We start from the raw sequence: 96497 nt of genomic DNA, 5'->3' as shown, positions 1-96497 counted from the left end.
GGATGAAGCGGGCCGACATCCAAAAGGTAGTGATCGAACATGGAGGCCGGTTCTCAAACAGCGTGACGGTCGATACTGACTATCTCGTTGTAGGCGACCAGGGCAACCCATGCTGGGCCTTTTCGTGCTATGGCAGGAAGGTGGAGAAAGCGGTAAAGCTGAGGAAACAGGGCCGTAGGATCCTGATCATCCATGAAGTGGACTTTTGGGACGCGCTGGCCTGATAGGGAGTGACATGGATGGGGTGGGTATTCCGCAAGAGCATCCGAATCGGGAAAATGTTCCGCATCAACATCAGTAAGCGCGGCGTCGGATACAGTGTAGGCCTGGGAGGCGTACGGTACAGCAAGGGTCCGAGCGGAAAACGGGTCCGCGTGACGTTCCCAGGAACGGGGGTATACTACGAGGAGCGCTTGTCGGGACCGAAGCAGTCGGAGACCAAGCGAACGACGCCGCAGAATCAGACTCCAACGACTGCACCTGGAGAAAAAAAGAAGTCGTCAGGACTCGGACTAATCGTTAGCATGCTCTGCATCGGATTCGTGATCTGGCTCATTCAGGTCGTGATCACATTCGTGCGCCATCACTGGATCATCAGTGCCGCATCCGGCATCGCCATTGTCGCCGCCATCATATGGACAGTGAGGAGGTCGCGGCGCGCGGCAACCATGCCCGCCAATGGACAGGAGGAAGCTCAGTCACCGACGGAGTAAAACACGCGCACCTAGGAGGAACATCATATGGACTACCCGCGTAATCTCCAACATGTCGCCATCTACCTACGTAAGTCACGCGCGGATATCGAAGCGGAGGCCCGCGGCGAAGGCGAAACCCTGGCAAAACACAGACGCACCTTGCTTGCTCTGGCGAAGAAATACCGCTATGGCATCGACGATGTGTTTGAAGAAGTCGTCAGCGGCGAGCGCATCATTGACCGCCCTGAAATGCAGCAGCTGCTGTATAACGTGCGCGACGGCAAGTTTGACGCCGTGCTGTGCATGGACATTGACCGCCTCGGCCGCGGTAACATGGTGGATCAGGGACTCATCCAAGACACATTCAAGTCATCTGGCACACTCATCATCACGCCGCGAAAGGTCTATGACCTGCAGGACGAATTGGATGAAGAGTGGTCGGAATTCGAAGCATTCATGGCCCGCAGAGAGTTGAAGATCATCACGCGTCGCCTACAGCGCGGCCGGCGCGGGAGTGCTGCCGAGGGGAAAAGTATCTCCAGAAAACCTCCGTATGGCTATCTACGCGACGAAAGTCTGAGACTTTATCCAGACCCGGAAACGGCACCGGTGGTGCGTCAGATCTTTCAGTGGGCCGCTGATGGAGATGGTATGACGAAGATCAGCAAACGTCTCATGGATATGGGCATACCTACGCCGAGTGGTCGGAAAGTATGGGATCGGAGGATGATCCATGAGATCCTGACCAACCCCGTCTATCATGGTCACATCGTGTGGGGGCGGATGAAGTATCAGAAAGCAGAACGGGGATATATACGGATGAAGCAGGATGAGTCAGAGTGGATCGTGCACGAAAACGCACACGAGGCGCTGGTGGATAAAGAGACATGGGAAAGATATCAGGCACGCATAGGGAAGTATGCAAAGGTGCGCGTAGATCATTCGCTCGCGAACCCTTTGTCCACCCTGCTCTACTGCGCGAAGTGCGGGCGTACCATGCGGCGACAAAAGGCTTATGACCGGCCGCACAATACTTTACTCTGCAAGACATATGGCTGTGACGCCCGCGGCGCAGCTTTTGAGATTGTGGAGCAGCGTGCCATCCAGATGCTCAAAGAGATATATCGCGGTATGCAGTTTGAGTTGCACCGGACTCAACACAAGGAAGACAGTTCTCCGACCGTCGAACTCCTAGAGCGGCGCATCAAACAGCTGGAGCAGGACATTGAGACTCTGCAATCTCAGCGCGAAAACCTCCATGACCTGCTGGAGCAGAAAGTGTACGATGTCGATACTTTCCTGGCTCGTAACAAAGCCATCGGTGAGCGCATCGAGAAAGCTGCCGATGAACTGCAACGGGCTACATCGGATCTTGAACAGGCAAAGCGGGAGTCGGAACGACAGGTGGAGTTTGTTCCACGGCTAGCGGAGGTCATCGAAGCCTATGAGCAGGCGCAGACGGCCAAGGAGAAAAACGACCTGCTCAAAACCGTGGTGGAGCGCATCGAGTACTACCGAGAGAAGTCGTGGACGAAACGGGATCAGTTCGAACTCAAGATCTACCTCAAGATATAGGCATGTCTTTTGTCGATATCATGTAACGTTATACTGATTTACCTCGGCGTACCCGAACATCTGCGACAACTCGCACAGCTGCGTGACGAACTTGATGCACTTCTCATTGTCGGACGTCAGGTTGTCACCGTCCGAGAAGTGGATGGGATACAGGTTGTAGTGCGTCGCCGGGTACTCGCGTTCAATCAGCCGCAGGGCGAACTCGTAGGCGGACGAACAGATGGTCCCGCCGCTCTCTCCCTTGGTGAAGAAGTGCTCCTCAGTGACCTCTTTGGCCTCGGTGTGATGCGCGATGTAGCGAATCTGGACAGCCTCGTACTTGGTTCGCAGGAAACGCGTCATCCAGAAGAAGAATGTGCGTGCGCAGTACTTCTCGAAAAGCCCCATGCTTCCACTTGTGTCCATCATGGCCAACACCACGGCGCAGGACTCGGGCTTGCGCACCTCTTCCCAGGTTTTGAAGCGCAAATCGTCCGGCACAATCCGGACGCGTCCAGTGTCATTCAATTGGTTGCGGCGAATCGACTCGAGCAGGGTCCGCTTCTTGTCGATGTTGCCCATCAGGCCGGTTTTGCGGACGTCCTTGTAGTGAATGTCGTCCACGACCACATTGTCCGGTTGTTTCGGCGCGAGATTCGGCAACTCCAACTCGGAGAACAAAATCGACTCGATGTCTTCCAACGTCACATCCGCCTCGATGTAATCCAGTCCGGGAGAATCACCCGCTCCCTGACCTTGGCCCGGCCCTTGCCCTGTGCCCTGTGCGTCGGGCCGGCCTTGCGCAATCACATCGCCCACCTGCGTGTCTCCGTCGCCGGTGCCCGCGTGTTTTCCTTTGTTGAAGTTGTAGCGGATCCGGTACTCTTCCAGAGAGCGAATGGGGATTTTGACAATCTGGCGGCCGTTGCTCATCACAATGCTTTCATCGCTGATCAAGTCCCCCAGGTTTTCCTTGATGGCCTGCTTCACTTTCTCGCGGTGCCGCTGCTGGTCCTGCTGCCCTTTCCGATGCAGCGACCAGTCATCGCGTTGCAGCGTGAACTGTGGTGTACCCGTACCCGACATCGTGCATCCCTCCTTGGCGAGTGATGTCGTGGCTATGGTCAACGATTCAACAAGCTTCCCGTGTAGCGCAGCAGTTCGTTGGCGCAAACCGGGCAGTAACCGTGTTCGTCGATGAGCCGGGCGGTCACCTCGTTGATCTTCTTCAAGTGCGTGGCATCCGGCGTCTTGGTGGACGTTGTGATTTTGACCACATCCTTGAGGTCGGCGAACAGCTTCTTCTCAATCGCCTCGCGCAGACGTTCATGAGAGTTGTAGTCGAATCGTTTGCCGCGCCGCGCGTAGCTGGAGATGCGAATCAAAATCTCCTCGCGGAACGTCTTCTTCGCGTTCTCCGAAATGCCAATCTGCTCTTCGATGGAGCGCATCAGTTTTTCATCCGGATCAATCTCCTCGCCGGTCAGCGGGTCTTTCAGCTTCTGCCAGCTGCAGTACGCCTCGACGTTGTCGAGGTAGTTCTCAAGCAGCGTTTTTGCGGATTCTTCAAACGAGTACACGAACGCCTTTTGCACTTCCGTCTTCGCCATTTCGTCGTACTCTTTCCGAGCGACGCCGACAAAGTTCAGCAGGCGCTCCTTGTCCTCGCGGGAGATCCCCGCGTGCTGATCGAGCCCGTCTTTCATCGCCCGCAGGACATCCAACGCGTTGATGCAGGTGGTGTCGCGGCGAATCAGCGCCGTTGAGATGCGGTTGATGACGTAACGTGGATCGAGCCCCGACATCCCCTCGTCCGGATACTCCTGACGCAGTTCCTTCAGATCGCTTTCCTTCAGTCCCTCCACCGCGTCACCGTTATACAGGTAGAGCTTTTTCAACAGGTCCACGCCCTGCTTTTTCGGTTCCTTCAAACGCGTGAGGATGGAGAAAATGGCGGCCGTCTTGAGCGCATGGGGCGCAATGTGCACATTGCGCAGGTCACTTTGCTGAATCAACTTCTCGTAAATCTTGATTTCCTCGTCCACCCGCAGATTGTACGGCACGGGCATGACAATCATCCGCGACTGCAGCGCTTCGTTTTTCTTGTTGGCGATGAACGACCGGTACTCGGCTTCATTGGTATGCGCCACAATCATTTCAACCGCTGTGACAGAGATGATGGAAAAACCGCCGGATTGGCTGCGGACGCCTCCGACGCCTGCAGCGCGCGGACGATGGTCTCGTAGCGCACGGACGGCATGGTCGAGGACGATCCGGACGGTGATTCGGACACCTCGAGGACGACGCGTCCCAGCACGGTGTCACACAGGACAGACTCCCCGTTCACGGGCTGGCACCTCCCTGTGTGCATCGTATGCCGCAAGAGCTGCGGAGAATGCCGACAGCCGCCGTCAAGTTTCGCGCTGTGCCGGCGGCCGAGGCAAATTCAAAGGGCCGCACACATATACAAAGAGTATCCGCGCATAAGGAGGGGTCAGCGATGGCTGCACTGCCGCCTGCGGTGCGAAGAGTGGTGTGCTACGTCCGCAAGTCGAGGGAAGACGAAGAAGCGGAACGTCGGGGTGAGGACACGCTCGCGAAACAGCGGGAGATGCTCGTGCACGACGTGCTGTCCCGCTACGACGTGGAATACGACATCATGGAAGAGGTCGCGTCCGGCGACAGCATCGCCCAGCGCCCGGTGTTTCGGCGGCTGCTGCCGCTGCTCGGATCGACCTATCAGGCGATTGTCTGCAAGGACCTGTCACGCCTCGGCCGCGGGAGCTATCGCGATATGGGCGTGGTGTACGACACCCTGCGCCAGCACCGCGTGTTCATCATCACGAAGGACGCCATCTACAATCCGCGCAATATGAGTGACCTGCGAATGATTCGCTTTTCCCTGTTCTTTCATCGGGAAGAATACGAAATGACGCTCTGGCGGTTGACCGAAGGCAAGTACGATGGCGCCGCTCGCGGCAACTGGGTGGCCGGCTCTGTTCCCTACGGCTACCGGTACAATGCGGAAACCCAAACGCTGCAGCCGACACCGGACGAGGCCGATGTGGTACGCCGGATCTTCTCCTGGTACGGAGAGGAGCGGCTTGGCTACCGAGCGATTGTGGACAGACTCCAACAGCACGGCTACGTTAGTCCGCGCGGCAACGCGAAGTGGCATCCGGAAGTCATTCGCCGCATGCTGCGCAATCCCGCGTACCGCGGGACGTTGGTGTTCCGGAAAACGGAGCGGAATCCGCTCACTGGACGTGTGACGGAACGTCCAAGCGATGAGCGAATTGTGGTGGAAAACGCGTTTCCGGCGATTGTGCCGCAGGCGCTTTGGGAACAGTGCCAGACTGGCGCGATCCGTGAGACGCCGGCAGCGCGCGCCACACGCTCGGCCGGTCCGTCGATGGTCTGGGAACTGGCCGGCGTGGTGCATTGCGGCGCGTGTGCGGGCAAGCTGGTCCGCCAGGCTTCCAATCGGACGTACCGCCGGAAGGACGGCACCACGTCCGTGTACAGCCGAGAGTTCCTGTATTGCCCGCGCTGCCGCTACGCGGTCAAATACCGGGATTGTGAAACCCAGCTGGAATGTGCCCTGCGCGCGCTGCCATTTGAACAGCCTCGATGGCAGCACGCCTTCGAAGTTGGGACCAGGCACCGCCGCTCCTCGCGAGCGTCGCATGGCTCGAATGTCGGAGCGAGCCCCTTGACCGCGCGTCTGAAGCGCGCCCGGACCCTGTTGCTGGACGGAATCCTCACGCGGGAGGAGTATTTGGAGGTCAAACGCGAATGTGAACGCGTCGCGGCGGCGGGTTCGGAGGGTGCGGACATGAAGCCGGTGGAAGAATGGGAGCCCTGGCGGAACGCTCACAATTGGCAGGAGGTGTATCGTTCCCTCCGTCGTCCATCTTCCAGAAACATGCTGCTCAAGCAGCTGTTTCAACAGGTTCGTCTCACCCGCGTGCAAAAAGGCGGACGGCGCAACCGGCCCACGCGGTTCGATTTGGTGGTGGTCCCCCGTCGGTTGGACTGACACCGAAGGTGCCAGAGGCCCTGAAAGCGTAAAAAGCCACCGAATCTGCGACACGTCGTCGTGGATTCGGTGGCGAAAACGCCAGCCATGGGGGCGCGGGATGCCCACATCGGCAGCGCTTTGGTCAACCGCTGGTCCGCATGAGACTCACTGCGCTGCAGAGACCGACCAGTCGTGGGTGCTGGAGGACTCGAGATACCGTTCCACATCCAGGGCCGCCTTGCAGCCGCTGCCCGCAGCCGTGATGGCCTGGCGATAATGGGGATCCATCACGTCGCCGCAGGCGAACACGCCCTCCACGCTGGTGGCGGTGGTGACGCCGTTGGTCTTGATGTACCCCACTTCATCCAGTTCCACCTGCCCCTTCAGGAACCCGGTGTTCGGGGAATGGCCGATGGCGATAAACAAACCTTCCGTTTCCAGGACGCGCGTTTGCCCGGTTTCGTTGTCGCGCACTTCAAGCCCCGTCACCTTGTTGCCGTCCGATTGGACCGACACCGGCGTCACATTCATTACCCACTTGATTTTCGGGTTGTTGCGCGCCCGCTCCTGCATCACTTTGGATGCGCGGAGTTCGTTGCGGCGATGAACAATCGTGACCTCCGACGCGAATTTGGTCAGGAAGGTCGCCTCCTCCATGGCCGAGTCGCCGCCCCCCACCACAATGATCTTCTTGTTCCGGAAGAAGAATCCGTCACAGGTGGCGCAGGTGGACACGCCGCGGCCAACCATCTCCGATTCGCCTGGAATGCCAAGCATTTTTGCGGATGCACCGGTGGAAATGATTAAACTGTCGGCCTGGTGCTGGTGCTTGTCATCCACCGTGACCGTGAATGGACGCTTGGTCAGGTCCACCGCTGTGACAAATCCACGCACGAACACGGCGCCGAATTTCTCGGCCTGCTTGCGCATGTTGTCCATCAGTTCAGGACCCATGATGCCGTCCGGAAAGCCGGGGAAGTTCTCGACCTCAGTGGTCAATGTCAACTGGCCGCCCGGTTCGTTCCCCTCAATCACAACCGGAGCCAGGTTTGCACGAGCTGCGTAAATGGCCGCCGTTAAGCCGGCTGGGCCGGTGCCTAAAATCATGACGCGGTGTTTGTCCATGATCTCCACCTCGCTTTGGGATACGCCCTCATCTTACCATACCCGCCGTTCGCGTGCGGAATGGGTCTGTGCTGTGTCACCGGCGATTCATCCGCGGAGATCAAAGCAAACCGCCCTGCTTTGAAGTTCCCTTCCTGCGTCAGGCTGAGCAGGTGCCACAGGAATTTTTCGTCGCACTTGAGCATTTCCTGAAATTCCATCAACCCGCGGTTTGCCTTGTTCAATTCGCCGTCGAACCGGTAGGCGCGCGGATCGGATTCCGATCCGTACTCCGTGATGGTGGAGAAGTCGATGCTTCCGGTGAGATCGGCAATGTCCTGCGACTTCGGATCCGACGGACTGAACGTGCCGATACCCACGCGTTTTTCCTCGGATAGCAAAATCCGTTCCACCGGCACATCTTCCACGCGTCCGCCGTAGTCCGTCTCCAATTTCAGGCGGCACGAGGGGCACAGATTCCCTTCGATTTTCACCCCGTACTCCTGTTCAAACTCGGATCGAAGTTCGGGCGGAATCAGGTGCAGCGGCTCCTCGTGCATCGGGCAGCCCTTGATGGCGTACAACGCGCCTTCCAGGGTGCGGCTGTAGCGCTCCAGCCCCTGCTTGAGCATGGTCACGATGGTCGATTTGCCGCCGCTGACCGGCCCCATCAGCAGGAGAATCCGCTTGCGTACTTCGAGTCTCCGTGCGGCCGCGTGAAAATATTCTTCCACCAACCGTTCAAGCGCACTGTCCAATCCGAATATCTCTTTTTCGAAGAACTTGTAATGCCTGCGACCTTCTTCGTCCGTTTCAATCCCGGCGGAGGCAATCATATCGTAGATGCGTGCGTGTGCGGTCTTGGCCACTGCAGGATTGTCTCTCACAATCTGCAGGTAGTCCGCAAACGTCCCTTCCCAACGCAATGCTTCCTCTTCGGCCCGAAAGGCGCTCAGTCGATGGAGAAAACTCATGACAACATCCCCCTTCCATCGGGCCCATGCCCTCGTTCATTCAAGGCAGCCATTGGAGCGATGGCCATTGTTCCGGTCACTTATGGATGGGCAGCGATTAATTACATGATATTCCCGAAGTTCTTGGCCACATACCGCTTTTCCTCACCGCCTCGTCTGAGGATTCGAATAATTTATCCGACACGGTGGGATGCCCCACCGATTACTCTCAGCGTATGCACTGGCATTGCAGGATGTCCCTGCGCGTCAGCTCCCGAGGGCCGTCAACTGTCGTTGCAGCCACAGGAGCGCATCCGGCATCTGCTTCTGCCAGAATCCCCAAATGTGCGTTCCTGGCGCCTCATGGTAATCAATGCGGGCCCCTCGCTCCAACAGCAGGGACCGCATGGCCTGATTCGCCCGGTAAAAGTCGTAGGGACCACTCGGGATGTCAACGGCGGTCTCCTCCTGCCCTACCACCATGTAGGCCGAGAGGTTGGACAGGTCCGATTCGTCCCGAACCAAGGAACGAACATTTTCGTAAAAGGCGCCGGAAAACAGCAGCAGTTGCCGGAACTCCTGGCGAGCCTGCAGGTGAATGGACAGCGACGCAGCAGCTCCGAGCGAAATGCCCGCCATGAATCGCCGGTCACTGGTCCGCCCCACCGCATACTGCTGTTCAACGAAGGGAACGCATTCCTGAAGGACGAACCGACTGTACGCCGCGTGGCGCGCGCCATCCGGCGAATAGTCGTCGGTGCGCGTCTGCTTGTGCACCGCGATGCCCACAATCACCAGCGGATCCAACAGCCCATCCGCCATCCTTTGACTGGCAATCGTCGCAATTCGTCCGTGGGTAAAAAACTCCAATCCATCATGACAGTACATGACCGGGTAGTTTTCATCTTCCCGATACCCCGGCGGCAGAAACACTTTGATGGTTCTTTCCTCGGACAAATGGGCACTGTATATCGTGTGCGTTTCGATGCGCCGTTTTGATTGATCCAATTCCGGCATGCGTTCGCTTCCTTTCCGCTGCACCAGACGGCGCGAGCGCTTGGCACGCGGCGTCCCGGGGCAATCTGTATTCAGCTGTTTCATGGTTCTTGAGTTTCATTATATAACAGATAGACTCAAGAATTTTTCTATGGATACAGCATTCCTCGAAAAAGTGTATTATACTATCGGGTAGTACTGTATTAGTTTGGTGGATGATCGGCGCAATCCGCGCTTGAAACTCAAACGAGGTGAGATCATGAGTACCATTTTGGAACCTTCCAAGGTAACCCCGTTCCGGCAGGTGCTTGACCCAACCGGCAAGGTGGTGAACCCCGACCTGCTTCCGGATCTGAAGGATGAAGATCTGCGCGAACTGATGCGGCGCATGGTGTTCATCCGCGTGATGGACCAGCGCGCCATCAAGCTGACACGGCAGGGACGGCTCGGCTTCTACGCGCCGGTCGCGGGTCAGGAGGCCTCGATGATTGGCAGTGAATACGCCACCAATCGCGACGACTTCATCCTGCCCGGCTACCGGGACATTCCGCAGCTGCTGTTCCACGGCTGGCCGATGTATCAATGGATTCTGTTCTCTCGCGGCCACCAGCATGGCAGCGACATGCCGAAGGACACCCACTTCCTGATGCCGCAGATCATCATCGGCGCACAATACGTACAGACAGCCGGTACGGCGCTGGCCTTCAAACTGAAGGGCGAAAAGCGCGTGGCCATTACGTACACGGGCGACGGAGGCACGTCTCAGGGCGACTTCTACGAAGGCATCAACTTTGCAGGTGCGTTCCATGTGCCCGCCGTCTTCATTGTACAGAATAACCAATTTGCCATCTCCGTGCCTGTGCAGCTGCAGACCGCCGCAGAAACGCTGGCGCAAAAAGCGGTTGCCGCAGGAATTCCGGGCGTCCAGGTGGACGGCAACGACATTCTCGCCGTCTATGCGGTCGTAAAAGAAGCAGTGGACCGTGCGCGGGCAGGCGGTGGCCCGACGTTGATTGAAGCGGTGACGTTCCGCTTTGGCCCCCACACCATGAGCGGTGATGATCCGACCCGCTACCGCACGAAAGAGCTGGAAGGCGAATGGGAACAGAAAGATCCGCTGGTACGGTTCCGCAGCTACCTTCAGGCAAAGGACCTGTGGTCGGATAAGGACGAAGAGGCCGCGATGGAAGAGTCCAAAGAGGCGTTCAACGACGCGTTGAAAAAGGCGGACGCAACGCCGAAGATGACCATCCCCGGTCTGATTGACAGCATGTTCGAAGTATTGCCCGACTCGCTGAAGGCGCAGCGCGCAGAGTACAGCGACAAGGAGGAAGCGTAAATCATGGCACAGATGACGATGATTCAGGCCATCACCAATGCGCTCGATCTGGAGTTGGCCCGCGATAACAACATTCTCGTATTTGGGGAAGACGTCGGGCAAAACGGCGGTGTGTTCCGCGCGACCGACGGCTTGCAGAAAAAGTACGGCAAGGATCGCGTCTTTGACACGCCATTGGCTGAATCCGGCATCGCCGGGCTCGCTGTTGGCCTCGCCATGCAGGGGATGCGCCCGGTTGCAGAAATCCAGTTCTTCGGGTTCGTGTTTGAAGCCATGGACGAAATCGCCGGTCAGGCAACGCGTATGCGTTACCGTACGAACGGTCGGTTCTCCTGTCCGTTGGTGATTCGTTCGCCATTCGGCGGCGGTGTGAAGACGCCGGAAATGCACGCCGACAGTCTGGAAGGCCTGTTTCTGCAAACCCCGGGATGCCGCGTGGTCATTCCATCCAACCCGTACGACGCGAAGGGCCTGTTGATTTCCGCCATCCGTGACAACGATCCGGTGATTTTCCTGGAGCACATGAAACTGTACCGCTCCATGCGGATGGAGGTGCCGGACGAAGCGTACACCGTGCCCCTGGACAAGGCGAACGTGGTCCGCGAAGGCAGCGATTTGACCGTCATCGCGTACGGCGCCATGGTCCACACGGCACTCAAAGCCGCGGACGAACTCGAGAAGACGAAAGGCGTCAAAGCCGAGGTCATTGACCTGCGCAGCATCAACCCGATTGACATTGACACCATCGTCGCGTCCATCAAGAAGACGCACCGCGCGGTGGTGGTTCAGGAAGCGCAGCGCTCCGCGGGGGTGGCGGCGGAAGTGATTGCCCAGATCAATGAGCACGCCATCTATCACCTGGAAGGTCCGGTGCTGCGCATCACGCCGCCGGATACGGTCTATCCGTTTGCCATGATTGAGGACGAGTGGATCCCGACGCCGCAGCGCGTGCTGGCCGGCCTCGACAAAGCGCTCAGTCTGTAATTTCTGGAGGTGACACAGCATGGCATTGTATGAATTCCGTTTCCCAGAACTCGGCGAAGGCCTGCATGAGGGCCGGATTGAAAAGTGGCTCGTTCAACCTGGGGACACCGTCAAAGAGGACGACGCCATCGCAGAAGTTGAAAACGACAAGGCCATGGTCGAGCTCCCGAGCCCGGTGGACGGCAAGGTCGTCAAGATTCACCTGGAAGCCGGCGGCACGGCCACAGTCGGCGACGTCATCATCACGTTCGAGGTGGAAGGAGAAGGCAACGTGAGTGGTGACGCGGTTGCGGCGGCCACCGCTCCGACGGAGGAAGCCAAGCCCGCGAACACACCGGCTGCACCGGCACCGGCTGCTGCGGCACCCGCGCCGGCTGCCGCGAACGCGGCCGCAGTGTCCCACGCGCATGAAGTGCTAGCAACCCCTGGCGTTCGGAAGTTCGCTCGTGAAAACGGCGTAGACATCACAAAAGTGCACGGAACCGGGACAAATGGTAAAATCACTCGTGCAGACGTCGAAGCGTATTTGAGCGGTGGGGCAGCCGCATCGACCGCAGGCACGGATGCCGCCGCAACGGATTCCACGCTGTCCGCTGCACCGGCGACCGTCGCATCCGTCACCGGCGAAGAAGTCGAAGAACGCGTGCCACTGTCCGGCATTCGCAAGATCATCGCACAGGCGATGGCGAAGTCTATGTACACCGCGCCGCACGTCACGGTCATGGACGAAGCAAACGTGACCGAGCTCGTCAAACTGCGTGCGGAAGTGAAGCCGTTGGCTGCTGAGCGGGGTGTGAAGATCACGTATCTGCCGTTCATCGTCAAAGCCATGGTGGCCGCGCTGCGCGACTTCCCCGTGCTCAACAGTTCGCTCGATGAAGAGCGGCAGGAGTTGGTGTACAAACGGTATTTCCATATCGGCATCGCCACCGATACGGAACGAGGCCTGGTGGTACCGGTCGTTCGCCACGCAGACAGAAAGAACATGTGGACCATTGCCGCCGAAATCAACGATTTGGCGACACGCGCCCGGACCAACAAGCTGCTGCCGAATGAAATGCGAGGCAGCACCATCTCCATCACCAACATCGGCTCTGCAGGCGGAATGTTTTTCACGCCCATCATCAATTATCCGGAAGTTGCCATTTTGGGTGTGGGTCGAATTACGGAAAAGCCAATTATCAAAGACGGCGAAATCGTTCCGGCACACATGATGGCGTTGTCGCTCAGCTTCGACCATCGCGTGATTGACGGAGCACTGGCGCAGAACTTCATCAACCGGCTGAAGCAGTTGCTGGAAAACCCGCGCCTGCTAATCATGGAGGTGTAAGGAATGGTCGTAGGAGAATTCACCGAAGACATTGATGTCCTGGTTATTGGCGCCGGCCCCGGCGGTTATGTGGCGGCCATCCGGGCTGCCCAACTCGGAAAGTCCGTGGTGATTGTCGACAAGGCGGAACTGGGCGGTGTCTGCCTCAACCGTGGTTGCATTCCGTCCAAAGCGCTGATCTCGGCAGCCCACCACTACGAAGCGGCGAAACAATCGCCGTTCCCGGGCGTGGAGACGACCGCGCAATTAGACTTCGCGAAGGTGCAAGCGTGGAAGCAGACGGTCGTTGACAAGATGACCGGCGGCGTCAAGACGTTGATGAAGGGCAACAACATCCGCGTGGTGGCCGGCGAAGCGATTTTCACCAGCACCAACGAGGTCCGCGTGTCGTCCGAATACGAAGGCCAACGGTTCCGCTTCAACGATTGCATCATTGCCACCGGCAGCCGTCCGATTGAGCTCAAGGCGCTGCCGTTCAGCCAACGCGTCATCTCCTCCACAGAGGCGCTTGCGCTGGATCACGTGCCGGAGAGCCTGGTTGTGGTCGGCGGCGGATACATTGGCATTGAGCTGGGGCAAACGTATGCCAAGTTCGGATCGAAAGTTACGATTATCGAAGGCACCAAGTCCATCCTGCCGCTCTTCGACGAACAGTTGACCCGTCTGGTGGCACGTAACCTGAAGAAGTACAACGTGGACGTGTTCACCAACGCACTCGCACAATCTGTGGAAGAGACGGACAAGGATGTCACCCTCACCTTCAAGGTCGGCGACGAAGAGAAGAAAGTGACGGCCGAGTACGTCCTGGTGACCGTGGGTCGCCGCCCGAACACGGATGACCTTGGCCTGGAGAGCATCGGTGTGAAGATGACTGACCGCGGCCTGATTGAAGTGGACAGCCAGTGTCGGACAAGCGTGCCGCACATCTATGCTATCGGCGACATTGTGCCCGGTGCCGCGCTCGCGCATAAGGCGTCCTACGAAGGCAAGGTGGCCGCCGAAGCGATTGCCGGCCATCCGAGTGCCGTGGATTATCGGTGCATCCCGTCGGTGGTATTCTCCGATCCGGAAATCGCCTCGGTGGGCCTGTCCGAACAGGAAGCCAAGGAACAGTACGGCGACATCGCGGTTGGGCGTTTCCCGTACGCGGCCAACGGCCGTGCGGTGGCGCTGGGCGCCGATGCCGGCTTTGTCCGCCTGATTGCCGACAAAGCGACCGGCGTGCTGGTCGGGGCACAGGTGATTGGCACCGAGGCGTCCAACCTGATTGCGGAATTGGGTCTCGCCATCGAGATGAGCGCTACGCTGGAGGACATCGCCCTGACCATTCACGCGCACCCCACGCTGGGAGAGATGGTCATGGAAGCGTCGGAAGTCGCTCTTGGCTCGCCCATTCACATTGTGTCGAAATAAGTTCTTTGCGTACAAAGGGCTGCCCGCGTGCCATTGGCACCGGGGCAGCCCTTTATCTTGAAGCTCGTCAGTAAACGACAGCCGTACCGGTGCCCGCCACGCCGGCGCCATAACCTGCCCCGTAGCCGTATCCCGGGACAATCAGGAAGAACAGGACAAAGATGATGAGGAACACCACTGCCCATGCGGTATAGCTTCCAAATACTCCGTACATCCTTCTCCCTCCCTTTCGTTGAAACACCACATCCTATGGACTGTGGCGTCCCAATGAATGGGTAAGCGCACAGAGTGTCCGCAAAGTCGAGCTCGTCCGCAAAACGGTGTCGCAACGGACGCGTGGCCACACATCCAATGGATGCGGGGAACGTTACTCAGCAATCATCGTTGGCAAAGATTCCACAAATCGCAGCACATCCGCCAACGAACCCTCTCGCGTAAATTCCATGTGGCCCACGCCGCGATCAATCAGACAATCCCGAACCAAAAATGTCTGCATGCCGATTTTCCCCGCCACACCATCCTCCTGCACGTCATTGCCAATCATCATGCATTCCTCAGGGGAAACGTCCAGTCTCTCCGCAATCTCCATGTAATACTTCGGATTGGGTTTACAGAAATGCATGTCCTCCATCGTGGTCACCAAATGAAACGGGATATCCCCAATGCCTGCCCATTCCATCCGCTGCCGCACCGCGGTCTGCGGAAAAATAGGATTGGTTGCCAACACCAATCGATATCCTTTTCGATATGCGGTTTGACAAATTTCCCGGGCAATCGACGTGGGTTGGGTGAGTGCCCGCAGTGATGCAAACGCCGTCTCGTAGAACGCTTCAAACGCCGGCCAGACCGTTTCTTCGGAGAGTCCACTCTTGCCAAAGAATGCCATTCGGAACACCTGTTCATTGGTGTGGTTCGCATCCTCGTTGCGGATCATCTCCTCGGTGGCCTCTGTGATCTGGGAGACAATCGTCGCCGTATCCACCACGTGCGCGACACTGGGGACGAGGGCTCGAAAATACCCTTTCAGAAATTCATCCAGATCCAACGGCAGCAGGGTGCCGTCCAAATCGAACAACAAAGCGCGGAGTGTCATGCGGTTCCCTCCCATACCCGCGGCGTTATGCGGATTTGCAGCTCAACATAATTCCGGGAAGCCCACCTGCCGCAGGGCTTCGAAGACCACTACCGCCACCGCATTCGACAGATTGAGCGATCTCGCGTCCGGCCGGATGGGAATGCGGACGACTTGATCCGGAAACCGTGCCAGCAAGTCTTGCGGCAATCCCTTGGTTTCTTTGCCAAACACCACGAAATCGTCCGGGCGGTACACCACGTCCGTGTACCGGCGCTTTCCGCTGGTCTCGACATAAAAAAACCGGCCCTGCGGATGCTTGTCCAACAATTCGTCGAACGAATCGTGGTACCGGATGTCCAGCAGATGCCAATAATCGAGCCCGGCTCGCTTCAACTGCTTGTCATCGGTGGAAAAGCCCAGTGGGCGAACCAGATGCAGCACGCTGCCGGTCGCAGCACAAGTTCTCGCAATATTCCCTGTGTTGGCCGGAATTTCCGGCTCCACCAGCACAATATGCACAACTTTCGCCCCTTCTCTCTCTATTCACCCAAAGTGTATCATAAGCCGGACCCGCCGACCCAGGCGTCACGGCGGGACGGCCCATGAATTCCAGGAGTTGTCACGGCCTGACTTGCCGGCCCGTCAGCAGAAAGTGTCCGGCATCCGCACGTAGCGATACGTGGTCCGCGGCGTCCAGGCGCGGCTGTCCGAGTACTGATAGTGGCGCCGGTAGCTGCTGTCCGTGTGCGCACTGACCAATGGATGCCCGGATCCGTCGAAGTCGACCACGATGGTGGTATGATGATACTTTCCCTGGCCCGTCCAATCGTAAAACACCAGATCTCCAATTTTCAGTTCCTGCGGATTGCCGACCAGATGCGCACCGACGTGCTTCGTCAGATAGGCGAAGAGCGCCTGCGAAGTGGTCCAACTGTAACTCCAAGCTTCATCCCGCGCACCTGCCCCCAATCGGCACCACCACCCCTGTCCGCGGTTGCGGGCTCGCTTCATCGGCATGCGACCTGCCCAGAGACACTGCGAAATAAAGTTCGTGCAGTCGTCGCTCAGGCGAGGGAACTGCGGATTCCATCCGTTCCACCACAACTCCGCGTAGCGCATGGCCCGAAGTCTGTCATATTGGACACACGTTTTCTCCTTCGGCCGCCGCTCTTCCCGAACAGTCACCTCGAACGCGAGACGGCTCGAGGCGTCCTCCACAACATCCTCCACCGGCGCACCTTCACTCGATTCCCTGCATCCCACCAGCACCCAAACTCCCCCGTGCTGCGCCCATTGCTGATTATGCCGGATGAGTCGTGCTTCCACGTCGTAGTCGCGCCCGTCCGCATACACCCATATCACGTGTTCGTCAACCCGCACCGTCCGGGTTCCGTCCGCCGCCTGCCCCAGATGGCGAACCGTCACGTTGGAGTGGGCGCGCAGCAAGCGGCGGCCGCGGCGGGCCATGGAACGCCGCAGCCGCTCGATACTCGCTGTCATCCGCTCCACCTGGATACCGTGCCGCCGCTGCGACAAACCGGCCGCCTGCATCATCGCTTCCACATCTCCAGTGATCCAGGCGCGGTTTCTGGTATCAAAATATGCCTGAACCGCATCCAAACACGTCTGCATCCCGCTCCCCTCCTTCCGCACACTCATTCCTCCATAGCCTATGTGCACTGCCCAGCAAGTGACAATCCGAAGACCTGGAAATAGTGACGTCGGTTTGTCGGTTGTGATATACTACCGCTCGGAACATCGTTCCGTTTGGCGGGACACCTTCAGGAGGGCTCTGTATGATAAACCCCGACGCTCCGCAGACGGGCGTGCGTGCGGTCGATCGCGCATTGGATATCCTGCTTTGCTTTTCCCGCAGTGAAACGGGCCTGAGTTTGAGTGAAATTGCACGGGAAGTCGGCCTGCACAAAAGCACGGTCCATCGCTTGCTGACCTCCATGTTGAGCAAAGGGTTTGTCCGCAAACAGCCCGGAACCGACAAGTATGTGCTCGGATGGACTATCCTGGAACTGATTCACAATGTGTATCATTCGGATGAACTGACGACAGCGGTCCTCCCCGTCATGACTCGACTGCGCGACGCAACCTCGGAAACGGTCAGCCTGTATATCCGTTCCGGAACGGAGCGCATTCGTATCCAGGCAGTGGAAAGTATGGAACCGGTTCGTAACGTCGCTACCATCGGCAAGACGTATCCCCTGTACGTCGGCGCGTCCGGGAAGGTCCTGCTCGCCTACGCCGATGCGGAGACGTTGGAGCAGGTCCTGGCGGACCCATCCATCCCGGCAGACTTTTCCCGGGAAGATCTGTTGACTCAATTGGAGAATATCCGCAAGGATGGATACGCTATCAGTGTTCAAGAGCGCGATTCCGGTGCAGCCGCTCTGGCCGCACCCATCTTCGGCCGACATCGCTTTGTCGCTGCCCTGTCGGTCTCTGGCCCGGTGACGCGTTTCACGCAGAGCAAAATGTCGGAGTATATCGAGGTCGTGCGGGAGTCCGCAGCGCTCATCACTAAGTTGCTCTCGCATTAGACAGGCTGTCCGGATGCGCCCTCCCATCCTGAACAGTTGCAATCCGCCACATCCAAGAACCGAGGTGTATGAGAGATGAGCAACCATCTAACCATCGTGGTGATGGAAGGAGACCAGACCGGCCAGGAACTGTTGGAAGAGGCGTTGCGCGTTCTGTCCCCTGAGGTCACGGGCCTTCCCATCGAATTTCTGCGCTATGATCTGAGTTTGGAAAATCGCCGCAAGACGAACAACCAGGTGGTCTTCGAAGCGGCACGGGCCATGAAGGAACATCGCTATGGTCTCAAAGCGGCCACCATCACTCCCGAAACCAGCGGTGACGTCGGCAGCCCCAACGCCATTCTGCGCAAGGAAATCAACGGCACCGTCATTGTGCGGACAGGCCGTCGAATTCCGGGAATTGCGCCCCCGGTCGGCGTGTACTCCCCGATTTCCGTGGTCCGCATGGCGGTGGACGACGCCTATGGCGCGAAGGAGTGGCGAGAATCCGCGGATGGCGACGAGATTGCATTCCGCACCGAGAAAATTTCGCGCAAAGTCTGCCGCGGCGTCGCAGAATACGCATTCCAACACGCGCAACGGACCAATGCCAAAGTGTTCGGGGGCCCCAAGTTCACGGTCAGCCCTGTCTATGAAGGCATGCTGAAGGAAGAGTTGGACGCTGCCGCCAAGCGCTATCCAGGTGTGGCCTATGAACCGCAGTTGATTGACGCCACCTACGCGCTGCTGTTGGTGAAAGCGGGCGAAGCGTTGGTGATTCCGGCTCTCAACCGGGACGGTGACTGCCTGTCCGACCTGGTCCTGCAGATGTTCGGATCGATTGCCGGATCGGAATCCATTCTGCTGGCGCTCGACGAACAGTGGAAGCCCCAGGTGATTATGGCGGAAGCCCCCCATGGCACCGCCCCGAGCCTGTTCGGAAAGAATGTGGCCAATCCGATGGCCATGATTCTGGCGGGAGCATCGTTGCTCGCCTATCATGACAACCGCCAAGCGCAGGCCGTATCCCGCGCCATTTACGAGGCGACGTTGGAAGCGGTCGTCGGCGGAGCGCGCACGGCCGATCTCGGCGGCGGCACGAGCACCACGGACTTCACGGATGCGGTGATTCAGCGCGTGAAGACCAAACTGGAAGTCTGGACAACGCTTGGCGAACTGACCGAATGAGCCCATAAACAGGACCGGGCGTATGCCCATACAACCACCGCACCTCGCGAATAGGCTGTGCCAGACGCACACGCTGAAAGCGAGGTGTTGGTTTTGGCAAAGCGATCCATGCCCGATTGGCTGGCTCACCTGGTCAAGGAATTCACCACACCGCCGCCCTTTCTCGACCATATCCTCAAGGAGGCGGCGGCAGCTTCCGGAACGGCGCACACATCCCCGCGCATCCTGCCCGGCAGGCGCACCGGAAAATGGTTTCATTCCACGCCTGCGGCGAGCGCACCCACAACCACGGCCGATCCGTCCGCCAATGAAACGGTCCAAAGCTCCAGGGCATGGCGCGCACCAAGCACCCACCCGGTCAACCGGACACAGCAGAGCGACCGTTCTGTGCCGTCCACACCGCCATCGACGGCCACTGCCGCGCGTTCCCGCAGTCGAATGCCCTCGGAGTCCACGGCGGCCAATGAGGCCGAAGACGAATTTGTTCAGACCACCCTCGCCTCAGGGAGCCCAGCGTCCGCTTCGGGAAAGCGTTCATGGCAAGCGGCCTTTCGCCAGGCCGGCATTCCGCCATCGATGACGAAGGCATACGGCTGGACCGTGCACGCGGCGGAAGTCCGCCAGCGCGTGGTCAAGGTCAGAACGCAGCGCGGTATCTTTGCCGTCAAGCGGACGCACACGGATGCGCAGCATGTTCGGTTCCTGCATGAGCTGGTCCGCCACTTGCGGCGCGAAGGTTTGACCTGCGTCACCCCGTTTGCGCTGGCGGATAAAGACAAACCCTACATCACGCGCAATCAGCGCACCTACTATGCAACCCGCTGGGTGGATGGAAATCCGGTCAATTTTTCCTCGTTAACACAACTGGAGAGCACCGCCGCGGCGTTGGCGGAGTTTCACGAGCGAAGCCGAGGATTTGAGTCCAGCCGCGCCAATCCCACGCCTGAGTTTGGACTGCCAGCCATGCTTCGCCGCCGGAGCGAGGACTTACGAAATCTTTTGTTGAAATCTGAGGCCAAGCAGCATCCGGACGAATTCGACCAACTCCTCTCGCGCATTGCCCCCGCTCTTCGCGAGGATGCGGAAAAGGCGGTCCGCATTGCGGAATCGGCCGATTGCCGCAGGTTCCTGGTCGACGACGAGGAGAATCCCGGACTGTGCCATCTCGACGTCATTCCAGACAATTTCATCTATACAAAGGAGAAACAGGTCGTATTGATTGATCTCGATCTCGCGACATTCGCCCCGCGCGTCCTCGACCTCTCGCACCTGCTGAGGCGCAGCCTGCAGCGCCTGCAGTGGCGGTCGGAGGCGGCGTACACCTGCTTTCTCGCCTACGACCGCGTGCGTCCGATGGATGCCACCGAATACCTGTGGGTCTACGGTCTTCTCTGTTTCCCGTACCGAGCCTGGCGCCTGGCGCATACCCGCAGCTACGTCGTCAAAGACAGGACGCAAATTGATGAACTGCGGGAATGCGTCGAGCAGGAACCGCGGAGACAGGCGTTTCTCGAGGCACTCCTTGGCCAAATCCGCCGTCAGCCCGACTAACGCCGACCCACGGCGCCCGCGGCGGGGCCTCCGTCTGCTGCCCACGAATTGGGTTCCGCCTGTTCCAACGTCAGCAGGTACTGCTTCAGATGCACCTGACTTCCCGCGTAGCCAACCAGTTTCCCCTGGCTGCCCACGACCCGGTGACACGGAATCAAGATGGGAATCGGATTCGCCCGGTTCGCCTGTCCCACCGCTCGAACCGCGCGCGGACGGCCAATCGCCGCTGCAACCTGTTGGTAGGTCCGGGTCTCCCCAGGGGGAATGGACAACAGGTGCGCCCAGACCGCCTGTTGAAACGCCGTGCCACGAGGCACCAACGGCACGTCAAACCCCCGGCGCAAGCCCGTAAAATACTCGCACAACTGTTGCACCGCGGCATCCGCCCAAGCGGCCGCTCGGGAGACGGCGGCATCCCCCGCATCCAGCGAGCCTGTGCAGTTCTCCGCCTCAAGATGGACATCCCAATCCACCGCGCACACACCTTCGCATTCCGCGGTCACTCGCAGTATCCCAAACGGGGGCTGTTGCAAGTGCCGTACCACGCGCACCGTTTGCCGTTCCTCGTTCATCACGAATCCTCTCCTTTCCCAATCGCCCAGGCCATATCCGCCCGTACCTGCTCGTCCGCCTCCCTTTCGTAGGCTTGAGCCACCGCCGCGCGCGCCGCCTCGCCCCCCAATTGCTCCAGCGCCCATGCCGCACTGGCACGCAGTTCCGGACGCGGATGGGAGAGAAACGGCACAATATGGGGGATGGCATCCTGGCGGCGGCTGTTGCCGAGAGCAATCAACGCGTTCCGCTGCCACGTCCGAAGCCCGCGCCAAGCGGCTGCCGTGTGTCCGTATAGCCGCAGAAACTGTCGATTGGTCAGCTCGAGAATCGCCAACAAATCCGGATGCTCCAATTCCCCCTGCGGCAAATATTCCACATGCGGAGAGGCGCTCGCATCGCGATTGATGGGACATGCCCACTGACACGTGTCGCATCCCCACACGCGGCGGCCGAGGGCTTTCCGATATTCTCGCGGAATGATGCCCTTCATCTGCGTGATGTAGGAGAGACATCGCGTCGCGTCGATGACGCCGGGCGCCACCAGCGCGCCGGTCGGGCACGCCCGAAGACACAGGTCGCAATCGCCGCAGCCCGCAGCAAACTTGTCGTTTGCCTGCAAATCGTTCGTTTCCACCTCCAGGTCCACGCCGAGAATGCCAATGAACACAAACGATCCGTACTTTTCAGTGTAGAACATGCAGTTCTTCGCAACCCAGCCAATGCCCGCGCGCTCCGCCACGCGCCGGTCCACCAGCGGCGACGTGTCCACCGACACTTTCCGGGCGAACGGACGTCCGATTTCCGCCTCAATGCTTGCGGCGAGTGCCTCCAGGCGGCGTTGCAGGACGCGGTGGTAATCCTCGCCGTATGAATACACGGTCACCACGCCGTGCCCCCCGCCCGCGGGATGACGCTTCGCCAGTTCCTTCCCCGCCTCGGTCAGGTAGGGCATGGCCGCCGCAATCAGCGACTTGACGCCGGGCATCCACCGCTCCGGATGAATCCGGTCCTCCACCACGGCATGCTCATAGCCGGTGCGGCCGCGCTCTGCGTATGAGTGAAGCCGGTCGGCCAGTTCCGGGAACGGATCCGCCGTGGTGGCACCAATCACGTCCAGTCCCGCCTCTCGCCCCAGGCGACGCAGCTGCTCCAGGCTGAGATCTGTCACCGCGGCACCGCCGCCCTGGCCAGTTCGTCACAGCGTTCATTCCATGCGACGCCGGCATGTCCCTTCACCTTTTCGAACGTCACCTGGTGACGAGCGGTCTCCGCAAGCAGTGCCTCCCAGAGATCCTGGTTCTGCACCGGTTCCCCCTTGCTGTTTCGCCAACCGTTCCGCTGCCATCCCTGATACCACTTCTGACGGAAACAATTGACCAAGTAGGCCGAATCGCTGTGCAGCGTCACCTGACATGGAACTTTCAGACACCGCAAAGCTTCCACGGCCGCCTGCAGTTCCATCCGCTGATTGGTGGTCATGGCGGCTCCGCCTGACAGCTCCTTGATATTTCCATTGTATGTAAGAACGGCGGCCCATCCCCCCGGTCCGGGATTTCGTGAACATGCGCCGTCCGTGTATATCACCACCTTGGGTCGGTTCGACCCTTTGTCCGAGTGCTGTGCGCCCATCCGCGACACCTCCACTCTCATTATACCTGCGTGTCCCCGGCCTGCGCGTCTGCCATCGGAGCATTCGCGGGCTTTGAGAAAACGCGCCGCCATCATCGCAGCGTGCCATACCTGTCTGTCGTCCCCTCACCCTGCAACGCCCCTGGGATCAGAACGTTTCACGTACACACGCGCCACAGCACAACCCCCGCTGCTACAAATGCCGCAGCGCCCACGGTATACGCCGACCACGCGCCCACCCGCAGGCGTTTTTTGTGCATCCAACGGCCGAACTGAACCGTGTACACCAACACCCATAACGGAATCACCATGGCAGCGAGAAACCGCAGCATATCACACCACCTTCCGTTTCGGCAGCATCGCAGCTATCAGCAGTCCCAGCAACGGCAGCAAGAACACAATGAACCACGTCCACTTCAAAATCAGCTTGTCCATCGTCTGAAGGACAACGCTCAGGTTGGTGGGTAGGAGACTGCCCGCCAAACACAACAATCCGAGCGCTGGCAAAATGGGGCGGAGCACTGGCCAGCCCATGCCGACACTCAGCGCGTAGGCCGCGCACCACAGAGTGATGGTCAACTTCACCACGGCCGCGCTGACCCACATGAAAATAAAGATGCTCTCCAACCGTTGCACAAACCGCCCGAGGTGGATCAAACGCGCCATCGAGTACATGGGGGACGTCAGTTTGACGGTCTCCGCTGGACTGAAAACCATGTGGTAGGTGAGCAGAAAGCAGACCAACAACACGGTGGCGTATAGCGTGCTGCGCACGCCCATGCGGCGAAACTCCTTCGGATCATGAATGTGCATGCGAATCATGGCGAGCACAATGACGTTGGTGAAAATGGAACTGTTGTCCAACACTCCCCACAGCAGATTGGGGATACCCGCCCCCCAGAGCGGGAACAGGAACGCGGGGCGCCATTGGTTCATGGTGAACAGACAGAGAGAGATAATCCCCACCACGAACACGGGCAGCGCCAGAAACGCAATGCGGCCAATGCCCTCCAGTCCGCAGAAGGCGACGTACACCACCGTGATGATGAACAGACCGCCCACCACATATATGGGGGTGTTTGGCAACACCGTTGTCACCACGTTCTCCATAAACTGGCGCAGAATGATGGCGGTGATGGCGAGAAAGTACAACGCGATGACCACGCAGAGCACCATCGTAACCGGAATGCCAAAACGCTGCTGGAACACCTCCGCCAATCCCATGTCGGAGAAGTATCGCTGAAACAACCAGTCCAGCGCAAGGACCACGACCAGGGCAATCACCGCCGACAGAATCGGCACCATCCAACTCGCTTCATACCCCGCCGCGGACACCACCCGCGGATAGTTGAGAAATGTGTGTGATGCGACCACGATGGTTAAAGTGGCGGTCATCTCTCTGCCGCCGATGCTGGCTTCCGCTTGCGGCCGCGGCATTACGCATCCCCTCCGTCGTTGCGGTTATCCTGGTTGCGCGGCGAGGTGGCGCTCCAGGTTCGCGTGTATTTCTGTTGGCGCCGCGTATCGCGGGTCTGCAAATAGGACGGGCGCTTGTTCATCATGAACGCCTGGCCGCGGCGCAGCACGTCGGGCGACGCGCCCATGCTGGGTGTCACCGGCGCGAAGATGGGGACGCCAAACGACCTTTGCACCGCCAGGCGCGCCAGCATCAGACAGAACGTGAGCGTAATGCCGTAAAACCCAAACATGGCCGCGGCAATCAGGAAGACGAAGCGGAGCAGCCGTACGCCGAACCCGAGCGTGTAATTCGGAATGGAAAAGGAGGCCAGCGCCGTGACCGCCACCACAATGACCAACAGCGGACTGACAATGCCCGCCTGCACCGCCGCCTGGCCGATAATGAGGGCGCCGACAATACCTATGGTGGGGCCAATGGCTGATGGAATTCGAATCCCGGCTTCGCGAATCAGCTCAATGGCGAACTCCATCAGCATGACTTCCAGAATCACGGGAAACGGAACCTGTTCGCGACTGCCGGCAATCGCCAGAAGCAGGTCGGTCGGGAGCATCTCGGGGTGAAAGTTCGTGATGGCCACGTACAGCGCCGGCATCAACAGGGCGACCAACAGCGAGACCCAGCGAAGCCCTCGCAGGAACGTGCCAAACGGCCATTGCAGGTACGCGTCTTCCGGTGAGTGCATCAATGTCCAGAACACCACCGGCACCGCGAGCACGTACGGATTGTTCCCGACGAAGATGGCCACATGCCCTTCCGACAGCATGTGTGCAATCCGATCCGGCCGCTCCGTCGACAGCGATTGCGGCACCACCATGTACGGGTTGTCCGCAATGAACTGCTCCAACAATCCGCTCTCCGCCAGATAGTCCACGTCAATCGCCTGAATCCGACGCTTTACCTCCTGAACCAGTTGTTCGTTCGTCAGGCCCGCCACGTACATGATGGCCACATCCGTCTTGGCCAGGCGCCCGACGCTGAGCATCTCCGTCACCAGGTTTTCGCTGCGCAGCCGGGCCCGTACCAACGCTGTGTTGGCGCGAAAACTTTCCGTAAACGCGTCGTGAGGGCCGCGAACCACGGCCTCCGTCTGGGTCAGGCCGACCATGCGGTGCTCCCAACCCTTCGTTTCGACCATCAGCGCGGAGGCGCAGCCGTCCACGAACACCACCGTCGATCCGGTCAGAATCCCGGCCGTGACGTCTTTCCAGCAATCGAACTCCACCACCTGGTTGCCGGGCAGCAACGCGGCTTTGACGGTATCCATGGTATGTGACGCCTGCTCGTGGCCGAGTTGCGTCAAAATCATCAGGGGTTCGAGAATGTGCGTGTTGATGATGTTCTTATCCGACATGCCATCCACGAAGACTGCGAGCGCCTTGATTCTGGGCTCCGTCCCGATGAAAAACTCACGGATGACGATGTCCTTATTCTGGGGAAGATGGAAAATGTGTTTGAGCATCGCCTGGGCTTCATCGATATCCGCCGGCAGCTTGTCGCCCGTAACCGGCACACTGCGCCCCCGCTCGGCTTCCCGAATCAGTTCGCGCACAGGTTTGGGGCGTCGGACGACCACTTCGCCGGGCTCCCGCGCGGTGACCTCGGGCTCGTCCGGTTGTCCCCCTGTTTCTGTCGCTCCCTGCGCCCCGCCTTCAGAGCGATTGGAGCGGTTGGTGCCGTTGGTGAGCGAGAACTGTTCGTCCAGCACCCCGTCATCCACAACCACTAATCTGCGGAGCCATCCCGGTATCTGCACGTACGTCCCCCCAATCCACTCTGTGGACGTAGCGTGCAACATCCGTGCGCAGATTATTCCCAGTCAGTTACTCAGCAGGGATTTTGGGACAATCGAAACGCGCAGCGTCACCAGTTTTGTGGTCGACGAGTAGTTCATAACCTGAACTCCGTAGGGTTCCTGCGGACGATTAGAGAACAGCAGATTGAGGATGTGTTGATTGGAATCCACCGAAATCCAGTTCGGCCACGGAAGCCGATTGAAGACGAAAAACAACGCGCTCACGGGCACTGGAATTTCACCCATGTTCGCCTGCGTGACATGAAGGGCCAGATTGCCATTGTTCGCGGTTGGCTCCATCTGAATGTCGCACGGAATCACCCGATCCGCCAATTTGATGCCGACCTGGACATCCCAGTTATCCGCAAAGTGAACGCGCGCATACGAAAGCACCCGCTGCACGTCCTTTTGCTCTGACACCGCGTATTCGAGGTAGGAATTGACCGCGTCCTCGCCGACCGCCAACTGCACGGTCGCCGTGTGATTCTGGCTCGCAACACGATTCACCTGGCGCTGCACGATGGCCGTCTTCGGCAACGAGCCCCACCACAACGTCAGCCCGACAACAATCAACAGATTGAATGACAGCAGTGCCACAAACGCTTTTTTCCACATGGTCCTCCTCCTCGCCTGCACGGATGGTTTGCGCCAGCGGTACGATGGACTTCTCCGTTCTCCATCCGATACGATAGAGTCAGTGACACAATCGCGTGAACATCGCGTGACAGCCAAGGCGGTGAACCCAGGCATGAACATTAACCGATGGCGCAATTGGGCCCTGCTCCTCATGTTCGGCGGCTTTTTCGTGATGTATCTCGGCGTCTATGACAAAGTCCTGTTGCCGGTGCTGCTGGTGATTGGCAGCCTCGCATGGGTGGCCGGCATCGGGATCTATTTTCGGTTTGGACCCGTCAACACGCGGTTGAACGAGATCGAGTGTCCGCGCTGCGGCCAGCGCATCCGGCTGACCGGTGCCACCGATGCGTGCGCGCATTGCGGGCTTCCCATGCGGCGTGTCGAGGGGGGCCAGTACGAACCATACGTGCCCGAATGATGCGATGTCAGCGCTCCTGCGCCCGCCGTCTGACATTCCGCCGCGGGGCTGCCGCAGACGACTTCGGTGGATTTCCGTCTGTTCGCGATGCCGCAGGAAACACTTTCTCCTTCAGCTTCTCTTCCTTTTGCAGGACTTTGTAGAACTGACAGAACTCCGATACCGGACAGATGTCGCACTTGGGGTTGCGGGCAGTGCAAACCTGTCGGCCGTGATGAATCAGCCAGTGGTGCGCCTGCGACCACAACTTCTGTGGAATCTGTTGGCAAATTTGGCGTTCGGTGATCTCCGGATTCATGCTGTTGGCCAAACCCAGCCGGTTCGAAACGCGCTGCACATGGGTGTCCACGGCAAGCGCCGGCACACCGAACGCGTTCGACAGCACCACGTTGGCCGTCTTCCGGCCCACACCTGGCAATTGCACCAACTCTTCCTGCGTTTTGGGTACCTCGCCGTGGAATTTTTCCAGCAGCATGCGACAGGCCGCCACGATGTTTTCCGCCTTGGCACGAAACAATCCCAATTCCTTAATATCTTCCTGCAGTATTTCCGGTGTGACCGCCGCGTAGTCTTCCGGACCTCGATATTTTTTGAAAAGGCGTTCGGTCACCATGTTTACGCGTGCATCCGTGCACTGCGCGGACAGCACGGTGGCAATCAACAATTCAAAGGGGGTGGTATAGTTGAGCGCACACTTGGCGTCCGGATACGCAAGTTCCAGCTTCGCCAGCATTCGACGCGCATTGGCTCTGGACATCAAACGTTTCATGGTCACGTCCTCTTTTCGGAATGTATGAGTCTGTCCACCGCAGCATGACATGAAACTCCTTCGTTCGCGGCGTCTGACGGCGCCGATTGCACACCGTCCGCCTACGAAATCACATGATACCGCCGTTCGTATGCGCCAGCAACGCACACGCCGTTCCGCAGATGATCCGTCAGCACTTCACGGACCAACAAAGGGCGAATGTCGATATCCCACCCGCGGCGAAATTCCGGATACAACGGTGACAGCCAGAGGTATTCGCAGGTCACGATGCGATACACGGCTTCCGGCACCACCGGCTGCCCACCGATGGATAGCGCGCTCAACGCATATTCGTTCCTGGATGCTCGCATTCCCGTTTCCGCCTGCGTCAATGTGGCACGAAGTCCGCTGAGCGCCAGACGACCCACCAAGCTGCCGCGGAAGCCGAATCCCTTCCCTCTCGCGGCAAAGTACTCCCGCTGCAGCGACTTGGCAACAATCTCCCACAAATCCTCGCCCCGCAGATTCATCAACAGCGGTCGAGTGGGCGTGGAACAAGCCGCCAACACATCCCCGCGCGTGATGATCCCCGCGAGCAGGCTGGCATTGAGGGCGCCTGCCATCATGATGGCGCCATCGCACGGAAAGGCGGTCAGGAGCGCATCGGCGAGCAGATTCGCAAACGGGGACTCCTCCTCGAACCAGACGGGCAGCGGTCGTGCCAACCGGGTCACCGCATCCGACAAACGCCTGCGCACAGCCGGCAGGTATCCCCGATACGCGGACAGCATCGCGGTATCCAATGGCTGGTGCGTCTCCGTCGGTATGGTTCGAGCAGCCACACCCGTGACCCGCCGGGTGTGCGGATGAAGCTTCAGGATTGTGTGGCCGAATGCCTGGCCGTGCAATCCCACCTGGAATACGGCCGTATTGCCGATAAACTCCGGCCCTTCCATCCACGTGTGGGAATGGCCGCCGAGAATCACGTCAATGCCCGGGACGGCCGCGGCCATTTTCCTATCGTCCCAAATCCCGAGATGGGACAGCGCCACAATGACGTGGCATCCCTGAGCCCGCAGCGCCGCCACTGCCTGGGATGCTTGGGGAAACGGGGGCAGGGCTGTAACCGCCAGGTGTTCGTACGGTTTGTCGTAGCGGGCAGTTACCCCAAACACGCCGACGCGGACGTCGCCAAACGTGAACACCTTCCAGTCAACAAAGCCGGGGATGGGAGCCCCGGCGGATCGTAAATTGGTGCCAAACACCGTGGTCTCTGCGCGTTCGCGCAGGGTCTGCCAGTGAGCATAGGGAATGGTCAACCCTTCGTTGTTCCCGAACACCCACCCATCGTACCCGAGCGCCGCCATCATGGCGGCGTTGATTTCGCCCATCGTGGCTTCGGTCTCGGGACGCACGCGGTCGATGGCATCGCCGATATCAAATGTCAAAACGGCATGCCCCGCGCCGCGCAGCGTGTCGCGCAACTGGCGCAGGGAATGCCCCAGCTTCATGTGATTTTCCAAGTGGCTGTGCACGTCGTTGCTGTGCAACAGGTGAATCTCCACGAACTCACCTCGTTGGCTGTTCTCGCAAGCTCCTGCGCAGGACTTTGCCCACTGCGGATTTCACCAATTCCGTACGGAATTCCACGAGTTTCGGCACTTTGTACGCGGAGAGATGCTTGCGGCACCAGCTCTCGACGGCTTCCGCAGTCAGTTCCCTGCCCGGCTTGCAGACCACGACCGCCTTCACGGTTTCGCCGCGATAGCTGTCGGGCACACCGACCACCGCCGCCTCGAGAATGTCCGGATGTTGATACAGAACCTCTTCAACCTCCCGCGGGTACACGTTATACCCGCTCGCAATAATCATATCCTTTTTGCGGTCGACAATGTAGGTGTATCCTTCTTCATCCATTTTGGCAACATCTCCGGTGAGCAGCCAACCGTCGACCAACGTTTCGGCCGTTTCCTTCGGGCGTTTCCAGTATCCTTTCATCACCTGCGGTCCGCGAATGGCGAGTTCCCCCTCTTCTCCGACGGGCAGGGTGACGGACGGATCTTCCAGACTGACGATGCGCACTTCCGTGTTGGGCGTGGGCAGCCCAATGCTGCCGAGTTTGCGCCGCTCCGCAGAAGGATTGACGTGAGTCAGCGGAGACGCTTCGGACAGCCCGTACCCTTCCAACACCGTCGCTCCGGACACCGCTTCAAACGTCTGCATAACCTGCAACGGCATCGGCGCACCGCCGCTGTTGCACACCGTCAGGCTCGACAACGCGTCAGAACCTTCTGGAATCGCTTGCGCCAGCGCCAGGTACATGGTGGGAACCGCCGGGAAGAACGACGGTCGGTGACGTTGAATCAGTTCCGCCAGTTCCTTCGGTTGAAAACGCGGGACCAAGAGGATGGGAATTGCGTTGTAGATGGACACGTTCATCGCCACCGTCATCGCGTACACATGAAACAACGGCAGCGCGCAGACGGACATATCGGATTCCGTCACCTGGTGAGGGATCATAGAATCCGCCTGGATGGCGTTGGCCACCACGTTCTGGTGAGTCAACATGGCCCCTTTGGGACGCCCCGTGGTTCCTCCGGTGTACTGCAGGATGGCGATGGTCTCGTCCGGATCGAAACTGGCTGGATCCGCTTCCGACGAGCTGGACGCCAGCCACTCGTCAAACCACTGCTCGCCCGCAGCCAACGAGGCCTCCGACTGGCCAAACCGAACAGCGATCACATTCGTCAGCGAAGTGGCCGATTGAACGGAGCGGACGCCGGGTAGGGTTTTATCCAGTGCAATGACCGCGGTTGCCCCGGAATCCTGGAACAAATACTCCAGTTCCGGTGGAGGTGATAGCGGATTCATTTGCACCACGATGGCTCCGATTCCAGTGATGGCATAATACGCAATCACGTATTGAGGACAGTTCGGCAACAGAATTCCAACCCTGTCCCCCTGTTGGACGCCGAGCGCTTTCAACCCCGCCATGGCCCGCCGCACCGCAACCAGCAACTGCTCGTACGTCAACACATGGTTCCCGAAGATGGTGGCTCGTTGCGTGGGGCGACGCGTCGCAGATTCTGACAACATGTCATAAATCCTCATAGAAGGAATTTCAATCTGATCTCCGGTGACAATCACGTCATTCCACCTCCACCTGCTTGCTGACGACACGGCGAAAGCGGCCGCCAAGACCTCCCCCAACGAAGCAGAAACATTCACACAATAGCTTCGCGCAACGGGGGCTTGATTCCTGCCGCCGCTCTCCGCATTTGTACACCAATTTCATGCAGACGTTGCGCCGTCCAGTCCAAGGACCGACGAAATCTCCGTCAGTGCCGCCGTGACAAAGGCGATGTGTTCGTCCAGCGAGACCCCCAATTCTTCCGCGCCTTGATAGACATCCTCGCGGCGAACGCCACGGGCAAACGCCTTGTCCTTCAATTTCTTTTTAACGCTTTTCACTTCCACGTCCGCCAGGTTGCGGGTAGGCCGAACCATGGCCACCGCCATCACGAAGCCGGACAATTCGTCACAGGCAAACAGGGCCTTCGCCAGCAGCGTGTCCCGCGGCGGTCCGTTGTGCGCGTGGCTGCGGATGGCGTCAATCATCGACTCCGGATATCCCTGCTCGCGCAGGATGCGTGCGCCCACCACCGTGTGCTCTTCGGGAGAGGGGTATCGTTCATAGTCAAAGTCGTGCAACAGCCCGGTCAATCCCCACAGTTCCACATCCTCCCCGTACTTTTTCGCGTACGCCCGCATCGCCGCCTCCACCGCGTAGGCGTGCTTGAGCAGGGATTCACTCTCCGTGTATTCGTGCAGCAGCGCCAAGGCCTCGTCTCTGCTCTTCATCCCAGAACGCCCTCTTTCGTCGCCAGATCGTAGAGCGGCGTCACCACCGCAAAGCAGTTCTGCACCCGCTGCATGAACTGCGCCGATGACAGCGTCACCGCCTCCTCCCTCGGAATGCGGATCCCGACCAACAACTCACCCTGCTTTAACGATGCGAGCCGGTCGGCCATTTCCACCAACCGATGCCGATCCACCTCCGCGGCCGATTCCCCGGCCGGATTGGTGTGATCCAGAAACCACTCAAAGTGGCCTGGAATCCGAGCCACCACGTCCGCGGCATGCCGCTTTACCTGTGCCGCAAAGTGCGCCCGGTCCCCCGATTCGGAAATCAGGCCAAACGTCGCAAACGCGTGCGTTTGCCACAATCCCACCTGAAAATGCGGATGTTTCTTGTAGCCCCGCTTGTCCGAACAAAAAGCGACCCAACTATCGTTTGGCGGATTGACCGTCCGTCGGGCATGTTTGGCGACATGGGCAAACATCTCCACACCCAACTGTTCCGACAAGAACGGAGCCAAGTCTTCGCCCAGCTGCACCAGTTTGGGGCGCACCCGCTGTTTCAGCACCTCCATGCGCGCCTCCAGACCGGGCACGGAAAAGACGTCGAAATCCGCGTCGGTAAAGCCCTGAAACTGCATCACGTCCCACTCCTTGTCTGTTCAAGACGCCAATAGGCTTGCCACCGCCTGTCCGCAAACACAAGCGGCGTCGTTGGCTGACATGCCCGCGTCTTCTCTGATTCCAAAGTAACGAAGCCTGTCCTTGGCTGCAAGTTATCCGGCGGAAAACCTGCTGCAGAACAGGCATGGTTTGTGCAATGGCACGGAGTGGGGGAGCGGTGCGCCGGACTGGATGCGCGCGCCTCACTGGTTTCAGGTGACCGAGGACACCGCCGCAGCGTCGTTCGCAATGGTCACATAGGAACTGGGCATGGCGTTGGGCAACTCCGTCTCGGTCCAGATGGCGGCGGACAACAGTTCCAATCCCGTTGTCCCGTCCTCCCTTTGCAGTTCCATCGCAGGTTGAAAGACAACGTTGCGCACGTTGGCCGAGAAATGCACGGAGCAGTAGATGGTTGCAGTTTGCTGCGGCAGAATCTCCGTTCCGCCTGCCGGTACGGACCGGGCGTTGGCGGGAATGGAGTCCACTTGGTCATTCAATCCGGCGATGACGTGGTAATTGTCGATGGCAAAGTTGCCGGCCTGCGCCAGTCGAACAAACCGAATCGGTCGGTCAGTTGGATTTGTCACGGCGAATTCATAGATGCGGGAAGACATGTACGGCCCCCCGGCACCCCCAAGCCCCTGGTCAATGTGAACCCAATTCACCGGGTTTGGGATGGGAGCGGTGGATACCGTGGCAAATGGGAGTGTTCGCTTCCACCCATTGGTCTGCACCGTAATGGAGAGTGGATAGTTCCGCTCCTGTCCGGTCACCGTACCGGTCAGGTGAACCAAGAAGATTTTTTGCTGGCCCTGAGAGCGAGAATCCGTCTGGATGTTCCCGAGCGTGAGTCCCGGCACCTGCGGAACCGTGACAGCGGTCACCTGAGCCGCTGACGATGGATTCTGACAGCGAAGTTCGTATTGAAGCGGAACGGGAAACGCCTGATTGCCCATCACATTGATGGCCCAACCGCCCATGCCAAGCCACTGCTCCGGATGCTCAGGTTGCGGCGCCGGACTGCATCCCGATGCCGCCGCTACGCACACCGCCGAGCACACCCCAAGAAACCACACTTTCCGCACTATCATCACACCCCCAATGATTTTGAATCGTACGCGAGCTGCAGAATGACACTGCCCGCATAGGCCAAAACCATTTTGCGTGTGCGGGCAAATTTCCAGTGATTGAACTCAGGAGTACCCCCACTGGACCACGTATGCATTGATCTGACGAATGCGCTGACGCAGCTGCGCCATGTGACCTGACGAAAATTCCACACCATCCAAATCTCGAGTCAACGCATGCAGCCGCTCATCGGCGGTTTTCATAGACTGCCTTTCCTGCAGATGTTTGCAACGTCACCAAAGAATCATTGTAAAATTTAGATCAATGTGTCCCCGGTCCGGTGATATATCCGTCCGACTTAAAGTTTGTAAAGTGCCCTTGGGGCAATTTCAGATGAAGTACCTCTTGCTGTAATCCAGATTCATCAGTACTAAAGGCCTGCGTTGTCAGTGCTCCGTGATCTGTGTTGTATTCAACCTTAGTCATCTCAGGATCAGCCTTCGCTGAGATTTCAACAACCTTTGGTCCTACCCCTTCTAAACATTCCAATCTAGTAAAATATATTTTCAGATGTATCTAATCCGGTCCAAGCAGTCTGTTTGCCCGAATGGAAGCACAACGTATGGGCTGTACCACTACCATTGAGATCCGCCAAACCTCACTTTACAAACGTTCATACTGTTTGCGCAACCTGATATTTTGACGCAGCATGCCTGCATCGGTGTACAAATGAAAATCCAAGAAATGATATGATGAATGCGTATGGACGGCGCGGGCAACCGCCGTACAGGCTACACGTGCCAAAGTGCACAAAGGGGGAGTACTGATGGACGATTTACAGTACCCAATCGGCAAATTCAATCCAGGCACCATCACGCCGGAGTTGCGACAACAATGGATGTCTGAGATTTCCGAGTTACCCAAGCGCCTCGCGTCCACCGTCGCCCACTTGACACAAGACCAGTTGGATACACCCTACCGCCCCGGTGGTTGGTGACTGCCAACCGTGAAGCGAATATATCGGTATATCTCGTCTCCGTGCTGCTCAAACAGGGTTCGGGCCGCTTCGGAAGGACTCATCACTTTTCCTCCCCCTTTGCTGGATTATTGATCATACCGGTCACTTTGTTACAAAAAGGAAAGCGCCTTGGCATCACCAAGGCGTAAAGCGTAAAGCAGTTTAGAGTCGATTTTCCTAAGTGTAGCCGTGGATCGGAGTGAACAATCCGTCACATTTCCGCGCCATGTAGAGAGTCGGAGCCGGCAACTGTTCGGGTGTCATCTCGAAAGTCAAATTCATAAGGGTGTCTCGCGTTGCTCGCGCTCATGCGTCCCTGGTTTGCCGACGCTCCGCTTTCCGCATCACCCGCTGCAGACGATGGCGCAGCGCCATTACCACCGGGTGATGCGTCGCGCCCTGCTCTTCGCTCGCGGCTGACCGCCCGTTCCCATCGAAAAGTCCTGCTCGAAGGGCCAGCAGTGACCGCTCCAGTGCGCACTCCGTCCATCGGCGAGCCATGTCATAGTCCCGCAGCCGATGCTCGGCATATTTCGCCAGTTCCACAGCGGGCGGAACCGTCCACGAATAAAGGTGGACGAGCTTCTCCCAGATCTCCGCCGCTTCCTCCCATCGTCGCCGTCGTTTGAGATGCATGCTGTAGAGCCAGTAGCTGCGCCAGTCCGCATCCGGACAATTCAGCGCCGACACGAAACACGCCGCCGCCAAATCATACTCCTGCCACTCGTCGTAGTAACGCCCTACTGCGGTCTGGACCTGGGCGGAGGTCACGGGAACCGTTCCCGCCAGCACACCGGCCAACATGGCAGTGAGAGGAATCAAACTGCAGACATCCGTGCCGTTATGGTCAAACACCGGCACCAATCCTTGGACATCACGCGTGTCAAAGTAGGCAAAATATCGGTCCGGCGCTTCCCTGCCCGGTACGTCATCGGTCCGCACCAGCCCCAGCACCGATTCCTCCACGGTCCGCAGTGTAATCCGTTCCAATTGCGATTTCCAAAGCCGCCGACTGGGGTGCAGCAGATCCAGCTGAGGGATGTCGGGCACAGCCTGGCGATACATGGCCATCCGATTCTTCAGCAGCGTCCAGTCAAACGACTTGCCGTTGAACGTGACCATCACCGTTCCGTCGGTGAACTCGTTCTGCCACAGAGCCTGAAGCAGCTGCGGCTCGCTGCCGTAATCCTCGAGAAAATACTGCCGTAGCACCAATTCGTCTCCGTCCACGCGGCCAACGGTGTGCAGAAACGGTATGGTGCCGGCCCCCGTACCGAGTCCGGTGGTTTCCGTGTCGTAGAACCGGAGCGCCTCCACGGTTGCGGGTTGCACCCGTCCAGCCCGAAACAGCGCGTCCAAAGGGACATGGAGCAAGTCCGAAAATCGACCTTGCCCGTGACGAGTCAGCAGATCATAGCGCAGCTCCCGCAGCCAGGCACAGGGGGTTCCATCCCATTTCACTCCGGCTGGCAGCACCGGCTGAAAGCCCAACTCCAACAACGGATGCGCATCAGCCTCCGCCGAGACGGTCATACCGGAGTGTGGATGACGTTCCGACTTCAACGGTTCCATTTCCAGCTCGGGCTTTTCTCGACCGCTAGCCTCGCCTCCCGGTCTTGGCTCCTGGCGCCCCACCGACTGATGCAGCGCCGCCAGCCGTTCTGACAGTGACCGCCCCACCTATGCGAGCACCTCTTTCTCCACCGGTTGCACACGCTGCAGCAACTGTATCACCAACGATTTGGCCGCAGGGTCTGTCTGGGCGCCGATGCACGATGGACAACCGGACTCACACGAACATTCCATCACCATCTGCCGCGCCGTGGCAAACACCTCATCGGCGGTTCTGTATACGCGCTCGGAGATGCCGACGCCGCCAGGATACGCATCGTACAGATACAGTGTGGGCAGAGCGTCCAAGACGTCGCGAATCTGCACCGTGGCATGGATGTCCCCGACCGCGCACATGCAGTGCAGCGAAGCCGCCTGTTTCAAGGCGTAGGCAGCGCCGAGCAGCGCCGTTTCCCATTGCTGATTGTCAAACGGCAGCACATCCCGCCGCCATTGACACCAGTAGCCGACGCTGTGCAGTTCCGCTTCCGGCAGGTGAATTTTTCCCCAGCCCAGATTTTCGTGGGTGTCGAATTTAATCTTCTTGAACAGAGTGGGCATGGCGTTCACCATCACTTCACCCGTTCGATGGGTGCCGTGCTGGCCCTGCTTCTCCGCCAACACATCCAGCACCTGAAGTCGCACGGCCAACTCCGCATCGGTGTAATAGTCCGCTTCCACGGCCCGTACGAATGCCTTTCCGTTTTCCAAATCCAGCCGCTCGACCTGATAGGACTTTGACTGGTGCAGGTAGATGGCTTCCTCGTGCAGCATGGTCAGCGCACTGAACCGGTCCATTTCACCAATGACGCGGGGGCGGGCCGAACTCTCATCCACAATGACCACATTGTCCTGCGCCGCGCTGCGCAGTGACACACTGTGGCTCGGCAGTGCGTCGGACATCCAGAAGTAGCGTCCGTCGCTCCCCCGATGCAAGACGCGATGGTCCGCCAGATAGTCGAGCAATTCCCCCGTGGTTTCCACGCCGAACGTCTCATCCGCGGTGAACGGCAGTTCGTACGCCGCACATTTCACATGATCCGCCAAAATCAACAGATTCTCCGGGTGTAGTCGCGCCGCTTCCGGCGGACTGTCCAGCACCGCCTCCGGATGCCGGACCACGTACTGATCCAGCGCTGACGCGTTGGCGATGAGCAGGCTCACGGATACCCCCTGACGCCGTCCCGCCCGGCCGCTCTGTTGTCGGAAAGACGCGATGGAACCGGGGTACCCGACGGATATGGACGCTTCCAATGAGCCGATGTCGACGCCCAATTCCAGCGCGTTGGTGCTGACCACCCCGCGGAAGTCCCCGGATCGGAGCCCTTGTTCAATCCGCCTGCGCTCATTCGGCAAATACCCTCCGCGATAACCAAAGACCCGATTTTTCAGCCGCTCGGGAACATCGTGTTTCCAGTAGGCGCCCAACACCTCCACCTGGTTTCGCGTCTTCACGAACGCGATGGTGGAAATGTCCTCTTTCAGGAGTCGCGCGCCAATGCGGCGCGCCTCCCGCAAGGCGGACCGACGCAAACCCAACTGCGGCTGCACAATTGGCGGATTGTAGAAGATGATATGCCGCTCCCCCTGCGGTGCCCCCGATTCGGACACCAGATGCACAGCGTCGTCTATCAATTCGCGGCCCAGTTCCTCCGGATTGGCGATGGTCGCGGAACAGAGGATGAACTGCGGCGAACTGCCGTAATAGCGGCAAATGCGCTGCAGGCGACGAATCACGTTGGCAACATGGCTGCCAAACACGCCGCGGTAGATGTGCGCTTCATCCAGCACCACGTATCGCAGGTTTTCAAACAGCCGCAGCCATTTCGTGTGGTGCGGCAGCATCGCCGCGTGCAACATGTCGGGATTGGTCACCACAATATGCCCGGCTTCCCGGATTTTTTGACGCGCATGCATCGGTGTATCGCCGTCGTAGGTGAACGACTGCACGTTGGTGCGAAGGTGGGCCACCACCTCGTGCAGTTCGGCCACCTGATCTTGCGCGAGCGCCTTCGTCGGAAAAATGTACAAGGCCCGTGTCCCCTCATCCTTGCAGATGGCATCCAAAACGGGCAGGTTGTAACACAGCGTCTTGCCGCTGGCCGTTGGCGTGACCACCATCACATGGCGTCCCGCGTGCACCGCCTCCAGCGCTTCCGTCTGATGCGAATACAGTTGTTCAATGCCTTTTGCCGCGAGCGCCGCGCGCACCTGCGGATGAATCCAGTCCGGCAGCCCCCGGTGGCGCGGCGGACGTGCCGGCTGAACCGCCCAGTGCATCACCTGGTCTACGAACGTCGGGCTTCGCCGCCACTCCTCCAGCAGCATGGACAATTGCATCGCGGCCACTCCTTTCTGTACTTCCATGAGAATTCTGCACCCGGACGCGAACTCCTGTTCGGATTTCTCGAAAATCTTTCACCCGCCCCGCCGATAGGGTTCACTCTACGAATTTTTTCTTGTGACTGGTCACCTTGCGGCCGTTGGTTCATAGCATGTTATAGACCCTCTGTTCGGGCATTGTATGAATCTCGTAAAGCGTGGAAATAAAGTATAGTACAGACGCGAGGGAGGAATATTCTGTGGAAAATGCGGAAAAGTGGGTGGCCAGATCCGACGCGTGGACGCCTGAGGACGATCAACGTCTGGCATCCATTGTCCTCAATCACATTCGCAGCGGCAGTACGCAGTTGCGCGCCTTCGAGGAAGCCGGTAACGAACTGGGGCGTACCGCGGCGGCTTGCGGATACCGCTGGAACGGTGTGTTGCGCAAGGGCCTCCGGGCGGAAATCGAGGCTGCGAAGCGGGACAGAAAGACGGCACAGAAAGCGGTGTCTCCAGGATTGCGCCGCAATCCCCAAATCGCAAACCCAGCCGCGAGCGATTCCATTCAGGACGTCATCCTGTTCTTGCAGGCCTATGACCTGCAATATCAAAAACTGAAGGTGCAGCTGGAAAACTTGCAACTGGAAAACGAGCGGCTGCAATCGCGCATTCGGGAACTGGAGTCGACGGTTGCCGAAAGCGGCCAGATCCAATTGCTCGAATTGACGCCGCAACAGTTCGAACAAGATTCGAAAGCGTTGTTCGCCATCATGGAGCGCGCCCGCAAGCTGTTGGAGTCGGACAACGAGCCGCGAAACGAATGATATTCACCGTCGGCACCGGTGGTGTTCAGCCGCCAGCGCGCCGGCCCCCGCTCCACTGTCTCCATCGCGTCGCGGTCTCGGTGGAGAACGGTCCACGCCGTTCGTTGGCGAGACGGATGAGCTCCGCGCTCGCCTGCGTGACGGCCGTTTGCCATGCTTCCGGGTACTGCCGCCGCCGCAGCGCGTATTCATCCTCGTCGAGCACCTGCACGCGCCCGTCCGCAATGACCACGTCCAGGTCCAAATCCACAAAAGAAATCACTCGTTCACCCGGCCGATACACGGGCGGCGTGATGAGGTTGCAATAATACTCCGTCGCATCGTCCTTCAGCAGCAGGAAGACCTGGTAGAATCGATCCGGCCAGAACAGCCCCACCACCGGATAGGCGCTGCTCCAACGCCGCCCATCCGCTTCCATCACCGGCCATCCGGCAGCAATCCAGAACGCCCACGGATGATCCGTGGGTGCAACACGTTCCCAGACGCGGTGGGCGCTGCCCCAGGCCTTGCGGCTCACGAGTCTCACGATTTTATCTCCCCGCGCGCACCGTTCTGCCGTCCTTCTCCGTCCGTTTTCGGTTCATCCTCCGCTGGTGTCGACGCGTCCCTCGGCGCCGCCCCCATCTCCACTGCGGCAACCGCATCCGGGAAGAAGTCCATGAACAGGCGAATGCGCAGCAGCGACTTGATGCCAATCAGCACAATCGGCCCTAGGAACAGACCGAGGACCCCCATCAATTTCATGCCCACGTACATGGCGAACAGCGTCGACAATGTATCGAGGCCCACGCTGTCTGCCAGGATCTTCGGCTCGACCACGTGCCGAACGAGCGAAATGCCCAACTGCAGCAACAGCACCTTCACAGCCAGCGGAAAATCCCCGATGACAAAGGCGCCAATCGCCCAGGGAACGGTCAGAATCGCCGATCCGAGAATGGGCACCAACCCAGAGATACCGAACAAAATGCCGAGGATGACTGCGTACTGAATCCCCGCAATCCACATGCCGATGATGCCGAGCACGGCGGACATCAACATCAGGACGACCTGAGCGCGAATCGTGCCGACGAACGCCTTCATCATGTCGTCAATGACCACCTGCACCTTGCCCGCCCACCCCGGCGGCAGGGTCTTGAGGAAACTGCGGAACATGCGGTTGCGATTGACGAGCATGAAATAGGTGGTGATAATGGCAATCACCGTGACGAACATCGACTCCGGCAGGTGCGTCACCGATTGAATCAGCGTTCCGGCCAGACCGGAGAATATGGTTTGGATGCTGCTGAAGAAGTGTTTCGCGGTATCGTTCAGCTCATTGGCGATGGTCGGGGGCAATTTCCCGAAGACTGCCTTCCCCAGCGATAACTGCTGTGTGAACCACGATTGAATCAATCCGAACTGATCCGTGATGGTGCTCGTCCACATGGTCGCTTCCCGCGCGACCGCAATCACAACGTACGTGGAGATGGCCACCAGAATGATGACGATGCTCCCGAGCACGGTGAACACGGCCGCCACCCGATTGACCCCGCGATGCTCAAGGCCACGCACCAACGGCAACAGCATGATGGCGAAAAAGGCGCCCACCACAAACGGCAGGATGTAGTCAAACACCTTTACAAAGGCCCAGCAGACCACCACAATCAGGACGAGCAGCGCCAGGACTTCGGCCAGTCGTCCGAGATACCGCCTCACCAATGGGTCCTGGGTCCGGAATCGCACGAACGTCCCACCCTTTCAAACCGACCTGTCTATCGGTTCATGACTTTCCGCTTGCTCGCAAACCCAGCACCCGCGCCAAGGACGGCAAGCACAAACAGCGTGACGGCAATGGCCGGTCGCTGTTCAGCCAGCATCACACTGCCGACAGCAAAGCACGCCATCACCAATAGCGCCACGAAAAAATAGATCACCTTCGCAGTCCGCGACACGAAAGTTCCTCCTTTCACTCCACAGCGCCCGTTCAGGCCGTACCCCGATGATAGCATAAACCAGAAGGGCGCGAGCTTGAAGACGCCGGCCGCCTCGGACAAAACACAGCGCCGATGCACATGCATCGGCGCTGTGACCGTATTCCCTCGACAATGCAAATATTCAACACGATGAGTTATGCCGTAACATAGCTCGGCAGACTCGTGTGCAGTTTCATCCACGCCTGGTCCACAGAGTTCGCCACAATCACCTGATGGGCTCCACACCGGCGATACACCGATTTGCGCACCGCGTCCCGCGTGACCACCATCACCTGGGGAATGCCGGCCTCCCTCAGAGATTGCGTGATCAACGCGGTTTTCACGAAGTTTTCGTCCTCGTGCACAATCGCCACGTCAAAATGCTCCACAGCCACTTTCTCGCGAACCTGATTTCTTCGTCCATGCACCTGCAGAAGGTCGTCTCCAAACCATTGCAACAACCGGACGTGATACGCATCCACACAATCCAGCACTCGCACGTGCAGCCCCAACTGGCGTGCACGGCGCACGTACGTCAAGCTCTCCTTGCCAAAAGCCGCTATCAGAAGTTTCGGCATCCTTTGTTCCCCCGCATTCCGCAGAGCATTCATACATTGATGATAGCGCTTACATTCACAGTATACCCCATCTCGAGCAAAATGAGAAGGGGAACTGCCTACCGAACATGCGCTTTGTCCCCCCCTCGGCCATCCGTCCATCCGACGAACCACGCCGCCGTTATCGAGCCTCCAGTCCACGCCGGCGCAGCAGGGCCGAACTCATCTCGTCACCAAGCGCGAAAGCGATGGACCGCGCACTGTCGGCGCCCCCCGCCGCCACGGCGTCGAACAATCGCCGGCACACCTCCGTGCCAGCGGGCCGAACCGGCTGCAAATAGCGCAGCAGACTGCGCAGCGCCTCCTGCAGGACGCGAAGCACGTTCTCAAACAGCACGTTGCCGGAGCAGACGGCGAGTTGAAGATAGAATGCCAATTCCGCCACTACCGCCTCTTCAGCGCCGGGCGTCGCGCACTCTAACCGAAACAGAGCCTGCGCCAACTCGGCCAAACCGGCCTCCGTCCGCCGATCCGCCGCAATCCCCGCCGCCCCTGCCAACGCGGCCGCCGTCAGTTCCACCAACTGCACCGATTCGCTCGGCGCCAACAGCACCGCGGCGTCCACCGGTTCCATCCACATCTCAATGCCGGCCGTTCGGACGTACGTCCCATCGCCGTGCCGAACCTCAATCAGCCCCTGACCGCGCAGCGCGCCCAGCGCCTCCCGCACCGTGGCGCGGCTGCAACCGAACGCCTCGGCCAATTCGGACAGTGTGGGCAACCGATCACCGGGACGAAGCACGCCCGCTTCAATCCGTTCACGGATTTCATTGGCAATGGCCGCGTACAGTTTTTGATCGCGGACAGATGGCGCCATCTCCATCTCCTCCGGGCACCGGCCCCGTCCTCTCAAAACAATACGAGCGACGAGGAACGCTGGCGAAGTGGTCCGCCCCCTTCGTCCGGAGGGCGGACAGATACTTCTAGCCAATTCCTCATCGCTCGCGCAAAATCCTGCCTGTGGGCCGTCAGCCCTGCACCACCAGGTTCACCAGGCGACCCGGAACGTAGATTTCTTTTTTGACGACTTTACCATTCAACCACTCGGCCACGTCCGGCGCAGCCTTTGCGGCGGCAATCGCCGTCTTGGCGTCAGCGTCCGCCGCCACCACCAACTTGGCGCGAACCCGGCCGTTGATCTGCACCGCGATTTCCACCTCGTCATCCTTCAACCATTTCTCATCGTAGGTCGGCCAGTCTGCCTCGAACACGGATGTAGTGTGTCCCAGCATCTCCCACAGCTCTTCGCCGAGGTGCGGGGCAAACGGCGCGATGGTCACGACCAGCGTCTCCAGCGTGGCTTTGTCCAGCCCCTTTTCCGCTTCCGGCTGCAGCGCGTTGACGTACTCCATGAACGCGCTCACCGCGGTGTTCAGGCGGAAACTGTCCATCCGTTCCTGCAGCGTCGCGACGAAGCGGTGACGCAGTTTTTCCAAGGACGGACGAGTGGCCGCCGGATGGTTGGCATTCGCCGCGACCAGGCGATAGACGCGGCCGAGGAAGCGGGCAACGCCCTCGAGACCGTTCGTGTTCCACTCGGCGTCATCCTCCGGCGGCCCCATGAACAGCTCGTACATCCGCAGTGCATCCGCCCCGAACTGCTCAATGATGTCCTCCGGATTGACCACGTTGCCTTTGGATTTACTCATCTTCGCGCCGTTCAGCGTCACCATGCCCTGGTTGAACAGGTGCTGGAACGGCTCGTCGAAATCAATCAAACCGAGGTCGTGAATGACCTTCGTGAAGAACCGCGCATACAGCAGATGCAGCACCGCATGCTCCACGCCGCCAATGTACATATCCACCGGCAGCCACTTGTTGGCGGCCTCCTTGGAGAACGGCGCCTGATCATTGTTCGGATCGGGATACCGCAGAAAATACCAGCTCGATCCGGCCCACTGCGGCATCGTATCGGTCTCGCGGCGCGCCGGTCCGCCGCACTTCGGGCACGTGGTGTGCACGAACGACTCAATCGCGGCGAGCGGGGATTCCCCGGTGCCGGTGGGTTCATAGCGCTCCACATCCGGCAGCGTCACGGGCAGTTGTTCGACCGGTACGGGCAATGTGCCGCATCGATCGCAGTACACAATGGGAATGGGCTCGCCCCAGTAGCGTTGGCGCGCAAACACCCAGTCCCGCATCCGGTAGGTGACGGTCTGTTCGCCAATCCCCCGCTCGGCCAGAGCTTCGACAATCGCCTTTTTTCCTTCCTCCACGGTGAGTCCGTCAAACGGTCCAGAATTCACCAGTCGGCCGGGGCCGACGTACAATTCCCCGTCGCCGACGCTGCTGTCTTCCGGCGCCACCACCGTGACAATCGGCAGGTTGAACGCCTTTGCAAAATCAAAGTCGCGCTCGTCGTGAGCGGGCACCGCCATGATAGCGCCGGTTCCGTACTCCATCAGTACGTAGTCGGCAATCCAGATGGGGAGGTCGCGGCCGGTCAGCGGGTGAACGGCATAGGCGCCGGTGAACACCCCGGTCTTGGTCTTATCCACAATCTGCCGCGCCACCGCCGACTTTTTCAGCGTTTCCTGCACGTACGCTTCCACGGCCGCCCGCTGTTCGGCGGTTGTAATCTGAGCCACCAGCGGGTGTTCCGGCGCAAGCACCATGTAGGTGGCGCCAAACAGCGTATCCGGCCTTGTGGTGAACACCTCGAGTTTTTCGGAAGTCCCTTTCACGTCGAAGTGAATGCGCGCGCCCTCACTTCGGCCAATCCACGCGGCCTGCATGCGCTTGACTTTGTCCGGCCAGTCCAGTTTGTCCAGATCATTCAACAGCCTGTCTGCGTAGGCTGTAATCTTCAGCATCCATTGATTCATCTCGCGCTTCGTCACTTCCGTGCCGCAGCGCTCGCAACATCCGTCCACCACTTCTTCGTTCGCAAGCCCCGTTTTGCAGCTCGGACACCAGTTGATGGGCATCTTTTTGCGGTACGCGAGCCCCCGTTCGAACATCTTCACAAAGAAGTATTGCGTCCATTTATAGAATTCCGGACTGCTGGTGTTGATCTCCCGGTCCCAGTCGTACATCGCGCCAATTTCCTGCAGCTGCTTCTTGAAGTTCGCGATGTTGTTGGCTGTCGAGACGGCGGGATGAATCCCCAATTTGATGGCGGCGTTTTCCGCGGGCAGCCCGAACGCATCCCAGCCCATGGGATGCAGTACTTCATATCCTTGAATGGTTTTATAACGGCTCCACACGTCAGATATGGTGTATCCCCGCCAATGGCCCACATGCAGACCATTGCCCGACGGATACGGAAACATGTCGAGGCAGTAATATTTCGGCTTGCCGCTGTCCTCCCGGACTTTGTCCACGCCCGTCTCACGCCAGCGCTTGCGCCATTTCTCCTCAATTTCACGATGGTTGTAATTCATTTCGACCAACTCCTGATAGCCCGATTTGGCGTATATGAAAAACCTCTCGCCCAGTTCTGGACGAGAGGTTGGTCATCCTGCGGTACCAGCTCTTCGAATGCCGCGAGAACCAGACCCGCGTGTCTGACGGCACTCCGCTCTCCGCCCGTATCCACCTTGATGAATTATTATAGTGTTCTGGCAGGCACGGGTCAAGGCAGCCGCTGAAATGGCGTCAGCGCCTGTCGGAAGACTGCAGCACCCCAAATAGGCGCAGGACAAACAACAGCAAATTGACAAAATCCAGATACAAGGACAGCACCACCCACGGCACCGCCGTTTCCGGTATCTCCTGTTGCGCCAGACGGTTCACATCAAACAGCACGTAACCGATGAATACCGCAATCCCCAACAGCGAGTACACCAACTCGGCCATGGTCGAGAAACCGACAAACAAAGATACCAGGCCCATGCCGACCACGGCCAGCAGGCCAATCAACAGGAAGCCACCCAGAAACGAGAAGTCGAAGCTGGTGCGTGACGCCACCACTGCGGCGACCAAGAACGCACCAGCGCTGACACCGACCGCCTTCAGCACAACGGCCGCGCCCAAGGCGTACAGGTAGGCGTGAAGGGTCGGCCACAGCGTGATCCCTGAAATGAACGTGAACGCCAACACAAACGGCATACCGATGGCCCGGCGGCGCTGCATGAACATGGCCACGACAATCATCACCAATTCGACAATCATCAGAATGCCAATGAACGCCGGCGGCACCTGCGTCCCGGCCCACACTCCCAAAAACGCGCACATGAGACTGAGAAACAATCCAAAGAACACCTTGCCGAGCAGAGTTCCGCGCGTCAATGCGTACGTTTGCATGAAAGTCCCTCCTCCATCACTATTCTCTCCAGAAAGTGATCCGCAAAAAACTCAAGGGCCTGCGAAGCGCGTCAACAGTTTTTCGTAAATGCGCGGCAGCGGCAGCTCCGACAACTCCTCGGCGTTCACCTTGCGCCGGCGAGCCACTTCCGGCAGGGGTGCGGGCGGCGCCGTGTAGATGGGTCGAAACACGTGCACCACCCACTCCAGATGTGTGAAGATGTGTCGCGCTTCGTCAATCTTGGCAAACGACGCCGGGAGCTGTGTCGGTGGAATGTCTCCTGCCGCAGCCCACTTCTCCAGGCCGTCGCGCACCAGCGCCGCCAGCTCCGACTCGGTGCCGCCTTCTTGGTGCACTTCCCAAGCTGGCAGCTGCCACATCCCTGCCAACAGTCCTTCATCCGGCCGCTGTTCCAGCCACAGGCGGCCTCTCTCTTCCAGCCAGAGCGCCGCGATATCAATCCGCCTGCGCTCCGCTTTCGCCTTTCGCACCGGAAACCGCTCCACCGCGTTCCTGAGGTTGGCAAAGCAGCCCTCCGCAATGGGGCACGCCTCGCACCGCGGAGACCGCGGCGTACAAACCGTGGCGCCCAGTTCCATCAGCGCCTGGGTGAGAGCGGCCGGATCCGCTTCCTGGAGCCACGCCCGCGTTTGTTCCGTGACCTGGTTGCGGCACGCGGCGGTCTCAATGGGCAGAGCAATCCCCAGCCATCGGGTCATCACCCGCATCACATTCCCGTCCACTGCGGGAACCGGAAGGTGAAATGCGATGCTCATCACAGCCCCCGCCGTGTAGGGGCCGACCCCGGGCAGTTTCCGAAAGCTTTCTACATCTGGTGGAATTTCTCCTCCGTGGTCGGCCATCAGCACCTTGGCAGCTCTGTGCAAATTGCGGGCTCTCGAGTAGTAGCCAAGCCCCTGCCACCGCTTCAAAACCGCCTGTTCGTCGGCTGCGGCCAGCGCTGCGACGGTGGGAAAATCGCGCAGAAATGCGTGATAATACGGGATGACGGTCTCCACGCGCGTCTGCTGCAGCATCGTTTCACTGACCCAGATTTCGTATGGATTGCTCGTATTCCGCCACGGCATCTCGCGGCGATGGGCTTTGTACCACAGTACAAGTCTATGTGCGTATGAAGTCATGTTTCCCCTTCCTCGTCCTTCATCCAGCGCGGAGAGTATCAAACGCCCGCCATCCACCGTTCGACTTTGCCTGCCTGCTTGTCCAATCCGGCGATGGCGACTATGCCCCCGTCCGTTTGAATCAGTCCCGCATTCGACCGCGTGCAGCACGGACACGCGGGATGGAGGACGGAAGCTTTCCATGATTTCCTCGCTCCTTTCACAGAGACCGGCGATTGAACCCCAGCGTTTGTGGTTACAATACGGTTCACGGGAGGTGCTTGCCATGTGGGAATTCATGAATGGCATGGCGGCCGGCGTGCGCAGGCGCATAATGCCCAGACGCCGGAACGGCATGGGCACGATGACCGCAATGCTGGTGGGCGCGAGTGTTGGGATTGCCGCTTGGGAAACCATGCGACGCAGTCGGATGGTTTCAACCGGAAACCACGTTGATGCGAACCAAATCGCAGACGACATGCTGGAAAGCCTGAAAGAGTAAACACAGTCCACTGTGTGCGTTCATGAGCCACACAGGCAGCAACAGCAGAGGCGGCGCCCATCCGTGCCGCCTCTGTTTCCCGTGAAGATGAAGGGGGTTTCCGCTTCGCTCGACACTGAAGCGAGCCGCTTCGCGGAGACAACCGCCATCATCGCGAGCGCAGCAGCAACCAACAGCGACACTGAGTTGCCCCGAGAACCTTGACGCCGCCGCGCGTTCAGGGATAGCGCCGGTGTGTGCCGTACTTCTGCTTCCATACCGCGTACGACAGGCGGCTGCGCTTCATGGAATCCACGAATCGCTGCGTATTTTCCAACACTCGGCGCGCTTCCGCCGTACTGATGTGGCGCAGGGCCACCGCTTCCCCGAACTCCTCCATATCGATGATGTGGTAGTACGAACGTTCGTAAATCAGGACATCAACGTACATGTCCTCCACGTATATGTATTCCTGGTCTTCCCACACCTTCACGAGGTCCACGTAGTGATCGAAGCGGAGACGCGGGTGCTTGACTTGCACACCGTTGTTCAGGCATGAGCTGACGCCAATTCCCCACTGCGGATAAATCTCCCGAAGATGATGTGTGTACCCCTGTTCAAACGCAGGACGCTGCACCGAGATGAACCCAGGCCGGCGGATCAGTCGGTCAATGGTAAACGGTTCATTGCTGCGATCAATGCCACGGTCTTCACGCTTGTGAATTTGTTGGACACGGCCAGGTCTCAACGCCATTCCCTGTTTGGTTCCTCCTCTGTTGCAGACGCGTTGCTCCATCCGCATGCCAGCGCACTGCGTACGTCCTTTCTCCTTAGCGTATCACTTGTTGCATATGGGAACAACACAGACGCCCGATTCCGCGCAAACCTACCCTTTGGAGGATCTGTTCGCGCGGAACCGCTTCTTCCTGAACGCGATGGCTTCGGCGAAACCGCGTTGCCCGCGCCAATCACGGGGCTTTTGCGAGCGCCAGGTGGGACGAATGCGAACGGATTGGCTCCGTTTCAGGCGTAATCTGGGCCCTCTCGCCCGCCGACGCAACCACAGCACCATTCCGCCGAGGCAAAGGACAGCTGCGCCGGATATCAACCAGCGCGCCGGAATGGCCTCGTATGGGCTCGCAAAGGTCAACGACGACGCCGTATGACCTTCCAGCACCACAAATTGCCCATCAGCGTCAAACGTGTGTGCGCTGGGCGGCAGCAACGCCGTTTGTCCATTGTTGTAAAACCGTAAATACCCTTCTTCGTCCAATCCGCCGTATCTCCAGCTGTCAATCACCGGCTCACCCACCGTGACCTCTCGCCACAGCGGATTGGCCGATTGGAAAGGGATGACCATCTGATACAGTTCAAACAGCGCCAGCGCTCCTGCCAGACCGGCGCCCACGAACAGCCAGGCGGTACCGGGCAGGCGGCGCTTGCGCGGACGGAACCGCGTCGCCATGGAACTCCCCCATTTTTCGCCGTCTTCCATCAGCCTATGACAAGCGAAAAATGGACAGAACCACGGGACGGCGCTGAGGCGCCCGCTCTTCCATCGGGAAACAGCACACTGAGGGGATTTGCCGTGCGGAGAGAATGCAGAAATTCGGAGTGGGTGAAACAAAAACGGTGCCCAGCTGTATCCGGACACCGCTTTACGCCATGGTCACACAGGTCACGCCTCCTGTGCCACCATGTCCGCCAGGCGATGGACCGCATCCTGCGCGTCGGTGCCTTCCGCTCGAATTGTGATGGATTCGCCGTGCGCAATCGCCAGCGACATGACGCCCATAATGCTCTTTGCGTTCACCGATTTCCCGTCTTTTTCGATGAAGATCTCACTGGAAAATCGATTGGCCTCCTGCACAAACAAGGCCGCCGGCCGCGCAAGAAGCCCCGTGGACAACCTGACCTCGACAGTACGTTCTGCCATCCTAATCCCTCCCTCACCACGCCGGACATCCTGGCCTGTTGAATTACGGAAAGTATACCACGCTAAGAAAGCGCTTCCCAATGTGCACATCGCACACACCCATCAATGGGTTGCGCGCAACTTGTCGGCCATTTCCTCCAATTTTCGAAAACGGTGATTCAACCCCGACTTGCTCACCTTGTGCGGCATGCGTTCGCACAATTCCTGCAGGTTGACCTCCGGATAGCGGCGGCGAATTTCCGCGGCTTCGCGAAGTTTCTCCGGCAGATTGGAGAGGCCGATGCAGTCGTCGATAAACTGTATGACCTCGAGCTGCCGCACCGCGGCGCTGATGGTCTTGTTCATATTCGCCGTCTCACAGTTCACCAGGCGATTGACCTGATTGCGCATTCCCTTGAGAATACGGACGTCTTCAAACTTCAACAACGCCTGGTGGGCGCCGATGAGGCTGAGGAAATCCACAATCTTTTCGCCTTCCTTGAGATACACCACGTAGCCCTTTTTGCGCGAAATCACTTTGGCATGCAGAGCATACTCGTTCATCAACGCGCGGATGACATTGGCCCACGCCTCGTTGGCCGCCGTGATTTCCAGGTGATACGAGGTGCTCCCCGGATCGTTCACACTGCCGGAGGCGAGAAACGCACCGCGCAAGAAGGCGCGCCGACAGCAACTTTTGCGAGGACGCTGCGGCGCAATCGTCAGGGATGCGGCCGCGGCATCCATCCAGCCAGCGGCCACGAGAGGGTGCTGCGGAAAAATCGGCACGCGAACGGCGTACACGTTGTTTTTCTTCAGACGCATCTTTTTGCGCACGAACACTTCCGGATGGATGTCGAACTGCTCCCGCAACTGCGTGTAAATACGCCGCGCGGTCGCGACATTTTCCGTTTCCACCTCGAGCAGACGGCGGCTGTCGGTCACCGTCACTCGGCCAAGCAGGCCGACAATGGCCTCCAACTCCGCCCTCTGACAGCAGGCGTCCTCCTGAATCAGGGTCAATTCCTTCTTCGTCTGTGCTGCAAAAGACACGGTCTTCCCTCCTTGCCGCATCCCATCACACCGCGTTCAACTCTGGCGTTCGAAGCCAATCAGACTGACGATTTGCTCTGCAACCAGCCGGCTGTCGTGGCGCGCATAGGTCGCGTAGTGCACAAAATTGCGGGCAATCACCCGCAAACCAAGCCGATGCAGCGCCTCCACGTCCACCAGAACGGGGTACGACTGCTGAGCCTGGTACTGTTCAATCGCTTCGGGCGGCAGTGTCGCCGCATTGACGATGATGTAATCGAACAGCCGGCGCCCCACATGGCGATAAATCACATCCACGTGGTGAGAGGCGGAGAACGTGTCGGTCTCCCCCGGCTGGGTCATCACGTTGCACACAAAAATCTTCTTGGCCGTGCTCTCCGCCACGGCCTCCGCAATCCCCGGCACCAGCAGGTTCGGAAGGATGCTGGTGTACAGACTGCCCGGTCCAACGACGATGGCGTCCGCGCCGCGAATGGCCTCCAGCACCTCCGGCAGCGGCTCGACATCCCCCGGAACCAGTTCCACTCGCTCAATGCGCTTGTGCAATTCCGGGATGTTCGACTCGCCCTCCACCACCGTGCCGTCTTCGAAGATCGCCCGGAGAATCACGTCTTCCTGAACCGCCGGCAGCACCCGGCCGCGCACCGCGAGCACGCGACTGGTTTCGCGGATGGCCGATTCAAAATCGCCCATGATGTGCGTCATCGCGGCCAGAAACAAATTCCCAAAACTATGGCCTGCCAACCCTTCGCCCGCCGGAAACCGGAACTGCAGCAGCCGTTCGAGCAAAGGTTCCGTGTCCGCCAACGCCACCAGGCAATTCCGGATGTCCCCCGGAGGCGGCATGGCAAAATCGGATCGCAGACGGCCGGAACTGCCACCGTCGTCCGCCACCGTCACCACGGCGGTCAGATCCACGTCGAATTCCTTCAGCCCGCGCAAGATCACCGACAGACCGGTGCCGCCGCCAATCGCGACAATGCGTGGTCGCCGCTGCAGCCGCTGCAGTTTTCTGCGACTGGCGCGAAACTCCCGCCACCATCCGTAGCTGAGCAGGGCCATCGCGAAGATCAGCACGGTCCCGCCGAGCCAAAAGCCGTGGCTGCCAAAACGCTGCCAGCCGAGAGAACCGGCGAGGATGCCGCAGCCGAAACAACCGATGGTCCACGCCCATAACCACCATGTGCGCACCCGTCAACCCTCCCGCCGACTATCGCGATGCGTCAGCGACGCGTCCGTTCGGTCCTTGATGTGTTCGTGCAGGTGACGGCTGACAGCGACGGATCGATGCTTGCCGCCGGTGCAGCCGATGCCGATGACCAGGTGCGTTTTTCCTTCCTTAGTGAATTGAGGAATCAGAAAATCAACCAGATCCTCCGCCCGCCGCAGAAACTCCTGAGTGGCGGGCCATTGCATCACATAGTCGTACACCGGCGCGTCTTCCCCGGTGAACGGACGAAGCGACTCCACATAATGCGGGTTGGGCAGAAAACGAACATCGAGAATCATGTCGGCATCGATGGGGATGCCATACTTGAACCCGAACGAGATGATATGCACCGGAAAACGCGTGCTGGTGGCGGCAAAGCGCTGCACCAGCTCCTGCTTCAACCGTCCCGGCCGCCAGTCGCTGGTGTCCAGCAGAATGTCCGCCTCGGCCCGCACCTGCGCCAAAGCCAACCGCTCTCCCTGGATTCCGTCCAACAGGCGGGCGCCGTCGACGAACGGGTGGCGACGGCGCGTCTCCTTGAACCGACGCACCAGTGTTTCATCGTTCGCCTCGAGAAACAGCACGGTCACCTGTACCCCGGGGTGGTTGCGCAGCTGTCGTACCGTATCCACGAGCGGCTGAAACAAATCTCCGCCGCGCAGATCGCAGGCCAGGGCCACCTTGGCCAGCTTGCCTCCGGACTGTTTCGCCACGTCCACAAACTTGGGAATCAGCGCCGGCGGCAGGTTGTCAACGCAAAAGTAGCCGATGTCCTCGAGCGACTGCATCGCCACCGTCTTCCCTGCGCCGGACATCCCGGTGATAATCAGGACTTCCATCTTGTCCGCCATGCCCGCCGCCTCCTCCGCTGAATGATGGGGGTCAACCACGATTCAGTCGCTGTTGCGCCAAACGCGCAGCCCCAACAACTCCCGCGTCGTTGCCGAGCTCTGCCGGCACGAGCGGCGCTTCATGAATTCGCTCCAGCGAATACCGGATGAACGCTTGCCGCACCGGCTGCAGGAACAGTTCGCGCGCCTTGGAAACGCCGCCGCCCACCACGATGCAGTCCGGATTGAGCGCGGTGGCCGTCAACGCCAAACCGTACCCGAGCCAGTCGGCCGCTTCCGCCACAACCGCCTGCGCCTCGGCCGAGCCCTGTTCCGCGAGACTGAACACGTCGGACGCCCCGACGATGTTCGCTGCGCGCTCCGGCATCCGTTCCTTCGCTTGACGAATGATGGCCGTCGCCGACGCCACCGTCTCCAGACATCCCGTCTGACCGCAGTTGCAGCGAATTCCTCCCTGACGCTGCACCACAAGGTGGCCGATTTCGCCAGCCATCCCGTTCATGCCGCGGTAGATGATCCCGTTCAACACCAATCCTGCGCCAATCCCGGTTCCCACCGTGACGCACAGCAAATGCTGCCGACCCTTGCCGCCGCCGACCCATGATTCGCCGAGCGCAGCGAGATTCGCATCATTTTCAATGGCGGCCGGAAGTTCAAGACACGCTTCCAATCGATCCCGCAGTGGCACGTCTCTCCACGCCAGATTCACCGCCTCGACAACCACAGCGCACGCATCGTCCAGAAAACCGGGGACACCCACCCCCACTCCTGTAACATCCTGAATGCGTATGCCGGCTGACCGCGCCTCCTGCTGAAACAGTGCCCGCAACCGCGCGAAGAAATCATCCAACCCGGTTTCCGGCCGGGTTGGCATTTCGGCTCGATGGAGGATCTCCCCCTCCGAACTGACAAACGCCGTCTTGACCGACGTTCCTCCAATATCAATCCCAAACAACACTGACAAACTCGGTGCCTCCTCACGGTCCGTCGCTGCGGTTGCGACCTTAAGCGCCGGGACTCATAGTCCATTCCAGCAGCCGATGATCCGCATCGTACGAAAAGCGCCCGAACGACACCTGATGAACACCAGACGCAACCTGCTCCAATGTGCGCCGCACCATCAGGCGGTCTCCTTCATCCATCGGCAAGTCGTTCAGTTCGCCGGGACGAATCACCGACAGCTTCCCTTCCTTGCATGACTCCAGCAGTTCTCCACCGACACAGTCCGCGGAAAACTGGACAATCAATCTATCTTTCGCCGCCTCCGTGTCCGATGCGGCGATGTGCAGGTGATAGATCCCGTGCAGAACGAGATGATCCACCACCAACCCAGCCTCTTCCATCATTTCTCGCTTCGCCGCGTCCGGCCAAATCTCTGCGGCATCCACCTTTCCCCCAGGCAGTACCCACCAGCCCCGGCGCGGTTTTTGCAGCATGACAAAACCATCCCCATATGGGGTAAAACAATTCACGATGATCTGCACCTGATTCACCTCCGGCGTTTTGCAGCGCACCGTCCAGCCGACTGCGGTTGCTCCCATCCCAACCGGCTGCCGCCAGTGCCGTGGACCGGTGACCGACGTGAATCTCCGTCAACGAATCGCAAAACGCCAACCTCTATAAAGTAGCATAGCATGGAAGCCGTTGAGAAAAAAATTGGCGCCGGTGGACGGCGCCCAATGTGGTTCTATCGAAAAGGGGGTCAAATGTGATGCACCTGTATCGTAGCGCCCTCAGATTTCATTTGTGTTACAGTCCGTTTAAGAAAATGTGACAGCAACTATTTTCCATCCCAGCGGATGCACTGCCGCCCACCCACACCCCGTCACGGCATCTTGACAAAGAATTGAGTCAACCGCGCGGCGGCCTTGCTGAGGGACGAGACGGACACGTGGAACGCCTCGGCAAGGTACTTCTGGCGAATCGGTTCCTTGTGGCGTTTCAAGACAACATACAGCAGTGCAGCCGTCCAAATATCCGGCTTTCCGAGATGCCATTGGGCCCGCTGAAACGCGTGTTTCAGAAAATCGCACCACACCTGTTTAGCTTCGCGGACGTAGCGGGATTTGTGCGCCAGCCGCAGCCACTGTTCCGCCGCATTGTAGATCTCCCTCCACTCCGAACGCACGGAGAGAATGATGTCGCGCGGCACCTCCGACATGCGCAGGGACGTCGGCACTCCGTCTTGCATCCATTCGATGCGTCCGCGCGCCCCCATCCGCTGCAGCGCGTAGAGCGCGGCAGCCTGAACCCCAAAGGAAATGTCCGAACGTTTCAAAAACGAGCGCAGCGCCTTTTCCGCATCGTCATCCGCCAAGTGACAGAGCAACCGAATCGCGGCGTACTGCGCATCCTCCTCGCCGTTGCGCAGCGCCCAGTACAGCATCGCGCGCAGCAGCGGATGATTGCGCCACTCCTCAACATCGATGCTGCTCAGGCGGCGATGCATATTGACCCACTGAGTCTGCGCCGGAATTTCGTATTGGTAGCTGAAGCGCAACGGCTTGTTGCTGCGTTCGGCTTCATCCAGGCACGCAAGAAAGTAGGCGGCTACATCCTTGACTTCGTCGTCGCGCTGCAGCTGACGCCACCAATAGCGGGCCATCCGGTACTGCCGAGTGTTGGCCGCCGCAGCCGCCAGACAATGCACCAGGGTCGGCTCCGGCGTGCCAACCATCCGAGCCAGTTTGCGGAACACCTCGAGCGCTGCCCGGTGCTCTCCTACCAATCCCAGCGTCGTACCCAGTTTCATGGCGTGATCATAGTGCAACGGAAAGAGGTTTTTCACTTTGCGAACGCACTCAAGAAACGCTTCCCGCGGCCCGAGATGCGCCAGAAAGACCGTGAGATTGCAGAGCGCGTGCAGGTTCCCTGGTTCCTTCGCGAGCACCTGTTCCGCGCAGGCCACCGCCCGCTCATACTGGCCTGTGTAATAGTAGGCCAGGGACAGGTTGTTGCGCGCTGCCATATTCTCCGGTTCGCGGTCGATGGTCCGCTCAAGCCACTCCATGGCTGCTTCAAACTGCCCGTTTTCCAGCAGGTGGCGTCCATCCTTCAACGCGGACGCGCGCTCCTCCTGTCGGCGCCGCTCCTGCCACCGCGCGTACGCCTTGCCGCCGCCGAACTCGTCCAGCAGAATGTCGAGCATCTCCTCCGCCTCTTCGGCGAATTCGCCGTCCGGACAGGCATCCAAATAGCTCAGGACGCACTCTTCGGCCGCTTCGTACTGTCCCATATTGGCGTAGTTGTTCGCCAGATAGAAGCGGCACTCGGCCATGTCGGGATCGAGATCCTGCAGAACATGCAACAGGATCTCATTGGATGCTTCAAAATCGCCCAATTCGGCCAGTACGCCGGCCAGATTGCAATGATTCACCGGATTGTCCGGTTCGTATTCAATCGTTTTGCGAAACGCTTTCAGCGCTCGCTTCATGTCATTTCGCTCCAGATAACGCACACCGCGTTCGAAGAAGAACGCTGCATCCAGGCGCATGGCAATCACGTTGCCGTTTCGACGACCGTTCCGCGCGCCCATTTGCCGCTGCGAGTCCACGCAGACACCTCCAGTTCACAGCATCGGGGTGTCAATCCCGAATTTATCCCATTGCTCAAAGGTCACGAGTCGTGATTATGTGAACTTCGCGGTACGTCGAGTATACCATATGGGCCAGACCACATGAAGTTCACGGGCCATCTTGGGCATGATATAATAATTCAATTCCAGCGTTTTGCACTGCGTCTGTCGACGAGAGATTCAGCAAAACGCTTCATGTCATGACCGGAATTGGAGTGAATCAACCGACAATGCTGCAGCAGAAACTGACGTTTGCCGAGCAGGTCGCCGACGTGCTGAAAGTGCCTGCGGAGGACATTGTGGAACATCTGGAATACCCGCCGAATCCAGATCTCGGAGACCTGGCGTTGCCGTGCTTCCGGTTTGCGAAGACATTGCGCAGGAACCCAGCGGACATCGCCAAGGACGTAGCCTCGGCATTGGCGGAACACCCTGCTTTTGCCCGTGCGGAGGCAACAGGGGGCTACGTGAATGTTCAACTGAACCGGGATGCGCTGATGCGGGACGTGGTTCGCACCCTGCAGAGCCATCCCGAGCAGTGGTTTTCGCGCCAACGCGGGCAAGGGCGCACCGCTGCCATCGACTATTCGTCGCCGAACATCGCGAAACCGTTTGGCGTGGGCCATCTTCGCTCCACCGTGATTGGCCAGGCCATTGTTCACCTGTTGGAGGCGGATGGCTGGCGCGTCGTCGGCATCAACCATCTCGGCGATTGGGGAACGCAGTTCGGCAAGATCATCGTCGCATACCGCAAGTGGGGAGACGAGGCCGTGGTCCGCGCGAACCCCGTGCGTGAACTGTTTTCGCTGTACGTCCGCTTCCACGACGAAGCAGAAAAGCATCCTGAACTGGATGACGAGGCCAGGGAATGGTTTAAGAAGCTGGAAGAAGGAGATGCCGAGGCCACTCGCCTGTGGCAGTGGTTCATCGACGAAAGCCTGAAAGTGTTCCGCGCGATGTACCATCGGCTGGGCGTCCAGTTTGACCATTACTTGGGCGAAAGTTTCTACAACGACATGATGCAGGTCGTGGTGGACGAGCTTCGGTCGAAGGGGCTGCTCGTGGAAAGCGATGGGGCGGAAGTGGTTGATCTTTCCGCTTGGAACATGCCTCCTTGCATCATCGTGAAATCGGACGGTGCTACGATTTACGCCACTCGCGATTTGGCAGCGGCCAACTACCGCCACGACCAGTTCGGCGCGGACACCCTGCTGTACGTGGTCGGCGCCGAACAGACGCTGCATTTCCAACAGGTGTTCAAAGTGCTCGAGTTGATGGGACGCTCCTGGGCCGCCAACTGCCAACACGTAGCATTCGGCATGATGAAGTACAACGGCGAACGGATGTCCACGCGCCGCGGCAAAATCGTGTATTTGGAAGACGTTTTGGACAAGGCCGTCGCCGAGGCCAAGCGGATCATCGAGGAGAAAAATCCTTCCCTGGAAGACAAGGACTCGGTGGCGGAAGCCGTTGGCATCGGCGCGGTGATCTTCAATGATCTGAAGTCGTACCGCATGCACGATGTCGATTTCCGATACGAAGAAGTCCTCAACTTCGATGGAGAAACCGGTCCCTACGTGCAGTACACCCACGCCCGAGCCTGCAGCGTCCTGCGCAAGGCGGAAGCCACGCCCGGCCAGGCGGGCAGCGTGGACAACCTGGTGGACGTGCACGACGCCGAATGGCGGCTGATCACCGTTCTGGCGCAGGCCCAGGAAGTGTTGGAACGGGCGGTGGACGAGCTCGATCCGTCCCTCATCGCTCGCTTCCTGTTGGACGTCTGCCACGCCTTCAACCGGTTCTACCACGACTGTCCCATTCTCAGCGCGGAAGCGGCGCGCGACCAGCGCCTGGCGCTGACCGACGCGGTGCGCAGCGCACTCGCGTACGGGCTGCATCTGTTGGGCTTGAAGGCCCCGACCGCGATGTGAGTCTCTGAGGCAATCCACCGATTTCGCCTCATAAATACAAGAGCCAGAGGAGGCCGCCTCCTCTGGCTCTATCATTTCCGATGCGGTTTGAACGACGCTGCGGACTCCTGGCACGCAGCCGTCACATGTACGGGGTTGGTTCCACCGGTCGGCCGTTGATACGCACTTCGTAATGCAGATGGGGCCCCGTCACATGGCCGGTATCGCCGGAATAGCCAATCAACTGGCCTTTGCTGACCGTCTGTCCCGCGTGCACCACGGGGCGCGACAAATGACCATATACCGTTTCAATGCCATTCCCATTGTTGATCTTGATCCAGTTCCCGTATCCCCCGCTGTTCCAGCCGGCCTCTTCCACGACGCCGTTGTTCGACGCGTACACCGGCGTACCGATGGGGCATCCAATGTCCACCCCCGGATGCATCTCCCCGCCGTCGAGCGACCGATAGCCGAACGGAGACGTGATATCCGTGTATGGACTCGGCCATTGCCAACTGCCGGAAGCCACCCCGTTGTTGATTCCGAGCAACGCCACCTCCGGTTGCGGAGATTGCAGAACCGTCTGTTGAACAACCTTTTGTCCAACCGGCTTCCCGTTCACGTAGCGAACCTCCACTTGCTCTCGCTTCTTCCCCGGCTGTCCGTGACGTTGTACCTTCACCGTGCCGGCCGCCAGTTGATTGGATTTAACGTACTGGATGGTGTACGGCACCGCGACTTCTCGAGACACCGTCACATCCGCCTCCACCGCCATCAGCGGTGCCTCGGCGGTCGACGGAGGTGAAACCGCGCGCGATGCATCGGCGCCGTCCGCAATCATGCGCAAACTGATGCCGCGGCCCACCAGCGTGGTGCGGGAAGGGTGTAAAATATAGCGCACCGCAGAATCCGGACTCATCACGTTGGCCACACTGACCACCGTCGGTTGCAAGGCAACTTTGCCGGCGAACTGCACATCATCCGCCGCGACGCCGGTCGGGGCCAACGCCTGTTGAACCCGTTGCAGCACTTGGGTGGCCGACGCATCGTCCGCCGTGTAGACAACGGGTTTCCCATTATACATCACCGCGACCGCCGTCACCGGCAGGCCCGCGGCCATTTGCCAATCATACGTGCTGGGAACGCTGGTGTGCACGTCCTCCATACGCACATCCACATGGTACCCAACTGCCAACCGCTGAACGGAGGCGACCACTTCATCATCGTTGGGGATCATGCCAACGTACGTACCGTTGCTAAATACCCGTTTCCAGTCTGACGTGCTGTGAATTGCGGAGACTGCGAGGTAGGATGCACCGAAAAACACTGCCAACGAAACTGCAGAAGCGAAGTACAATCGCGTGGGTGAAATCCGTTGCCACTCTCGCCGCCATCCCGAATACCATCGCTGCCATCGAGAATTGCTGCTTGTCCCTTTGCTTTCCGCACTTGCCGCAGGCAATCGCGCGGGCGCTCTACGCGCTCGGGCGAACCAGTTCACTCGACCGACCCCTTCCCCATCTTGCCCTTCATATCACACTGAGCCAAGTGGGGTAATTCGACGCAAACGTCAAAATTCCTTCAATCATCGCCACGATCCACGCTTTCCCAACAACATGAAGCCCGCGATCCGGTCGGATCACGGGCTTGCTTTCATCCAGCGTCGGGATGGTCATTCATGGTGTTGCCCAATCGCCTGAGCCAATTCCTCGGAGAACGCGCGCGCCGCATTGTACCCGATTCGCTTCAAGCGATGGTTCATGGCCGCGACCTCGACAATGACCGCCAGGTTTCTCCCCGGTCGAACCGGCACCGTCAGAGAAGGAATCTCCGTGTCGAGAATGCGCACCGTTTGCTCGTCAATGCCCAGTCGATCATAGGCCACATCGTCCTGCCACGCCTCCAGGTGAATCGTCATCGCCACCTTCTTATGGGTGCGGACGGAGCCGGCGCCGAATAGCGTCATCGCATTGAGCACGCCGAGCCCGCGAATCTCGAGCAGGTATTTGAGCAGCGGCGGCGGACTGCCCACCAGAGTGTCGTCCGCCACCTGCCGGAGAATCACCGCGTCATCCGCCACCAGTCGGTGACCGCGCTTAATCAATTCCAGCGCGGTCTCGCTCTTGCCTATCCCACTCGATCCGGTGATGAGGATGCCAATCCCGTACACGTCGACGAGCACGCCATGCACCATGATTTCCGGCGCAAGTTGTTCTTCGAGAAAGTTGGAGAGCACCGCAGCCGCCCGCGTGGTCACCATTTTGGTTCCGAGCACGGGCAGACCGCGCGACGTGGCCTCTTTCAACAACAGTTCTGGCGGAGCCTCTCCGCGCGTGACAATCAGGCACGGTGTCTGTTCATAGGAACAGAAGGCAAACAACCGCAACGCCTGTTCTCGCTTGTCCATGCCGTTGAGGAAAGACAACTCGGTGCGTCCCAACAGCTGGATGCGCTCCGCCGCATGATACCGAAGGTAGCCGGCCAGTGCCAAGCCGGGGCGGTGGATGTCTACCGTTGTAATTTTCCGCGACATGTCTGCTGACGGGGTGAACACCGTCAGCCCGACGCCTTCCACCAGTTCCTCCACGGTCACCGACCGCAACTTACTCATTCGCTATCACCCCTGCGTTGGATGGGGGATCGCTGCTTCCGTTTCTGCATCGAAGACGTGGATCTTGTTCAGGTCGAGCGCCAGCGACAAATTCGTGCCAGGACGCACATCGAAGCGCGCGTTGACGCGGGCCACCACCGTTTGACCGCCCACATTCACGTGCAGATACAATTCGGAACCCATGTGTTCGACAACTTCGACATGAGTTTGCAGCGTCGCCTCCGGATACGTTTGCAAAAACACCTCGTCGTTGTGCAGATCCTCAGGACGAATGCCGAGGACGACCGGTTTGCCAATCACGTTTGCGGCGCGAATCGCCTCATAACGCCCTTCCGGCAGTCGGATGTTGATCTCCGGCGCACGGAAGTACAGGGCACCGCCCTCTTCGGCCAGTTCTCCGCGCAGGAAGTTCATCGCGGGCGATCCGATGAAACCCGCGACAAACATATTCACGGGATGGCTGTACACGCGCTGCGGCGTGTCGGCCTGCTGAATGACGCCGTCGCGCATCACGACAATGCGGTCGCCCATCGTCATGGCTTCCGTCTGGTCGTGCGTCACGTAGATAAACGTGGTCTGGATGGATTGATGCAGTTTGCGAATCTCCGCCCGCATCTGCACCCGCAGCTTGGCGTCCAGGTTGGACAGCGGTTCGTCCATCAGAAAGACCTGTGGTTCACGGACAATGGCCCGCCCCAGCGCCACGCGTTGCCGCTGACCGCCGGACAGTGCCTTCGGCTTTCGATCCAACAGATGCGAGATGTCCAAGATGCGAGCCGCTTCACGAACGCGCTTGTCAATCTCATCCTTCGGCGTTTTCCGCAGCTTGAGGGCGAATGCCATGTTCTGATAGACCGACATATGCGGATACAGCGCGTAGTTTTGGAACACCATCGCGATGTCCCGGTCTTTCGGCGCCACGTCATTCACGCGGCGTTCGCCAATGTACAGATCGCCGGACGAAATATCCTCCAACCCAGCAATCATGCGCAGTGTTGTGGTCTTGCCGCAGCCGGACGGACCGACAAACACCACGAACTCCTTGTCCTGAATATCCAGGTTGAAGTCTTTGACAGCCGCCACTTCATTCGTGTACTTCTTCCATACATGCTCCAGTTTCACGCGAGCCATGTCAAGCTCCCCCTCACATCGTCTGCATTCTCTCATCCATCACTGCCGAGTGAATATACAGACTCAGTATACCGGTGGGCCGACAGGCCACCGACGGGCAACGTGCACGGATTTCCACCCGAGGATTGGGCACTCCGCACTCAGGCGTCGGATGCTCCCGGCACCGACTCGAGCACGTACAGCAACCACAGGGCCAAAGCATCGGCAAAATGGCGGATATCGTATCCCGTGTGTTGGCGAATGCGCTCAATCCGGTTGAGCAGCGTGTTGCGATGCAGGTACAGAAGGCGCGCGGCCTCACTGACGTTCAGATCCGCACGAATCACGCCGAGCAGCGTTTCCAACAGTTCTCCACTCAGTTCCACCGGCGGCTCCATCGTTCGCAACTCCACCATTTTTCGAAACTGTGACCGACTGTGCCCGGACAGGGCCAGCAGCAGATGCTCGACCGCAGCTTCGCCCCAGCCCAATACGCGTTCGGCATGATGCGGCATGGACGCCACGCGCCAGGTGTCCCTCAGCGACTGAATGGCCCATTCCACATCGCCCGCGTGCCGAATGGAAGCCCCCACCACCGCGCGCGCCGGAAAATATAGATCCGCCTCCAATTGAACCAACAGCGCCGAGACCCACTGCTTGACCCGTTGCAGCTCGCGAAACGCCGAGACGGTGTCCGGTTCACCGTCGGGAAGCATGTCATCCAGCGCCGTGTCCAGTGCGTTCAGCGTACAGTACACGAGCCCCGTTGTGTAGGGCACCGTCCGTCCCGGGTCCAGCCATCCGAGCCAACTCCCGGCGGCCAGGGCATTCGCCACGTCGGCGACGGACGGCCGCCCGGCAGGATGATGCGTCCCGGAAGCCGCCTGCCCGCTTGGAGACCACGGATGCAGCCACACCAAGTAGCCGGCCGGGAGCGATGGCGTCACATCGCTGAATCCAATCTCTACGCCACGCTTGCCGTCGCCGTCCTGCAAACGGAGTTGAACCCGTTCCCGCAACCACGACTGCCAGCTCTGCCGCGAGGAGCGACGCGCCATGTCGAGCGTCCAGCGCAGCGCCGCCCGTGTGGCGTCCGAGAGGTCCGAGCGCGAGCAGACAACACAATACTCTGCATCGAGCCGCAGCCTCCACGTCCCGCCTTCGAACCGCCATTCTCCCACCGGGAGATCCGCATCGTTGGGAGAAAGCCGCTCGACCGCGAGTGGAATGTGCAGCGCCGCCCCCCAATGGGCAATCACTCCATTCCACCAGTCGCTCATGCGCTGCTTCCCTGCGCGATTGCCGCCGGCACCCGCTCACCGCGTGCCCGTGCTTTATCGCGCTCCATGATGGGTTTGAGGAATTTCCCAGTATACGATCCGTCCACGCGGATCAACTCTTCCGGCGTCCCTACACCGACCACCTGTCCGCCCCCGGCGCCTCCCTCCGGACCGAGGTCAATCAGATAGTCCGCCGTTTTGATGACGTCCAGGTTATGTTCGATGACCAGCACCGTGTCACCGCCGTCCACCAACCGATGAAGCACAACCAGCAGTTTTTCAATGTCGGCCACGTGCAGACCGGTCGTGGGCTCGTCAAGAATGTACAGCGTGCGGCCGTTGGACCGCCGGTGTAGCTCGGACGCCAACTTGACGCGCTGCGCCTCGCCGCCGGACAGCGTCGTCGCGGGCTGCCCCAGTTTCATGTAGCCCAATCCCACGTCCACCAACGTTTGCAACTTGCGCGCGACCCGCGGGATGTTCTCAAAGAACTGGCAGGCGTCCTCCACCGTCATATCGAGCACATCCGCGATGCTCTTCCCCTTGTATTTCACCTCGAGCGTTTCGCGGTTGTACCGCTTGCCCTTACAGACTTCACAGGGCACGTACACGTCCGGCAGGAAATGCATCTCAATTTTGATAATCCCGTCGCCCTTGCAGGCCTCGCAGCGGCCCCCGCGCACATTGAAACTGAACCGTCCCTTTTTGTAACCGCGCATCTTGGCCTCGTTGGTCGTGGCAAACAGATCCCGGATGTCATCGAACACCCCCGTATACGTCGCCGGGTTGGAACGCGGCGTCCGGCCGATGGGCGACTGGTCAATGTCCACCACTTTGTCCAGATGCTCCAACCCTTCCAGGCCCGTGCATTGCCCCGGACGGACCCGCGCCCGATTCAGGTCGCGAGCCAGCGTCTTGTAGATGATCTCGTTGACCAACGTGGACTTCCCGGAGCCCGACACGCCTGTGACGCAGGTGAACAATCCAATCGGCACCTTGACCGTCACGTTCTTCAGGTTGTTCTCCTTCGCGCCCTTCACTTTCAACCACCGGCCATCCGGTTTCCGGCGCTGTGTCGGCACTGGAATGAACCGCCGGCCGGACAGGAACTGACCCGTGAGCGAGTTGGGATCGGCCATGATTTGCTGAGGCGTGCCCGCGCTGACCACCTCTCCGCCGTGCATGCCGGCCCCCGGCCCCATGTCGATGATGTAGTCCGCGGCCAGCATTGTGTCTTCGTCGTGCTCCACCACAATGAGCGTGTTGCCGAGGTCCCGCATGTGCTCGAGTGTGCGGATGAGCCGTTCGTTATCCCGCTGGTGCAGCCCAATGCTTGGTTCGTCGAGAATATACAACACGCCCATCAAGCTCGATCCGAGCTGCGTCGCCAGCCGAATCCGCTGCGCCTCCCCGCCGGACAGCGTTCCCGCCGACCGCGACAGCGTCAGGTACTCGAGCCCCACATCCCGAAGAAATCCCAATCGCGCTGAAATCTCTCTCAGAATCAGCCGGGCAATGGCCTGTTCCTTTTCGGTCAAGGTTAACGACTCGATGTATGAAAGCGCCTCGGTCACCGACAGGTCGGTCAGTTCGGAGATGTTCAATTCGCCCACCCGCACGGCCAGACTCTGCGGCTTCAACCGTCGCCCGTGACAGCTGGGGCAGGCTTTGGTGGCCATGAATTCCTCAATGAACTCGCGGATTGAGTCAGACGTCGTTTCACGGTGCCGCCGCTGCAGATTCGGAATGACCCCTTCAAACAGGACCTCTGCAGTCTTGACCTGTCCAAAGTCGTTTTCATACACGAAGCGTATTTTTTCTCCCGTCCCGTACAAGACCTTCCGCAGTTGATCGCTCGGAATATCCTGCACTGGCACGTCGGTCGGAATGCCAAATGTCCGACAGGCCGATTCCAACAACTGAGGATAATAGGTAGAGGTGGAGCCGGCCCAGGGAACAATCGCGCCCTCCGCGATGGACAAGCTGGGATTTGGAATCACCAGTTCCTCATCCACCTCCATCTGCACGCCCAGTCCATAGCAGGTCTCACACGCGCCAAACGGACTGTTGAACGAGAACATGCGAGGCGCCAGTTCCCCCACGCTGAATCCGCAATTCGGGCAGGCGAAGTTTTGGCTGAACAGCAACTCCTCCTGGCCAATCACGTCGATGATCACAAGCCCTCCCGACAAGCCGAGTGCGGTTTCCAGCGAATCGGCGAGGCGGGAATGGATGTCGGATCGGACCACAATCCGGTCCACCACCACCTCGATGGTGTGCTTGCGATTCTTCTCCAACGCGATGTCCTCGGTGACCTCCCGCAGCACGCCGTCCACGCGAACCCGGACATACCCGTTCTTCCGAATGTCTTCGAGAAGCCTTTGATGTTCTCCTTTTCGTCCCCGCACCACCGGCGCCAGCACCTGCAGACGGGTCCCTTCCGGATACTCGAGAATCCGATCCACCATTTGCTCCACAGTCTGCGAAGTGATGGGAATGTTGCAGTGGGGGCAGTACGGTCGCCCAACGCGGGCGAACAACAAGCGGAGATAATCGTAGATTTCCGTCACCGTGCCCACGGTGGACCGGGGATTTCGACTTGTTGTCTTCTGGTCAATGGAGATGGCCGGCGACAGCCCTTCAATCGAATCCACATCCGGCTTGTCCATCTGACCGAGAAATTGGCGCGCATACGCGGACAGCGACTCCACATAGCGCCGTTGCCCCTCCGCGTAAATGGTGTCGAACGCCAACGACGACTTGCCTGAGCCGCTCAGTCCTGTGAGCACCACAAATTTGTCCCGTGGAATGGTCACGTGGACGTTTTTCAGATTGTGGGCCCGGGCCCCTTTCACGACAATTTGGTCAAGTGACATGGCTTTACTCCCTTCTCGCATCCCATTCAGTCCATCATCCCGCGGATTGGCGCCGTCTTCTCGCATCCGGCAGCTGACCGCTCCCGTCGCACGCGAACGACGTTCATCAGGCGCCGGTAATCTCCAGCAGCAGATCACGCAATTCTGCGGCGCGTTCAAACTCGAGATTCTTCGCCGCTTCTTTCATCTCTTTCTCCAGTTTTTCCACCAACGCCTTGCGTTCAGACTTCGAGAGCTTTTGCGCCCTCTCCGCGGCGGTCAGGTAATCGGCTTTCGACTCGGCAGCCTTCGTCGCTTCGATGACGTCCCGCACCGCCTTTTGAATCGTCTGTGGCGTGATTCCGTGTTGTTCGTTGAAGGCCATCTGCTTCTTGCGTCGACGCATCGTCTCGTCAATCGCCGCACGCATGGAGTCGGTGATGGTGTCGGCGTACATGATCACCTGGCCGTTGGCGTTGCGCGCCGCCCGGCCAATCGTCTGAATCAGCGAACGCTCGTCGCGCAGGAAGCCTTCCTTATCCGCGTCCAGAATTGCGACCAAGGACACTTCCGGCAAGTCCAGTCCCTCTCGGAGCAGGTTGATGCCCACCAGGACGTCGAACGCCCCCAGCCGCAGGTCGCGCAAAATCACCATGCGTTCAATCGTCTTGATGTCCGAATGCAGGTACCGGACTTTGATCCCGAGTTCTTTCAGATAGTCGGTGAGATCTTCCGCCATCTTCTTGGTCAGCGTGGTGACCAACACGCGCTCGTCGCGGCGGATGCGCTGCTGAATCTCGCCGACCAAATCGTCAATCTGCCCTTTGATGGGACGAACAAAAATTTCCGGATCGAGCAAACCGGTGGGTCGAATGATCTGCTCGGCCCGGTTCTCCTCGTGCTCCGCTTCGTACGGGCCGGGGGTCGCTGAGACGTAGATGACCTGCCCGACCTTTTGCTCAAACTCCTCGAACGTCAGGGGGCGGTTGTCCGCCGCGGAAGGCAGGCGAAATCCGTGCTCAATCAGCGTCAACTTGCGAGAACGGTCCCCACCGTACATACCGCGAATCTGAGGTATGGTCACATGGGATTCGTCAATGAGTGTGATGAAGTTGTCGGGAAAGTAATCGAGCAGCGTATTCGGCGGCTCTCCGGCGGCCCGGCCCTCGAGATGCCGGGAATAGTTCTCGATGCCGGCGCAGTGCCCGATTTCGAGCATCATTTCAATGTCATAATTGGTGCGCTGTTCCAGCCGCTGCGCCTCAAGCAGCTTGCCGTTGGCGCGCAGTTCCTCCAACCGCTCGGCCAGCTCGTCGCGGATGCGCTGCACCGCCCGTTCCAGACGTTCTCGCGAGGTCACGAAGTGGGAGGCCGGATAGATGCCGACACTTTCACGCACACCGAGAATCTCCCCGGTCAATACGTCGATTTCCGTCACGCGTTCAATCTCATCGCCGAACATCTCCACCCGAATCGCCTGTTCTCCGCGGGACGCGGGGAAGATCTCCACAATATCGCCACGAACGCGGAAAGTTCCGCGCGTGAAGTTGATGTCGTTCCGTTCGTACTGCATGGCCACCAGCCGCCGCAGAATGTCGTCGCGGCTGCGCTGCATACCCGGCCGCAGCGAGAGCACATGGCCTCGGTACTCCTCTGGACTTCCCAAACCATAAATGGCGGAGACACTGGCCACCACCAAAACGTCGTTACGTTCCAACAGAGATGCCGTGGCCGAGTGCCGCAACTTGTCGATCTCATCGTTGATTTTGGCGTCTTTTTCGATATAGGTATCCGTCGACGGAATGTACGCCTCCGGTTGATAATAGTCGTAATAACTGACGAAATACTCCACCGCGTTGTGCGGGAAAAACTCCTTGAATTCCGCAGCCAGTTGCGCGGCCAGCGTTTTGTTGTGGGCAATCACCAACGTCGGCCGATTCAGCTTCGCGATGATGCTGGCCATCGTGAACGTCTTGCCAGATCCGGTGACGCCGAGCAGGGTTTGATGTTTCAGTCCTTTCAAGGCGCCCTCCACCAACGACGCAATCGCCGCAGGTTGGTCCCCCTGCGGTTGAAACTCCGAAACCAGTTGAAACGAGCCGTTGCGCACGATTTGGCCCCCTTATTTGACGTTCTGCTTAGCTTGAAGCTGGGGATCTTTTGTCACTTCACCAGAAGTGAGCTAGCCGAGTATGAGGTGTATACCTCCACTCAGCGGGGGGCGCCATAACCCCGACCATCGGGCTGTCGCCCACATACCTTTGGCTAACACACAACTCCATGGTAACACACGCCGCAAAACAAGAACAAGTGTTCTGGTTGTGTTGACCTGCATCGAGCGCTTATTCGTGATTCACTTATCGTTCAGTCAAAGAGGGTGGTTGTCGTGCCGCGGACGGAGAAGGAAATTCAACAGATTCGGGACGAGCGCAAAGAGCAAATTCTTCACGCCGCCAAGGTGTTTGCCCGCAACGGCTACGTCGGCACGCGCATTGACGACATTGCGGCTGCCGCCGCTGTCAGCAAGGGGTTGATATACCACTATTTCGATAGCAAGGACGTCACCTTCGTTACACTCATCGAACGCTCAGCCCGCGGAGCCCTTCGTTTGTTGGCTGAATCCGCCGAACAGCCTGGGGGCACCGCGGATCGGCTGCGCTGGCTGATTCAGCAGGAACTGGACGGATCAGCCCTATCTGTTCATGGTGGTCATCCAAGCGTTGGTGAGTGATGCCGTCCCGGCGGAAGCCCGCCATCTGGCCAGCGAACTGATGAAGGAGTCCCAGTCGCTCATGACCCAGTTCATCGCCGACGGCCAGCGGCAAGGGCAAATTGTGTCCGGCGATCCGGAACATTTGGCTTTTCAACTGGGCGCCAGCATGCAAGGGCTGGCATTTACTGCGGCGGCGGCCACGGATCTCGATGCCCAGCCTTCTGCCGACAGCTTGACACGCCTGTTCATCGCATCGGTTTGATGCGTTCTGCCGTTCACGGCAGACTTCTCCTTGTTTCGTTTTTGACCGTACGGTCAGTCAAAAAATTAAAAGGGGAGTTGAACTCGTGCTCCCCTCCTCAAACACTCCGCCGACTTCTTTGGAACAGCACGCTCGGATTGTTGATGGTCTCCGCGACCTCGCCCGCGTGGATGACCACATGGTTCCTGTGCTGCCGGGGGGGGGGGGGATGTGCGATAGGCTTGGTCATTCAGCCACTCCTGAACGGGATGATTCGGAGCCTGCCCACCAACCGGGTTGCGGACGGAAATACTCTGTTCAATCTCGTACAGCGACTCGGTGAAACACTGGGGATTTCGTTGGTGGTGACGTTCTTCCAGGAACGGATGCGACTGCGGGTGGCGGAGGCAATGCATCTCCCGTCCTCATCGGGGCTCCCTTCGCTGCCGCCATGCCAAGCAACCACGACCAACCTGGCAACGGCGGCACGAAGTCACTGGTCCTCCGCGGCGACCGCCGGATGTCATGATGCCATCTGGCTGATGCTGGGCGTGTCCCTCGTGGGATGTTTCATCGCCCTGTGGCTGAGGAACCCCACTGCCGCATCCGCCCGCTCGAAGACCGGTTCATCCTATGGCGGCGATTGAAGATTCGCCAGTCTCGCCTGCGCCTACTGCGGGGTGTTCTGGACCTGCGCGGTACTCTCGGGGGTATTCTGGGCCGCCGTCAGATCGTCGCGCAGAATCACGATGTTCACGCGGCGGTTCAGTTGTCGGTGGGCCTCTGTGTCGTTCGGCGCCACCGGATGGTACTCACCGTATCCAGATGCCGTAAGACGGGACGGATCGATATGTTGCGTGACGAAGAAGCGCACCACTCCCGTTGCGCGGGCTGCCGACAATTCCCAGTTGGTCGGGTACTGCGGCGTGGAAATCGGCTGATTGTCCGTATAGCCCTCGACCACGATGGGGTTGTCCAAGGAGCGGAAGAACGGCACCAGTCCGGCCAACAGTTTCTGCGCATTCGGCTTGATGGTGGCCTGACCCGTGTCAAACAGGACCATGTCGCGCAATGTAATCTGCACACCGCGCGCCTGTTCAGACAGCGTCACATTGCCCTGCAGGTGATGCGTTTGTATGAACTGACTCACCTGTTTGTAGAGCAAATCCATTTTCTGATCTTCCGCGTTCTGTTGCTTCGTCGCGTTGTTGGCTTCGCCGGTTCCCGTTTTGTTTCCGCTGTCCTGCGGGTTGGCCGGCATCACCAGACTGGTGCTGCCGAGTCCCTTCAGGGGAATTTGGTCCTGGGTGTGCATGGCGGTCGCCAGAGACTTGGACAGCGTCAGAAACTTCGCTTGATCAATCTTGGACATGGCGTACATGATGACGAAAAAAATCATGAGCAATGTGATCAGGTCGGAGTAGGTGATCAACCACCGATCGCGGTTGTCTTTTTCGGGATTAACTCTGCGCCGTCTCGACATTGGCGTCACCCACCTTCGCGGCGACCTTCCGGGTCCGATTCGACGGAGCCAGGAATGCCCTCAGCTTCTGGCCGAGAATGTTCGGGTTCTCACCCGCCTGAATGGAGAGGATGCCCTCCATCATAATCTCGCGGATCAGCATCTCGTCCTGATCCCGTTTTTTCAGCTTCGTTGCGATGGGCAGCCAGAAGATGTTCGCACTCGCCACACCGTACAACGTCGCGGTGAACGCCGTTGCAATCTGCGGACCGAGCCTGGTGACGTCACTCAAATCCGCCAGCACGTGGACAAGCCCCATCACCGTACCGATGATCCCCATGGTGGGCGCGTAGCCACCGGCGCTCTCAAAAATATGGGCGGCTGTCAGATGGCGCTCCTGCACAGCGGACAACTCGATTTCGAGCATGTTTTTCACCAGTTCCGGATCCACGCCGTCCACCACCAGCTGAAGGCCGCCCTTTAGGAACGGATCGTCGTACTGCTCAATCTCCTCCTCCAGCGCGAGAATGCCCTCGCGGCGGGCAACGGTCGCAAGATGCACGAGTTGATCAATCGTGTCGAGCGCATCCCGCTTTTTTGTCAGAAATGCGATTTTCAGATATTTCACAATACCCGCAAACTGTTTCAGATTCGTCCCCACCATGGTGGCCCCGAGCGTACCGCCGAACACAATCAGCATGGCGGAGGGCTGCACCAATGCCGTGATACTGCCGCCGTCACTGGTAAACCCCAACACCAGGCTGATGACAGCCAATATGATCCCCAGCCCCGTTGCGAAATCCACCCGAATTCCCCCTGCCAGAATGATACTGAAGAAATCTTGCTTCTCTATCTCTGATTCCTACATGAACGAATCTTCGCCGATGGCCGTCTCCGGTGTACGAAGCCTCATTCCACCGACGCTTCGACCGATTCCTGTGTGCCCCCGCCGCCCGGCCCAACGCGCAGGTAGAGAGACTGGAACAGTCCGGGCGCAATCCGCTTGCACCCGGTGCCCATGTGCGTCGATGGCGCGGCAATCAGTCCCAATTGGTGACGTTCTCCGTCATACACCGGAGCCCCGACGAAACGCGCTTCGCCTCGCGTGTCGACCACCTGCAGCTTCGCGTACGCCGGATTCTGATCCAGTGCAAAGTGCAGATCATACGAACTGTGCACCGGCACTTGGTTGACGTGGGTGATCACTTCTCCAGGCTGCAGGCCCAGTTCGGCCGCGCCCGATTTCGGCACCACGGCCAATACCCGAACACCGGCGGGCGTCTCCGCATACCGCCCGTCCTGACGCTGTTCTTGGCGCAAGAACAGAATGACTGCGCCTTCCAGGACCATCCACACCGCGAACGCCGCAACGAGGGAAGCGGGTGCATCTTGCCACAGTCCCCACGCCGCTCCGCCCGCCAGGCAGACGGCGAGCAACAGGTGCACGCCTGCCTGTCGCACGACCGCGCGCCGAACCGGTTGAACTGTGACCAACAGACTGCACCCAACGAACAGCGGAACGGCCGTGAGCGTGAGTCCGTCTCCGTTGGCCTGCCACCACCGCCAGCCTCCCAGCTGCGCCGCGTCGTGTGCCGTGGGTATCCAAACCGCCGCCAGAAACGCCGTTTGAAACACAAGTCCACCCATCACGCCACCGCGTTTGCCGTGAACGGCTGTGGGAGCTCCCCCCTGTCCTCGATACAGCCAGAGCAGCGACGCGTTCAACAACGAGGCCCCTGCGGCCAGGGCCAGCCAGTCGGTGCTGTGGAAATCTCGAAAAAATCGCAGCACACTCGCCCAGACGCTCCCCGTTCCGACTTGGGGCAACACGCCCACCACCGCGTGAACCGCCGCCAACAACGAGACACTGTATGGCAGAAACCACCAACGCAGACGCAGCACCGCCAGCCCGAGACTGACGCCGCTGACGGCCCACACTTCCGAAGGCGTCACGGCCACACCGGCTGCGCACAAGCCAACCGATAGCACCACCCCGGCCGCCAACCCTGCGGCAAGCTGGACAAACAGCGGGCGGCGCACCCGCGTCCAACGCACGCCGAACAGCATGCGCTCCGGCTTCGCGTTCCGTATCCGTTCCCAAACCCAGAGAAAGGCGCCGATGTACAGCAGCGGATTGAGCGCGAGCATGAGGAAACCATGCCCTGCCGCCCACCCCAGTTGCAGTTGTTCCAATGCATTCACCACGCGGCTTCCCTTCCTTAGGTTGGTTCAAACACGATACCTTTCGGTTGTCATGACTGAATTCGACAGATTGCGCGTTTGTCCTGCTATCCACCGTGCTGGCGCATCAGTGCGTCATCGCCAGCACCGCGCGTTCCGCAGCCGCCAACTGCGGGTCGGGAGCGGGGGCGGCGCTGGTGGCCGCGGCCTCCGAATCAGCCACCGGCACAGTCGGCTGCAGTCCTTTGCCGTGAATCCACTCCCCATTCGGCGTCAACCACTTGGCGACGGTGTATTTGAACGAGCTTCCATCGCTGAATTGCACGGTCGTTTGCGCCGTTCCCTTGCCGAACGACTTGGTCCCCACCAACGGAGCGCCGAGGTCCTCGTGCAGGGCGGCTGACAAGATTTCAGCGGCACTGGCCGTATTGCCGTTCATCAACACCACCACGGGCAGACGGATGCCAGGGCCGGGCGACTTCAGAATGTTTTTGTGCCCCGCTCGATCCACCCATTGCACCACGACTTTCCCCTTGGGAATGAAGCAGCCCGCCATGGCGACGGCCTGATCCAGGTAGCCGCCAGGATTGTCTCGCACATCCACGATGAGTCGCTCGGCCCCCGCTTTCTCCAATGCCGCCAATTGTTTTTTCAATTCATCGGGCGTATGCTCCGCCACCACGGCAATTTGCAGGTAGCCAATGTGATGGTCCAGCATTCGGCTGTACACCGTTTGTCGATTGACGTCGGCCCTCTCAACAGAGAACGTCAACGGCGAGTCCGCGTGGCCGGGACGCTCAACGGTCAGTTTGACCACCGACCCCTTCGGGCCGAGGAGCAACGTCGAAGCTTTCTCGAGACTGACGCCCTTCAACGACGTGCCATTGACCGCCGTGATAATGTCGTTCACCTTTAACCCCGCCTTGGCCGCGGGCGCATTCGGCGTGACGGATGCAATCTTCAATTGTCCATTCTCTTCTGTCACTTCAATGCCAATCCCGACATAACTCCCTGCCAGCAGATCCTGCAGCTGGGTCGCGTCCGCTGGCGGAAGGTACTCGGTAAACGGATCTCCGAGCGCTTTGGCCATGCCGTCCACCGCCCCGTTCAGCAGGAGGCTGTCGGATTCCGACTTGTAGTAATTCTGGTGCAGATCGTTATATACCGTAAAGAACTTCTGGAAAGCCGGACTGTCCAGTCCCGGCTGCAAGCGCACCCCCGCCGCCTTCATCCCAACCAGCGTGCCGGCCACTCCAATGGCGATGCCCAGCACGACATTTGCGGCGGCACTGCGGAATCGAGTTCGCGTCCGTTCCATGCCTCGAGCCCCCTTCGCCGGTCATATCTTTGTGCCAACCTCAGTATGCCTGCCCGAAGCCAACTTCAACACCCAGCGCCGTAACACAAACAGGGCCAATCCCGCTCGGATTGGCCCCAAGCTCAGCGCACTACACGCGAAGAAATCTGCGAACGGACATGATACCGCCCCAGATGCCGATGAAAATTCCCAGTCCAAACATGACCAGCGCCAATTTTTGCGCCAACGCCCCCGTTGGAATGAGCGGAAACGCGACGGCGAGAAACGTACCGCCCATGCGCACGAAGGCGCTGTGATAACCGTACACGATGAGCGCAAAGGGCACGAGGGCACCAACCACCCCAATGATGATCCCTTCCGTCAGGAACGGCCAACGAATGAACCAATCGGTCGCCCCCACCAATTTCATGATCTCAATTTCCCGGCGACGCGAAAAAATGGTGATTTTAATGGTGTTGGAGATGAGAAACATCGCCATCACCACCAGACCGACCACAAACACCACGCCGATGTTCCGAACCATGTCCAGAAACCGGAACAGCTTGTCCACGACCTGCTTTCCATCGTCGACCTTGTCGACACCGTCCATTTGCCGAATTTCTGCGGCAATGCCCAACGTCTGTTTGGGATCTTTCGCTTTCACGACAATCTTATCGGGAATGGGATTGTTTTTGGAGAACCCTTGCAACACTTCCTGGTACTCCTTCCCCAGGCTCTGCTGCAATTCCTTGAATCCCTGATCCTTCGGAACATAGATCGCCTCCTGGACCCCGGGCAGCGCTTTGATTTCGGCATCCAGCGCCAATGCCTGCTGTTTCGTCACGTTCTGCTTCAGAAATGCGTTGACCTGCAGCTGTCCAGCCATGTAGTTGGACAATTGCTGCGCATTGAGCGCAATCACCAGGGTCACGCCGAGAATGAGCAGCGTGATGGCGACCGCGCCCACCGACGCGATGCTCATCCAACTGTTTCGAAGCAGGTTCTTGCAGCCTTCGCGAATGTGGCGTCCCAGCATACTAATCTTCATATCCGTACATCCCTTTTTGTTCGTCTCTCACAATTTGACCGCCCTCAATCGCAATCACCCGCTTGCGCATGGTGTTGACGATATCTTTGTTGTGTGTGGCCATCACAATGGTCGTGCCCCGATCATTGATCCGCTGAAACAGTTTCATCACGTCCCACGACGTTTCCGGATCCAGATTGCCCGTGGGCTCATCTGCGATGATGACCGCCGGATTGTTGACCAACGCCCGCGCCACCGCCACGCGCTGCTGCTCGCCCCCCGACAACTGTGACGGAAGCATGTCCGCCTTGTCGCTCAATCCGACCCAGTTCAGCGCATCCGCCACGCGACGCTTGATCTGTCGTTTCGACGTCCCGATGACCTCCAGCGCAAACGCCACGTTCTCATACGCGGTCAGGCGCGGCAGCAGCTTGAAATCCTGAAACACCACGCCGATGCTGCGGCGCAAAAGCGGCACTTTCCGGTCCTTCAACCGATCAATATTAAAGCCGTTCACAAAGATGTGTCCTTTGGTCGGCCGCTCTTCCCGATACATCAATTTGATAAACGTCGATTTGCCTGCCCCGCTCGGCCCCACCACGTACACAAACTCGCCCTTCGTGATGTGCACGCTGACGCCGTTCAGTGCCCGCGCCCCGTTTGGGTACTGCTTCCAAACGTCTTGCATTTCAATCATAAAAGCACTCCCCATACGTGGTATCGCTCATACCCTTATTGGTCAGCCCACAGGTTTTGCAAAGCATGCAAACCGCATCCCAAGCTCCTATCAACCTGCCCTCGTGACGTTTCGACACGAAATGCCAAAATCCTGTTGACAAAATCAAGAACGGTGCAGCCTCGCCATGACCGCACCGCTCCATCGACACTTTATCGCAACTCCGCCTGTCCCGTTCGAATCGCCCACAGCACAGTCTGTGTGCGGTCGTTGTAACCGACTTTATCAAACAGAGACGACCACACGTTGCGAACTGTTTTTTCCGCCAAACCCATCACTTGACTAATCTGTCCATTGCTCAACCCGTCCGCAGCCAATTGCACCAACATGCGTTCCCGTTCCGTCAGCGGCACCTGAACATCCAGCGCCTGCATCGCATGCAGCGGTTTGCGAAGTTCCTCGAGCACCGCCGGGGTCATCTGCGAATCCAGGTATCCGTCGCCGCGAACCACGTTGTCCAGCGCGTCGAGCAATACGGATTCCTCGACACATTGCAGCAAGTACCCGTCTCCCCCGGACCTCAGAGCGCTGCGCAACACTTCCTCGTCAAACGTGTTAGGCAGGATAAACAGAACGCGCAGCATCGGATTGTGCGCCCGCAGGCGCTGCAAGAGCTGCGGGTAATCGGTGTACGCATGCTGGTACTCCAGAAGCAGCACGTCCGCATCCCGGTCTGTATCCGCAAAGGCACGAAGGAGCGGCCCCAACTCTTGATAGGCGCCACTGTAAACAAATGGATTTCTTGTGGCGAGCAGCGTACGCAACCCAAGATTAAACAAGGGGGGCAATAGCCATGAAAACACACGAACCACACGAGCCACGCACCGTTCCTCCTCCCTGTTTCAGCGCTCGCCGGCCAATGCCGCTGTCCCAGCCCAAGCAAGTCAGTGCTTCTGGCGCAGCGGAATTTCGCAGACCACACACGCCCCCTGCCGCACGTTCGGCACGCGCCACAGACGGCCACCCACCAATGCCATGCGCTCCTGCATGCCGAGCCAACCGTAGTGTCCATCCTCTCGCTCAGACGATGCAGGGGCCTCTGCCGGAAAGCCGTGGCCGTCGTCTGCAATGGATAAACCGCACACGTCACCTGCGGCGTACAGCGTCACCGTCACACACCGGGCGTGGGCATGCTTGTACACGTTGTTCAGCAATTCCTGAAACACCCGGAACACAGCCACATCCTCGGCTTCCCCAAGCGTGTGGGTCGGCCATTCGCCGCGCACGTCAACGCTCAGGCCAAAGGCCTCGGCAAATCGCTCAGCGTACATATGAATTGCAGCCTGAATGCCGTACTTGAGCAGGGACGGACGCAGGTCAAAAATCAGGCGCCGCACGTCCGCTATCGCCATTTTCAGACCGACTCGCAGTCGCCCCACTTCCCGCGCCGCCTCGTCCGCTCTCCCCGCCGCCAGCAGCCGCTGAACCACTTCCAAACGCATCGCCGTAGTGGTCAGCCACTGAGCCGGTACATCGTGAATCTCCCGCGCCAAACGGCGGCGTTCTTGCTCCAACATGTCGATGAAACGGGCTTTCTCGTTCTCTTTCTCTCCCATGGACGGTTCACCCTTGTTCCATCCCCGTGTCTGCTTGTCCGAACGCCTTGCGTGCAGGCCTCAGCTGGCGCACGCAGCGTCTGTGGACAACCACATCACCCCGATGTTCTCTACGGTTATCATACCGGATTCCCCACGTGGATGCTCGATTTTTTCTGAGTTGGATCCACGGTGATACGATGACTTCATCCATTGCATACAGATTCGCGAACGCCGGATAATAAACGGGAGCCGCGCGGTATTGCGTGGCACACGATTCGCCGTTGTGTCAAAGAACGAGCACCGACGTGCCAGACCGCCTTGTCTAATCCCTTGTAACTATATATGATATATAGGGTTTATGGTCTGTTACTATAGGAGTGGGGAGAGAAATATGAAAAAAACATTCGTCATCAGCGGCTTGATTCTGTCCATGTTCGCCATGACTGCCTGCGGAGCGAACACGTCGGGCACATCCGGGCAGGGCAACTCCGCCAACAGCAGCACGGCTGGCAGCGGCAACCTGTATCAAACGATTAAACAGCAGGGCACCATCACCATCGGTACCGAGGGGACCTATGCCCCATTTGACTATCACGACAACACAGGCAAGCTGACCGGTTTTGACGTGGAAATTGCAGAACAGGTGGCGCAGCGCCTGGGTGTCAAGCCCAAGTTCGTAGAGTCCCAATGGGATGGTTTGCTTGAAGGTCTGTTCAGTCACCGGTATGATATGGTGGCTGACGAAGTGGCCATCACACCTGAGCGCAAGGCCAAGTATGACTTTTCCACACCCTACATCGTGTCACGGGCAGTGTTGATTGTCCGCAGTGACAACAACACCATCAAGAGCTTCAAAGACCTCAAGGGCCACACGGCCGGTCAGTCACTGACCAGCAATTTGGCCGACATCGCGCGGCAGAACGGGGCCCACATTCAACCGGTCAGCGGCTTCAACGAAGCCATTTCACTGCTTGAGTCTGGACGTATTGACGCCACGGTCAACGATGAACTGTCGTTTCTCGACTTCAAAAAGCACCACCCCAATGCACCGCTGAAAGTGGTGGCCAGTTGGAACAACGCGGCCGAGGAAGGCTTCGCCATGCCCAAGGGGAACCCGGAGCTGGTCCAAGCCGTGAACAAAGCGCTCGCCGATATGAAAAAGGACGGAACGTACCTGAAGATTTCTGAGAAGTATTTCGGCGTCGACGTGTCCAAGTAAGGATGTTGAGCCCATGATGGACGGCATGACTTTTCCGCAACTGTTGCAATACTGGGCAGTGCATTTCCTGCCTTTGCTGATAGCCGGGGTGGAGTGGACCGTTCCACTCACCCTGGTCTCGTTTGCGTTCGGTTTGATTTTGGCACTGCTCACTGCGCTCGCGCGTTTGTCCGGGCTTGCGCCACTGGTGGCGGTGGCCCGCTTTTACGTGTGGGTCATTCGCGGCACGCCGCTGCTCGTGCAATTGTTCATCATTTTTTATGGGCTGCCCGGCGTCGGTATCACCCTGCCGGCATTTCCTGCGGCCGTGATTGGCTTCACGCTCAATGTGGGCGCCTACAACTCGGAAGTGATCCGCGCAGCCATTCAGTCCATACCGAAGGGACAGTGGGAAGCGGCGCAATCGCTCGGCATGACCAACCGCCAGGTGCTGTACCTCATTGTGCTGCCCCAGGCTGCACGCGTGGCTGTACCGCCGCTGGCCAACTCTTTCATCAGCCTGGTCAAAGATACGTCGTTGGCCGCAGTGATCACTGTCCGTGAGCTGTTCCAGGTGGCCCAGGAGATCACCGCCGCGGCCTACGCGCCACTGGCCACCTACCTCGAGGCGGCCGTGATTTACCTGCTGTTCAGCACTGTCCTGTCGTACGCGCAGGGATACCTGGAAAAGCGGTTTGGACGCTACGCGCTCTCCTGACGCCCCGGCCGCGTACATTGTCAGAAATAGGCCTACGGGCGCAGAAAGGAGTAGATGAAGTTGGAAGCGTACCGCAGCGTCCTGGAGCTGGTCGGCAACACGCCGCTGCTTGAAATCACTCAGTTTCCCCTGAAAAACGGCGTGCGTCTGTTCGCCAAGCTGGAATTTCTCAATCCCGGCGGCAGCATCAAAGACCGACTGGGCGTGGCATTGATAGAAGAGGCCCTGGCCACGGGCAAACTCCAACCTGGTGGGACAGTGATAGAACCGACTGCCGGCAATACAGGTATCGGCCTGGCGCTGGCGGCCATTCGCCACCAATTGCGGGTGATTGTCTGTGTGCCAGAAAAGTTCAGCGTCGAAAAACAGACGTTGATGCGCGCGCTCGGCGCCGAAATTGTGCACACCCCGACCGCCGAGGGGATGCAGGGCGCGATTGCCAAAGCCAAGGAACTTCTGCGGGATATCCCGGGCAGTTATTGTCCGCAACAATTCCAAAATCCGGCCAATCCCATGACCTACTATCACACCCTCGGTCCGGAAATTTGGCGGCAGTTGGACGGTAAAGTGGATATCTTCGTCGCTGGGGCCGGGACGGGCGGCACGTTCATGGGCACCGCCCGTTATCTGAAGGAGAAGAATCCGGCCTGCAAGACTGTGATTGTGGAACCGGAAGGCTCCATCCTCAACGGCGGACCGGCTGGACCGCACCGGACAGAGGGTATCGGCATGGAGTTTCTGCCCGATTACATGGACCCGTCGCACTTTGACGGCATCCACACCGTATCTGACGCGGACGCCTTTCGACGTGTGGCGGAACTGGCGCGCAAAGAGGGATTGCTGGTGGGCAGTTCGTCCGGCAGCGCCTTCCATGCCGCCCTGCTGGAGGCGGAACAGGCGCCGGATGGCAGCCATATTGTCACCGTCTTTCCGGACGGCAGTGAACGGTACCTGAGCAAAAACATTTATGATGCGTAACACCACAAACGAACAACGTGCGCGGAAACGCGCGCCACATTGGAGGTAGATTCATGCGCACCAAAACGCAATTGATTCACGGCGGTGTGAGCTCAGATCCACTGACGGGCGCCGTGTCCGTCCCCATTTATCAAGTGAGCACCTATCAACAGGAAGGGGTGGGGAAACACAAGGGCTACGAGTACTCTCGTACCGCCAACCCCACCCGCGCCGCATTGGAAGCGCTGGTGCGCGACCTGGAGCACGGTCATCGCGGATTCGCCTTTGCGTCCGGCATGGCCGCTATCACCAGCGTGATGATGCTGTTCAACCAGGGGGATCACGTGCTCGTCACGGATGACGTGTACGGTGGCACCTTCCGCGTGATGACCCAGGTACTGAACCGGCTTGGCATCTCCTCCACCTTTGTCGATACGAGCCGAGTGGACGCCATTGAGGCGGCGATTCAGCCGAACACAAAGGCGTTGTATCTGGAAACGCCGACAAATCCGCTGCTCAAGGTCACCGACATCCGCCAGGTGGCGGCCGTGGCGAAGGCTCACCACCTGACGTTGATTGTGGACAACACATTTCTGTCGCCGTACTGGCAGAATCCCCTGGATTTGGGCGCAGACATCGTGGTCCACAGCGCAACCAAGTACCTCGGCGGCCACAGCGACGTGGTGGCTGGTATCGCCGTGGTCAACAGCGAAGCGCTGGCAGACCGCCTGCACTACATCCAGAACGCCACCGGCAGCATCCTCGGCCCGCAGGACGCCTGGCTGCTCATGCGCGGCATCAAGACCCTGGGCGTGCGCATGGAGGAACACGAACGCAACGCTCGGCGCATTGTGGATTTTCTCGGCCAACATCCGTCCGTGTGCAAGGTCTACTATCCGGGGCTGCCCGACCATCCCGGTCACCACGTGGCCCGCACCCAAGCGCGCGGATTTGGCGGCATGATCTCATTCGATGTCGGAGAGGCGGACAAAGTGGATGCGGTGTTAAACAAAACGCGCTATTTCACCTTGGCGGAAAGTCTCGGGGCGGTGGAGAGCCTGATCTCTGTGCCCGCCCGCATGACCCACGCCTCCATCCCGAAAGCGCGCAGGGACGAGCTTGGCATCAGCGACGGCCTCATCCGCATCTCTGTGGGTTTGGAGGACGTTGAGGATCTTCTGGAAGACTTGGATCAAGCGCTGTCCTCGCACTGACCAGGGGCCCGGTGCACCGGCCCCGGCCCAGCACAAAGCCTCCGGGCACAAGCCCGGAGGCTTTCGCGCCATGCGCGATGAATCAGTCCTGTTCCGGCGTTTGCGACAGCGCGGTCTTGATGGCTCCGAGGGCGCTGAGCACACTCATCGCCTCGGACGGAACAAACAGCGTGGTCGCCTGGCCGTCGGCCATACCCTTCAACGCATCGAAAGACTGGTAGGTCAGCACCTTGCTGTCCAATCCGGCTGACTGCAGCATCTGAATCCGCTGCTTCTCCGCCTCCGCCACCAGGCGAATGGCCTGAGCCCGGCCCTCGGCCTCCAACTGCTGCGCCTGACGCAGACCTTCCGCTTCGCGAATGCGCGACTCCTTTTCACCTTCCGCGCGCAGAATCACGCTCTGTTTCTCACCTTCAGCTTTGAGAATGGCCGCCTGCCGCTCCCCCTCCGCCTGCAGGATGTTGGCGCGCTTCTCCCGCTCCGCCTTCATTTGCTTTTCCATCGCATCCTGAATTTCCTTCGGCGGCTTGATGTCCACAATCTCCACACGGTCAATGCGAACGCCCCATTGCTCCGTGACCTCGTCGAGCGCCGTGCGCAGCGAGAGGCTGATTTTATCTCTCCCTGCCAATGTTTCATCCAATTCCATGTGTCCAACCACCTGGCGGATATTGGCGGCTGTAATGTTCTGGATACCCTGCACCACATTGGCGATGTTGTACGTGGCCGTTTTCGGATCGGTCACCGTGTAGAAAAAAACGGTGTCTATCTGAATCTGCACGTTATCTCTCGTAATCACCATCTGCGGCGGCACCACCACCTGCTGCGTGCGGAGATCAATCGTGCGGGCCACGCGGTCGATAAACGGAATGATCAAATTGACACCGGGATTCAGCGTCGCGTGATACTTGCCCAAGCGTTCCACAATCGCCACGCGCTGCTGGGGAATGATGCGAATACTCCGCAGAATTGTGACCAATACCAGAATGACAATCAGAATCAGGATAATGGTCGGGATCATTGGTCAAACGCCTCCTTTACAGGTACCACCGTGAGCACAGCGGATGACACCGCCACCACCGCGACTTCCTGGCCTTCCTTCAGGGGCTGGTCGCATCGGGCGCTCCACAGGTCTCCTTTGACGCGCACCGTCGCGTATGCACCCGGCTCCACGGCGGTGACCACCACCCCGCGCTGCCCCACCATATGATCTCGCTGCAGCGGCAGGCCCCGCGGCGATCGCCACCGGCGCACCAAAGGCCGAGTCGCAATCAACGAGATCACACTGATTACGGCAAAAATGAGCAATTGCATCCACGGGGTTGGAACGAACGGTGTCAGGAACGCCGTGATCAACGCCCCAATGGCAATCCACAGCAGGACGAACGTCACGGTCAGCACTTCCACAATGCCGAGCACCGCTGCCGCAATCAACCATTCCCACCAAACCATGCATCTCACCTTCTTCGGCAAGATTTCGGAACGAGGTACCCATCCATCTCGGCTTTCAGACCGCTGTTGATTGGTGCATGTTCTGTCATCATTTCCAGCAAATGATATACCATTTCTACGATTATGAAAAGACGTACTTTTCTGGCGCCACTTCTAAGCTCCGCTCGCTGAATGATCCGGCGACACGCGCTCCATCCCCAGCATCCGGGCAGCCCGCGCCGCGGCCTCCGCCAAAATTTCCGCGCCGTCCAACAGGCATTCCCGATCAAAGTGCATCTTCGGATGGTGCAATCCCGGCGTCAGATTGCAGCCAAGCCCGAGCATCGTCGCTTTCACGTCCGGGCGCAACGCCGTGTAGTAATGAAAGTCCTCCGCCCCTGGTGTCACCACCTCGGGCACCAACGCTGCCTCGCCGAAGCAGTCCACAATGGCTTCCGCCAGCAAACGGCGGGCCGTATCGTCGACCTGTGCGGCCATCACCCGGGATCCGCGGTGAAATTCCACCTCCGCCCCCATCATGGCACACGCCTGGCGGACCCTGGATTCCACCTGGTGTACGAGCTGGTCCAGCAACTCGTTCGTCTCGGCCCGCAAATCAAAGGAAAACTGCGCAGTATCGGGAATGATATTGGTGCTCTGGCCACCGCCCTCCAGCCGTGTGATTTTGACCGAATGCGGGATCATGGGCGGAAAGTGCAGCGTTTGCACGGCCTGCCAGCCCGCGATGGCCGCCTCGATGGCGTTCACCCCGAGGTGCGGCCGAGCGCCGTGCGCGGCCGTGCCCGTGATGCGCCCATCGATTTGGATGGCGCCGCCGTTGCGGATGCACGCAGAAAACTGGCCACTGCTCAGTTCCTCCTTCGGCCGCAGATGCACCCCGAACAGAAACACCACGTCGTCCAGGGCACCGAGTTCAACCATTTGGCGCGCGCCTTCTCCGGTTTCCTCCGCCGGTTGATAGATGGCGCGGATGCGGACCGGCGAGGTGGGAAACGCCTGCTGAAGTAATCGCAGAGCGCCCGTCACCACGGTCATGTGCCCGTCGTGGCCGCACGAATGATTCGCCTGCCATTCGCCGTCCACCACCTGCCAGAGGGCGTCGATATCGGTACGAAGCGCCACCGTGGGACCTGTATCGGGTCCCCAGTCAGCCGTCAATCCCGTGCACGTTTCGAATCGTCGAACCCGGAATCCCCAATCCGTTAGGCGTTCGGCCAGGTAGCGTGTGGTGTCATATTCCTGCCAACTGATTTCCGGATGGGTGTGCAGATGCTGAAACAAGGCTTCCAACTCTGGCCGCATGGCCGATAGCGCGGTTTTCCAGCGTGTCATCAGCCACCGACTCCTTCACGAGACGCTTCGTACGTCTGCACCTTGACCGTCCACGCGTCCAACCGCTCTCGCCGCACTCTGTCCGCCACTCCACACAGCGGTTCGACCGCGAGAGTTCCCGGTGCCGAGAACGTCACAGGAGGATGGATGATGTCTTGTTCAAAATAACGGGCACTCGGCGCCGTGTCCCCAGGCAGTGTGAAGCCAGGCAGCGAGGTGATGGCAATATTGTGCAGGCGACCAATGCCGGTCTCCAACATGCCGCCGCACCACAGATCAATCCCCTGTCGCCGGCAAAGCTCGTGAATCTGCAGCGCTTCCGCGAACCCGCCGACGCGCCCCAGCTTCAGGTTGATGATTTTACATGCGCCAAGCTCCATCGCCTTGCGCGCGTCTGCGGCGCTGTGAATGCTCTCGTCCAGGCAAATCGGGGTTACTAAGCGGCGTTGCAACGCGGCGTGGTCAATGATGTCGTCGTGCGCCAGCGGCTGCTCCACCATCATCAGGCCAAATTCGTCAAACTTTCGCAGATGATCCGCATCGTCCAAGCGATACGCGCTGTTGGCATCCGCCATCAACGGGATGTCCCCAAACGCTTGCCGGATGGCGCGCAGAACGTCCACGTCCCAGCCCGGTTTGACCTTTACTTTGATTCGCTGGAATCCCTGCTCGAGATAGCCCTCGATTTTTCTCAGCAAATCCGGAATGGTCGGCTGAATGCCCACACTGATGCCCACCGGAATTTCTCTCCGTTCACCGCCAAGCAGTTCGGGCAGAGGAGTCTGTTGTTCGTTTGCCCATGCATCCCAGACCGCCATCTCCAGCGCCGCTTTGGCCATGTTGTTGCGCTTGATGGGTGCAAACGCGATGGATACCGACCGCAGGTCGGCTGCGGATTGGATGTCCAGTTCAAACAACTTTGGGATGAGAAACCGTTCCATCACATGCCACGCGGTGTCATTGGTTTCCTCGCTGTACAGCGGCGCGGTGCTGGCGACACACTCGCCGAAGCCCACCCCACCGTTCGCGGTCCGCAGTTCAACAATGACGACATCTTTGTCTTCCTCTGTCCCAAACGACGTCTGAAACGGCTCGCGCATGGGCGTCAGCAGGCGCCGCAAGGTCACCGATTGTATCTTCATCATACGACCCCTTTCTCCCAACAATACACGGCATCTCGATGGCGCCGGATGATCTGCGTCGGCCGGTACCCGCCCGCCCACAGCCGCTCCGCCGCAGTGCGGAACGCATAACGCCACGCCCATGCCTGCGCGGTTCGCGTCTGCAGCATCTGCTCAAACCGAAGTGGAATGGCGGTCCCAACAACGTCCGGCAGGTCACCGGTGACATCCGAATCCAACGTCTCCGGATTGGCCAGGGCAGTCACCAGCGGCTGCAGTTGCGGTGCCTCGTCCTCCGCCACCGCCAACACCAGCGTCTCGGGTACCCTGTCGCTCGTGACCTGCGGCACGGCTTCGGGTTCAACAGCCGCAGGCCAGACCGCAATGAACCGGTCCGTCTCAATCCCACGATTGACCCTATCCCCCGGATCCTGCCCATAGACGTTGCGCTGGAACTCCGCCACACTGGCTCCGAGCTTGCGCAAATTGAAGTGAGCATTGCGGGCGATGAGCGGATCGAATGTCCAGGCAATGGTCCGGTACCCGAGTTCTGCGGCCAACCGACGTTGGGTCCGCTTGAGCTCGCTGCCGATGCCTCGATGCAAAAAATCCGGTAGCACCGCGGTTTCGTGGGACCAGAGCACCCACTCTCCGCGATACAAAACCGGAAAACTGAATAGGAAACCGACGGGTTCACCGGAATCATAGGCAATCAACACGACACCGCCGTATTTGGCATGCACCAGCAACTGCGCGGTCGAGCAGGCGGCACCCTCGCCCCATACGGCTTCTGCCAGAGACCTGCAGGCGGCGCACGCCTCGAGTGTGGTCACGCGCTCAATGTGCAACATGGAGAACCCACCTTTCGATGTCATCATCATACGGTGTCGCCGGCCATCCTCGCAATGAATCCATGCGGGCAAGGAGACAATGGAGCATCGATAGCCTGATCTCGCGGGGGCCGGTGGGCAGCCGTTTTGATGCATTCATGGAAGGGCTTCCGGATGGGACGAATGGCGAAGGTCAGAGAGGTTGTCGGATAGGAGCTCCTTTACAGGCGATGTGTTTGGTTGTAGTTTTGGTGATATGGCGTCTGCTCAGGGGGAACCATGAAAACGTTCATCCTGTTCATTTTCGAACCGATGAGAATGTTCATTGTTTTGTTGTTTACGCTGATGATGACTGGGCTGATCACCGGATTTTTTATCCGAAAACTTTACCCACATTCAGACTCGGACATCGTTTTTGTCATTCAAGTGAGTCTGGGGTGTGTGGTTTTTTGTCTATGGTACAAAATGAGGGGCAGGAAATCAGGGGGAGCTCCAGCTTGTGGATAAAAAGTCGGATCGTTCAGGAGATTGAAAACGGAGGGAAGAGTGGCTTCGGCACTGCAACCATGCGACGAACGGATGCGCCGCCCTCCTCCCGCTGATGCCAAGACCCCGGGGCCCGGGCGGAGCCCCCACGTGGAACACCGTCATTGCAGCGGCGGCTTTGTGGGGGTATCCGCGTCGTCCACCCACTCAATCTGTTCCAACTGTTCGCGAAACGCCTTGCGGAAGGCAGCCAGGTATTCCATCCGCAGGGCCTTCTGTTCTTCGACTTCGCTGGGCGTTAACCCCGTCTGCTTCTGTTTGCGCGCCAGGGCATTGATCCGGTCCAACTTCGCTTTCGGCAGCATGCCATCGATCCTTTCCTTACACAACAGTCCAGTCCCCGTTATTATAGCCGCAGCGCAAGACTCTGACGAACTGCTTTTGCATGAAGTTGGGTTCGGTAACGGAGCTCCCACGCGGTCTATCGGAATTGTCTATTGGCCTCAGTGGAATAGGTCGTCTTTTCTTGCAAATCCTTTACGGCGTAACGCGCTCCAAAATGGTGGCTACACCTTGGCCAACGCCCACACACAAAGTGACAAGGCCGTAACGCGCTTCGGTCCTCGCCAGCTGACGGGCGAGCGTTCCCACCAAACGGGCGCCTGAGCAACCAAGCGGATGGCCAAGGGCGATGGCCCCACCATGTGGGTTAACGCGGGATTCATCCATCCCGAGTTCACGGATGCATGCGACAGATTGTGAAGCAAACGCTTCATTCAATTCAATCCAGTCCATATCGTCAATAGCGAGTCCAGTGCGGGCAAGCACTTTGCGGGTGGCGGGAATCGGCCCAATCCCCATGAACGACGGACTGACCCCGGCGCTGGTGCTGGCCACATAGCGGGCGAGCGGTTTCAGGCCGAGTTCCCGGCCCCGCCTTTCCGAGACCAGCAGCAGCGCAGCAGCGCCGTCATTGATGCCGGATGAGTTCCCGGCCGTCACTGTGCCGTCTGCTTTAAACACGGGCCGTAATTTTGCGAGGGTTTCCAGCGTGGTGTCCGGACGCAGATGTTCGTCCTCTGTGACCCACCGTTCCTGCTTACGTTCGCGGACCAGCACCGGCACGATTTCCTCTGCGAAAATTCCGTTCTCCTGCGCTTTCCGCGCTTTTTGCTGGCTCCGGAGAGCAAACGCATCCTGATCTTCCCGGCTGATGTTGTATTTCTCAGCAACATTTTCTGCGGTCACGCCGAGAGCTTCCGTGGGATAGGGAAAGTTGGGATTCTCCATCCGCCAGCCGAGTTGAGTATCCCACATCGTTTGGTTACCGCGTACAAATTCGGTTTCTGGCTTTTGCAGGACAAGTGGTGCCCGGGTCATGCTTTCCACGCCGCCGGCAATCATGATATCGGCGTCACCGAGGGCAATCGCTCGCGCCGCCTGATTGAACGCATCCAGCCCAGAGGCACACAGCCGGTTGACCGTCACCCCAGGCACGGTTTCCGGCAGTCCCGCGAGCAGTGCGGCCATCCGCGCCACGTTGCGATTGTCTTCCCCCGCCTGGTTCGCACAACCGAAGACGACATCATCCACCTGTGCGCCGTCAATCCCGGATCGCTTGACGACTTCCGCAATGACGATGGCCGCCAAATCATCCGGGCGCACGCTCTTCAAGGCCCCGCCAACGCGGCCAATCGGTGTTCGAACGTATTCGACCAGCCATACGTTCTCTGACATGTGGCTCACTCCTTCACGTGTCTTGGGGCTAGGCCCAGTTTCGGCAGCGCCGATTGCTGATAACGCTGATAAGCCACCCGCAGCGCCATCACGACTGCTTCGGTGGAGGGTGTGAAATAGTGGGTTTGAATTCGTTTGATGAGCGGATCAATCCCCTGGCTCAAGTCATAGCCATTGATTAAACGGGACACGTAATCCTTGGCCAACCCGGTTACAAAGGTGAATTCCGCCCGTATCAAGGTGTTCGTATGCGGGTTGATCTCCAGCACCACACCGGCAGTCTTGTACGCTTCATACATGGAACTTCCCTGCGGGGCCGGCGCGTATCCCGTTACGAGAATGGTATCCATGTCACCATCTCCTTAAGGCTTTAGAACAATCTTGCATCCTTCCTTACTATGCGCGTAATGAAACGCCTCGTCCACCTGCACAATGGGCATGACGTGCGTAACCATTGGTGTAAGGTCAACATCCCCATCTGCCACATATTGAATTGCTTTGGCAAAGGCGCCAGGCGTGGTGCCGTACGTGCCTTGAATGGTGAGTTCCCCACGAACGAGCGCATTTGCCGGCAGTTCCGCAGGCCGCCCGTAAATCCCAACCAGCACAATCTTACCGCCGCGTTTCACAATGGCGATGGCTTCGTTCAATCCCTGCGGATGGCCGGTGCAGTCAAACACAACGTCAACTCCGCGCCCGTCCGTCTCGCTGATGACGACATCCTTGTACGGCTCTTGCGACGCATCGAACACTCGACTAGCTCCGAGAGATTTGGCAATCTGAAGCCGTTTTGCGTCCGGCGTCAGGCCGGCCACGAGGATCTTTTTGACGCCGAGTGCGTGCAGGGCCCCAACAACGCCCAGCCCGATGGGGCCGGGGCCAATCACGAGAACCGTTTCCGCCCCTGTAAATTCCACGTGTTCGGTTGCGTGAACACTCACTGCAAACGATTCCAGCATGCTGGCCACATCGTCCGGTACACTTTCCGGCAGCGGCAGGACATTGGCTGCCGGCACGGCGACGTACTCCGCCATGCCCCCCGCCCGGCGAAAACCAATCTGCAGAGCCTCCGATGGGATTTTGTCGAGAACCATCTGCCCACCGTCACACAGGTTGGGATGCCCTGACTTGCATTGTTCACAGTGGCCGCAAGGCATGTAGGGGTTGACGACGACGCGCGAGCCGATGAGTCCCGCATCGACCTCAGCCCCAACGGCCTCCACGATGCCGCACAGCTCGTGGCCCGGTATCATAGGCAGGTTCAGCCACTCATAACCGGGGGCACTCTCATAGATGTGCAGATCGCTTCCGCAAATGGCGGATCCGATGACGCGAATCCTCACTTCATCCGCCTTCGGCGCGGGCATCTCGATGTCTTTGACCGCCATCCCATTGTCCCAGGTTTCCTTTACAATGGCTTTCATCGTCCATCCTCCGTTGATGTTGCAAAGTGCTAGTCAATCAGGCGGCCGCCGTCGACGAACAATATCTGGCCGGTAATGTAATCGGCGGCCGGGGAAGCCAAGAAGAGGTAGGCGCCAACGAGATCGGACGGTTCACCAATCCGCCCCATCGGGATCTTTTCGAGAATGAATTGATGCGACACATCATCGGCCAGCAAATCTTTCGTCTGGTTGGTGTAGATATAGCCAGGGCCAACGGCATTGACGTTCACGCCGTACTGCGCCCACTCATGCGCGAGCACCTTTGTCAACTGCGCCACGCCGCCTTTGCTCGAGGCGTACGCAACTTGTCGTTTATGCCCGCGAACGGCCGAAACCGACGCAGTGTTGATGATCTTGCCGCCGCCTTGTTCAATCATGTACCTGCCGGCTTCACGGGCCATCAGGAACATCCCTCCGAGGTTGACGCCAAGCACTTTGTCGAAGTCTGCCTTGTCGTACTCCACAGCTGGCTGACGAATGTTCATGCCGGCGTGATTGATCAGGATGTCGACGGAGCCGAACTGCTGCTGAATGTCGGCCATCGTCTCTTTCACGTCAGTCTCCTTGGTGATGTCGATGGCATACGAACGGCAGGTCCGGCCCATATCGGTGATAACGCGGGAGATGTTTTCCATAGATGCCGCATTTTTATCAATCAACGCCAAATTCGCACCATAGTAAGCAAAGGCGTGGGCGAGGGTCGATCCGATGCTGCCGCCCGCCCCAGTAATCACCACGGTTTTCCCGTTCCACTCGAACAGATGGCCAATGGTTAACTCGTTCATTGCAGTGCACTCTCCTTGTCTTTTATGGCGACGGCGCGGATGGGAGACGCTGTTGCCCCTTTGATGTTCAGCGGCAGCCCGATGAAGAGGAAACGAGAATTGGCGACCTGGTCTAGGTTGACAAGATTTTCAATCAAGAGAATTTCGGCACCAAGCATCCGCATGTGCACCGGGCGATGCGGGTTGCCGACCTCATCCACGACGCCCAAATCCATTCCGAGGGCCTTGATGCCTTTGGCCTGCAGCCAAGCCGCTCCGTCGTCATTGATGCCCTGCCACTGATGGAATGCGCCTTCGCCCCAGGAACCCGGGAATGAGCGCAACAGCACAATGTCCCCTTCGCGGATTTCCAAATTGTGCGCTTCGCATTTTTCGGCAAGCAAACGGCTGTCAATCACGGCGTCCTGCGCCTTGTCGGACACGTCAATGCAGACCGCGCTTCCAATCAGCTTGTCGAGCGCGACTTCGTCGATGTTTTTGCCACCTTTAATGAAATGGCTTGGGGCGTCTACGTGGGTGCCGCCGTGATCGGACACAATCAAGAGCTTCGACTCGAACCCTTCACATGGCAGCTCGTAGCGAGGCGCGGAAAAGTCAAAGGTCACCTGGTCGAGCAGAGTGAACTTCGGGTGAGAGGAGAACGTCTTCAAGCCGTCGTAAAGGTTCAGCGTCAAATCAACGATTTGCATATTCATTTCACCTCGTACGTAAATTTTGCTGTGGTCTTCGTGCGCACTTCGTCAAGTGTGACGCCCGGCATCAATTCTTCCAGGACAAGCCCTTCGTCCGTGACGCGAAAGACGGCGAGTTCCGTGATGATTTTGTCAACACGGCGTAGAGCTGTAATGGGCAGTGTGCAGGTATCGACCAGTTTCGGCTCGCCGTCGCGGGTCATGTGGCTCATGGTGACAATCACTTTCTTGGCGCCAATCAGCAAGTCCATGGCTCCGCCCACACCCAGAATGGCCTGACCGGGTACCGACCAGTTGGCAACATATCCCCGAGAGTCCACCTGGAGCGCGCCCAGGATGGCCACATCGATGTGCCCGCCGCGGATCATGGCAAAGGAATGGTCACTGCTGAAGAAGCTGCTGCCAACCACCTCCGTGACGGGGAGTTTGCCGGCGTTGACCAAATCGGGATCGACCTCGTCCGGACCCGGCGCCGGGCCTACCCCGAGCAGCCCGTTCTCTGTGTGCAGGAACACATCCACGTTGTCCGGCAGATGTTCGACCACGAGCGTCGGGATGCCAATGCCGAGATTAACGATGTCGCCGTCCTGCAATTCCCTGGCAGCCCGCGCCGCAATGAGATGTTTAATGTCTGCCATCCTCGTGACCCCTTTCCACGATGTAGTCCACAAACAGATGGGGCGTCACAATCGCTTCTGCATCCAGTTCGCCTGGTTCGACGATCTCATCTACTTCCACAATCACGGTTTTGGCCGCCGTGGCCATGACCGGATTGAAGTTACGCGCCGTCTTGCGGTAGACAAGGTTGCCCAGTTTGTCTGCGCGGTGAGCACGAATCAGCGCAAAGTCAGCTGTCAAGGGCTGTTCCAGCACGTACAGTTCGCCGTTAATCTCCCTGGTTTCCTTTCCTTCACCAATCAGGGTGCCTGCGGAAGATCTCGTGTAGAAACCGCCAATGCCGGCACCACCCGCACGAATCCGCTCCACAAACGTCCCCTGCGGCACGAGTTCGACGGAGAGCTTCCCTGCGAGCACGTATTCGCCCACAGTTCGGTTGCTAGTAAAGTACGAGCCGATGGCTTTCTTGAGTTGCCCGTTTTCCAATAAGCGGCTCAGACCTTTGCCAGGCTCACCGACATTGTTGCTGATGACGGTCAAGTCTCGATATCCCTGGCGCAGCACCTCGTCAATCAGGACGAGGGGGGTTCCTACCTGCCCAAATCCTCCAACCATCACGACAGCGCCGTCGTGCATGGTTGCAATCGCCTGCTCCTTGGAGACAATTTTGTTTTTCAAGCCACAGCCCCCCGTACGTCAAAAAAGCCAAGCTTTCTGTCTGTTCAGCAGCATTACGCTAAACGACAAAAAACTTGGCTTTCCTTGTTTATTCGCAGTGATTCATCATCACTGCGACGCAAAGAAACCGTTTTTTGTTTGCGGCAGCAGTATAGCGCTTTCAGCATCAAGAATCAAGACTTGCTAACTATCGACCGTTCGGTTAGAATCTGCATCAACAAAAGCAAAAGTATGCAGACGGGTTGTCCTTTCGTTGTCCCAATTGTGCCAATGAACACATTTGGACAAACATCGTAAGCCAAGCAATCTGTCATCTCGAGCACGCGTGCGGCGTTTTGTGGACGCTTGTTTCAAGGTGGCAAAATGCTTGGCTTTCTTTGTTGCCGCAGAACAGAAAGCGCTGTCGGCACGAATGAAACCGTTTGCATTCAGCGCTTTATTCTAGTGATAAGGAGGATTCTCGTGATTAAGGGCCTAACCAATCTGTTTGTACGCTACACCCAAAAACTTGTACCCGATCCGTTTTTATTTGTAGCCGTACTCACTGGCATTGTCATCATCTGTGACTTCATTTTCGTACGCGGCACCTCATTCAATGGCCTGGTCTCGACTTGGTTCACCGGCGTGTGGGGCGGTGGCATTTTTACCTTTGCGTTGGAAATGATCCTCATTTTGGTCACCGGCTATACGCTGGCGGAAGCCCCTATTATCAAGAAAGGCCTGAAATGGCTGGCCAGCAAGCCTAAAAACCAGACCCAGGCTGCCATTCTCGTATTCCTCGTAGGCGGTATCGGATCCATTCTTAACTGGGGCCTCGGCCTCGTCATCGGTACGTTATTGGCGAAACAAATTGCGAAGCGGATGCAAGAGATTCACTTCGGGTTTATCGTGGCTGCAGCCTACATGGGATTCATCACCTGGGCGTCCGGTTTCTCCAGTTCCATTGGCCTGATTGACACCGCCAAAGATCCGGTCACGAACATTATTTTCAAAATGACCGGACAGACCGTACCGCTGTCGAAAACCATTTTTGAACCGTACAACTGGATACCGGTCCTACTCATTCTCATCGTCGTACCGTTATTGCTGAAGTTTATGTCTCCTTCGGAAACGACCCCAATCGATCCCGAAGCCCTAGAAGACGCCGAGGTTGAAGTTCCAGTCACCACCAAAACGTTTGCGACCCGCCTGGAGAATGCCTGGATTGTCAACGTCCTGTTCTTCGTGCTTGGGCTGTACGTCCTCTTCTTTGTCATGCACGGGAATTTGAACCTGAGTTCAGTCATCATGCTTTTTACGGTCATCGGCATGCTTCTGCACTGGACACCGACTCGCTTCATCCGGGCGTTCAGCAACGCAGCCAAGGCCTCGGGACCGCTGATTCTGCAATACCCGCTGTACGGCGGCTTGATGGCCCTCATGACCTATACACCAGACACACATACCCATTCACTCGCGACCATGCTGGCTCTCGCTTTGATTAAAGGCTCCAACGAGGCGATGCTGCCCTTCATGAACTTTGTCGGCTCCATGATCATCACGCTGTTTGTGCCTTCCGGCGGAGGCCACTGGACCGTGCAAGGCCCCATCGCCATTGAAGCAGCCAAGCACTTCTCGCAAAGCCCGATCTACCTCGGTAGGGTCTCGATGGCTGTTTCCATGGGCGAAGAAGTCGCCAACATGATTCAGCCGTTCTGGATTCTGCCCTTACTTGCCATTGCCAAACTGAGCATTCGCGACGTCATGGGCTACTGCGTCGTCACACTTTTCGCCGGCATCATCATCTTCGGCGGCTGCTTGCTCCTGATTCCCGCGATCTAAGCAGATGGTTCTGGATTGTCCATGAAGGGGTTGGTCGCGGCCCCTTTGTGGACAATCCGCAGAAAGTTTGGATGGCCTGGGGATCCGAGAATGGCCACGATTGTCGATGGACGGTCAGATTGGACAGAACAAAAACATGGAGGTAGATGGACATGGATCCCTTGCAGGTATTCAAAGAAATCTACGGCAAGGTACCCGATTGGGTTCAGGCCATGCACGACTTTGTGCCGGAAGGTTTGCATCACTATACGGCACTGCGCACGAACGCCATGAAGGACGGTGCACTCACCCGCAAAGAGAAGGAATTGATTCTGGTCGGGGTGAACGCTGCCCGCCGCTATGAGACCAGCATGATTTACCATACACAAGGCGCCCTGGACGCTGGCGCTACCGCTTTGGAGATTGCGGACACCGTCCTGGCCACCGTAATTTCGCGCGGCTTGCCAGCGTGGCTGGAAGGCCGGAAGGCGGTTCAATTTGCACTGGAGCACACCATTAGCGGCGTTACAGCCGGGCCTGACGGAAGTGTTGAGGGCGGCGCTACAACGACAGCGATCGACCATTTATCTCTGCCAACTCTAACCACCGTAGAAGAATGCGATTCCTACTACGTGCAAACTTTTTCCGCCATCCCAGAATGGGCGGCCTTGATGAGATCCTTCAGCCCGGATATCTACGTCAGTTACACAAATCTCCGCAACGCCGCACTTGCCGAACAATCCATCCCGCCCTACCTGAAGGAACTGGTGCTGATGGCCATCAACGCATCCGAGCGCTATCCACTCGGTGTCGACATCCACGTCAACGGCGCAATGGCAAAGGGCGCCACCAAGGCACAGTTGGCCGAATGTCTCCTGACCGCTGTACTCACCGCCGGGATCCCGGCCTGGTTCACTGGGTACGAAGCGCTGACCCGCCTGAAGTAACAGGCGGGTTTCACCACACTCTAGCTTCCCGTAGTTGTACCAGAACATCGCCTCACACTATCGAGAATGATGTGCATGTCTCCAAGAGACGAGAGTTCCTTCATCGCTGAACTTCGAGAAAAGAATCCGATAATCCAGGTCCATGTATGAGTGCCCGCGTTCGGAACACTTTCAAATCGATAAGGATCCCATGGTGGTGACGGGATCATGTCACGCATGGTAGAATCGGCAAAACGAAAGAGGGGTGTGCTGACGTTGCTGAACATGAGCGATCAGGTGTTGACGACCCACCGGTTGCGACTTCGGCCGTTCGTCTTGGAGGATGCTACCACAGTGCAGCAGCTGTGCAACGACAGACGAATCGCGGAAACAACCCTCCACATCCCTTACCCGTATCCCGATGGGGCAGCAGAGGCGTGGATTGCTGGTCATGCGCAAGCTGCGGCCGAAGGCAAGCAGTACACGTTCGCCATTACGCTGCGTATAGGCCATACATTGGTGGGAGCCATCTCTTTGCGTGTGAATCGGGAGTTTCAACACGCGGAGATGGGTTACTGGCTAGGCGCTCAATATTGGAACCAAGGTTACACCACAGAGGCAGCGGCCGCCGTACGTGACTTTGGTTGGCGAGACCTCCAACTCCATCGGCTGTACGCCTATGCGATGACACACAATCCAGCATCCACGCGGGTCATGGAGAAGATTGGAATGCAATACGAAGGTACATTGAAACACCATGTTGTGAAATGGGGGAAATATGTGGATTTGGCTGCGTATGGCCTCGTCCGGCCGGAAACGTCGGTCATCGGTGGATCCGTATAGTTGACGATCCGTGAAAGCCCTGCGCTTTCAACGCCACAAAGACGCTCTCACCACATCATGTCCCCGGATTGAGACGAGACAGACGAAGGCTCTGGCTCTTTCGTCCACTCCTGGTCGATCCGAGGACAATACAAAGAGCCCAACAGGAGATGACCTGTTGGGCTCATGTTCCTTCGCCTGGCAGCGTCCTACGTTCCCAGGGGCTCCCGCCCCAAGTATCCTCGGCGCTGGAGGTCTTAACGGTCGTGTTCGGGATGGGTACGCGTGTTTCCCCTCCGCTATCGCCACCAGACCCGGTTCGTGGGTGTCTGCTCACTCCTGC

General features: G+C 58.9%; 94 protein-coding genes, 1 rRNA gene and 2 pseudogenes. 26 read left to right on the top strand and 71 right to left on the bottom strand.

Annotation, left to right across the window (positions count from 1 at the left end; genetic code table 11):
- From G463_RS0104690 to G463_RS22160, 3 genes are all read left to right on the top strand, one after another.
- Positions 1–224 (top strand): BRCT domain-containing protein (locus G463_RS0104690; RefSeq protein WP_026974233.1); only part of this gene is annotated, 224 nt, incomplete at its 5' end.
- Between the two features lie 15 nt (positions 225–239).
- On the top strand, positions 240–713 hold the full coding sequence (locus G463_RS21595) for a DUF4236 domain-containing protein (RefSeq protein ID WP_051321937.1): 474 nt from the start codon (positions 240–242) through the stop codon (positions 711–713).
- Positions 714–740: 27 nt separating this feature from the next.
- Entirely contained in the window at positions 741–2270 is a 1530-nt protein-coding gene (locus G463_RS22160; protein ID WP_026974232.1) for a recombinase family protein, read from the top strand.
- A gap of 18 nt (positions 2271–2288) precedes the next feature.
- On the opposite strand, the gene yhbH is transcribed toward G463_RS22160, so the two are convergent.
- From yhbH to G463_RS0104665, 3 genes and pseudogenes are all read right to left on the bottom strand, one after another.
- Positions 2289–3335, bottom strand: a complete 1047-nt coding sequence (yhbH, locus tag G463_RS18830; RefSeq protein ID WP_084171218.1) for a sporulation protein YhbH — start codon at positions 3333–3335, stop codon at positions 2289–2291.
- A gap of 38 nt (positions 3336–3373) precedes the next feature.
- Positions 3374–4435: pseudogene (locus G463_RS18825) on the bottom strand (protein prkA); the annotation flags it as partial.
- Positions 4402–4596, bottom strand: a complete 195-nt coding sequence (locus G463_RS0104665) for a hypothetical protein (RefSeq protein WP_026974231.1) — start codon at positions 4594–4596, stop codon at positions 4402–4404. The pseudogene G463_RS18825 and the gene G463_RS0104665, both read right to left, overlap by 34 nt.
- A gap of 153 nt (positions 4597–4749) precedes the next feature.
- Here G463_RS0104665 and G463_RS18820 point away from each other — a divergent pair, with 153 nt between their 5' ends.
- Entirely contained in the window at positions 4750–6288 is a 1539-nt protein-coding gene (locus G463_RS18820; RefSeq protein WP_051321935.1) for a recombinase family protein, read from the top strand.
- A 147-nt stretch (positions 6289–6435) separates the two neighbouring features.
- On the opposite strand, the gene trxB is transcribed toward G463_RS18820, so the two are convergent.
- The 3 genes and pseudogenes from trxB to G463_RS0104645 all read right to left on the bottom strand — a co-directional run bounded on the left by trxB (position 6436) and on the right by G463_RS0104645 (position 9344).
- Entirely contained in the window at positions 6436–7395 is a 960-nt protein-coding gene (gene trxB, locus G463_RS0104655; protein WP_026974230.1) for a thioredoxin-disulfide reductase, read from the bottom strand.
- Positions 7396–7481: 86 nt separating this feature from the next.
- Positions 7482–8348: pseudogene (locus G463_RS18815) on the bottom strand (protein prkA); the annotation flags it as partial.
- Between the two features lie 246 nt (positions 8349–8594).
- The gene (locus tag G463_RS0104645; RefSeq protein WP_051321934.1) at positions 8595–9344 is read right to left on the bottom strand and encodes an alpha/beta hydrolase; all 750 of its coding nucleotides are present in this window, start codon (positions 9342–9344) and stop codon (positions 8595–8597) included.
- 238 nt (positions 9345–9582) lie between these two features.
- Here G463_RS0104645 and pdhA point away from each other — a divergent pair, with 238 nt between their 5' ends.
- From pdhA to lpdA, 4 genes are read left to right on the top strand one after another with little or no spacing between them, the layout of a single operon-like run.
- Entirely contained in the window at positions 9583–10662 is a 1080-nt protein-coding gene (pdhA, locus tag G463_RS0104640; RefSeq protein ID WP_026974228.1) for a pyruvate dehydrogenase (acetyl-transferring) E1 component subunit alpha, read from the top strand.
- 3 nt (positions 10663–10665) lie between these two features.
- Positions 10666–11646 carry an alpha-ketoacid dehydrogenase subunit beta gene (locus G463_RS0104635; RefSeq protein ID WP_026974227.1) on the top strand — a complete coding sequence of 327 codons (981 nt, stop codon included), beginning with the start codon at positions 10666–10668 and terminating at the stop codon, positions 11644–11646.
- Between the two features lie 19 nt (positions 11647–11665).
- Entirely contained in the window at positions 11666–12976 is a 1311-nt protein-coding gene (locus G463_RS0104630; RefSeq protein ID WP_026974226.1) for a dihydrolipoamide acetyltransferase family protein, read from the top strand.
- 3 nt (positions 12977–12979) lie between these two features.
- Positions 12980–14389, top strand: coding sequence for a dihydrolipoyl dehydrogenase (gene lpdA, locus G463_RS0104625; protein WP_026974225.1), 1410 nt, complete (start codon positions 12980–12982; stop codon positions 14387–14389).
- 67 nt (positions 14390–14456) lie between these two features.
- Here lpdA and G463_RS23120 read toward each other — a convergent pair whose 3' ends face one another.
- From G463_RS23120 to G463_RS0104605, 4 genes are all read right to left on the bottom strand, one after another.
- Positions 14457–14603, bottom strand: a complete 147-nt coding sequence (locus G463_RS23120; protein ID WP_169725423.1) for a hypothetical protein — start codon at positions 14601–14603, stop codon at positions 14457–14459.
- Positions 14604–14756: 153 nt separating this feature from the next.
- The gene (locus G463_RS0104615) at positions 14757–15482 is read right to left on the bottom strand and encodes an HAD family hydrolase (RefSeq protein ID WP_026974224.1); all 726 of its coding nucleotides are present in this window, start codon (positions 15480–15482) and stop codon (positions 14757–14759) included.
- Between the two features lie 42 nt (positions 15483–15524).
- Positions 15525–15983 carry a tRNA (uridine(34)/cytosine(34)/5-carboxymethylaminomethyluridine(34)-2'-O)-methyltransferase TrmL gene (trmL, locus tag G463_RS0104610; RefSeq protein WP_026974223.1) on the bottom strand — a complete coding sequence of 153 codons (459 nt, stop codon included), beginning with the start codon at positions 15981–15983 and terminating at the stop codon, positions 15525–15527.
- 123 nt (positions 15984–16106) lie between these two features.
- Positions 16107–17096, bottom strand: coding sequence for an amidase domain-containing protein (locus G463_RS0104605; protein ID WP_026974222.1), 990 nt, complete (start codon positions 17094–17096; stop codon positions 16107–16109).
- A 164-nt stretch (positions 17097–17260) separates the two neighbouring features.
- Here G463_RS0104605 and G463_RS0104600 point away from each other — a divergent pair, with 164 nt between their 5' ends.
- The 3 genes from G463_RS0104600 (at position 17261) to G463_RS0104590 (ending at position 20734) form a co-directional block, all read left to right on the top strand.
- A complete protein-coding gene (locus tag G463_RS0104600) occupies positions 17261–18016 on the top strand; it encodes an IclR family transcriptional regulator (RefSeq protein WP_026974221.1) in 756 nt (251 codons plus the stop codon).
- Positions 18017–18091: 75 nt separating this feature from the next.
- On the top strand, positions 18092–19183 hold the full coding sequence (locus G463_RS0104595; protein ID WP_026974220.1) for an isocitrate/isopropylmalate family dehydrogenase: 1092 nt from the start codon (positions 18092–18094) through the stop codon (positions 19181–19183).
- Positions 19184–19276: 93 nt separating this feature from the next.
- Positions 19277–20734, top strand: a complete 1458-nt coding sequence (locus G463_RS0104590) for a phosphotransferase (RefSeq protein ID WP_026974219.1) — start codon at positions 19277–19279, stop codon at positions 20732–20734.
- On the opposite strand, the gene G463_RS22155 is transcribed toward G463_RS0104590, so the two are convergent.
- The 7 genes from G463_RS22155 to G463_RS0104555 all read right to left on the bottom strand — a co-directional run bounded on the left by G463_RS22155 (position 20731) and on the right by G463_RS0104555 (position 26805).
- Positions 20731–21306, bottom strand: a complete 576-nt coding sequence (locus G463_RS22155; protein WP_084171214.1) for a methylated-DNA--[protein]-cysteine S-methyltransferase — start codon at positions 21304–21306, stop codon at positions 20731–20733. The genes G463_RS0104590 and G463_RS22155 overlap by 4 nt on opposite strands.
- On the bottom strand, positions 21306–22457 hold the full coding sequence (gene queG / locus G463_RS0104580) for a tRNA epoxyqueuosine(34) reductase QueG (RefSeq protein ID WP_026974218.1): 1152 nt from the start codon (positions 22455–22457) through the stop codon (positions 21306–21308). Before queG ends, G463_RS22155 begins: the two co-directional genes overlap by 1 nt.
- Complete coding sequence (gene rnhA / locus G463_RS0104575; protein ID WP_051321933.1) at positions 22454–22918, bottom strand: ribonuclease HI; 465 nt, start codon at positions 22916–22918, stop codon at positions 22454–22456. Before rnhA ends, queG begins: the two co-directional genes overlap by 4 nt.
- 158 nt (positions 22919–23076) lie before the next feature.
- Positions 23077–23250, bottom strand: a complete 174-nt coding sequence (locus G463_RS23115; RefSeq protein ID WP_169725422.1) for a hypothetical protein — start codon at positions 23248–23250, stop codon at positions 23077–23079.
- Position 23251: 1 nt separating this feature from the next.
- Positions 23252–24355: a GerAB/ArcD/ProY family transporter gene (locus tag G463_RS18805; protein ID WP_051321932.1), complete on the bottom strand. Its 1104-nt coding sequence runs from the start codon at positions 24353–24355 to the stop codon at positions 23252–23254.
- Positions 24355–26151, bottom strand: coding sequence for a spore germination protein (locus tag G463_RS0104560; RefSeq protein ID WP_026974216.1), 1797 nt, complete (start codon positions 26149–26151; stop codon positions 24355–24357). Before G463_RS0104560 ends, G463_RS18805 begins: the two co-directional genes overlap by 1 nt.
- A gap of 63 nt (positions 26152–26214) precedes the next feature.
- Entirely contained in the window at positions 26215–26805 is a 591-nt protein-coding gene (locus G463_RS0104555; protein WP_026974215.1) for a DUF2140 family protein, read from the bottom strand.
- A 133-nt stretch (positions 26806–26938) separates the two neighbouring features.
- Between G463_RS0104555 and G463_RS23110 the strand changes: the two genes are divergently transcribed.
- Complete coding sequence (locus G463_RS23110) at positions 26939–27244, top strand: DUF2614 family zinc ribbon-containing protein (RefSeq protein WP_026974214.1); 306 nt, start codon at positions 26939–26941, stop codon at positions 27242–27244.
- Positions 27245–27251: 7 nt separating this feature from the next.
- Here the strand turns inward: G463_RS23110 and nth are convergent, their stop codons facing one another.
- The 7 genes from nth to G463_RS22770 form a co-directional block, all read right to left on the bottom strand.
- Positions 27252–28013, bottom strand: a complete 762-nt coding sequence (gene nth / locus G463_RS18800; RefSeq protein ID WP_245575687.1) for an endonuclease III — start codon at positions 28011–28013, stop codon at positions 27252–27254.
- A gap of 101 nt (positions 28014–28114) precedes the next feature.
- Positions 28115–29557 carry a bifunctional metallophosphatase/5'-nucleotidase gene (locus G463_RS0104540; RefSeq protein ID WP_026974213.1) on the bottom strand — a complete coding sequence of 481 codons (1443 nt, stop codon included), beginning with the start codon at positions 29555–29557 and terminating at the stop codon, positions 28115–28117.
- Positions 29558–29561: 4 nt separating this feature from the next.
- Positions 29562–31103: a long-chain-fatty-acid--CoA ligase gene (locus G463_RS0104535; protein ID WP_084171220.1), complete on the bottom strand. Its 1542-nt coding sequence runs from the start codon at positions 31101–31103 to the stop codon at positions 29562–29564.
- Between the two features lie 180 nt (positions 31104–31283).
- Entirely contained in the window at positions 31284–31853 is a 570-nt protein-coding gene (locus G463_RS0104530) for an HDIG domain-containing metalloprotein (RefSeq protein WP_026974211.1), read from the bottom strand.
- Positions 31850–32491: a YktB family protein gene (locus G463_RS0104525; RefSeq protein WP_026974210.1), complete on the bottom strand. Its 642-nt coding sequence runs from the start codon at positions 32489–32491 to the stop codon at positions 31850–31852. Before G463_RS0104525 ends, G463_RS0104530 begins: the two co-directional genes overlap by 4 nt.
- A 234-nt stretch (positions 32492–32725) precedes the next feature.
- Positions 32726–33601: a hypothetical protein gene (locus tag G463_RS0104520; RefSeq protein WP_026974209.1), complete on the bottom strand. Its 876-nt coding sequence runs from the start codon at positions 33599–33601 to the stop codon at positions 32726–32728.
- A gap of 108 nt (positions 33602–33709) precedes the next feature.
- Positions 33710–33847, bottom strand: a complete 138-nt coding sequence (locus G463_RS22770) for a hypothetical protein (protein ID WP_156900092.1) — start codon at positions 33845–33847, stop codon at positions 33710–33712.
- Positions 33848–34410: 563 nt separating this feature from the next.
- Between G463_RS22770 and G463_RS22765 the strand changes: the two genes are divergently transcribed.
- Entirely contained in the window at positions 34411–34581 is a 171-nt protein-coding gene (locus G463_RS22765; RefSeq protein ID WP_156900091.1) for a DinB family protein, read from the top strand.
- A 327-nt stretch (positions 34582–34908) separates the two neighbouring features.
- On the opposite strand, the gene G463_RS0104505 is transcribed toward G463_RS22765, so the two are convergent.
- Positions 34909–36282 (bottom strand): ribonuclease H-like domain-containing protein, encoded by a 1374-nt coding sequence (locus G463_RS0104505; protein ID WP_026974208.1) that lies wholly within the window; start codon positions 36280–36282, stop codon positions 34909–34911.
- Positions 36283–38553, bottom strand: coding sequence for a DEAD/DEAH box helicase (locus G463_RS18790; protein ID WP_084171212.1), 2271 nt, complete (start codon positions 38551–38553; stop codon positions 36283–36285). It lies immediately after the preceding gene.
- Between the two features lie 242 nt (positions 38554–38795).
- On the opposite strand from G463_RS18790, the gene G463_RS0104495 reads away from it, so the two are divergent.
- Complete coding sequence (locus tag G463_RS0104495) at positions 38796–39362, top strand: transcriptional regulator (protein WP_026974207.1); 567 nt, start codon at positions 38796–38798, stop codon at positions 39360–39362.
- A gap of 25 nt (positions 39363–39387) precedes the next feature.
- Here G463_RS0104495 and G463_RS18785 read toward each other — a convergent pair whose 3' ends face one another.
- The 8 genes from G463_RS18785 to mutY all read right to left on the bottom strand — a co-directional run bounded on the left by G463_RS18785 (position 39388) and on the right by mutY (position 47319).
- Positions 39388–39888: a DUF402 domain-containing protein gene (locus tag G463_RS18785; protein ID WP_051321929.1), complete on the bottom strand. Its 501-nt coding sequence runs from the start codon at positions 39886–39888 to the stop codon at positions 39388–39390.
- Positions 39885–41084, bottom strand: a complete 1200-nt coding sequence (ytvI, locus tag G463_RS18780) for a sporulation integral membrane protein YtvI (protein ID WP_084171211.1) — start codon at positions 41082–41084, stop codon at positions 39885–39887. Before ytvI ends, G463_RS18785 begins: the two co-directional genes overlap by 4 nt.
- A 29-nt stretch (positions 41085–41113) precedes the next feature.
- Entirely contained in the window at positions 41114–41293 is a 180-nt protein-coding gene (locus tag G463_RS0104480; protein ID WP_026974206.1) for a hypothetical protein, read from the bottom strand.
- Between the two features lie 176 nt (positions 41294–41469).
- Positions 41470–41892, bottom strand: coding sequence for an NAD-binding protein (locus G463_RS0104475; RefSeq protein ID WP_026974205.1), 423 nt, complete (start codon positions 41890–41892; stop codon positions 41470–41472).
- A gap of 160 nt (positions 41893–42052) precedes the next feature.
- The gene (locus G463_RS0104470) at positions 42053–42748 is read right to left on the bottom strand and encodes a FadR/GntR family transcriptional regulator (protein ID WP_051321928.1); all 696 of its coding nucleotides are present in this window, start codon (positions 42746–42748) and stop codon (positions 42053–42055) included.
- Between the two features lie 151 nt (positions 42749–42899).
- Positions 42900–45314 carry a leucine--tRNA ligase gene (leuS, locus tag G463_RS0104465; protein WP_026974203.1) on the bottom strand — a complete coding sequence of 805 codons (2415 nt, stop codon included), beginning with the start codon at positions 45312–45314 and terminating at the stop codon, positions 42900–42902.
- Positions 45315–45528: 214 nt separating this feature from the next.
- Positions 45529–46176, bottom strand: coding sequence for a Bax inhibitor-1/YccA family protein (locus tag G463_RS0104460; protein ID WP_051321927.1), 648 nt, complete (start codon positions 46174–46176; stop codon positions 45529–45531).
- Between the two features lie 51 nt (positions 46177–46227).
- Positions 46228–47319, bottom strand: a complete 1092-nt coding sequence (gene mutY, locus G463_RS0104455) for an A/G-specific adenine glycosylase (protein WP_035485681.1) — start codon at positions 47317–47319, stop codon at positions 46228–46230.
- 265 nt (positions 47320–47584) lie between these two features.
- On the opposite strand from mutY, the gene G463_RS22760 reads away from it, so the two are divergent.
- On the top strand, positions 47585–47800 hold the full coding sequence (locus tag G463_RS22760) for a hypothetical protein (protein WP_026974200.1): 216 nt from the start codon (positions 47585–47587) through the stop codon (positions 47798–47800).
- Between the two features lie 217 nt (positions 47801–48017).
- On the opposite strand, the gene G463_RS0104445 is transcribed toward G463_RS22760, so the two are convergent.
- The 9 genes from G463_RS0104445 to G463_RS18765 all read right to left on the bottom strand — a co-directional run bounded on the left by G463_RS0104445 (position 48018) and on the right by G463_RS18765 (position 56361).
- Positions 48018–48533, bottom strand: a complete 516-nt coding sequence (locus G463_RS0104445) for a ribonuclease FAU-1 family protein (RefSeq protein WP_026974199.1) — start codon at positions 48531–48533, stop codon at positions 48018–48020.
- A gap of 132 nt (positions 48534–48665) precedes the next feature.
- Positions 48666–49244 (bottom strand): hypothetical protein, encoded by a 579-nt coding sequence (locus G463_RS18775; protein WP_051321926.1) that lies wholly within the window; start codon positions 49242–49244, stop codon positions 48666–48668.
- Positions 49245–49457: 213 nt separating this feature from the next.
- Positions 49458–49715, bottom strand: a complete 258-nt coding sequence (locus G463_RS0104435) for an HPr family phosphocarrier protein (RefSeq protein WP_026974198.1) — start codon at positions 49713–49715, stop codon at positions 49458–49460.
- A gap of 102 nt (positions 49716–49817) precedes the next feature.
- Positions 49818–50747, bottom strand: a complete 930-nt coding sequence (gene whiA / locus G463_RS0104430) for a DNA-binding protein WhiA (RefSeq protein WP_026974197.1) — start codon at positions 50745–50747, stop codon at positions 49818–49820.
- A gap of 36 nt (positions 50748–50783) precedes the next feature.
- Entirely contained in the window at positions 50784–51938 is a 1155-nt protein-coding gene (locus G463_RS0104425; protein WP_084171209.1) for a gluconeogenesis factor YvcK family protein, read from the bottom strand.
- A 3-nt stretch (positions 51939–51941) separates the two neighbouring features.
- Entirely contained in the window at positions 51942–52808 is an 867-nt protein-coding gene (gene rapZ, locus G463_RS0104420) for an RNase adapter RapZ (protein ID WP_026974195.1), read from the bottom strand.
- A gap of 31 nt (positions 52809–52839) precedes the next feature.
- On the bottom strand, positions 52840–53766 hold the full coding sequence (locus G463_RS0104415) for an ROK family glucokinase (RefSeq protein ID WP_245575688.1): 927 nt from the start codon (positions 53764–53766) through the stop codon (positions 52840–52842).
- A 46-nt stretch (positions 53767–53812) separates the two neighbouring features.
- A complete protein-coding gene (locus tag G463_RS18770) occupies positions 53813–54349 on the bottom strand; it encodes an NUDIX domain-containing protein (RefSeq protein ID WP_051321925.1) in 537 nt (178 codons plus the stop codon).
- A 284-nt stretch (positions 54350–54633) separates the two neighbouring features.
- A complete protein-coding gene (locus G463_RS18765; RefSeq protein WP_245575685.1) occupies positions 54634–56361 on the bottom strand; it encodes a tetratricopeptide repeat protein in 1728 nt (575 codons plus the stop codon).
- Positions 56362–56612: 251 nt separating this feature from the next.
- On the opposite strand from G463_RS18765, the gene argS reads away from it, so the two are divergent.
- A complete protein-coding gene (gene argS / locus G463_RS0104400) occupies positions 56613–58313 on the top strand; it encodes an arginine--tRNA ligase (protein ID WP_026974193.1) in 1701 nt (566 codons plus the stop codon).
- A gap of 121 nt (positions 58314–58434) precedes the next feature.
- Here argS and G463_RS21585 read toward each other — a convergent pair whose 3' ends face one another.
- From G463_RS21585 to uvrB, 6 genes are all read right to left on the bottom strand, one after another.
- On the bottom strand, positions 58435–59793 hold the full coding sequence (locus G463_RS21585; RefSeq protein ID WP_051321924.1) for a M23 family metallopeptidase: 1359 nt from the start codon (positions 59791–59793) through the stop codon (positions 58435–58437).
- 171 nt (positions 59794–59964) lie between these two features.
- Positions 59965–60903, bottom strand: coding sequence for an HPr(Ser) kinase/phosphatase (gene hprK / locus G463_RS0104385; protein WP_026974192.1), 939 nt, complete (start codon positions 60901–60903; stop codon positions 59965–59967).
- A 6-nt stretch (positions 60904–60909) separates the two neighbouring features.
- Positions 60910–62034, bottom strand: a complete 1125-nt coding sequence (locus G463_RS0104380; RefSeq protein WP_026974191.1) for an ABC transporter ATP-binding protein — start codon at positions 62032–62034, stop codon at positions 60910–60912.
- A 140-nt stretch (positions 62035–62174) separates the two neighbouring features.
- Complete coding sequence (locus tag G463_RS0104375) at positions 62175–63293, bottom strand: PucR family transcriptional regulator (RefSeq protein ID WP_026974190.1); 1119 nt, start codon at positions 63291–63293, stop codon at positions 62175–62177.
- Positions 63290–66169 carry an excinuclease ABC subunit UvrA gene (gene uvrA, locus G463_RS0104370; RefSeq protein ID WP_026974189.1) on the bottom strand — a complete coding sequence of 960 codons (2880 nt, stop codon included), beginning with the start codon at positions 66167–66169 and terminating at the stop codon, positions 63290–63292. Before uvrA ends, G463_RS0104375 begins: the two co-directional genes overlap by 4 nt.
- Before the next feature lie 106 nt (positions 66170–66275).
- Positions 66276–68258, bottom strand: coding sequence for an excinuclease ABC subunit UvrB (gene uvrB, locus G463_RS0104365; protein ID WP_035485675.1), 1983 nt, complete (start codon positions 68256–68258; stop codon positions 66276–66278).
- 276 nt (positions 68259–68534) lie between these two features.
- On the opposite strand from uvrB, the gene G463_RS18755 reads away from it, so the two are divergent.
- The 3 genes from G463_RS18755 (at position 68535) to G463_RS0104355 (ending at position 69749) form a co-directional block, all read left to right on the top strand.
- The gene (locus G463_RS18755) at positions 68535–68879 is read left to right on the top strand and encodes a TetR/AcrR family transcriptional regulator (RefSeq protein WP_051321923.1); all 345 of its coding nucleotides are present in this window, start codon (positions 68535–68537) and stop codon (positions 68877–68879) included.
- Positions 68872–69123 carry a hypothetical protein gene (locus G463_RS21580; protein WP_156900089.1) on the top strand — a complete coding sequence of 84 codons (252 nt, stop codon included), beginning with the start codon at positions 68872–68874 and terminating at the stop codon, positions 69121–69123. The genes G463_RS18755 and G463_RS21580 overlap by 8 nt, the downstream gene beginning before the upstream one ends.
- 221 nt (positions 69124–69344) lie before the next feature.
- The gene (locus tag G463_RS0104355) at positions 69345–69749 is read left to right on the top strand and encodes an MFS transporter (RefSeq protein ID WP_026974187.1); all 405 of its coding nucleotides are present in this window, start codon (positions 69345–69347) and stop codon (positions 69747–69749) included.
- A gap of 23 nt (positions 69750–69772) precedes the next feature.
- On the opposite strand, the gene G463_RS0104350 is transcribed toward G463_RS0104355, so the two are convergent.
- The 8 genes from G463_RS0104350 to G463_RS18735 all read right to left on the bottom strand — a co-directional run bounded on the left by G463_RS0104350 (position 69773) and on the right by G463_RS18735 (position 77361).
- Positions 69773–70585 (bottom strand): flagellar motor protein MotB, encoded by an 813-nt coding sequence (locus tag G463_RS0104350; protein WP_026974186.1) that lies wholly within the window; start codon positions 70583–70585, stop codon positions 69773–69775.
- Entirely contained in the window at positions 70563–71369 is an 807-nt protein-coding gene (locus G463_RS0104345) for a flagellar motor protein (protein WP_026974185.1), read from the bottom strand. The genes G463_RS0104350 and G463_RS0104345 overlap by 23 nt, the downstream gene beginning before the upstream one ends.
- Positions 71370–71473: 104 nt before the next feature.
- Positions 71474–72769 carry a PDZ domain-containing protein gene (locus tag G463_RS18750; RefSeq protein ID WP_051321921.1) on the bottom strand — a complete coding sequence of 432 codons (1296 nt, stop codon included), beginning with the start codon at positions 72767–72769 and terminating at the stop codon, positions 71474–71476.
- A 103-nt stretch (positions 72770–72872) separates the two neighbouring features.
- Positions 72873–74063, bottom strand: coding sequence for a S41 family peptidase (locus G463_RS18745; protein ID WP_051321920.1), 1191 nt, complete (start codon positions 74061–74063; stop codon positions 72873–72875).
- Positions 74064–74193: 130 nt separating this feature from the next.
- Complete coding sequence (gene ftsX, locus G463_RS0104330; protein ID WP_026974184.1) at positions 74194–75090, bottom strand: permease-like cell division protein FtsX; 897 nt, start codon at positions 75088–75090, stop codon at positions 74194–74196.
- Positions 75080–75766 carry a cell division ATP-binding protein FtsE gene (gene ftsE, locus G463_RS0104325; protein WP_026974183.1) on the bottom strand — a complete coding sequence of 229 codons (687 nt, stop codon included), beginning with the start codon at positions 75764–75766 and terminating at the stop codon, positions 75080–75082. Before ftsE ends, ftsX begins: the two co-directional genes overlap by 11 nt.
- A gap of 191 nt (positions 75767–75957) precedes the next feature.
- A complete protein-coding gene (locus G463_RS18740; RefSeq protein ID WP_051321919.1) occupies positions 75958–76626 on the bottom strand; it encodes a LuxR C-terminal-related transcriptional regulator in 669 nt (222 codons plus the stop codon).
- Between the two features lie 63 nt (positions 76627–76689).
- Complete coding sequence (locus tag G463_RS18735) at positions 76690–77361, bottom strand: sensor histidine kinase (RefSeq protein WP_051321918.1); 672 nt, start codon at positions 77359–77361, stop codon at positions 76690–76692.
- Between the two features lie 373 nt (positions 77362–77734).
- On the opposite strand from G463_RS18735, the gene G463_RS0104310 reads away from it, so the two are divergent.
- The 4 genes from G463_RS0104310 to G463_RS0104295 are packed head-to-tail and all read left to right on the top strand — an operon-like array spanning position 77735 to position 81430.
- On the top strand, positions 77735–78562 hold the full coding sequence (locus G463_RS0104310; RefSeq protein ID WP_026974182.1) for an amino acid ABC transporter substrate-binding protein: 828 nt from the start codon (positions 77735–77737) through the stop codon (positions 78560–78562).
- Between the two features lie 16 nt (positions 78563–78578).
- Positions 78579–79259, top strand: coding sequence for an amino acid ABC transporter permease (locus G463_RS0104305; RefSeq protein WP_051321941.1), 681 nt, complete (start codon positions 78579–78581; stop codon positions 79257–79259).
- A 54-nt stretch (positions 79260–79313) separates the two neighbouring features.
- Complete coding sequence (locus tag G463_RS0104300; RefSeq protein ID WP_425387052.1) at positions 79314–80237, top strand: PLP-dependent cysteine synthase family protein; 924 nt, start codon at positions 79314–79316, stop codon at positions 80235–80237.
- A 53-nt stretch (positions 80238–80290) separates the two neighbouring features.
- Complete coding sequence (locus tag G463_RS0104295) at positions 80291–81430, top strand: bifunctional cystathionine gamma-lyase/homocysteine desulfhydrase (RefSeq protein WP_026974179.1); 1140 nt, start codon at positions 80291–80293, stop codon at positions 81428–81430.
- An 82-nt stretch (positions 81431–81512) separates the two neighbouring features.
- Here the strand turns inward: G463_RS0104295 and G463_RS18730 are convergent, their stop codons facing one another.
- From G463_RS18730 to G463_RS0104225, 13 genes are all read right to left on the bottom strand, one after another.
- Positions 81513–82451: an SPFH domain-containing protein gene (locus G463_RS18730; RefSeq protein ID WP_051321917.1), complete on the bottom strand. Its 939-nt coding sequence runs from the start codon at positions 82449–82451 to the stop codon at positions 81513–81515.
- A complete protein-coding gene (locus tag G463_RS0104285) occupies positions 82448–82882 on the bottom strand; it encodes an NfeD family protein (protein WP_035485672.1) in 435 nt (144 codons plus the stop codon). Before G463_RS0104285 ends, G463_RS18730 begins: the two co-directional genes overlap by 4 nt.
- 153 nt (positions 82883–83035) lie before the next feature.
- Positions 83036–84214: an amidohydrolase gene (locus G463_RS18725; RefSeq protein WP_084171207.1), complete on the bottom strand. Its 1179-nt coding sequence runs from the start codon at positions 84212–84214 to the stop codon at positions 83036–83038.
- On the bottom strand, positions 84214–85356 hold the full coding sequence (menC, locus tag G463_RS0104275) for an o-succinylbenzoate synthase (protein WP_026974177.1): 1143 nt from the start codon (positions 85354–85356) through the stop codon (positions 84214–84216). The genes G463_RS18725 and menC overlap by 1 nt, the downstream gene beginning before the upstream one ends.
- Complete coding sequence (locus G463_RS21575) at positions 85356–86186, bottom strand: GNAT family N-acetyltransferase (protein ID WP_051321916.1); 831 nt, start codon at positions 86184–86186, stop codon at positions 85356–85358. Before G463_RS21575 ends, menC begins: the two co-directional genes overlap by 1 nt.
- 626 nt (positions 86187–86812) lie before the next feature.
- Positions 86813–87040: a DUF896 domain-containing protein gene (locus G463_RS0104260; RefSeq protein ID WP_245575684.1), complete on the bottom strand. Its 228-nt coding sequence runs from the start codon at positions 87038–87040 to the stop codon at positions 86813–86815.
- Positions 87041–87188: 148 nt separating this feature from the next.
- The gene (locus tag G463_RS0104255; protein WP_026974174.1) at positions 87189–88388 is read right to left on the bottom strand and encodes a thiolase family protein; all 1200 of its coding nucleotides are present in this window, start codon (positions 88386–88388) and stop codon (positions 87189–87191) included.
- A gap of 5 nt (positions 88389–88393) precedes the next feature.
- On the bottom strand, positions 88394–88738 hold the full coding sequence (locus G463_RS18715; RefSeq protein WP_051321915.1) for a DUF3870 domain-containing protein: 345 nt from the start codon (positions 88736–88738) through the stop codon (positions 88394–88396).
- A 12-nt stretch (positions 88739–88750) separates the two neighbouring features.
- Positions 88751–89812 (bottom strand): zinc-dependent alcohol dehydrogenase, encoded by a 1062-nt coding sequence (locus G463_RS0104245; protein ID WP_026974173.1) that lies wholly within the window; start codon positions 89810–89812, stop codon positions 88751–88753.
- A 29-nt stretch (positions 89813–89841) separates the two neighbouring features.
- Positions 89842–90618, bottom strand: a complete 777-nt coding sequence (locus G463_RS0104240) for an SDR family NAD(P)-dependent oxidoreductase (RefSeq protein WP_035485669.1) — start codon at positions 90616–90618, stop codon at positions 89842–89844.
- The gene (locus G463_RS21570; RefSeq protein ID WP_051321914.1) at positions 90615–91307 is read right to left on the bottom strand and encodes a cyclase family protein; all 693 of its coding nucleotides are present in this window, start codon (positions 91305–91307) and stop codon (positions 90615–90617) included. Before G463_RS21570 ends, G463_RS0104240 begins: the two co-directional genes overlap by 4 nt.
- Before the next feature lie 2 nt (positions 91308–91309).
- On the bottom strand, positions 91310–91948 hold the full coding sequence (locus G463_RS0104230) for a 3-oxoacid CoA-transferase subunit B (RefSeq protein ID WP_026974171.1): 639 nt from the start codon (positions 91946–91948) through the stop codon (positions 91310–91312).
- Positions 91935–92606 carry a CoA transferase subunit A gene (locus G463_RS0104225; RefSeq protein WP_026974170.1) on the bottom strand — a complete coding sequence of 224 codons (672 nt, stop codon included), beginning with the start codon at positions 92604–92606 and terminating at the stop codon, positions 91935–91937. The genes G463_RS0104230 and G463_RS0104225 overlap by 14 nt, the downstream gene beginning before the upstream one ends.
- A gap of 462 nt (positions 92607–93068) precedes the next feature.
- Here G463_RS0104225 and G463_RS0104220 point away from each other — a divergent pair, with 462 nt between their 5' ends.
- The 3 genes from G463_RS0104220 (at position 93069) to G463_RS0104210 (ending at position 96175) form a co-directional block, all read left to right on the top strand.
- Positions 93069–94427: a TIGR00366 family protein gene (locus G463_RS0104220; RefSeq protein WP_211227381.1), complete on the top strand. Its 1359-nt coding sequence runs from the start codon at positions 93069–93071 to the stop codon at positions 94425–94427.
- A 152-nt stretch (positions 94428–94579) separates the two neighbouring features.
- Positions 94580–95353, top strand: a complete 774-nt coding sequence (locus G463_RS21565; protein ID WP_169725421.1) for a carboxymuconolactone decarboxylase family protein — start codon at positions 94580–94582, stop codon at positions 95351–95353.
- A 207-nt stretch (positions 95354–95560) separates the two neighbouring features.
- Positions 95561–96175, top strand: a complete 615-nt coding sequence (locus G463_RS0104210) for a GNAT family N-acetyltransferase (protein ID WP_211227380.1) — start codon at positions 95561–95563, stop codon at positions 96173–96175.
- 175 nt (positions 96176–96350) lie between these two features.
- Here G463_RS0104210 and rrf read toward each other — a convergent pair.
- A 5S ribosomal RNA gene (gene rrf, locus G463_RS0104205) occupies positions 96351–96467 on the bottom strand.
- Between the last annotated feature and the right edge of the window lie 30 nt (positions 96468–96497).

This window comes from Alicyclobacillus contaminans DSM 17975 (genome assembly GCF_000429525.1).
Classification (GTDB): Bacteria; Bacillota; Bacilli; order Alicyclobacillales; family Alicyclobacillaceae; genus Alicyclobacillus_A; species Alicyclobacillus_A contaminans.
The sequence above is the reverse complement of the archived record's forward strand: the minus strand, read 5'-3'. Positions and strand labels throughout refer to the sequence as shown.

Coding starts and splice junctions, on each gene's coding strand:
- G463_RS21575 (WP_051321916.1), bottom strand. CDS start 86,186: ATGTTGCACATTGAGCGCGTGACCACACTCGAGGCGTGCGCCGCCTGC.
- trxB (WP_026974230.1), bottom strand. CDS start 7,395: ATGGACAAACACCGCGTCATGATTTTAGGCACCGGCCCAGCCGGCTTA.
- G463_RS18725 (WP_084171207.1), bottom strand. CDS start 84,214: ATGACACGCTGGAAAACCGCGCTATCGGCCATGCGGCCAGAGTTGGAA.
- rapZ (WP_026974195.1), bottom strand. CDS start 52,808: ATGGCGGACAAGATGGAAGTCCTGATTATCACCGGGATGTCCGGCGCA.
- G463_RS0104595 (WP_026974220.1), top strand. CDS start 18,092: ATGAGCAACCATCTAACCATCGTGGTGATGGAAGGAGACCAGACCGGC.
- G463_RS22155 (WP_084171214.1), bottom strand. CDS start 21,306: ATGAACGAGGAACGGCAAACGGTGCGCGTGGTACGGCACTTGCAACAG.
- menC (WP_026974177.1), bottom strand. CDS start 85,356: ATGAAGATACAATCGGTGACCTTGCGGCGCCTGCTGACGCCCATGCGC.
- G463_RS18730 (WP_051321917.1), bottom strand. CDS start 82,451: ATGATCCCGACCATTATCCTGATTCTGATTGTCATTCTGGTATTGGTC.
- G463_RS0104630 (WP_026974226.1), top strand. CDS start 11,666: ATGGCATTGTATGAATTCCGTTTCCCAGAACTCGGCGAAGGCCTGCAT.
- yhbH (WP_084171218.1), bottom strand. CDS start 3,335: ATGTCGGGTACGGGTACACCACAGTTCACGCTGCAACGCGATGACTGG.
- G463_RS0104435 (WP_026974198.1), bottom strand. CDS start 49,715: ATGGCAGAACGTACTGTCGAGGTCAGGTTGTCCACGGGGCTTCTTGCG.
- G463_RS23110 (WP_026974214.1), top strand. CDS start 26,939: ATGAACATTAACCGATGGCGCAATTGGGCCCTGCTCCTCATGTTCGGC.
- G463_RS0104645 (WP_051321934.1), bottom strand. CDS start 9,344: ATGCCGGAATTGGATCAATCAAAACGGCGCATCGAAACGCACACGATA.
- G463_RS0104245 (WP_026974173.1), bottom strand. CDS start 89,812: ATGAAAGCCATTGTAAAGGAAACCTGGGACAATGGGATGGCGGTCAAA.
- G463_RS22765 (WP_156900091.1), top strand. CDS start 34,411: ATGGACGATTTACAGTACCCAATCGGCAAATTCAATCCAGGCACCATC.
- G463_RS21570 (WP_051321914.1), bottom strand. CDS start 91,307: ATGCAAATCGTTGATTTGACGCTGAACCTTTACGACGGCTTGAAGACG.
- G463_RS21565 (WP_169725421.1), top strand. CDS start 94,580: ATGGATCCCTTGCAGGTATTCAAAGAAATCTACGGCAAGGTACCCGAT.
- G463_RS0104305 (WP_051321941.1), top strand. CDS start 78,579: ATGGACGGCATGACTTTTCCGCAACTGTTGCAATACTGGGCAGTGCAT.
- argS (WP_026974193.1), top strand. CDS start 56,613: ATGCTGCAGCAGAAACTGACGTTTGCCGAGCAGGTCGCCGACGTGCTG.
- G463_RS0104375 (WP_026974190.1), bottom strand. CDS start 63,293: ATGAGCGACTGGTGGAATGGAGTGATTGCCCATTGGGGGGCGGCGCTG.
- G463_RS22770 (WP_156900092.1), bottom strand. CDS start 33,847: ATGAAAACCGCCGATGAGCGGCTGCATGCGTTGACTCGAGATTTGGAT.
- G463_RS0104525 (WP_026974210.1), bottom strand. CDS start 32,491: ATGCAGTTTCAGGGCTTTACCGACGCGGATTTCGACGTCTTTTCCGTG.
- G463_RS0104555 (WP_026974215.1), bottom strand. CDS start 26,805: ATGTGGAAAAAAGCGTTTGTGGCACTGCTGTCATTCAATCTGTTGATT.
- G463_RS0104230 (WP_026974171.1), bottom strand. CDS start 91,948: ATGGCAGACATTAAACATCTCATTGCGGCGCGGGCTGCCAGGGAATTG.
- G463_RS0104605 (WP_026974222.1), bottom strand. CDS start 17,096: ATGCAGACGTGTTTGGATGCGGTTCAGGCATATTTTGATACCAGAAAC.
- pdhA (WP_026974228.1), top strand. CDS start 9,583: ATGAGTACCATTTTGGAACCTTCCAAGGTAACCCCGTTCCGGCAGGTG.
- G463_RS0104310 (WP_026974182.1), top strand. CDS start 77,735: ATGAAAAAAACATTCGTCATCAGCGGCTTGATTCTGTCCATGTTCGCC.
- rnhA (WP_051321933.1), bottom strand. CDS start 22,918: ATGGGCGCACAGCACTCGGACAAAGGGTCGAACCGACCCAAGGTGGTG.
- G463_RS0104240 (WP_035485669.1), bottom strand. CDS start 90,618: ATGAACGAGTTAACCATTGGCCATCTGTTCGAGTGGAACGGGAAAACC.
- G463_RS18775 (WP_051321926.1), bottom strand. CDS start 49,244: ATGGCGACGCGGTTCCGTCCGCGCAAGCGCCGCCTGCCCGGTACCGCC.
- leuS (WP_026974203.1), bottom strand. CDS start 45,314: ATGAATTACAACCATCGTGAAATTGAGGAGAAATGGCGCAAGCGCTGG.
- G463_RS18735 (WP_051321918.1), bottom strand. CDS start 77,361: ATGGGAGAGAAAGAGAACGAGAAAGCCCGTTTCATCGACATGTTGGAG.
- G463_RS0104600 (WP_026974221.1), top strand. CDS start 17,261: ATGATAAACCCCGACGCTCCGCAGACGGGCGTGCGTGCGGTCGATCGC.
- G463_RS18715 (WP_051321915.1), bottom strand. CDS start 88,738: ATGGATACCATTCTCGTAACGGGATACGCGCCGGCCCCGCAGGGAAGT.
- G463_RS0104635 (WP_026974227.1), top strand. CDS start 10,666: ATGGCACAGATGACGATGATTCAGGCCATCACCAATGCGCTCGATCTG.
- G463_RS0104295 (WP_026974179.1), top strand. CDS start 80,291: ATGCGCACCAAAACGCAATTGATTCACGGCGGTGTGAGCTCAGATCCA.
- G463_RS0104615 (WP_026974224.1), bottom strand. CDS start 15,482: ATGACACTCCGCGCTTTGTTGTTCGATTTGGACGGCACCCTGCTGCCG.
- ftsX (WP_026974184.1), bottom strand. CDS start 75,090: ATGAAGATTAGTATGCTGGGACGCCACATTCGCGAAGGCTGCAAGAAC.
- G463_RS0104255 (WP_026974174.1), bottom strand. CDS start 88,388: ATGTCAGAGAACGTATGGCTGGTCGAATACGTTCGAACACCGATTGGC.
- G463_RS18770 (WP_051321925.1), bottom strand. CDS start 54,349: ATGGGAGCAACCGCAGTCGGCTGGACGGTGCGCTGCAAAACGCCGGAG.
- ftsE (WP_026974183.1), bottom strand. CDS start 75,766: ATGATTGAAATGCAAGACGTTTGGAAGCAGTACCCAAACGGGGCGCGG.
- G463_RS0104300 (WP_425387052.1), top strand. CDS start 79,314: ATGAAGTTGGAAGCGTACCGCAGCGTCCTGGAGCTGGTCGGCAACACG.
- G463_RS23115 (WP_169725422.1), bottom strand. CDS start 23,250: ATGCTGCGGTTTCTCGCTGCCATGGTGATTCCGTTATGGGTGTTGGTG.
- G463_RS18805 (WP_051321932.1), bottom strand. CDS start 24,355: ATGCCGCGGCCGCAAGCGGAAGCCAGCATCGGCGGCAGAGAGATGACC.
- nth (WP_245575687.1), bottom strand. CDS start 28,013: ATGAAACGTTTGATGTCCAGAGCCAATGCGCGTCGAATGCTGGCGAAG.
- G463_RS0104445 (WP_026974199.1), bottom strand. CDS start 48,533: ATGGCGTTGAGACCTGGCCGTGTCCAACAAATTCACAAGCGTGAAGAC.
- G463_RS0104210 (WP_211227380.1), top strand. CDS start 95,561: ATGTCACGCATGGTAGAATCGGCAAAACGAAAGAGGGGTGTGCTGACG.
- G463_RS18820 (WP_051321935.1), top strand. CDS start 4,750: ATGGCTGCACTGCCGCCTGCGGTGCGAAGAGTGGTGTGCTACGTCCGC.
- G463_RS22760 (WP_026974200.1), top strand. CDS start 47,585: ATGTGGGAATTCATGAATGGCATGGCGGCCGGCGTGCGCAGGCGCATA.
- lpdA (WP_026974225.1), top strand. CDS start 12,980: ATGGTCGTAGGAGAATTCACCGAAGACATTGATGTCCTGGTTATTGGC.
- G463_RS0104460 (WP_051321927.1), bottom strand. CDS start 46,176: ATGCAAACGTACGCATTGACGCGCGGAACTCTGCTCGGCAAGGTGTTC.
- G463_RS0104475 (WP_026974205.1), bottom strand. CDS start 41,892: ATGCCGAAACTTCTGATAGCGGCTTTTGGCAAGGAGAGCTTGACGTAC.
- G463_RS18745 (WP_051321920.1), bottom strand. CDS start 74,063: ATGGAACGGACGCGAACTCGATTCCGCAGTGCCGCCGCAAATGTCGTG.
- G463_RS0104350 (WP_026974186.1), bottom strand. CDS start 70,585: ATGTCGAGACGGCGCAGAGTTAATCCCGAAAAAGACAACCGCGATCGG.
- G463_RS0104530 (WP_026974211.1), bottom strand. CDS start 31,853: ATGAAGAGCAGAGACGAGGCCTTGGCGCTGCTGCACGAATACACGGAG.
- hprK (WP_026974192.1), bottom strand. CDS start 60,903: ATGAGTAAGTTGCGGTCGGTGACCGTGGAGGAACTGGTGGAAGGCGTC.
- G463_RS0104285 (WP_035485672.1), bottom strand. CDS start 82,882: ATGGTTTGGTGGGAATGGTTGATTGCGGCAGCGGTGCTCGGCATTGTG.
- G463_RS21595 (WP_051321937.1), top strand. CDS start 240: ATGGGGTGGGTATTCCGCAAGAGCATCCGAATCGGGAAAATGTTCCGC.
- G463_RS18790 (WP_084171212.1), bottom strand. CDS start 38,553: ATGCAATTGTCCATGCTGCTGGAGGAGTGGCGGCGAAGCCCGACGTTC.
- G463_RS23120 (WP_169725423.1), bottom strand. CDS start 14,603: ATGTACGGAGTATTTGGAAGCTATACCGCATGGGCAGTGGTGTTCCTC.
- G463_RS0104380 (WP_026974191.1), bottom strand. CDS start 62,034: ATGGCTCGCGTGAAACTGGAGCATGTATGGAAGAAGTACACGAATGAA.
- uvrA (WP_026974189.1), bottom strand. CDS start 66,169: ATGTCACTTGACCAAATTGTCGTGAAAGGGGCCCGGGCCCACAATCTG.
- G463_RS22160 (WP_026974232.1), top strand. CDS start 741: ATGGACTACCCGCGTAATCTCCAACATGTCGCCATCTACCTACGTAAG.
- G463_RS0104470 (WP_051321928.1), bottom strand. CDS start 42,748: ATGGCGCCATCTGTCCGCGATCAAAAACTGTACGCGGCCATTGCCAAT.
- G463_RS0104535 (WP_084171220.1), bottom strand. CDS start 31,103: ATGAGGATTTATGACATGTTGTCAGAATCTGCGACGCGTCGCCCCACG.
- mutY (WP_035485681.1), bottom strand. CDS start 47,319: ATGACTTCATACGCACATAGACTTGTACTGTGGTACAAAGCCCATCGC.